The organism is Rhizobium sp. BK538 (genome assembly GCF_014197575.1).
Classification (GTDB): domain Bacteria; phylum Pseudomonadota; class Alphaproteobacteria; order Rhizobiales; family Rhizobiaceae; genus Rhizobium.
Window position 1 is genome coordinate 110,383 of the sequence record NZ_JACIFT010000006.1, and the last position, 113,411, is coordinate 223,793.

Below are 113,411 nucleotides of genomic sequence, written 5' to 3' on the forward strand. Positions count from 1 at the left end.
GTCGAGCCCCATCTGCTGTGGATCATGACGGGAGGTAAAGATAGAGTGATCCTATGAGCACCCGCCTTTACGAGCACCCGATTTTCCTGGAACACGTAACGCCCGCCGGCCATCCCGAACGGTCCGACCGTCTGCGGGCAATCAACGTGGCCCTGGAGCATCCGAATTTCGCTGGGCTTGACCGCAAGCGCGCGCCGCAAGCCGCCGAAGAGGCCGTGCTGCTTGCCCATCCCGAAGAGCACCTGCTTTCGGTCCTGCGCCAGGTGCCGGAAGAGGATGGCGAAATCAATCAGCTCGAAGCCGATACCTATGCCAGCAGAAAGAGCTTCGAAGCGGCACTGACGGGAATCGGCGGCGCGATGGCCGCTGTCGATGACGTCTTCACCGGCAAGGCGGACAACGTCTTCGTTGCTGCCCGCCCGCCCGGCCATCATGCCGAAAAATCGAGGGCGATGGGCTTCTGCTTCTTCAACAATGCCGCGATCGCCGCCCGTCATGCGCAGAAGGTGCACGGCGCCGAGCGCGTGGCGATCGTCGACTGGGACGTGCACCACGGCAACGGCACGCAGGATATCTTCTGGGACGATCCTTCCGTGCTCTTCTGCTCAACGCACCAGATGCCGCTTTATCCCGGCACCGGCGCCAAGGACGAGAGCGGTAAGCACGGCACCATTGTCAACGCGCCACTGTCTCCGAACGTTGGCAGTGATCACTTCCGCGAGGCATTCAAATCGCGCGTGCTGCCGGCGCTGTTCGATTTCCGTCCGGACCTGATCATCATCTCGGCCGGCTTCGACGCGCATCACCGCGATCCGCTGGCGCAGATCAATCTCGTCGGCGAAGATTTCGACTGGGCAACCGGGCGCTTGCTCGAGGTGGCCGACAAAAGTGCCGGAAACCGGGTCGTCAGCCTGCTGGAAGGCGGCTATGATCTCGAAGGCCTCGCCGAATCGGCCGGCCTGCATATTCTCAGAATGATGAAGGGTTGAGTATGACTGACAGCGCCAAGCCGGAGGTTTCCGGTCTTTCCTTCGAGAAGGCTGTTGCCGAACTCGAAAGCATCGTGGCCCGGCTGGAACGCGGCGACGTGGCGCTGGACGAATCCATCGAGATCTATGAGCGCGGCGAGGCGCTGAAGAAGCATTGCGAAACGCTGCTGTCGGCTGCCGAAAACCGCATCGAAAAGATCCGCCTCGACCGCGCCGGCAAGCCGCAGGGCGTCGAGTCGCTTGACGGGCAGTGATCGTTCGACCACCGCCATTGCGCGCGGACTATTTCTCCAGACTGATCATCACGTAGGCTTCGCCGCCTTTCCTGTCATGCATGAAGACGAAGCAATGGCCCTGAATGGTGCCGGTAAATGGCACTCCCGCCTTGTTTCCCTGCGGCGGCGCATCTGCGACCTCGGCGATGGTGCGCAGAAACTGCGCATGAAGGGTGGGATTCGAGCGGTTGGGGCTCGTGACGGCGCATTCCCGCTTCAGCTTGACCTGAACGGATATAGAATCGTCGCTGGTCATGCCGATGTTCGAATCGCCAAGCTTGGTGGTTTCCTTCACGCCGTAGCGCTTTGCCTTGGTAAGGGCCGAGGCGAAGGATGGCGCGGAGCGCAAGTAAACATCCTTGAATGCGGCAATGGCGATATCCGTTCCCCTGATTCCGGCGGCGGGTGCAGCCATGCCCACCTGCGGGAGCGCAATGCCTGCAACAAGCGTCATTGCAAGAAGGGCAGATGCCGTTTTGGGCGTTGCCGTTATGAACATAATCGTCATACTATTGTTTCTCCGTTGTTTTTTTATTTTCTGGAAGCAGGAGGCCGTCATCGGCTGAAAATTTCCTGTAGGTAATGCGGGCATAGTTTTCCGGCAGGTTCCGCTTGATGCTCCCTGAACGGTTGGGGCGCCTCCGATCCCACAAGACGGGCCGTCTCGTTCTTGAAGAAGACGCCGCTCGAACCCGTCGAGACGATATCGACGATGCCGGCGTCGACGATTTCGCCCTTTCCGATCACGATAGAATTATCGCCTAGAATTGGAATTTGCGGATTCGAGCCCTTTACACCGGGCAAGCCGACATTTCCAAAGCCCATTGCCGCGCCGCTGTTGCCGTTGCTGCAATTGACCAAGGTGACGATGTAGCGCCCGGGCTCAATTGGCCGGAAAGACGTGCGGATGTCTTCGACGGCCGTTGCCTTGGCGATCGCTGGCAGGTTCAGCGTAAGCATCTGCATCGAAAAGCTTGGCAAACTCCTTCAGGGCCTTGTCGCCATAGAAACCGGTGGGCTGTCCCAACTCGACAAAAGGACCCGGATCGATCCTGCCATCGACGATCTTCTGGAGGCGGACCTGACCTCTCTGGCAATAAGTCTCGTTCAATGAGACACGACCGCTGCGGCACCTTTCTCCTGAACCATGGGTTCGCGCGCTTGCCGGCCTCCTTTGCGCTCTCGTTCATTTCCAGCGAATTCGGATTTGTCCCGCAGGAGGAGAGAGCTACTCCCACTGCCAAGAGACCGGCTGTTGCGCTCGTCTTTCTAACCTTACGCCTTTGATTATATTGCATATACGACAATATTCCCGCTGTTCAAAACACCTCTTTTGCTGGCAGGTATTTCAAAATGAAACAAGGCATCCCGGCCGTTCCGGCAGCAAAGTCTGCTGGTCGGTGAAGAAACGCTTTATACTATCGAACGGATTATATCGGCTGTGCCGCAGTGCCGGCCGCCGCTTGCCTCTGCGCCGCTTGCGGTTAAGGTGTTGCTACTCTGATCGGAGACCCGCTCATGTCCTTCTTCCCCGGTAAAGACCCCCTGCCCGGCGACGCCTTCAGTTGCGACGCGATCGAGAACCTCATCATCCCGCGCACCAGCGATATCGGCGGTTTCGAGGTGCGGCGAGCGCTGCCGACGCGGCAGCGGCGGCTCGTCGGGCCGTTCATCTTCTTCGACCGCATGGGGCCGGCGATCCTGAAGCCGAACGAGGCCCTGGACGTACGGCCGCATCCGCATATCGGGCTGTCGACGGTCACCTACCTCTTCGACGGCGAGATCCGGCATCGGGACAGCCTCGGCACCGAGAAGGTCATTCGCCCCGGCGATATCAACCTGATGACGGCAGGACGCGGCATCGTGCATTCCGAGCGCACGCCCGACAACTTGCGCGGCCATCCGCTGTTGATGTCGGGCCTGCAGACATGGCTTGCCCTGCCCGACGACAAAGAGGAGATCGATCCCTCCTTTGCACACACCGAAAAGAGCGACATGCCCGTGATCGACGAACGTGGCGTGCGCGGACGCGTCGTCATCGGATCGTTCGAGGGAATGTCCTCGCCGGTGAAGGTGTTCTCGGACACGCTCTATGCCGATATCAGTCTCGAGGCCGGCGTAAAGTTTCCCTTCGCTGCGGGACACGAGGAGAGGGCGGCCTACGTGCTGTCAGGCGAAGTCGTGATATCGGGCGATAGATTTGCCGCCGATCAGCTCCTCGTCTTCCGCCCCGGCGATGCGATCACGCTCGAAGCAGGCAGAGAGGGCTGCCATCTGATGCTGTTCGGTGGAGCGGCACTGAACTCGAAGCGCTACATCTGGTGGAACTTCGTTTCGTCCTCGAAAGAGCGCATCGAAAAGGCAAAGGAAGAGTGGCGGACCGGCAAGTTCGACATCGTTCCGGGGGACGAAGAAGAATTCATACCTTTGCCGGAAGGATGATCTCCTCTAGAAAGGAGTTTCAGCCGTTCTTGAAATCGACTTTTTTCACCGCAATTTATGGCTTAAAGGCATCCTGCCCAAGAATGACAAGAAAGAGCGCCCACCCGTGACACAACCGCCGAAGACGCCGCTGCTGGACAAGGTTACCTATCCGGCCGACCTCCGACAGCTGGAGGATCGCGACCTGCCGCAGCTTGCGCGCGAGGTGCGGGATGAAATGATCGACGCGGTGTCACGCACCGGCGGCCATCTCGGCGCGGGCCTCGGCGTGGTGGAGCTGACGATTGCGATCCACAGCGTCTTTAATACGCCGGAAGATCGGCTGATCTTCGATGTCGGGCACCAGTGCTATCCGCACAAGATTCTGACCGGACGACGCGACCGCATCCGCACGCTGCGCCAGGAAGACGGACTTTCCGGTTTCACGCGGCGCGCTGAAAGCGAATACGATCCCTTTGGCGCCGCTCATTCTTCGACATCGATTTCCGCCGGCCTCGGCATGGCGGTTGCCTCGGAGCTCGACAAGACCGACCGCCGCGTGATCGCGGTGATCGGCGACGGCGCGATGTCGGCCGGCATGGCCTATGAGGCCTTGAACAACGCTGGCGCACTCGATGCCCGGCTGATCGTCATCCTCAACGACAACGACATGTCGATTGCGCCGCCGACCGGCGCGATGAGCGCCTATCTCGCGCGCCTAGCCTCCGGCCGCACCTACATGGGCTTTCGTGATTTCGGCAAGAAACTGACGGCCTACCTTGGTAAGAACGTCGATCGCGCCATCACCCGCGCGGTCGAGCATGCCCGCGGCTATGTGACTGGCGGGACCATGTTCGAAGAGATGGGCTTCTATCATATCGGTCCGATCGACGGTCATTCCTTCGAGCACCTGCTGCCGGTGCTGCGCAATGTACGAGACAATGCGGAAGGTCCGGTTCTGATCCATGTCGTGACGCAGAAGGGCAAGGGCTATGCGCCGGCGGAGGCGGCAGCCGACAAGTACCACGGCGTCAACAAGTTCGACGTCATCACCGGGGCGCAGGCGAAGGTGAAGCCGAACGCACCGAGCTACACGAGTGTTTTCGCCGAAGCGCTGGTGCACGAAGCGGAGCTCGACGACAAGATCGTCGGCATCACCGCCGCCATGCCCAACGGCACCGGGCTCGACAAGCTCGCAAGCGTCTTCCCGTCGCGGTGCTTCGATGTCGGCATCGCCGAACAGCATGCGGTGACCTTTGCGGCGGGCCTCGCAGCCGAGGGCTTCAAGCCGTTCGCCGCCCTCTACTCGACCTTCCTGCAGCGTGCATACGACCAGGTCGTCCACGACGTTGCGATCCAGGGGCTGCCGGTTCGCTTCCCCATCGATCGCGCCGGCTTTGTCGGCGCCGATGGCCCGACCCATGCAGGTTCGTTCGATACGACCTTCCTCGCCACCCTGCCCGGCTTCGTGGTCATGGCGGCGGCGGATGAGGCCGAACTGAAACACATGGTGCGAACCGCAGCGGCCTATGATGCCGGTCCGATCTCGTTCCGATATCCGCGCGGCGAAGGCGTCGGCATCGAAATGCCTGCCCGCGGCGAGATCCTGCAGATCGGCAAGGGCCGCGTCGTCAAGGAAGGCTCTAAGGTGGCGCTGCTTTCCTTCGGCACCCGCCTCGCCGACTGTCTACTTGCGGCAGAGGATCTGGATGCAGCCGGCCTTTCGACGACGGTTGCCGATGCGCGCTTTGCCAAGCCGCTGGATCACGAACTGATCCGCCAGCTTGCCCGCCACCACGAAATCCTGATCACCGTCGAGGAAGGTGCAATCGGTGGCTTCGGCAGCCAGGTCATCCAGTTCCTGGCGATGGACGGTCTCCTCGACAACGGCCTGAAGATCCGCTCGCTTGTCATGCCCGACGTGTGGATGGAACAGGCAAAGCCGGAAGTAATGAATGCCCACGCAGGCCTCGACCGTGCGGGGATCGTCTCGACGGTGTTCAAGGCGCTTGGCCGTGGCCTGGCTGTCGGCGTCGCAGGCTAGACTCCTGCATCCTTGCCGGCGCGACATGGCGGCCTGACGCACAGGCCGTCTCTGCCTGCCTGCATTGACGACAGGCAAATTTCTCTCTAGCCGTAACGATCATGAAAATCGCAATGGCTCTCATCGTGGTGATGGAGCGCATGGGCGGGATGGCATAGCCATCCGGCGAAAGCACCCATGCGCGGTAAGCAGGCTCCTGACGGGGCCTTTTTTATGGCTGGAGTTCAGCGCGCCTCGTCAGGCTTTCGCCATCTCCCACGGAAAAGAGACCAACGCCATGACGGGCCACAATCCCATTGACACTTCGAGCACACCAAGGACCCGGACAACCGTAGTCCCTTCCACTGCTAGCCCGCCGCGGCTGACGACCCTCATCCTGCTCTCGGCGATCGCCGTGCTGCCGGTGAACGCGATCCTGCCGTCGCTACCGCATATTGCCGCGACGTTCCGAGCTGATTTCGCACTCGTCAACCTCGCGGTTGCCGGCTACGCGATCGCCACCGCCTTGACGAACCTCGTCGCGGGTGCAATCTCGGATCGATACGGACGCAGGCCGGTAGCATTAATTGCGATTTCGATATTCATCGCCGCGTCTGTTGGCTGCGCGCTCGCGACCAATATTGGCGTCTTCCTTCTGTTTCGGGCGATGCAAGCGTCCATAGCGACCTGCTTTTCCATCGCGCTCGTCGTCATCAAGGAAACGTCGGCCGAACGCAAAGCCGCGAGCAAGTTGGGTTATCTGGCCATGTGATGGGCGATCGCACCGATGCTCGGTCCGCTGCTTGGCGGGTTTCTGGACGAGTTGTTCGGATCGTCGTCTTCGCGATCCTTGGTGCCGCAGCACTCGCCTCGTCTATAGCGAGCTGAAAGAGACTGCTGCGATCTCTTCCGGCGCAAGGGCCAACTACCTCGCCTCCTATGGCCAGCTACTGTATTCGGCACGGTTCTGGACGTACACCCTGTGCATGACCTTCTCCATGGGCACACTTTACATCTTCCTTGGAGGCGCACCGTTGGCGATCGGTAAATCGCTTGACGGGTCAACCGCGGCACTGGGCCTCTACATGGGAATGATCCCCGCAGGCTTTATCCTGGGCAGCTATTTGGCTGGCCGCTACGCCTCCAGACTTCCGCTCGGCACCATGCTGGTTCTCGCGCGTCTGCTGACGTGCAAGGGGCTGTTGGTCGGTTTGAGCCTGTCGATGTCGGGAAATACCCACATCCTGGCATTCTTTGGGCCTTGCGTGTTCATCGGCATCGGCAACGGGCTGACCATGCCTGCCGCCAACACCGGCGGGCTTTCGGTGCATGTGGAACTCGCCGGAACTGCCGCAGGGCTGGCCGCTGCGATGTCGATCGCCGGTGGAGCGCTTGTCGTCGCGATTGCCGGTGTGTTTGTCGCGCAGTTAGCAACAGTCTATGCGCTCTTCGGGGCGATGCTGATATCGGCATCGCTCGCAATGTTGGCAGCTTTTCTGGATCGACCTATTGCCGAGCCAAATTCCTAGCGGGAGCGGTCTCCAAGCGGTCCGATAGCGGGAGTGTCCCCACCCCTTTGAAAGGGCGACCCGATCGGGCCGCCCTTCTTTTTCGTTCGAATGAGCCTGCGTCTCAGAACTCGGTCCAGTCTTCCTTGACGGCTGCGGCGGTTGCCGCCTTGCCGCCGAAGGCGCTGGCGACACGGCTGGTCAGGACACGAGCCGGAGAGGCGACCGGACGCGATGCGGCGTGGGCGGGAGCGGCGCGAGAGGCTGCCGCGACGACATTGTTGCCGAGATTGAACTGCTGCAGCAGATCGTCGAGGGCGCCGGCCTCCTGCGCGAGCGAATGGCTGGCCGCCGTCTGCTCTTCGACCATGGCCGCATTCTGCTGCGTACCCTGATCCATGTTGTTGACGGCCGTGTTGATCTCCTGCAGGCCGATCGACTGTTCGCGCGTTGCGGTGACGATGGCGCCGACATGCTTGTTGATCTCCTGGACGGCGCCGACGATCTCGGCCAGCGCCTTGCCGGTTTCGTCGACGAGCGAGACGCCGACATTGACCTGCGTGCCCGACGTGTTGATCAGCGCCTTGATCTCCTTGGCGGCGTTCGCCGAGCGCTGCGCCAGCTCACGCACTTCCTGCGCGACGACGGCAAAGCCCTTGCCCGCCTCACCGGCACGTGCCGCTTCGACGCCGGCATTCAGCGCCAAAAGGTTGGTTTGGAAGGCGATGTCGTCGATCACGCCGATGATATTGCTGATCGCACCGGAGGACTTTTCGATCTCCTGCATCGCAGAGACGGCCTTGCGGACGACATCGCCGGACTTCTCGGCGCCGAGGCGCGTGCGCTCGACCAGCTGGCCGACATCCTCGGCCCGCTTGGCGGAGTCGCGAACGGTGGTTGTGACCTCTTCGAGCGCTGCTGCGGTTTCCTCGACGGCAGCCGCCTGCTGCTCGGTCCGACGTGCGAGATCGTCGGCAGCCGAGCGGATCTCGCCGGCGCCGGCATTGATCGCGGAAGCATTGCGGCCGACGGACTGGAGGGCGCCCTGCAGCTTCTCGACGGCGTTGTTGAAGTCGCTGCGCAGGCGATCGAATTGCGATGCGAACGGCGTCGTGATGCGAACGGCGACGTTGCCGTTGGCGAGATCGGAAAGACCGCCGGCAAGGCCTTCGATGGCAAAGCGAAGTTCGGTTTCCTCGCGGGCCTTCTGTTCGTCGCTCGCCTGACGCTGACGCTCGGCGTCGCTACGCATGCGGTCTGTCTCGCCGGACAGGCGAAGCTTCTCGATCGCCGCATCCTTGAAGACCAGAACCGACTGGGCCATGCGGCCGACTTCGTCCTGGCGGTCCAGGGCCGGAACGTCGATGTTGTTCTGACCGCCGGCAAGGCGTCCCATCGCCGAGGTCATGCCGACGATCGGGCGAACGATGCTGCGCGACAGCATCCAGGCAAGAAGGACGGCGGCAAAAGCGGCAGCGATGCCGCCGGTCAGCAGCGTGGCACGGAGATCACTGCCGGCATCTGCCTGCAGAGCCGCAAGCGCGTTCGACTCATCGCGCGCGGCAGCCTTGATCTTGGCGGACGCCTGACGGAACCCGTCGAGCTGGCCCTTTGTTTCGTTGACGCCGATCTTGACGATCTGGTCGATCGGCATGTCGGTTTCCTTGCGAGCCTTGGACTGCGGTTCGGCAAGCTCGTGGAAATAGAGATCGGCGGCCTTCTGCATACCGTCGATCTGCTGGATGAAATCTCTGTTGCCGGCTGCGGTTTCGCGTGCAGCGGCGATCGCCTTCAGCATGCGCTCGCGGTTCGCAAAGATGTCACCATAGGTGCTGTCGCTGCGGAACAGCAGGAAGCCGCGCAGGTTCACCGCCTGTTCGAGCATGGCCTGCAGCGCGTCATCGATCTGGTTGACCAGACGCTCGGACTTCTTCTGCTGCTCTGAAGCGGCGGAAACGGCGCCTGCTTTCGAGTATACAAAGGCGGAAACGGACAGAAAGATAAGGATCAGCACTGCGAATGTCGCAGCGAGCTTACCATTCAAGGACATGTTTCTAGCAAACATCAGTCAATCTCTCCTGACGGCCTGCGGCCATGGGGAAACGGCACGCCAAGGCATGCCCGGAAAATTCGGAGGATGGGAACATGATCGGCAAATTGGGAGGTGGGCCATCATGGCGGGAAGCAGCTTCACAAGCCGCTGCAATCCGCCCGACCCTATGACGGCAGACTTTAAATTTGCTTAAGTTTGTGCGACGCGGCGAACGTCGCGAGCGAGACACCGAAGCGTTTCTGGAACAAAAGGCTTGCAAGGCTTGGCTTTGCCCTGCAAGGACAGCGCATGTCAGATCAGAACACACAACGCCTCGACCAGCTTCTTGTCAGCCTTGGTCTCTTCGCCAGCCGGTCCCGCGCGCGAGATGCCGTGCAGCGCGGCACCGTGAAGGTCGGCGGCAAGGTGGTGACGAAGGCCGGCGCACTATTTGGCAAGGATGCCGCCATCGAGATCGACGATCCGGCGCAGGACTATGTCTCGCGCGCTGCATTGAAGCTGGCAGCTGCGCTGGATCACTTCAAGCTCGATCCGTGGGGGCATCGCTGTCTCGATGTCGGTGCTTCGACCGGCGGCTTCACGGAAGTCCTGCTGGCGCGCGGTGCGGCACACGTCACCGCGATCGATGTCGGGCATGGCCAGATGCATCCGCGCATATCGAACGATCCTCGCGTGACCAACATCGAAGGCCTGAACGCCCGCAACCTGACGGCCGAGGATATCGGGCACCCGATCACCTTCATTGTGTCGGACGTTTCCTTCATCTCGCTGAAGCTAGCGCTGGCCCCTGCCCTCGACCTTGCGGAAAAGGGAGCCATCGCTGCTCTCCTCGTCAAGCCGCAATTCGAAGCCGGGCGCGATGCGATCGGCAAAGGCGGGCTTCTCAAGGACCCGTCTTCGGCGCCTGATGTCGCAGCCGAACTCGAGCGTTGGTTCGTCGACGATATGGACTGGAACAGCCTTGGCCTCATCCCCTCCCCGATCGCCGGCGGCGACGGGAACCAGGAATTTCTACTCGCAGGAACGAAACCTTGAGCACGCAAACAGTTACGATCGAAAAGCTCGGCGCCCAAGGCGACGGGATCGTGCATGCAGACGGCGCGCCGATCTACGTGCCCTTCACTCTGCCCGGCGAAACCGTCGCCATAGTGCGCGTTAAAAACCATGGCACGCTGATGTCCATCGCGACCCCATCAGGCGATCGTCAGGACCCGCCCTGCCGCCATTTCGGCCCGGACGGAATGAACGGCACCTGTGGCGGCTGCAGCCTGCAGCACATGAACGATGCGGCCTACCGCCGCTTCAAGCGGCAGCTCGTCATCGATGCGCTGAAATCGAAGGGGCTAACGTCCGACGTTGCCGACCTCGTCGCCGCTCATCCCGGCGAGCGCCGACGCGTCGTCTTCGCCGCGCGGCGAACCGAGAAGGACATGCTGATCGGCTTCAATCAGGCCGAAAGCCACCACATCGTCGCCATCGAGGAATGTCCCATCTCGTCGGCGGGCATCATGGCCAGGCTGCCGGCGATCAAGGCGATTGGTGCAGCACTTGCCAATAGCGCCGAAGCGTTCCGCATCACCGTATTGGAGACCCTGTCGGGCCTCGATCTTGCGGTCGACGGCATCAAGAAGCTCTCCGACCAGCAGCGTCGCAAGGCGATTGAGACTGTGCTTTCCCTTCGCGGCATCGCCCGCGTCTCGCTCAACGACGAGATCCTCGTCGAACCATCCAAGCCGATCGTCGACTTCGGCGGCGTCAATGTCGTTCCGCCACCCGGTAGTTTCACGCAGGCGACCAAGCCGGCGGAAGATGCGATGGCGGAACTCGTTCTGGCGCATGTCGGCAAGGCGAAACGCATCGCCGATCTCTTTGCCGGTGCCGGCACGTTTTCACTTCGCCTTGCCCGGGTCGGTCGCGTGCATGCGGTCGAGAGCGAGGACAAGCCACTGGCGGCGCTAGATCATGCCGCTCGCAACACGCAGGGCCTCAAGCCAGTCAGCGTCGAGAAACGGGACCTCTTCCGCCGGCCATTGATGACCTCGGAGCTGAAAGTCTACGACGCTGTGGTCTTCGATCCGCCGCGCGCCGGGGCAGAGTTTCAGTGCAAGGAATTGGCGCGCTCGAACGTCAAGAAGATTGTGGCGGTCAGCTGCAATCCCGTGACGCTCGCCCGCGATCTCGCTCTTCTTGTCGAGGGAGGCTATCGCATCACCGGTGTGACGCCGATCGATCAGTTCTTGTGGACGCCGCATGTCGAGGTCGTAGCTGCGCTGGAGAAATAAGAGGTTGCCCTGCGAGCACGGCGAATCTCAACGGTCTTGAGCACCCCGAAAGGAATTCGATGCGTTTTATCAATCCCATCCCTTTCGTCCGCGACATAAATCGCTCCAAGGAATTCTACCGCAAAACACTTGGCCTGCAGATTTTGGAGGACTTCGGAAACTTCGTCCTTTTCGAGACTGGCTTTGCGATCCATGACGGAAGGTCGCTTGAACAAACGATCTGGCGGCAATCGCCTGTTACTGAAGAATCCTATGGGCGAAGAAACTTGCTTTTGTATTTTGAACATGAGGATGTCGATGCGGCCTTCGAAAGCATCGCACCACATGTCGAGCTGATCCATCCTGTCGAACGGCAAACATGGGGGCAAAGGGTCTTCCGTTTTTATGACCCTGACAGGCATGCGATCGAAATCGGGGAGCCTCAAAATCTTGGGCCTCACAGCCATTCGTAGAGGTCCTGATCCTCGCAATAAGATCGCCGGTTCTGGCTCACGACTACTTCCGTCGCAAGTCCCTGACTTGGGTATTCCAGAGTCAGTTAAAGGCCCGCGTTTCTGAACTTACCCCATAAAGTTGGACAACAACCTTCGGGGGTCAGTTCAGATCGTGCGGGCCTTTTCGTTCCGAGCTTTGCTTGCCTCAGGCGGCGCGACGACTGTACGCAGCAGCCTGGGATGCTTGGAGGTTGAACTGGCCAAGCAACTGCATCAGCTTTGCCGCCTCCTGCGCCAGCCCGTGACTTGCCGCCGTTTGCTCCTCGACCATGGCGGCATTCTGCTGCGTGCCCTGGTCCATGGTGTTGACCGCAGTGTTGATCTCGGCCAGTCCGGTCGACTGCTCGCGGGTTGCCGTGACTATCGCATCGACGTGGCGGTTGATTTCCTGGACCTGGCCGACGATCGTCTCCAGCGCCTTGCCGGTATCGCCGACGAGCGTCACGCCGGAGCGAACTTGATCGTTCGAGGCGGTGATCAGGCTTTCGATTTCCTTGGCGGCCTTAGCCGAACGCTGTGCCAGTTCGCGTACTTCCTGAGCCACAACAGCAAATCCCTTGCCGGCTTCACCTGCACGGGCTGCTTCGACGCCGGCGTTCAGCGCCAACAGGTTGGTCTGGAAGGCGATATCATCGATGACACCGATGATGTTGGCGATCTTCTGCGACGACTGTTCGATCTCGGTCATCGCCGAAACAGCCTTGCGAACGATATTGCCGGATTCTTCTGCACCGTTGCGGGTACGGGAGACGAGATTGCCGGCTTCCTCGGCGCGTCGAGCCGTGTCCTTGACCGTCGTCGTAATCTCCTCGAGCGCTGCTGCCGTTTCCTCGACCGAAGCCGCCTGCTGCTCGGTGCGGCGGGCAAGGCCGTCCGCCGCGGTGCGGATTTCGCTGGCGCCGGCATCGATGGCATGAGCGTTGTTGCCGACGGCATGCAGGGCACCGTGGAGCTTGGTGACGGCCGTGTTGAAGTCATTGCGAAGGCGGTCGAGGTGTGGTGCAAATGGCGTCTCGATGCGATGCGCAAGGTTGCCGTCCGACAGCGCATCTAGGGCGCTGGCAAGCGCGTCGACTGCATCGCGGATTTCCGCTGCTTCGCGGTTCTTCTGCTGCTCGCGTTCCCGGCCTTCGCGCTCGGTGAGTGTGCGGCCGGTTTCAGCTTCGCCCTCCAGACGCTGGCGATCGATCGCGTTCTTCTTGAAGACGGCAACGGCCTCGGCCATCGAACCGATCTGGTCACGGCGCTGTTCGCCGGGAATGGCGACCAACAGATCACCCGCCGCGAGTTTCTGCATCGCGGCGGTCATATCCGTCACAGGACGGATCACGAGGCCATGCAGCAGCCACGCCATGGCGGCGATCATCAGGCCGACGGCGAGAACCGTGGCAATCGTTGCGGCAATGCGGAATTCGTTCAATGACGCGAAGGCGGCATCGCTGTCGACGACGAAGCCGAGATACCATTCTACCGAGGGCAGACCTGCGACCGGCATGAAGCTGACAAGGACATCCTTGCCGGCAAACTCAGTCGGGGCCAGCCCCGCTTTAATCGCCGGCGTCTCAGCCGGAAATGCGTCGGCGAGCGTCTTTGTCACCAGCTTCGCGTCCGGATGGATCAGAATCTGTCCGCTCTTGTTGACGAGGAAGGCCGTGCCCTTACCGCCGAGATCGATCTCCTTGATCATGTCCACCATGGTCTTCAGCGAGAAGTCGCTGCCGACGACGCCGGCCAGTTTGCCAATGTGGCTGACAGGAACAGCGGAACTGATGATGAGATCGCCGCTCGACGCATCGACATATGGTTCGGTCATGACGGCCGCGTTGGCCTTGACTGCGTCCTGATACCAAGGGCGCTTGCGCGGATCATAGCCGTCCGGCATCGGCAGCTTCGGCCACATGGTGAAGACGCCCTGCTCGTCGCCGAAATAGGTGCTGACGAACTGGCTCGTCAGAACATCATTCTGGAGCACGGCTTCGACGCCTTTCTGATCCGTGGCGCGGCCGATGGCGTTAGCGACCATCGCGGTCAGCGTCACACGCCCGTTCATCCAGTTGGCCAGGCTGTTGGCTGCCTGCTCACCGGAGGAGCTGATGTTGGCTTCGATCGCGGCGGTCGCGGTGCTCCGCTCGACGGAATTGATGTAATAGGAAAAGGCGGCAAAGGCCGCGAGAACAACGGCAGACGCGGCAACGAGGATGCGCGTCATCAAGTTCGTCTTCTTTTTCAAGGGTTTTCCTTTTGTGAGCGGTCCCGCGCCGTACTTGACGAAACGCGGGCTACTCGATGCGCAGACAATGGGCAAAGCTGAACAAAGCACCTCATGCGCCCGGACAGCTGCGACATCTGCGCGCCGTCACGCCCCTAATATTAGAGGGGTATTTAAAACAGGCTTAAAATCTAACAAAATTCAAATAATTCCGACGTCAGCGCCGCATGAAGGCTTCGAAGGCGGCCCTCGCTTCGGCGCTGTGCAGGCGATCGAAGAAGTGGCGCGCCTCGTCATCGATGCGGGCAATGATCTCATCGCGGTCGCCGCGGATCAGGTTGCGCGCGATCTTCAGCGCTTCCGGCGGTTTGGCCGCGAGTTTGGCGGCGGTGGCCAGTGTCGTGGCTTCGACCTCGTCGGGCGCGCAGACCTTCCAGACAAGTCCTGCCTCCCGTGCTTCCTCGCCGGAGAAGCCCTCGCCCGCTGCCAGCAGCGCGAAGGCGCGCTGGTGTCCCATGATGCGCGGCGCAAGCAGGCTGGATCCCGCCTCCGGAACGAGCGCGAGATCGACGAACGGTGCGCGGAACTGGCTGCGCGCTGAAGCGATGGTCAGGTCGCAATGCATGTGCATTGTGGTTCCGATCCCGATCGCCAAGCCGTCCACGCCGGAGACGATCGGCTTTTCGGACCGGACCATGGCATAGAGGAACTCAACGATCTCCCGCGGCATGGCGCCACCCATGGCGGCGGCCAGGAAATCACCCAGGTCGTTGCCTGCGGAAAAGCAGCCTTCGGTGCCAAGAAAGGCCGTTGCCCGGATCTGCGTGTCGCCGTTGGCGGCGATCAGCGCGTCCGCCATCGTCCGATACATCGCCCGGGTGATGGCATTTTTCTTTTCCGGCCTGTTGATGCGGATGATCTGGATGCCGGGGTGGGCTGTATCCTGCTCGACGATGACCTGGTCTGTCATGATGGCTCCTCAGACAAGAACGATTTTGGCGGCTGCAAGACTTGCGGCACCACTGATGACGCTGTCTTTCAGCGCAGCAATTTCGGACAGAAGATTCTCCGCGGCAAAGCGGCAGAGCGCGATGCGCTTCTCAGCGCCACCATCGGGCGACTGCGCGAGCCCGCCCTTGGCAAGGTAGCAACCGGTCAGGACAAGGCCGAAGAGGCGCTGATAGGGTGTTGCACCGGCCAAAGCCTCGGCCGTCTTGCCATCGCGCAACTGCGCCAACAACCAGTCCGTCGCTTCGCTGAGGTCGGTTGTGGCTGCGTCGAGCCGGTTTGCGGTCGCACCAAAGCCTTCGAGGTTGGAGTGGCGGACCTGGTCGGCAATCTGCTTCAGCTCGGCAATGAGCCCGTGTACCTGCTCGCCGTTGGAAAGCGTCAGCTTGCGGGTGACAAGGTCGATCGCCTGGATGCCGTTGGTGCCTTCGTAGATCGGCGCGATACGTGCATCGCGTAGGTAGCGCGCAGCTCCGGTTTCCTCGATGAAGCCCATGCCGCCGTGCACCTGAATGCCGAGCGAAGCCACGTCGACTCCAACATCGGTGGAAAAGGACTTGGCGATAGGTGTCAGCAGCGCAGCGCGCTCCTGCCAGTGCGGCTTGGCGTCGGTCGCGCGATGCGACATGTCGATGGCGTGCGCGCAGGCGTAGGAAATCGCGCGGGCGCCCTGTGTCAGCGCCTTCATCGTCAGGAGCATACGGGTGACATCCGGGTGCTCGATGATCGGGCTCATACCGCCGCCCGTCCAGCCGGGCGCCTTACCCTGAGTACGCTCCTTCGCATAGGCAATCGCCTTCTGCGTCGCCGCCTCGGCGATTGCCACGCCCTGCATGCCGACGGCAAGCCTGGCGTTGTTCATCATCGTGAACATGCAGGCCAGGCCCTTGTTTTCCTCGCCGACCAGCCAGCCGATCGCACCCTTCCCTTCACCGAACTTGCCATCGCCATAGATCATGGTGCAGGTCGGCGAGCCGTGGATGCCGAGCTTGTGCTCCAGCGAATGGGCAAAGAGATCGTTGCGGGCGCCGAGCGATCCATCCGGATTGACAAGGAACTTCGGCACGAGGAACAGCGAGATGCCCCGCGTTCCGGTCGGTGCATCCGGCAGGCGGGCGAGCACCAGGTGAACGATGTTGTCGGCGGCGTCGTGTTCGCCCCAAGTGATGAAGATTTTCTGGCCGAAGACGCGGTAGGTGCCATCGTCCCGACGCTCCGCGCGGGTCTTGAGCACACCGAGGTCGGAGCCGGCATGCGGCTCCGTCAGGTTCATCGTGCCGGTCCATTCACCGGAAACGAGCTTTGCAAGGTATATATTCTTGAGTTCGTCCGAGGCATGGCTGCTGATGGCCTCGATCGCGCCCATGGTGAGTGTCGGGCAGAGCGCGAATGCCATCGATCCGGAATTCCACATCTCGAGCGCCGCGACGTTCAGCATGTGGGGCAGCCCCTGCCCGCCGAACTCCTCAGGTGCGGTCAGGCCGTTCCAGCCGCCGGCAATCCAGTTCTGATAGAGGTCGCGCCAACCATCCGGCGTCACCACCCTGCCATCGACGAGGCGCGAGCCCTGGCGGTCGCCGATTTCGGCGAGCGGTGCCACTTCATCCGTGGCGAACCGCCCTGCTTCGTGAAGGATGGCGTCAACGAGATCTTCGCCGAGATCGCCAAGCAAACCGGCCTCGATTGCACTGCCCAAGCCGGCCACATGCTTCAGTGTAAACGAAATCTGTTCGACGGGCGCCTTGTACATCGGTGATCTCCTCGCATCCATGGCCGCCAAGCGAAACGCCCTTCGACCTCTCCGTGGGCAGAGCTAATTGATTTTTACGTAAACGTCAATTTCAAACTTTCCGGTGGCTATGCGCAGGGAGTAAGGGCTGTCTGCACTATTGTGCACTTGCACAAACAACCGTCATAGAGAATCTCTAAGGACACAGACCGCCATCGCAAGAGGACCGGCGCACCATGGATACCTTGCCTGCCAACATACCGGGACTCGTGTGGGCCTACCGCTTTCCGCCGGATGGCGGCAGGGCGACACGCCTTGCAAACAGCGCGCCGCAGGCGGAACTCACGAACGGCGGCGGCTTCTACTGGCTGCACCTCAATCTCGCCGATGCCCGCGTTCCCGGCCTGCTCGATACGATCGAGGGCCTGAACGACGATGCCAAGGCGGCGTTGATTACGCGCGACACGCATGCCGCGATCACCGTCGACGAACAGATGCTCTACGGCACGCTCGTGGATTGTCAGCGCGAGTTCGATCACGAGACGGCTGACCTCGGCTGGCTGCATTTTGCGATATCCGATCGCTTCATCATCACCACGCGTCTGCAGCCGCTGCGCAGCATCGAGCGCGCTCGGGCGCTGGTCGAGAAGAACCCGACAAAGTTCGAACGTCCCGTCGACCTGTTCGAGACCCTGGTGATCGAATTCCAGCGCACGCTGCTCTCGATCGTCATGGAGATGACGGATGAACTCAACGTTATCGAGGATTTCGTCTACGACAACACGCCGCGTGACGAACGCCGGCGGCTGGCGCCGGTTAGGCGCACAGTCGTCAGACTGCACAGGCACCTGAGAACGGTTCTCGCCCTGATGCGCCGGGCCGCGGCCTCGCACGACGACGAAATGCCGTTCGGCTTCGAAGACGTCGCGGGACGACTCACAAGCCGTCTCGAAACGGTCGATCACGATATTTATGCCCTGCAGGACCGCGCGCGTCTGCTGCATGAAGAAATCGATTCGAAGCTATCCTCCGAGACCAACCGGCACCTCTACATTCTGTCGATCATGACGGCCTTCCTGCTGCCGCCGACGCTGGTGACGGGTTTCTTCGGCATGAACACGACGAACCTGCCCTTTGCCGAAGGCAGCGGAGGGACGGAATACGCGTTCGCCCTCATCATCGCTTCGATCCTGTTGGCCTGGTGGCTGCTGAAGCGCGTTCGCATTCTTTGAATGAAGAAAGCCCGGCATCGATGCCGGGCCTTGAGACGCAAGCCTGTTTCATTCAGTGGTACGGTGAAATGCACTGCTGGCGCGGGCCGTTGTACGGCTGGAAGGTGTTGTCGTAGACGCGATAGGAGCGGTAGCGCGCTTCGCACCAGGCCACGTGGCTCGACGCAAGCGGAGCCGCGGGAGGAGCGACATAGGTCGGCTGCGAGGCGATCGCGCCGCCGATCACTGCGCCGGCACCGAAGGCAGCCAGCGGGAACCAGTATCCATTGTAGTAGCGGTAGCCGTTTCGGTAATAGGGATAGCCGCGGTAGTCGCCATACCAGCCGGGCCGGTAGGCTGGGCGATACATTGGGTAATAACCTAGGCGAGAACCGGGATAGTAGCCCGGCCGGTATCCGGGGCGAAAACCGGGGCGGCAATAGGGGCCGCGGCAATACTGCACATTCTGGACGTCACCAGACTTTTCGACCTCCGGCAAAGCCGGCATCTGCATTGCCTGCGAAGGCACAAGGCCACTGGCGAGCGTCACGAACGATATGGCGGCAATCGCTATCTTCTTAAAAAATCCACTCTTGGAATCTCCGTTCCCAGTTGGAATACGCGCGCATGATAACGCGAAGGCTATGAAACCGTTCCAATGATCCGTTTTCATGCCGTTGATGCGACTTTCCGTTTTTAAGCGATCGCGGATTAACTGGACATTAACCGCCTTTCACCAGGCTCATTCCATGAAGCGATCCTGGAGAAATCTTCTGCTTCGCCTGGTGGTTCCGGCGCTTGTCGTGGGGGCTCCGTCTCAGGCTGCGGCCACGAACATCCCTCCCTGGAAGAACCCCAACAACGCGCTCGTCATCGATGCCTACGAGCTGAACACGATCGATTGGGATTCGCTGCTTTCCGACAAGCGTATCGCCGCCTTTATCTCGAAGGCCTCCGACGGACTTCCGGAAAGCTTCTCCTGCACCGGCGATCATGCCGGGGACACGGTTGCGCATTGCAAGACCATGTGGCGCAAGTATGCGGTGAGCCGCGAGCTCTTTCAGACGCGACGGCTCGTTGCCCGGGCGGCCGGCCTGCTGTGGGGCTCCTATCACCTTGCACGGCCGGGTAATCCGGTCGACCAAGCCAACCATTTCCTCGATTATGCCGACCCCAAGGACGACGAGATGATGGTCCTCGATCTGGAAGGCATCGATCCGCAGCAGTTCATGTCGCTGGAGGACGCGCAGATTTTCGCAGGCCATATCAGGGCGCGAACCGGACGCTATCCGGTTCTTTACACCAATCACAACACTGCCCGTTACATCGCCGCCTACCGCAACGACTATCCGGTGCTGGCACGCCTGCCGATCTGGTATGCGCGATACAAGCCCGACGTGAAGGGCGTGTTCCCGATGGGAAACTGGGACAACTACCTGATGTGGCAGTTCTCGTCCGGAACGAACTGCAGCAAGCGCCGCTGCCCCTACCGCGTGCCGGGCACCCTAACCGATATCGATGTCAACGTCGCGCCGATGAGCCGGGCGGAGCTCGCAAAGATGTGGGCGCGCGGCAACCTCCTGCCTGCGCGCGAGCCCGACCCGCCGCTCATCCTTGCCAAGATCGAGATGGAGCCGCGCGGAAAGCCTGCCATGGACACCGCCGCCATTGCACCGGACCCTATCGTCACCTCCTCGATACCGCAGAGCGAAGTGGCCCGTACCCGTCGCGACTTCTGAGGAGCCCTCCTCAAAAAAGACCCCGCCTCTAGAAAGCGGGGCCACTTGGGAGGGAGTCCTTTGGATCAGGCGACGACTGAGAGCTTCGCCTGATCGCCCTGCAGGCGATTGACCATGAAGTGTGAATACCATTCGAGGAACTGCATGACGCCGCCCTCGTGCAGCATCGAATAAGGGCCAGGCTCGTAGGCCGGCGAATGGATGCCGAAAGCGTTCTCTTCGACGATACGGCGATCCTGATCGTTGGTTTCGGTCCAGACGTGGGTGAGCTCGGCCAGATCGTAGTCGACGCCCTCGACGGCATCCTTGTGCACAAGCCACTTGGTCGTAACGGCCGTTTCGTTAGCGCTGAGCGGCAGCACGCGGAAGGAGATCGCGTGGTCGCCGAGAATGTGGTTCCAGGTCGTCGGGTAGTGGAACAGCAGCATCGTACCGATGCGATCGATCGTCACGTCCTCCGAAAGAGGCCGCTTGACGGCGCGCTTGCCGGACATGGTGTAGCTCTCGGCATCCTCGATCAAAGGCATGCGGGCCGTGCGGAACTGGCCATCCGGAGAAATCTGGAACTTGCTCGGCAGTCCGGCCGCCTCGCAGCGCGACCAGTGACCGGCGATCTCGGGATCGTCGGCACCACCGTCCGTGCCCGTGACACTCGGCGCTTCAGGGTAAGTACGGCAAAGCTCGGGATGATTGGCCGCGCAGTGATAGCATTCGCGGTTGTTTTCCCAGACGAGCTTCCAGTTGCCCTTTTCGATGATCGTGCTCTGGAAGGCGACCTTTGCCTCGCTCAAATGATGTGGCAGCATGTAAGGAGCCACCATGTCGCGCACCGGCTGGAAATCCGGCGCGTTCTGGGCGAGACAGATGAAGATGTAGCCACCGAAGCTCTCGCAATGAACCGGCTTCAGGCCGTAGCCGCTCTTGTCGAAATCATCGCCCATGTGGCGAGCGAAGGCGAGCTTGCCATCGAGATCGTAGGCCCACTGGTGATAGGGGCAGACGAGGCGAACCGAGGAACCGTGCTCCTTGGTGCAGACGCGCGAACCGCGATGGCGACAGCTGTTGTGGAAGGCGCGGATGACGTTGTCGCGGCCGCGAACGATGACGACAGGATAGTCGCCGATCTGAACGGTGAAATAGGCTCCTGGCTTCGGCAACTCGCAGTCATGGCCCATGAACAGCCAATCGCGGTAGTAGATCATTTCCATATCGAGCTTGAAGTAGTCCTCGTCGATATAGAAGGGCTGCTCGAGACTGAAGCCTTCCCGTCGGGTCTTGAGTTGCCGCAATACGTTGCTGCGAATATCCATCTGCATATCCTCGTATGGTGGGGCCGCCGCTTGATCGAAGGCGAAAGCCGCCGGAAGCTTCGCTCCCTCTCCGTCAGGAGACTTTCTTGAAAGACATTTAAACACCGCTGGCGCGCGGCGTTTGGTTGTAAAGCGACATTGGCTTCGAAAATGACGACAGGCGACCAAGGAGTGCGGAATCGAACACGGCTCCAACCTACAAATGCTTCATTCTCGGCAAGTAAGGCCAATTACGACATCGACGCAACCCAATTCATGCTTGGGCTCTCAGCCCGGCATCGCCACGGTTATCGCATTTGCGACATGACGGCCAATGAACTAGGTCCTCCAATCTGCGGACGGCAATCATGCTTAATCTACCATTAAGCATGATTGCCTATCCTTGCCGCATCAGACATGCATGCGGATATCCACCATGGCGAAGCTTCGCTATTTCGACGCCAGCAACAGCAATGCACGCAGCGCGGCACCGGTCGCCTCGCATTCCGAATTTCTGCGCACGGGAAAGATCACGCGCACCCGGGCGCACTGGCTCGCCGAGGAACGGCGCTACCTCACGCATGACGAAGTCGCGGAGAGGACGGGCCGCAAGCTGGAGACCGCCGGCGCCAGAACGCATCAACATATCAATGGCTTTCACCACTCGATCCAGTTTCCAAAGATGCTGTTTCATCGGACGCTGGAGGACAGCCCGCATCTCGGCTACTGCCATGTGACGGCGGCGCGGACGAAATTCGCCCGCTACGAGGAAGTCAGCTGGGCGTTCTACATCGCGAATTTCTACGCCGACATCGGCGACAACGACAATTTCTTCCAGAAGATCGATGTCAAGTATTCGCGCATGTACTTCGCCGTCGCCATTAAGCCGGGCGAACATACACCCGAAAAGATGACGATCGACCGCTCGGTGCGGGGCAACGGCCTGCTCTTCCGGACCGACGATCCGCAAATCGCCATCAAGAATGTGCTGCTGCTTGGCGCACGCAACGAGCAGCTGCGCGAGATCATTCGCCAGCTCTGATCGGCATCATCGGCCCGCTCTGATATTGATCCAATCGCCGGGAAGGCATAAGGACTGCCGGACAGCAATCCGGACAGCGCATGGCACGATCGATCGACATCACAAAGGACAGGCAGCAGGCTATCGAAGCCGGTTGTGCGGTACTTGGCGACGGATTCCCGATCGCAATCCCGACGGAGACCGTCTACGGGCTCGCCGCCGATGCCACCAATCCGGTTGCGATCGCCCATATTTACGAGACCAAGGGCCGCCCGCGCTTCAACCCGCTCATCTGCCACATGGCCGATCTTGCCATGGCCGAAAGACACGCGGAGTTTGACCCCGTTTCGCGCGCGCTGGCCGAAGCCTTCTGGCCCGGCCCGCTCACGCTCGTGCTCCCGCTGAAACCCGAGAGCGCCATTCATTCGCTGGCAACTGCGGGTCTCGATACCGTCGGCATCCGCGTGCCGAAGGGGTTTGCAGGCGAATTGATCCGCGCCTTCGGGCGGCCGCTCGCCGCGCCCAGCGCCAATACGTCGGGCAAGATCAGTGCAACGAGCGCTGCCCATGTCGACGCCGATCTCGGCGAGCGCATCAAGCTGATCCTTGATGCCGGCGCCAGCACCGTCGGTGTCGAGTCCACGATCGTCAAGGTCCAGGGCGGCAAAGTCCGGCTCCTTAGACCAGGCGGGTTGCCGGCCTCCGAGATCGAACGCGTGGCCGGTCAGAAGCTTCTGAGATCTCGGAAGGCGTCTGCTGCCATCGAGGCGCCAGGGATGTTGGCGTCCCACTATGCGCCTGGCGCAAGTGTCCGCTTGGACGCGACGCATGTCGATTCCACCGAGGCATTAATTGCCTTCGGCAAGACCTCCGTTGCCGGCGCCGATGATGCAAAGATCGTGCTCAATCTCAGCCGCGACGGGGATCTTGCCGAGGCAGCGGCCAATCTGTTCGACTATATGAAGAAGGCCGATGCCAGCGGCGCCTCGACGATCGCCTTTTCAGCCATCCCCGACGAAGGACTTGGCGAGGCAATTAACGACCGGCTGCGCCGCGCTGCCGCGCCACGCGAATAGCGAAAAGGACCACGTTTCGATGAGCAGCGTTTCTCCCGAACTTCTCGACCGCTTCGCCGCCATCGTCGGCGAGAAACACGCGCTTCGCAGCGAGGCGGATCTCGCGCCGCATCTCATCGAAAACCGCGGCCTTTACCATGGCTCCTCGCCTCTCCTTCTGAAGCCCGGCTCCGTCGAAGAAGTGTCGGCGATCCTGAAGCTCGCAACCGAGACCGGAACTGCCGTCGTGCCGCAAACGGGCAACACGGGTCTCGTCGGCGGCCAGACGCCGCGCGAGGGCAAGTCCGACATCATAATTTCGCTCGAGCGCATGAACAAGGTTCGGGATGTCGATCCGGTAGCCAACATTCTGGTCGCCGATGGCGGCGCGATCCTCGCAGACGTGCAGATGGCCGCAGAGGCGCACGGCAGGCTATTTCCGTTGTCGCTTGGCTCCGAGGGCTCGTGCCGGATCGGCGGCAATCTCTCGACGAATGCCGGCGGTACCGCCGTGCTTGCCTATGGCAATATGCGCCAGCTCTGCCTCGGCCTCGAGGTCGTGCTGCCCACCGGCGAAATCTGGAACGGACTACGTCGCCTCAAGAAGGACAACACCGGCTACGATCTGCGCGACCTCTTCATCGGCGCTGAAGGCACGCTCGGCATCATAACCGGCGCAGTGCTGAAGCTCTTTCCGCAACCGCTTGGCAAGCAGGTCGCGTTCGCGGGCCTTAACTCGGTCGAGGATGCCCTTGCGTTCTTCAACCTGGCGTCCAGCCTTTGCGGCTCCTCGCTGACGGGCTTTGAGCTGATGCCACGCTTCGGCGTCGAGATTACCGCCCGCAACATCGAGGGCGTGCGCGATCCGCTGGAATCGACGCATCCCTGGTATGTCCTAGTCGATATTTCCACGTCCGATTCGGCCGAGACCGCCGAGCGAATGATGACGGCACTGCTTGAGCAGGGCTTCGAAGCCGGGTTGGTTCAGGACGCGGCGGTCGCCTCTTCGGTCGCGCAACAGAAGGCGCTCTGGCATATGCGCGAAAGCATGTCGGACGCACAGAAGCCGGAAGGCGGATCGATCAAGCATGACGTTTCCGTGCCGGTTTCGGCAATCCCGGCCTTCATGCGCGAGGCCGGCGAAGCGGTGATGGCCGCGATGCCCGGCGCCCGCATCTGCGCCTTCGGCCATATGGGCGACGGCAATATTCACTACAACATTTCCCAGCCGATCGGTGCAGACAAGCAGGCCTTTCTGGCGCGCTGGCGCGAGATGAACCACGTCGTCCATGGCTTCGTGCTGGCGCATGGCGGATCGATTTCGGCCGAGCATGGGATCGGTCAGCTGAAGCGCGATGAACTGGCTTCGATCCGCCCGGCGATCGAAATGGACCTGATGCGCAGGATCAAGCGCGCCTTCGACCCGGCCGGCATCATGAACCCTGGCAAGGTCGTCAGCGTCGATTAGAGGTATTCGAGATCGTCAGCTCGACGTGCCGCCGGTCAGAATCGTCAGTGCGGGCGAATTGCTGGAGCTGTTTTGCAGATCGTACATAGCGGTGAAGCGCTTCATCAGCTTGTCGACTTTCTTCGAATCCTGAAGATCGTCGAGATTCACGAACTTCTTCAGAAGATCGACCTGCTTTTCGACATCCATGCTCGAAATGCCGCTCGGCAGGCTATAGGTGGTCGTGATCACCTGGAACAGCGCCTTGTCCCCGAGGATGGTGTAGAGCGAGGTTATGTCGGGCGCCTTGCGGGCAAAATAGAGAGCAAGGCGAACGCCGTCATTGCTTTCACCCTGCTGCGTTTCGAGGGTCTGCTGGAGATAGCTCTGCTGCGTGCGATCCTCGGCGCCGACGTTCTGGACCGCGCCGATCTTGGCGCGGGTCAGGTCACCCTCGGTATCGAAATTGAAGTCGGCGACGATTTCCTTGAGCTTCGAATCTGCCTTTGTGTTCAGATAGCTCTTCGGATCGGACGGGTCAGACGTGAAGATCTTCCGCAAGGTCTCCTCGTCGTATTTCGTGGGGTCGAGACCGTTCGCCTTCAGCACGAAGCTTGTTAGCTTGTCATTCGTCAGGAAATCGTCGAGCGACTTTACCTCTGCCATGCCCTTGGCGAAATTGTCGACGGCCGTCGTCGCATCCTTCGAGGCCTTGTCCTTGATCGAGCCGTCGCTCATTCCCATGGTGGCACGCGACTTGTAGTTTGTCGCATACTTGGCCATGACGGCAGGAGAGAGAGCCTGCACTTCCGACGTAATCTTGCCGTCGCTGCCGAAATTGAAGGCGCGGACGAGATTCGTGATGCGCTCGTCCTTGAACGAGGCGACATAACTGTTCGGATCATAGGGGTCGCTCTTCAAAAGCTTGCGCAATGTCGAACGCGGCACATCCTGCTCCGTCAGCCCATAGGCGCGCAGCGCCATTTGATAGGGGTCAGGCAGGTCGTCGTTCTTCTTATTCAGATCCGCCGTCGCATTGGAGCGGAGGAAATCATCCACCTTCTTGATGTTGTCGTCGCTCATCCGCTCTTTGTAGTTGGCGACGGCAGCGTCGATGGCCTCTTGCTGTGCATCATCATAACGGACCGCATAGCTGTCGGTCGTGTTCATCTGCTGTTCGGCGCTCTGCGGACCGGAGGCCGCCGCGGCTGATCCGTCCGAGGCGAAGCTGAATGCCTGGTTGACGCTGGTAAAGCCCTGAGCGGAGGCAAAGCTTGGATCAGTCAGAATGCTCTTCAGGTCCGCGTCGCTGGTATCGGCAGGCATCCGATACACCGACTTGATGAGGCTTGTAAGCTTCTGATCCGCGATCAGCTGGTCCACGTTGGAGATGGCGCCTATCTTGCTTTGGAAATAGTCAAGGTTGGCATTGGCGCCGGAATTTGTGGAACGCGCCTGCGCAGTGGTCTGCGCAACGCCTATGTCCGACACCGTGCCATCGGCGAGAAAGTTAAAGGCCGCGGGGACGTTGTCGTAGCCGAGCGTCGAGGCATAGGTCGTGTCCGTGAGCACGCTCTTCAGATCGGCATCGCTCAGCGTCTGCGGCATGCCGTAGGCATCCTTGATGAAGCGCGTCAACCTTGGATCGGCTATCAGATCGTCGACATTCGTAATTGTGACAATCTTGGACTGGTAGTAGCTCGACGCTGCGGACGCCATGTCAGCCATGGCATCGATCTGATCGGAGGTTTGCGCGGTATAGGAGGCAGCGGTGGAATCGATCGTGCCGTCCGCGTTAAAGTTGAACGCGCTGTAGGCTTCACCATAGCCCAACGTATTCGCATAGTTGGAATCGGTCAGCACCAGCTTCAGGGCAGCATTGCTGAGGTCCCCCATGCTGAACGCTGTCTTGATATAGGACGCCAGCCGGCTATCCGCTACTAGGTCGGAGACATTTGTGATCGTTCCGATCTTGGACAGGTAGTAGGCCTTGTTATAGTCGGCGGCCGCCGGCGTCGCGATTGACGGAACAGTCAGATTGTACTGCTCCATTACAGCATTCTTCTGCGCAGTCGTCTGAGCAGCACCACTGACCGTGCCATCGGCGTTGAAATTGAATTGCGCAGCAAGCGCCTTGTATTTGTCGTTGCCGCTGACGTTCACGAAGCTGTTTGGATCGTTGACGTCGCTTGTCAGAACCTGCGTCAGGAAGTCCTTCGAGACGTAGGTCGGGTCAATACCGTAGGCTTTCAGGACATAGGTGCGCACACGACTGTTGCTGACGATGTCGGAAACATCCTGCACTGCGTCGATTGCGTTGCTGTAGTAGTCGGTCTCGGTCGTGGCATTCTTGCTCTCGTCCGCGAAGGACTGTGTGTAGAGACCAATCAGATCGTCTTCCTGGGCGTCGCTCTGCGCATCCGCTGCCGGCGAATTGAAATTGAACGCGGCAGCGAACTCCTTGTATCGCGTATCTGTCAGCTTGTTGGCGAAGCTATCGGCATCGGTGAGATCGCTTTCCAGCACCTTCTTCATGAAGGCCTTGGCGTAAGTCATGTCATCTAGGCCATAGGCCTTCATCGCGTAGCTGTAGAGGCGGTAGTTGCCAAGGAAATCGTCGACGTCTTTGACCTTGTTGATGTTGTCCTTGTAATACTCGGCGTCGCGCTTGACCGTTGCCTGGGCGGCAACCCGATCCAGGCTCTGCTTCATGTTCCCCGACAGTATGTTGTAGGCCATCGAAGCAGAGATCATAACGCGCCCTTTTCCGGCAAAGTCTTCAAAGTATGACAGATTGGTTCTGCGCTATTTTGCGATAAAAAGCTTACCCGAGACTTACCCATCCTGCGTTGCAATATGGCACAGCCGGCGTTCACCCTCCGGAAACCTTGCCGGCTTCGGTTTTGATAACCATCCAGGGAGGCAAAGTTTTCTTAACCGCGATTTTTAAGCTGTCCGGAACAGGCGCCGCCTATTGTCGAGCCATAGAGGGCGAAAAGCCCCGAGGAGAAGACCGGAAACCGGCTCTCAGGTAAGACAAGGGTAGAATGAACATGAACAACACCGTTATGAAGCCCGTATGGGCTGGAACGACACTGCGTCTCGATCCGTCTCGCTTTCCCCAGCAGGTCAGCTACGCCATCCACGACTCCTCAAGTGACGTCAGCATAACGATCGACGAACGTGGCGCTATCCTGCGCAAGGTTCTTCCCTCAAGCGGCCTACCGCTTTCGATCGCACTTCCCAAGCGCGCCTTCAAGGGCGTTGCCGCCCGCGCCATTGACCACGGCAACGGCGAAGTGACCGTAACACTGGAGCTTCACCACGAAGATCCGGAGCTCTGCGTACCGCTGCTGGTCGCTCACGACCTCGCGGATATCGCCGCCGATTGGCGCAGCTGGTCGGAAGCCTTCCGCATTCCGATGCTGATGGTCGAGGCCGACGGCGTCGCACGTCCGCTCGAAGAACATCTCGGCGACCTACGCACCAGCGCCTTGAAGCCGCGGCGCCGCCACTCCTACTTCGCCAATCGCCGCCCGCGCTTCCTCGTGCGCCGCACGACCGGAAAGCTCGGCGTCGCCATGAAGATCGAAGGCAAGGAAATTATCGCCCGCAGCTAAGCGGCGCGCCGTTTCAGATTATCAATGCCCGGCCGCTGTGCCGGGCATTGTCGTTTCCGCCTCAGGGCAGGACGAAAAGAAGAGAAAGAAAGAGGCCGAGGAAAATGATCAGACCAACGCGATTGTTGGACTTGAACAATGCCAGGCACTGATCGCCGTCGCTGATATCCAGCGTTACGATTTGCCAGGCAAACAAGCCGGCAGCAATGAGCAGGCCGAGATAGGCAAACAGGCCGACGCCCGCAACCAGGAAGGCGCAGAAGGCGAGCACGAGCGTCAGGCCATAGAGACCGACGAGCCACTGTTTCGTCTTGTCGCCGAATAGCCGCGCGGTGGAACGAACGCCGATCAGCTCATCGTCTTCCTTGTCCTGATGGGCATAAATCGTGTCGTAACCGATCGTCCAGACCACCGAGGCGACGTAGAGGAGGATCGGCGCCAGCGAAAGGCTGCCAAAGATCGCCGCCCAACCCATCAAAGCGCCCCAGGAAAAGGCAAGGCCGAGGAAGAATTGCGGCCAGTCCGTGAAGCGCTTGGCAAAGGGATAAAGCGCTACGATGGCGAGCGAAACGACGCCGAGGATGACCGAAAACCAGTTAAGCTGCAGAACGACCAGCAGCCCAACCAGCGCCTGCAGGACGATGAACATCTTGGCCTGCGTGCGCGTCACGCGGCCGGATGGCAGCGGCCGCGAGCGGGTGCGGGCCACTTCCATATCGATTTGGTGATCGACGAGATCGTTATAGGTGCACCCTGCCCCCCGCATCGCAACCGCGCCGATGAAATAAAGTACAAGATGGAAAATCAGCTGGCCGCCGGAAAACTGCCCAATATGGGCGGTCGCATTTGCGGCCATCGCTGCCGACCAGAAACAGGGCCACATCAGGAGCTGCCAGCCAATCGGCCGATCCCACCGCGCAAGCTGCGCATAGGGCCAGAGCCATGGAGGCAGGACCCGATAAACCCAATTGTTCGAAGGCGCATCCGCAACGCGCCCGTTTATTCCGCCGATCTGTTGCATGAAGCCATCTAGCGATCGGTCAAGGTGCGGGTCAAGCCATCATGCGGCCGCAGTGCCAAACTCCGCAGAACCGTGCTCCCCTGAAAGGTAAACGCGGGCAACGACAACTGCGGCATAGCTCACACCGAGCGCCTGAAGAAATGCCGCTGCAGCCGAGATCGCGAGCATGACGACATTCGGTTTCCCATCGACCAACAGCAACGGCGAGGTCCCAAACTGAGACGCAACCACGACAAGCAGTATCGACAGGACCGCCGGCAAAATCATCCCGGCAACGAGCCGACCGGACGTTCGGAAAAATCGTGCTGTGCCGCGCCGGAGAGCATCCACAAGCGTTGTCTCGTGACCGGTGATGCTCGAAGTTGGCCAGGTTCCCAAAAGCGACAATACCAGTGGATAGGCGACATACAGAGCGAAAGCGAACCGCAGCACGCTTACAGATACACCTAACTCCGAGGGCAAAAACATGAATATCGGCAGCGAGATGACGAGCGCTCCGATGAGAAGCGCTACCGTCTTGAGAAAGTAAGGAAACGTTCCTCCGAAGCCCGCGCGCTTTCCGACCTCAGCAAACGGCGCGGAGTAAATGACCGCCCCCTGAACACACATCGCGACATAACTCCACATGAAGCTCGTCGCTCCACTGGACGTTTTGCCCGAGAGTTCATCGAATATCGAAAGGGCCATGATACCAATGACGACAACCACGTACATGGACCAGTTTCTGCCGATAATGCTGAATGTCTCGCGTAGTATCCCGCCCTCCCTCGCGCGTCTATACACGCACTCAATCTGAGTCGGGACTGCTCGTCAAAGTCGTATTTCTAGACACCATTCCATCGTCGGATGACCGGCTCCGTCACATCGTGCTCGTAGCCGAGAACGCTGATGCTTGTCGTGTCCAGGATCAAGCGCGCGCCATTAGCCGGCGGTAGTCCGAGCCAGCGCGCGCCGAGCACGCGCAGGAAATGCGAGCTCGAGAAGATCAGGATGGGGGCATTGGCCTGCCGCAGTCCCGAGATGATCCGATCTGCCCGTGCACCGACATCGCCTGCCGCCTCGCCGCTCGGACACCCATCGCGAAACAGCTGCCAGCCGGGTCGGCTTGCATGGATTTCCTTGGTCGTGATGCCCTCGTAGGCGCCGTAGTCCCACTCGGCCAGATCGTCCTTGACGATCGCGCCGGCGCCAAAGCCGGAGAGTTCGCAGGTGTTGCGGGCACGCTGCGACGGGCTGGACCACACGGCGGCAAAGCTCTTGCCCGCAAGGCGCGGACCGAGCTGGCGCGCCGCTTCCTCGCCGTTTGCCGTCAGAGGAATATCGCTGCGGCCGGTATGTCTTCCGGAAAGGCTCCATTCCGTTTCGCCGTGCCGGACGAGATAGATCTCGGGAAACGCACTGCTCATATGTCGGTCTCTTTCCAAGAAAGAAAAGGCGCGGTTGGTGCCGCGCCTTCCCGGTTGATCACAGTATAACCTTTTCGAGCGGCGGGCGCGTCGCCTCGAACTCCTTCAGCTTCGCCTCATTCTCCGCAATGTAGTTGCGGTTGTCAGGCGTGGAAAACTGGTTCTTGGAAATCTGGATCTGCATGACGAAGAGTTCGTCCCAGCGGAAGCCGATTTCCGAACCGGCCAGATAGAACTCCCACATGCGGAAGAAGCGCTCATCGTACAGGGCGACGGCTTCCGCCTTGTGGGCGACGAAACGCTCGCGCCAATGGCGGAGCGTTTGGGCGTAGTGAAGCGGCAGCACTTCAACATCGCGCACCAGAAGACCGGCCTTCTCGATCACGGGGATCGTCTCTCCGATCGAGGGAATGTAGCCTTGCGGAAAGATATACTTCTCGATGAAGGCGTTGGTCGCGAAGCTTGGCTTCGGTCGGGCAATGGAATGCAGCAGCATGACGCCGTCATCGGCCAGCAACTCGTGCACTTTCTTGAAGTACTTGTCGAAGTTGCCGATGCCGACATGCTCGAACATGCCGACCGAGACGATGCGATCGAACTTCTGACCGGTCATCGTCCGGTAGTCCTGCAGATCGAAGCGGACACGGTCGGCAAGACCGCGCTGTTTCGAACGCTCGCGCGAGATCTTCAATTGCTCTTCACTAAGCGTGATGCCGGTGACATGAAGGCCGGGCGCGGCTTCGGCCAGATACATACCCATGCCGCCCCAGCCGGAGCCGATCTCAAGCACGCGCTGGTTCGGTTCTAGCAGGAGCTTGGCGGCGATGTGGCGCTTCTTGGCAACCTGTGCCTCCTCCAGGCTGATGCCCGGTGGGTTGTAGTAGGCGCAGGAATACTGCCAATCCTCGTCGAGGAAGAGTTCGAACAGCCTTTCGGACAGATCGTAGTGGTGCGCCACGTTGCGTTTGTTGCGATTGACCGGCAGACGGCTTTTCAACTGTTGAAGAGCGATGCGGCTGATCAGGAGGGCCGCCATCGGGATATCGAAGATTTCGTTGGTGGTGTTCTGTTTCACCATCTCCAGGAAATCGTAGATGCTGCCGCGTTCAAGAATGAACCGGCCCTCCATGTACATTTCGCCGAGCTTTAGGGTGGGGTCGCGGCGGATCAACTTCTCCGCCTCCTCGTCGGCAACGCGAACAACAACCAGATCACCAGTGCCGTCGCCAACTATATGCGTCTCGCCATTGGCGAGAGTGAGCTTCAGATTACCCTTGCGGATGAGTTTTTTGACGATCGATAAGAAAGCCGACGCCATGAACAAGGCCTCGCAATGTGACAGGATAGTCAGATCAACTTAGTATCTCTCATCCGCCTTACAAGCGCCATAATTCGCACCCCGGCGACATGACCTCCGAAGTGTGACATTTTTGCAAATATTACTGCTAAGCGCTTATTTTCGCTTCATGGCCTCGGCCAGTGCAGCTCCAAAGGCACCTTGGCTCTCCGGTTTTGCCGGGGCTGAGCGTCGGTCGTTCTGACCGCGAACCGGCTGATTTCCACGCGACTCGCCACGCGGCGCCGAAGGTTGAGAACCGTCGTCCTTTCTCATCGACAGACCGATGCGCTTGCGCTTCGCATCGACCTCCACGACGCGAACCTTCACGACATCGCCAGCTTTCGCAACTTCGTGAGGATCTTTGACGAAGCGATCGGCGAGCTGGGAAACGTGAACCAATCCGTCCTGATGGACGCCTATGTCGACAAAAGCGCCAAAGGCCGCAACGTTGGTAACCGTGCCTTCCAGCATCATGCCGGGCTTGAGATCCGAGATCTCGTGGACGCCTTCGGCGAAGGTCGCGGTCTTGAAGCTCGGGCGCGGGTCGCGGCCGGGCTTTTCCAACTCGGCGAGAATGTCCTTCACCGTCGGCAGACCGAATTTCTCGTCGATGAACTGCCGCGGATCGACGGCTTTCAGCACCGCGCTGTCGCCCATCAGCGAGCGAAGGTCGCGGCCGCAAGCAGCGACGATCTTCTTGGCGACGCCATAGGCTTCCGGGTGGACCGAGGAGGCGTCGAGCGGCTCCTTGCCATCACGAATGCGCAAGAAGCCGGCGCATTGCTCGAAGGTGCGCTGGCCGAGGCGCGCGACCTTCAGGAGATCGCGGCGCGTCTCGAAGCGGCCTTCGCTGTCGCGGTGCTTGACGATCGCGTCGGCAATCGAGGTACCCAGGCCCGAGACGCGCGACAGCAGCGGCGCGGAGGCAGTGTTGAGATCGACGCCGACGGCATTCACCGCATCTTCGACAACGGCGTCGAGCGAGCGCGACAGCTTTTGTTGGTCGACGTCGTGCTGATACTGGCCGACACCGATCGATTTCGGCTCGATCTTGACGAGCTCCGCCAGTGGATCCTGCAGGCGCCGGGCGATGGAGACGGCACCGCGCAACGAGACGTCGAGGTTGGGGAACTCCAACGCTGCCGTTTCCGAGGCGGAATAGACCGAGGCACCGGCTTCCGAGACGATCACCTTGGTCGGTTTGGCACCCGGCAGCTCGGCGAGCATGTCGGCCACCAGCTTCTCGGTCTCGCGGCTCCCGGTCCCGTTGCCAATCGAGATCAGCTCGACATTGTGCTTGCGGATCAGGGAAGCGAGTTCCAACTGCGCGCCGCGCACGTCGTTTCTCGGCTGAAACGGATAGACGGTGGACGTCGCAACCACCTTGCCGGTCGCATCGGTGACAGCGACCTTGACGCCAGTGCGGATGCCTGGATCGAGGCCCATCGTCGGGCGCGAACCGGCGGGTGCTGCCAGCAGCAGATCCTTGAGGTTGCGGGCGAAGACGTGGATCGCCTCTTCTTCGGCGCGCTCGCGAAGCTCGCGCATCAAGTCGAGCGACAGCGACATGGAGAGCTTGACGCGCCAGGTCCAGCTCGCCACCTCCATCAGCCAGCGGTCGCCGGGGCGGCTCGCTGCGATCTCGTAGGCGGTCGCGATCATGCGCTCGACCGGCTTATTGGGCGAGGCGGCTTCGACATCGGCCTCGATCGTCAGTGTCAGCACTTCCTCGTTCCAGCCGCGCAGCATGGCGAGCGCGCGATGGCCGGGGACAGTGGCCCAGCGTTCGGAATGGTCGAAATAGTCCGAGAACTTCTCGCCTGTCGCCTGCTTGCCGTCCACCACCTTGGCCTTCAGCAAAGCCGCACTGCGCATATGGGCACGCAGCTTGCCGAGGAGGTCCGCATTTTCGGCGATGCCTTCAGCGACGATATCACGCGCGCCTTCGAGTGCCGTCTTCACATCGGGCACATCGGCTGTGATGTAGCCTTCCGCCAGCGTGGCAGGCTCCTTTGAGCGGTCTGCAAGGATTGCTTCCGCCAGCGGCCCGAGGCCACGCTCGCGGGCGATCTCTGCACGGGTGCGGCGCTTTGGCTTATAAGGGAGATAGAGATCTTCCAGCTCGGCCTTGGTGGCGGCACCGGTGATCTTGCGGAGCAGTTCCTCGGTCATCTTGCCCTGGCCGGTGATGGATTCGACGATGGTGTCGCGGCGCGCTTCCAGTTCGCGCAGATAGACCAGCCGCTCCGCCAGATTGCGCAGCTGCGTATCGTCCAACCCGCCCGTCACTTCCTTGCGGTAGCGCGCAATGAAGGGCACGGTCGCGCCCTCGTCGAGCAGCTCGATCGCTGCCTTTGCCTGGTCCGGCCGGGCATTGATTTCGGACGAGATGACAGCGGCGAGCGAGCGGAGATCAGCGGCCATGAGAATTCCTACGTTTTACAAAAGTTGCGGGACCATAGCGGCGAAAAACGACAAGGCAATGCCCGACGTCCCTATCCACAGCAACATAGCACGGCTGGCAGCCGTTTTTGCGGTTGTGCAGATGCGGCATTCTTTGCTAGCAGAGGCGACCGTTTTTAGCCCCGCCTTTGTGGCGCCTTCCCCAGAGAAGGCAAGGAAAGTGACATGCCAGATCTGCTCCTAGAACTCCGCTCCGAAGAGATCCCGGCCCGCCTGCAGCGCAAGGCTGCCGGCGACCTGAAGAAGCTCGTGACCGATGCGCTTGTCGAGGCAGGACTTTCCTACGAGGGTGTGCGCGAATACTGGACACCGCGCCGGCTAACGCTCGACATCCGCGGCCTGACGGCGCGCTCCGCCGATGTGCGCGAAGAGAAGAAGGGGCCCCGCACAGACGCCAACGAGAAGGCGATCGAAGGCTTCCTGCGCGGCGCCGGCCTTTCCTCCATTTCCGAGGCGCAGGTTCAGAGCGATCCGAAGAAGGGCGACTTCTACATCGCCGTTATCTCCAAGCCAGGCCGCGCCGCCGAAGAGATTATCAGCGATGTCATGCCTGGGATCATCCGCGATTTCCCCTGGCCGAAGCCGATGCGCTGGGGCGCGGCCTCTGCTCAGCCCGGCTCGCTGCGCTGGGTCCGTCCGTTGCAGTCGATTATCTGCACCTTCGGCACAGAGCACGAGGAAACGGCCGTCGTTCCGTTTTCAATCGACGGCATCGTTGCCTCAAACGTGACCTATGGTCATCGCTTCCATGCGCCTGAGGCCATCACCGTCAAGCGCTTCGACGACTACGTCGCCAATCTCGAAAAGGCGAAAGTCATTCTCGACGCCGATCGCCGCAAGGACATCATCCTGCACGATGCCCGCGACATCGCCTTTGCGAGCGGCCTGGAACTGGTCGAGGACGAGGGGCTGCTGGAAGAGGTCTCCGGCCTCGTCGAGTGGCCGCTGGTGCTGATGGGAAGCTTCGAGGAAGATTACCTCTCGATCCCGGCCGATATCATCCGGCTCACCATCAAGACGAACCAGAAGTGCTTCGTGACGCGCCCAGTCGGCGGCGACACGCTTTCCAGCAAGTTCATCCTCGTTTCGAACATCCAGGCGAGCGACGGCGGCAAGGAGATCATCCACGGCAACGGCAAGGTCGTACGCGCTCGCCTTTCCGACGCGCTGCACTTCTGGAAGCGCGACCAGGGCGATCTGCCGGATCTGGAAACGCTGGAGGCTTCGGCCGCAAAGTTCAACCTCGACCTTTCCAAGCCGCTCGACCAGCGCATGGCCAAGCTCGACGCGCTCAACGTGACGTTCCATGCCAAGCTTGGAACGCAGGGCGCGCGCGTGGAGCGCATTCGCGCACTGGCGGCCAAGCTCGTGATGCAGATCGGCGCCGACTACAAGCTGGTCGACCGGGCAGCAGTGCTTGCCAAGGCGGATCTTCGCACTGAGGCGGTTGGCGAGTTTCCGGAACTGCAGGGCCTGATGGGCCGCCGCTATGCGGCACTCCAGGGCGAGGATGCATCGGTGGCAACAGCGATTGAGGACCACTGGAAGCCGATGGGTCCAACCGACCGCGTTCCGGAGGACAAGGTTGCGATCACTGTCGCGCTCGCCGACAAGCTCGACACGCTGACCGGCTTCTGGGCCATCGACGAGAAGCCGACGGGCTCGAAGGATCCCTTCGCGCTTCGTCGCGCAGCGCTCGGCGTTATCCGCATCCTGCTCGAGCGCAAGGTCCGCATTCCGCTGCTGACGCCGATTGCGTCGCATATCGCGCGGATTGATAGCGATCTCGGCGTGACGAAAGCTGCAAGTACGACGCTCCAAGACGGGGACGACCTTGTCTCACTTGGTGTTGCTGAAAGCGAATCGTCACGCGAACTCGACCTCCTCTCCTTCTTCCATGACCGCCTGAAGGTCTACCTTCGCGATCAGGGCGCGCGCTATGACCTCATCGATGCCGTGGTTACGCTCGAGGCCGACGATCTCTTGATGATTGCCCGTCGCGTCGAGGCGCTGACCGCCTTCATCACGTCGGAGGACGGCAAGAACCTTCTGGTCGGCACCAAGCGCGCCACGCAGATTCTGGCCGCCGAGGAGAAGAAGGGCACGGTGATCGCCGACGGCGTTTCGGAAAACCTGTTCCGGCTCGCCGCTGAGAAGGAGCTCTTCGCCGCGATCAACAAGGCCTCGGCCGAGGCTTCGGCAGCCGTGGACAAGGAAGACTTCCGCTCGGCCATGGAAGCGCTCTCCAGGCTGCGCGCGCCGGTCGACCGCTTCTTCGACGACGTGCTTGTTAACGACGAGGACGCCGCCATTCGCGCCAACCGATTGGCGCTCCTGCGTCTGATCCGCGAGGCAACCGGTACGGTCGCCGACTTCTCGAAAATCTCGGGCTAAGGCGCGCCCGCGCATCTGATGTGACGTGCGGATGGCACCTTAAGATCCGGCGTCATTTGCAGAATTTCCTCCTTGTTCAGATTCTGAACCAAGGATGGAATTCTGCCCGCGTCAGCTCATCACCCCGAGAGTGGCGGCAGCGAGAACGTCGTAACGAACGGTCTTCGCGATAGTCACGAGCAGCAGGAACATCGGGAACGGTTCGCGCAAAACACCGGCAACGATGGTGATGGGATCGCCGATGATCGGCATCCAGCTCAGAAGCAGAGACCACTTGCCATAGCGGTGATACCAGCGCTGCGCTTTGTCGAGCGCAGGCTGGCTGACCGGAAACCAGCGCTTGTCGCGAAATCGTTCGATGCCGACGCCGAGCAGCCAGTTGACGGTCGAGCCGAGAACGTTGCCTGTTGTCGCCACCACGATCAGCGCGAGGACCGGATACTGCCCGGTGAGGACGAGGCCGACGAGGCCGGCTTCCGACTGCATCGGGAAGATCGTTGCTGCCGCAAAAGCCACCAGGAAAAGGCCGGAATAGACCGCAAGATCGGTCATGCCCTGTCCGCGCGAATCCTTCGCTGCACCCTTTTCCCCTTCCTCACGTTCGATGGCGGACTGGAACTATCACGTCCTTGGGGTTATTCCAAAGCCATGGAGAAGATTCTCGTCAGTGCCTGCCTCATGGGCCATCCCGTCCGCTATGACGGCAAATCGAAGCCGCTCGCTCACCCTGCGATAGCGCAGTGGATCGAGGAAGGCAGGCTGGTAACCATCTGTCCCGAGATGTCTGCCGGAATGCCGGTGCCGCGCCCGCCGGCCGAAATCGACGGTGGGGCTGCGGGCGAGGATGTGCTTGCCGGCAACGCCCGCGTCGTCGAGATCACCGGTGGCAATGTGACGGACGAGTTCAGGCAGGCCGCCGAGAACGCCCTGGCGATCGCGACCCAGACCGGCTGCCGCTATGCGCTGCTGATCGACGGCAGCCCTTCTTGTGGCTCGGGCTTCGTCTATGACGGCACGTTCTCCGGGCACAGGCTCGCAGGGAATGGCGTGACAGCGGCGCTCCTGAAGCAGGCCGGCATTGGCGTCTACTCTGATCGCGATATCGAGGCGCTTATCGCGCGGCTCGCTGCGGACGAGGCAACGACGGGCGACTGAAAGACCCGATAGCTCCCCTTACGCAAAACGGCCGCCGAATCGCTCCGACGGCCGTTTTCTCGTTTGGTCCTTGACTTCAGGCGGCGCGGCGAACCTGCGCGGCATAATCGTTGCCGCCGCCGACACGGAAGCCGCGGATCAGGTTGAGGAGCTCGTCTGTATCGTTGGCGAGCGACTCAGCCGATGCAGTAGTCTCCTCCGCCATCGCGGCGTTCTGCTGGGTCGCGGCATCGAGCTGGTTCATCGAGGACGAGATCGAACGCAATGTCGTATCCTGCTCGGAGGCGCTATGGGCGATCTTGGCGACGATCTCGTTGGCGGCCTTGATCTGGTCGGAGATGCGCTTCAGTGCCTCACCGGCTTCGCCGACCAGGCGGACGCCGTGATCGACCTGACCGGACGAACGGGCGATCTGATCCTTGATCTCCTTGGCCGCGGCGGCCGAGCGCTGTGCCAGTTCGCGAACTTCCTGAGCGACGACCGCAAAGCCCTTGCCGGATTCGCCGGCGCGTGCAGCTTCGACGCCAGCGTTCAGCGCCAGCAGGTTCGTCTGGAAGGCGATTTCGTCGATGACGCCGATAATCTTGCCGATTTCGGCAGACGACTTTTCGATGCCGCTCATCGCTTCGATCGCTTCGGAGACCACCGCATCGCTGCGGCTCGCTTCCGTGCTGACGGCATGAACGCGCTTGCTGGCTTCATGGGCGCCGTCAGCGGTCTGGCGGACTGCGACGGTCAACTCGTCGAGCGCTGCCGAAGTCTCCTCCAGGCTCGCGGCCTGGCGTTCGGTGCGCTGCGACAGATCGTTGGAGGCACGGCGGATCTCTTCCTTGCTGACGGCGATGTCGCCGCCCTTGGCGCTCACTTTGGCCATCGCGACTTCGAGATGCCCGAGCGCATCGTTGAAGTTCTCGCGGAGGGCAGCGTACTTCTGGCCGAGATCGGCGCAACGGACCGTCAGGTCGCCATGGGCAATCTGCTCCAGCGCCTGACCGATGGTCGAGACGACGTGGTTCTGGGCGACCGCTTCCTCGCGCTGCAAGCGCTGACTGCTTTCGCGCTCGCCGTCGAGGGCCATCTGCTGGGCGGCCTCGCGCTCGGACATGGCGTGGCGCTCCCTGACCTTCTGCTGCAGAGACTGCGTCGCCTTGGCCATCATGCCGACTTCGTTGTTCATGTCGGTGTGCGGGATTTTGATCGAGACGTCCTCATCAGCCACCGATTGCAGGGCATTGTGAACGTCCTTCAAGGGGTTTGAAATGCCGCGGATGACCAGGTAGGCAGCCACAATGGCGACGAAGAGTAGGACGATGCTGCTAGCCAATGCGGCCAGGATCGTGTCATCGACTTGGGCATCGAGATCATCCATGTAGACGCCGGTGACGACGACGACCTTCCAGGGGTCGAAGGCCAATGCATATGCCGTCTTGCGAAAATCTCCGGCCGGCTGGCCGGGCTTCGCTGTGGAGTAGTATTCGACGAGACCGCCGCCCTGCTGCCCAAGCTTGACCAGTTCTTCGCGATAGAGCTTGCCTTTGCTGTCCGGCTGCCCCTTGTTGAACTGCCCAACCTTCGAGGCATCGTAGTGGAACATCATCTGGATGTCGTAGCTATAGCCGAAGAAGTAACCATCGGGGTCGTATTTCATGCCGTTGAGCGTAGCGTAGGCCTGCTTCTGGGCCTCTTCCTGGGTCATTGCGCCGGCGGTCACCTTCGCCTGGTACTGCTTGAGAACGGAGACCGCGGACTGAACCTCAGAACGCAGCATATCATAGCGTTCCTTATAGATCGCATTGACCGAGGAGCGAACCTGGATGGTGATTCCGATTGCAAACGCTACCATCAGGCCAACGACCAGCAAAATAAGCTGTCTGGAAATCTTCAAATTCTTCATCATGCCTCGCAACAGAGCTCGGTTGGGATATCCGGCGCGGTTTCCTACCGCGTATACGAGGGCTGATTGGCCACCCCCTCTTACTGCTGCGAAATTGACATGCGGCTACCGGTCGGCGCTAAAAATGGTCAGTTTATTCTAAGGAATGCTTAACCAGTCTCTACATGTTTCCATGATGATGAAATCGGGAAGTTTGTGAACAAATACAAACAGAAAAATGCGCCCCTATACGTTGGAGTTAGAGTGAAGGAATTGCCAATTTCCAAGTGATGATGGCCCGAAGGATAGCGGAAATTTCGCGTCAGTTGCGCGTCCGCAGGTTGAAACGCACACGCCAGAGCATGTTCTCCAGTTTTCCGCTGGCGGTCGTTAAGCTATATTTCCGGCATGGTTGAGGCTTTGCATGCCTTCGGTGAATTTGTTCTCGATCCCGGCTGCCGCCTGCTGCGGAACGGGCGCGCCGTCGCGCTCGGCCAACGTGGCATCGCCCTTCTTGAAGCGTTGCTTGAAGCCCGTGGGAGCATTGTTTCCAAGGATGTGTTGATGGAGCGTGTCTGGCCCGGAATTGCCGTCGAGGAGAGCAACCTGACCGTGCAGGTCGCGGCGTTGCGCAAGGCGCTTGGCCCTGCACCCGACGGACAGGAATGGATCGCTACGGTGCCGCGCGTCGGCTACCGTTTCATCCGGACGAATGCGGAGGCGAAAGCCGCTGCGACCGCCCCAGAATTGCGGCCGACACTCGCTGTCCTCCCCTTCAGCAATCTCAGCGGCGATCCAAGGCAGGACTATTTTGCCGATGGGATCGTCGATGACATCATTGCGGCACTAAGCCGGTTCCGAAGCTTTGCCGTGGTCGCCCGGGACTGCTCTTTTGCCTACAAGGGCAGTGCAATGGATGTGCGCAAGATCGCCGCCGAACTCGGCGTCGGCTACGTGCTCGAAGGCAGCATCCGACAATCCGGCAATCGGCTGCGTATCGTGGCTGAGCTTGTCGAGCGCCAGAGCAGCACGCACATATGGGCGCAGACTTTCGATGGTACTCTGGACGAGATATTCGACTTTCAGGATCGCATCACCGACAGCGTCGCAATGCTGATCGAACCACTGATCCAAACGGCCGAGATCGAGCGATCACGGCGCGAACGGCCCGGAAGCGTGGCCACCTACGACATCTACCTGCAGGCCCTGGCCAAGATCTCGACCGAAATCGAAGGCGACAATGCGGCCGCCTATGCCCTTCTCATGCAGGGGCTCGCCGCCGAGCCCAACAATGCGCAGCTGCTTGCCCATGCGACATGGGCGCTCGAGCATCGCTACACGATGGGCTGGCCAGCGCTCACCGAGGACGATGTGCAGGCATGTGGCGCACTGGCGCGGCGGGCTCTGGAGCACGGCGCCGGCGATGCCATGGTCATGGCCCATTGCGGCGTCGCCTTGATGCAGACGGTGAAGGATTACGATTGGGGTCTCGCGGTTCTGCAAGCGGCGGCCGAATCCAATCCCAACAATCCGATGGCCGTCGTAAGGGCGGGCGTCGGACATCTTCATTGCGGCAATGTCAGCGATGCGCTCAGCCACTTCCACAGGGCCAACCGCCTGACGCCTGGCGACCGAGGCGCGCACTTCTCACTCTGCGGCATCGCTCACGCCCATATCGTCCTCGGTGAGTACGACCAGGCCCTGGCCTGGGCTTCAAGAGCGCTAGCCAGCAATGCGAATTTCGAGCCAACTCTATGGGTGCTCATTGCTGCGAGCGCGCATCTCGGGCGCATGGAGGAAGCCCAGCGGCACGTCGCGGCCTTGAAACGACGGACGCCTGATATCACGATTGAACGCATCCGCGCCGGTCAAGCGGGCAAATATCCGGATCGCATCGCTGCCGTCCTTGACGGGCTGAGAATAGCGGGTGTCCCGGAACGCTAGGGGCCTGATCCTAGTTTCGGATCGTTTCGGAACTTTTCCTTGAGCGTTTCAGGACCGGAATGGCTCATCCGGCAGAGACTGCTTCCCACAGCAAAACTGCAAGTGGGTGACGGCCATGATAACGACGCTGACCATCCTTTCCCTCGATCAGGGACGTATCTACTCCCCTCCGCCTGAGCCAGTTCCAGAACAGACGGCTATCGAAGGCGAGGTTGGAGCATCCGCCGTTGCGGAGGCGCAGGGCACTCAGCACTATCTGCGGCGGGTGAACGTTTCGACAGGATTGCAGGCCCTTGCGCATCTGCTTGCGCCGACCTTTGGAGGCACACCAGCCGGCAAGGCCCATTAGAGACGAAAAATGCGTCCCCGCTTCTCTCAGGGACGCATTTTATCCCCCGCGAGGGGTGGACCCGGTCGACCGAAACTTTGGTCAGGCTGGGGCAGGGAACTGGAGATCAGAACCGAAGTTCAAACTTGGAAACGTCGAGCGGGGCCGTTTGTTCCTTCGGCGCATCTGCCACGCCTGCCGCGATCGGCTTGACGTCGCCACCGATGACCGCAGCCGTCGTCGAGGCGCGGTCGATGTTGTCTGACGGCTGTGTAGCGGCCGTCATGGACACGGCCGGAGCCTTGGTTACGAAAACGACGGGTGACCCGCCCATCCAGCCTTCGGTGCGATAGAGCTTCTTCTCGCCGTTCACGTCGCGAATCTCAGAGGATTGCAGCGAGCCGGGTGTGAGGGTCGGGACGGTGTAGTCCTTCTTGCGCTCGACAGATTCGAGCGGCGGGCAACTTTGGCAGCTTTCCTGGCTGATGCTCCCGCCATTGGTGCGCGTGTCCTTGCCGACCACCTCGATCGAAGAGGCGCAGGCGGAACCCGCGGCAAACACAGCTATCGCAGCAAAGAAGACCTGACGCATGGAACACTCCGTCTCACGTTGAGAAGAGACTAGCGCGCCTTTGTTTCCATCCCGTCAGGGGAAAGGGTAAAAATTTAGGGAACTGACCCGATTTCGCGTTTTGCTCACGCCTTTTCGCGCTGTTCGGTAGCAAATGCCGCCTGTGACCGCTTCTGCGCACAAAAGCCCGAGCGCTCTACCGGCTCACATGAAGCGTCGCGAAACCATCTCGACACATTGCAGGCTTCCAGCTTTTCGATCGCAGGATGTTTCTGGATCGGATCAGGATGTGCTAGAGGTTGTGCGAGCGTCGAGGGACGCAACATGTCCAACTTATTGCTGAGGGAGCTTTCCTTATTGGGGCACCGCTGCCCGATCATCACGGCGGACCATGAGGATTATGATCGCTATCGCAAAGTATGGAATGGTGTCGCCGATCGGCGGCCTGCGGCGATCGTCCGCCCGCAGAGTGTGGATGACGTCCAGAAGGCCGTGCACGCAGCTGCTGCATCTCGCGCCCTGCTTGCGGTGCGCGGCGGCGGCCACAGTCTTCCGGGATTCTCAACCTGCGATGCGGGACTTGTTCTCGATCTGTCGGAGCTAACCGCGATCGCCATCGATCGAGATACGCGCACGATCGAGGTAGGCGGCGGGGCACTCCTTGGCGATCTCGATCGCGCGACAGTTCCTGAAGGTTGCCTGGCGTGATCTCGCATACAGGTGTGGTAGGTCTGACCCCGGGGTGGAGGCATGGGATGGGCCAGCAGGAGATACGGCCTTACCATCGACAGCTTGCTGGGCGCGGAAATCGCGACCGCGGCTGGAGGCATCATTTGGACAAGCGCAACGTCCGACCCTGAACTCTTCTGGAGCATCCGCGGCGGCGGTGGAAACTTTGGCGTCGTTACACGATTTAAGTTCAGCATGCATCCGCTTGGTTCCATCGTCGTCGGCCAATGGAACTATCCTGCGGGCGACATGAGGCAAGCCCTACAGGCGCTGCTCGACCGAGCGTCGTTTCCGACCGACCGCCAAGGAGGCCTCGCTAAACAAAAGCAAGTTGGTGGCAGATCTACTGAACGTTTTTTTCGCGTTCGATCGCACGCCAGCCGATATCGCGGCGGCAGAAGCCGTTGTCCCAATCGACCTTATCGAGCAGCGCGTAGGCGCGCGTCTGCGCCTCGCCGACCGTCTTGCCCGTGGCAGTGACGTTGAGCACCCGCCCGCCGGTTGCAACCAGCGCACCGTCCTTCAGCGCCGTACCGGCATGAAACACCTTGACGCTCTCGCCCGCGTCCGGGATATGGCGGATCGGCGTGTTCTTATCGTAGGAGCCCGGATAGCCCTTCGATGCCATCACGACAGTCAGGGCCGGATCGTCCGTCCATTCGGCGGACACCTGATCGAGCGTGCCATTGGCGGTGGCAAACAGGAGCGGCAGAAGATCGCTCTTCAGTCGCATCATCAGCACCTGGCATTCGGGATCGCCGAAGCGGACATTGTATTCGATGAGCTCGGGACCCTTGGCGGTTATCATCAGGCCGGCGAAGAAGACGCCGGAGAAGGGATAGCCGCTTTCGGCCATGCCGCGCATGGTTGGTTCGATGATTTCCTTCATCGTGCGTTCGACCATGTCGGCCGTCATCACGGGTGCCGGCGAATAGGCGCCCATGCCGCCGGTGTTCGGGCCGGTGTCACCCTCGCCTACCCGCTTGTGATCCTGGGCGGTTGCGAGCGGCAGGACGTGCTTGCCGTCACAGAGGCAGAAGAAGCTCGCTTCCTCACCATCAAGATAGGCTTCGATGACGACCTCGGCACCCGCCGCACCGAAGGCACCCTCGAAGCAGTCGTCGACGGCGGCGAGCGCTTCATCGACGGTCATGGCGACGGTCACGCCCTTGCCGGCAGCAAGGCCATCGGCCTTGACGACGATTGGGGCGCCCTGCTCGCGGATATAGGCCTTGGCCTTCGGCGCATTGTTGAAGCGCCGATAGGCACCGGTAGGGATGTCGTAGCGGGCGCAGATATCCTTGGTGAAGCCCTTCGAGCCCTCGAGCTGAGCCGCGGCCGCCGACGGGCCGAAGACGGGAAAGCCTTCGGCGCGCAGCTTGTCGGCTATGCCCGCCACGAGCGGTGCTTCCGGGCCGACGACGACGAAATCGATCGCCTTGCCCTTGCAGAAGGCAATGACGGCATCATGGTCGTCGACATCGACGGCAACCATTGTCGCGTGCTCGGCAATGCCCGGATTGCCCGGAGCGGCGTAGAAGTCCGTCATGGCAGGCGATTGCGCCAGCTTCCAGGCCAATGCGTGCTCGCGTCCGCCCGATCCGATCAACAGAACCTTCATGCCCGTCCCTTTCACGTTTCCGTCTGGCGGTTAAGGGGAGAGCGCCGAAAGGTCAAGCAGGAATGCTTGAGCAAGAAGCCTTACCAGCCGCCGCCACCACCACCGCCACCGCCGCCACCGGAGAAGCCGCCCGAGGAACCGCCGCCGGAAAAACCGGAGGACGAACTGGAGGGCGGTGCCGGGATCGTGGAAGCAATCGTCGAGGCCATCGATGAGGAGAAGCCGCCGATGCGATCGGAGAAATTGCCACTGCCGAAATTGCCGGAATACCAGGATGGGGCGTAGGCGGCCGCGGCTACTCCCGCTGCTGCCGCGGCAAGCCAGGTCTCGAAGGCGCGCGACCAGGGCTTTTCGACGCCGAGCGCGACAGCATAGGGCAAGAGCTTCTCGAAATGCTGCGGCGACATCTCGGGCGCCCCCGCCATGTTCATGCGGTCCTTCTCAGCCAGCGTCATGTACTGACGCAGGCCGTCGATACCATCCATCAGCTTGGCCCCGAGCGGGGTCGGCGCACCCATGATGAAGACGTAGAGGAGGTTCAGCAGGATGACGCCGCCGATGGCAAACAGCATCGGCGTCTCGTGGAGTTCGACCAGCGACGAGAACAGCGCCAAGGCCAGAGACGACACGATGCTGAAGCCGACAAAGGTGGCGATACCGATGGCGATCACGGACATGATCTTCGCGCCGAGCGACCTGCCGGGGCGGAACGACTTGGCAAAGCCGGCAACGAAGACGGAAATAAAGACGACAACGACGATCGGAATGATCATCAAAGCGATGGTCTCCGGCTCCAGCGTGCCAAAGACGAAGAGGGCCACCAACGAGGCGGCGCTGAGTGCGATACCGCCCGTCGTGTAGCCGGTATTCGCGTTGTAGTATTTGCCGCGGTGCTCGCGCTCAATGGCGGCCCGGAAACTGTCCCCCGCCGACTTCACCTTCGTTCCGTTGGCCTCGTCAATCGTCAGGGAGCCCTTGGCGCCGACGGCATTCAGCAGGCTCGTTTCGCCGGCCTCAAGCTTCTCCTTACCGACCGGCTTGTCGGTGCGGCGGATGATGATCGCGTTCTTGAGGTCTTCCAGTACCACATAGCCGCGCACCGCCAGATTGAGGGCCGTGGCCGACAGCGCCGTCCAGCCCTGCCCGGAGAAACCGCGATTGTCGATATAGTTCACCAGTGCCGGCGAGATGCCGTCGGGCGGGTCCCAGCGCGGCACCAGCACGCCGCGGGCCGGATCGCGGCCGACCTTCAGCCAAGAACGCGTATAGTAGAGGAAGACGAGGAGAAGGCCACCGAAGCCGAGGAAGTAGTCGCGGTTGTCGCTCAGCCACCAGCGCCGTGTGTCGTCGGCGCTCGGCGGATCGATCGAGCCCTTCGGCATCTTGACGGCAATCGTCAGCCCTTCGCCTGCATTGAGCGGCCGGGTCGTCGAAAACAGCAGTCGGCCGCCGCCCCCGGAAACGCTTGCATTCCTGTCCGTCGCCCCCCGCGGGCCAGTGAAAAAAGCAGTGTCGGTCGCGCTGACGCCGTCAGGAAGGTTGACCGTCGCCGTCGCCGTCAGGATCGGGAAGATCCAGCCGTTGCCGGTAACATTCCAGTAGAGCTCATCGTGATTGTCGAAGTAGCGGATCTGGCGATTGGTGCGGTAGGTGAAGACGTATTCGTGGCGGCCATAGCTGACTGTGACGTCTTCCGAGCCGGCATAGATGCGGATACCGCCACTGATGGACTCGGTATGCCAAGGCTCGTCGCGACCATCGCGCTTGACCGAGATAACGTCGAAGTCGACGCGGCGGAGGCGGCCTTCTTCATCCTGATAGGTCAGCGGAAAATCGCGAAAGATGCCGCGCCGGATACGATTGCCTTCGGCATTGACGGTGATCGTCTCCGTCACCGTCATCGCCCCGCTCTTCTCAAGCGCGATGTTTGACGCGAAAGCGTTAATCACCTCCGCAGCGATGGCGCCACGCGCCGCAAGCATCAGAAACAGAACGAAGCAGAGGCCGGAAAGCCGTCGGATCATCATACCCCTCGCCTGCGGCGTCCCGGCCGCGTCAGATAGTGTCAGCCCTCGTCGGCATAGGTCACACCAAGCCGTGCCAGCGTCCGCCAGTAGGCAGGGAAGGTTTTGCCAACGCAGTCCGGATCAAGGATCGTGATGCCGGCGATCTTTAGGCCGGCGAGCGCAAAGCTCATGGCGATGCGGTGATCGGCGAAGGTGTCGATGTTGGCCGGCAGGCGCTGTCCGGCGAGATCCGGATCGGACTGGACGATCAGGTCATCGCCTTCCTCGCGCGCCAGATCCTGACGGATCTGCGTGAGGCCCGTCGAGACCGCTCGAATGCGATCGCATTCCTTGACGCGCAGATTGGCGATGCCGACGAAACGAACCGGCGTCTCGTTGAAAGCCGCAAGAACGGCAAGGGTCGGAACCGCATCCTGCATCTGCGAACCGTCGATGACGGCCGGAAGATGCGGGAACTTGGCGATCAGGTCATAGGCCTTCGCATCCGGCTGCGTGAACGCGCCGTTCGCAACGCCGAGGTCGATCTTGCCTGACGTCAGCACTTCCGCCGCCCAGAGGTAGGTCGCGGCCGAGGCGTCCGGCTCGACCACAAAGTCGGCCGCGGTGTAGCCGGTCGGCTCGACGCGCCAGGTCACCGGGCTGGTCTTCTCGACCTTGGCGCCAAAGGTGCGCATCGCCGCCGTCGTCAGATCGATGTAGCCGAGCGCGCCGATATCCTCGCCAAGTAACTCGATCGTCACCGGCTTGTCGCCGCCGGCGGCCATCATCAGGAGCGCCGAGACATACTGGCTCGACAGGCCTCCATCGATCTGGATGCGGCTCGCTTCGAAACGGCCGGTGCCCTTGACGGTAACGGGCGGGCAGCCGGTTTCGGTCGATGCTTCGATGCCAAGCGAACGCAGCGCATCGACGAGCGGGCCGATCGGGCGCTTGCGCATGTGTTGGTCACCATCGACGACAACCGTGCCATCCACCAGGGCGGCAGCGGCCGTCAGGAAGCGCGTCGCCGTTCCGGCGTTGCCGAGGAAGAGCGGCACCTGTGGCGGCAGCAGCTTGCCGCTGCCCGTGACGACGAAGCTCGTGTCATCCGGCTCCTCGATGATCACGCCCATGCCGCGGAGAGCGTCGGCCATATAGCGGGTGTCATCGCTCTTCAAAGCGCCGGTCAGGCGGCTGGTACCCTTGGCGAGACCTGCCAGAAGCAGCGCGCGGTTGGTGATCGACTTCGAGCCGGGGGGGACGGCGCGGCCTGTCAGCGGCTTGTCCGGTGGGATGATGGTGAGCTTCTCTTTACTCATAACCTTGTCTTTTCCGTCTTTGCGCGAAGGCCGTTTCCAGCCACGATCATGCCCTGCTCATAGCAGCTTTTACGCAAAGGCAAATGGCGGATGTCAGAACTTTACCGTCGGAATGGCGCGATCCGCTTCGTTGGTGATCTCGAAATACTCGCGCTTCTGGAAACCGAACTGGCCGGCGACCAGATTGGACGGGAAGCTCTCGACCTTGACGTTCAGATCACGAGCCGCGCCATTGTAGTAGCGGCGGGCCATCTGGATTTCGCTTTCCATCGTCTCGAGCGAGGTCTGCAGCTCGCGGAAATTCTCGTTCGCCTTCAGGTCGGGATAGGCTTCGGCGAGAGCCAACACACGGCCGAGCGCCTGGCCAAGCAGGCCTTCCGCCTGGGCGCGACCGGCGACATCGCCTGCTGGAACTGATTGGGCCTTGTTGCGGAGGGCAACGACCTCTTCGAGCGTCGTCTTCTCGTGCGCGGCATAGCCCTTGACCGTCTCGATGAGATTGGGGATCAGGTCGGCGCGGCGCTTCAGCTGCACATCAATGCCGGACCAGGCTTCCTCAGACATCTGCCGTGCGCGAACGAGGCCGTTGTAAATGAAGACGGCATAAAGCGCGGCCAGAACGACAAGGCCAAGAATAATATACATCACGAATCCCCCGCAACGACCGAAAGTATGCCGGGAGACTATGCGCGTTACCGCAGATTGTCATCCCGCATTTCCGGTCTCTTCGGGACAATCAAAGACAAGGGTAGCGAAAAATCACGATACCGTCGCGCCGGCCGACGTCCCAATTTTCATCTTGCACGGTTGAAACAAACGTGCCCGAGAAACTTGCGACGAGGATCATTCAGACCATGGCGCAGTACTTTTCCTCCTCAACATGCTGGCCATCGCTTCGTACTTCTTTGTCCAGAAAATGGCGCGCCCGGTGGAGCGCCGTGTCGAGGCCAGAAGCGACGATCGCCACTGACTGCCGCCCTTCAAGCGGCAGTTTTCGCCAGATTCACCCCACCTGCATCCGTCATTAGGAAGGCCTCGCCGCAGGCCTTGGCGAGCGTCCGTACGCGCAGAATGTAGCTCTGACGCTCGGTAACCGAGATCACACCGCGGGCATCCAACAGATTGAAGACATGGCTTGCCTTGATGCACTGGTCGTAGGCCGGGAAGACGCACTTGTGCAGCTTCTGGTTATCGCTGTCGCCCGGCGCGCCGGCCGCGAGGAGCGCCTGGCATTCCTTCTCGGCGTCGATGAAGTGCCGGTGCAGCATTTCCGTGTTGGCGTACTCAAAATTGTGGCGGGAATATTCCTGCTCCGCCTGTAGGAAGACGTCGCCGTAACTGATCTTCTCGTCGCCCTCGCGACCGTTGAAGTTCAGGTCGTAGACATTGTCGACGCCCTGGACGTACATCGCAAGGCGCTCAAGGCCGTAGGTCAACTCGCCCGAGACAGGCGAGCATTCGATGCCGCAGACCTGCTGGAAATAAGTGAACTGCGACACTTCCATGCCGTCGCACCAGCACTCCCAGCCAAGACCCCAGGCGCCGAGCGTCGGGCTTTCCCAGTCATCCTCGACGAAACGGATGTCATGCAGCAGCGGATCGAGGCCGATCGCCGCGAGCGAGCCGAGATAGAGCTCCTGCAGGTTCGGCGGGTTCGGCTTCAGGAGGACCTGATACTGGTAATAGTGCTGCAGGCGGTTCGGGTTCTCGCCATAGCGGCCGTCCGACGGGCGGCGCGACGGTTGCACGTAGGCAGCTTTCCATGGCTTGGGGCCGAGCGCACGTAGCGTCGTTGCCGGGTGGAACGTACCGGCGCCAACTTCCATGTCGTAGGGCTGCAGCACCGCACAACCCTTGTCCGCCCAATAATTGTGAAGCGTGAGGATCAGCGCCTGGAACGAGCGCTTCGGGTTCATGTGGTCGGGGATTGCTGCAGACATGGAACGGCTTCCGAATTCGTACAAAAGTGCGCGGACAGGTGCCACGACGCGCCAGATGGGTCAAGGCTTTTGCGGCTCTACTCGTCCTCGTCCTTTTTCAGATGGTATTCGCCCGTAACCGGATCCTTGACAAGTGTGCCGATGGCACCCGTCTGGCGCTCCTTCTCGGCACGGCGGGATCGCTCGGCGAGCCGCTTTGCATCAGCAATGAAGCGACGGTAGAGAAGCCAGGCGCCAACCACCAGCACGACAATGATTATCAGTTGCGGCATGATGCCAGCCTTTTAATCCCTCACAGCCCGTATCGACTCCACAATGCCTTCTCCTCGGCGGCCTCGACAAGTCCGATCGCGAGACCGGATCCGGCACCTTCCAAGTTGGCTGACGATATACCGGGAATGCGCCTTCCGAAAAGACCGCGCGCAGGCATCACCAGCTCGAGTTTGGTTTTGGCCCCATAGCGGCGCTTCAATTCCTGGCGCATGTCGCCGAGGCCGTCGATCAGGCCGAGTTCGAGGCCGCGCGTGCCCGTCCAGAAGAGCCCGGAGAACACCACATCGTCGTTCTTCAGTTTGCCGGCACGTCGTTCGCGAACCATGGAGATGAAGACCTGATGGATCTCCAGCTGCAGGGTCTTCAGGTATTCGATATCCTTTTCCTTCTCGGGCTGGAATGGATCAAGGATCACCTTGTTTTCCCCCGCAGTATAGACGCGGCGTTCCACCCCGATCTTCTTCAGCAGCTCCGGGAAACCGAAGCCACCGGAGACGACGCCGATCGAGCCGACGATGGAAGTGGGGTCGGCAATGATTTCGTCGCCAGCAAGCGCGATCATGTAGCCACCGGATGCCGCAACATCTTCTATGAAGACAAGAACCTTCTTCTGCTTTTCACGTGCGAGTTCGCGGATGCGGGTAAAGACGAGCCGCGATTGCACCGGGGAGCCACCCGGCGAATTGAGCGAGATCGCAACCGCCGGCGCATCCTTGAAGGTAAAGGCCTTCTCCAGGACCTGCGCCGCAGCGGCGAGATTGAGAGTGGGCCGGAACTGGCTTCCGCCGCTCATGATCGGGCCGTGAAGTCGAACCACGGGGATCACCACACCTTCCTTGCGGAAACGCTTCGGCAGCAACCTCTTCAAAAATCCGGCCATTTTCCATCCTTTGCGGCGACATCAGCAAACGTCTTCCATGTATGCAACGGAGCGACAAACGCAATGGTCGCTGCAGAAAACATCTCCCATTCACAAATCTTATTGCGAATGACTTGCATTATCATTCCAATCAGACATACTGCTCTTACTGGTAAAAAGGGCGAAATTGCATGGACATCGTAAATACGAACACAAAGGCCGGCTGGCGACACGAGCGCGAAGAGGCATCGCTTTCCGATGTCTACCGCTCAATCCAGACGCAGAAACATGGGACGCGCTGGCGGCGCATTGCCGCGTTCCTCGGGCCCGGCTACATGGTGGCCGTCGGCTATATGGATCCCGGCAACTGGGCGACTTCGCTCGCCGGCGGTTCGAAGTTCGGCTATGCGCTGCTGACCGTCGCCCTCCTGTCCAACCTGATGGCGATCGTCTTGCAGTCGCTCTGCGCGCGCCTCGCCATCGCGTCCGGCCGCGACCTTGCACAGGCCTGCCGTGACGCCTACCCGAAGTACGTCTCCATTCCGCTGTGGGCGTTTGCCGAAATCGCCATCATCGCGACCGACATCGCCGAAGTGATCGGCACGGCGATCGGCCTCAATCTGCTCTTCGGCATCCCGCTTGAGCTCGGCGTGCTTATCACGTCGCTCGACGTGTTCCTCATCCTCTATCTGCAGAAGATCGGCTTCCGCTGGGTGGAAGCTTTCGTGATCGCCCTGCTCGCCATCATCGCCGTGTGCTTTGGCGTGCAGATCTTCCTTGCCGACCCGGAATGGGGTGCGGTGATCCGGGGCTTCTTCCCGACGACCGAGATCGTTTCCAACCCTGAGATGCTCTATCTCGCGCTCGGCATTCTCGGCGCCACCGTGATGCCGCACAATCTCTACCTGCACTCGGGCATCGTCCAGACCCGCGCTTACGGCCACACGGTGCCGGAAAAGCGCCAAGCGCTGACCTACGCGACGATCGACTCGACCATAGCGCTCTGCTTTGCGCTCCTGATCAATGCATCGATCCTGATCCTTGCGGCGGCTGCCTTCCATGCGAACGGCAAGACGGACGTCGTGGAATTGGGCGAGGCATCTTCGTTGCTCGCACCGTTGCTTGGCCTGGCAATCGCTCCAACACTCTTCGGCATCGCACTCCTGTGCTGCGGCCTGAACTCGACGGTTACGGCAACGCTTGCCGGCCAGATCGTCATGGAAGGCTTCCTGAAGATCCGGCTTCAACCGTGGGTTCGTCGCCTGATCACACGTGCGATCGCCATTGTTCCGGCCGCCTTCGTCACGATCTGGTATGGCGACAAGGGTACGGCGGAACTGCTGATCCTGACCCAGGTCGTGCTCAGCCTGCAGCTTTCCTTCGCCGTCTTCCCGCTCGTGATGTTTACGGCGAGCAAGGCGAAGATGGGCGCGCTGGTCGCCCCGCGCTGGCTAAGCGCAATCGCCTATGTGATTGCAGTCCTGATTGCCGGTCTCAATGTCAAGCTGCTGTTCGACTTTGTCACCGGCTAGCGCCTGGCATAGGCCGCCCGGCCATTGTTGAGATCGTCAACGAAGGGGGAGAATTTATGCGTCCCCTCCTCGTGCATGATGAGTGGCGCGCGCAGCGAAAGCCGCGCGCGCGACCCTTTTATGGCCGTGACGAGGATACGCACGGCGTTCTCGCCCTCGCGCGGATGGATCGCGGTGACTTCGATGCCGCCGAAACGGCGTCCGCAGGCATCGATGATTTCCGCAATCGATTCCGGCCGCGCGATCAGGGACAATTGCCCGCCGGGGATCATGATCGCCCCGGCCGTCCGCACCCAGCTTTCGAACGTTCCTTCCGTCATCGCGTGTGCCTCCGCCTTCAAGGCATCGGGTGTGCGGCGATCGCCCGCATCGTTGAACGGCGGGTTCATGATGACGTGATGAAAGCTCTCGTCGGGGAGACCGGCTTCGTTGCGCGCCTTCGCCCTTAGCGTCACATCCGCCTCGACGACGGAAACGCGGCCCGCCAGATAGGCATTTTCAGGCAGGAGGACGCTGCGGCGCGCATAGTCGGCCATCTCGGCGGAGCGCTCGAAGAGCACGACTTCGGCGGCCGGCAGCCGCGACGCGACGGCCAAGCCGGCGGCACCTGCGCCGGCACCGAGATCCGCGACCTTGATCGGACGGTCGTCGGCCACAAGCGCAGCTAGCAGCATTGCATCCATGCCGGAGCGATGCCCCCTGCCCTTCGGCTGTACCACATGGAACAGCCCCCGATGAAAAGCGTCGATCGTCTCGGCAACATCTCCCGTCATCTCAGGCTCACTTGGGAGCGCGCAGTTCGTCGCCGAGCCCGGCATCCGCGAGGATCCGCCGTGCCCGATCTGCCTCCTCGTCATCGACAAGCAGCCGGCGCTGCAACATGTCCAGCGACCCTTCCAGAACGCTCATGCCTTGATCGGCGATGAAGCAGTGGATCCCCGCATCCTTCAGCAGGCTCTCCGCGTAGGAGAGCAACACGGGATCATTGGCGCGAATAAGTTCATGCATTTGCCGGAAAATCCCTTTCAAATTTGCGCGACGCGACAATTCACCCCTTGCCGCGCCAATCGCCCCTTTCTATTGTCCAACTCAATAATTTAACAGGAGTCCGGGTCGTTGGGCGTGGTCATACCGCTTGAAGAAAGCAAAAACAAACTGGCATCCGTCAAGCCGCTGGTCGATTTGACTAAGGCGGACATGCAACGGGTGAACCAGCTTATCCTCTCCAAGGCCGGTTCCGATGTCCAGATGATCCCGGAGGTGGCCAACCATCTCATCTCGTCCGGCGGCAAGCGTCTCCGTCCGATGCTGACTTTGGCGTCGGCCGCGCTGTTCGGCTACAAGGGCGAGAACCACATCAAGCTTGCGACATCAGTCGAGTTCATGCACACCGCGACGCTGCTGCATGACGATGTGGTTGACGAGAGCGACCTTCGCCGCGGAAAGTCCACCGCCCGGATGATCTGGGGCAACCAGGCGAGCGTGCTCGTCGGCGACTTCCTGCTCGGCCAGGCGTTCCGCATGATGGTCGATGTCGGCTCGCTCGATGCGCTCGATGTGCTCTCCTCGGCGGCTTGCGTGATCGCCGAAGGAGAAGTGCTGCAGCTCTCCGTCGCTAAGAACATGGAAACGACCGAGGACGACTACCTCGCAGTCATCCGCGCGAAGACCGCGGCGTTATTTGCCGCCGCCGCGGAAGTCGGCCCGATCGTCGCCGATGCCGGCAAATCCGGCCGCAACGCGCTGAAGTCCTACGGCATGAATCTCGGCCTAGCCTTCCAGCTCGTCGACGACGCGCTGGACTACGGTGGCAAGGCAGCCGATCTCGGCAAGAATGTCGGCGACGACTTCCGCGAGGGCAAGATCACGCTCCCGGTGATCCTCGCCTATCGCCGCGGCACCGAGGAAGAGCGCGCTTTCTGGCGACAGGCCATTGAAGGCGGCGAGAGCAGCGACCAGAACCTCGAAAGGGCGCTTGGCCTGATTGCCAAGTACGGCACGCTGAACGACACCATTGCCCGGGCGGTTCACTACGGCACGATTGCACGCGATGCGCTCGCGCCGCTTCCCGAGACGGCATGGAAGTCGGCCCTGATGGAAGTCATCGACTTCTGCATTGAGCGCGTCAATTAATCGACGGTCACTGATCGCGGGCTGAATTTATTGCAGGGCCGCTTCAAAAAAGCCATCCTGTTGTGAGTCAGTCATTTCAACTGATTTTGCAGTCGGACGAGGCCGGCTGCCCGACAAGAGAGGTTTTCTAATGCGGCAAAAACTTGCCTTCCGTCTTCTTTCGAGCGCAGCCATGGCAGCGGTCCTATCGCTGGCAGCGCTCGGCGGCGTGAATGCCGAAGAGACGGCCAAGAAGGACGATGCCGCCACGGTGATCTTCGATCCGGATAGCGTCACGAGCTTCTCCGGCGCATTTTTGGCTGCCCGGACGGCCGATGTCGATCACGATTACGAGACGGCGATTGAGCTCTACAAGAAGGCGTTGCAGATCGAGCCGGGAAATCCGGAGATTCGCCAGCGACTGATGATCTCGCTACTTCTGAACGGCGACATCAAGGATGGCGTGAAATATGCCAACGACCTGAAAGGCGACCCGACGGTCGAGCGCATCACGACCATCGTGCGCAGCATGGATGCCATTCGCCGCGGCGAGTACAAGACAGCTGAATCACTTCTGAAATATACCGGCCCGAACGATCTCGACCGGATGATGAACGATCTGCTCGCTGCCTGGGCTCGTGTCGGCGCCGGCCGTGGCAAGGATGCGCTCGCCATGGTTCAGAAGATGAAGGGGCCGGATTGGGTCGGCATCTTCAAATCCTACAATGCCGGCGCGATCGCGATTGTGAACGGCGACGTAAGGGCGGCTCGCCAGAACCTCAACGACGCCGTGCTCGACAGGGACGGCGGCGCGACGGCTCCCGATACCTTCATGCGCGCCGTCATGGCTCTCGCTCGACTGGAAGCCTCGCAGGGCAACAAGCAAAAGGCACTCGACGCGATCTCCGTCGGCGACAACCTGCTGCCGAACTACGCGCCGCTGAACGCATTGCGCCAGAGCATCGAAAAGGGCGAGAAGCAGGAGCAGCAGATTCAGACCGCCAAACAGGGCGCTGCGGGCGTGCTGTTCTCCATCGGGGGCGCGCTGAACCGCGATGGCGCCGAGGATATTGTCTCGCTCTACCTGCAGACAGCCAAGACGCTGGATCCGGATAGCGCCGATACACTCGTCATGCTCGGCGGCATTGCCGAGAAGCAGGAGCAGATGGACCGCGCGATTGCGCTCTACAAGCAGGTGCCGGAGACCTCGCCGATGCGCCGCATCTCCGAGCTGCAGCTCGGTCTTGCCCTTGCGCAGGGCGGCAAGGTGGAAGAAGCGCGCAAGCACCTTCAAAGCCTGATCGCCTCTGATCCAAAAGACGTTCGCAGCTACCTCGCCTACGGCAGTGTGCTGTCGGATGCGAAGGATTACGCCGCCATGGCCGACAACTACGACAAGGCCGTCGAAGTCCTCGGCCCGCTGCCGGGCAAGGGCGCATGGACGGTCTTCTTCCAGCGTGGCATTGCCTATGAGCGCCTGAAGAAATGGGACCAGGCCGAGCCGAATTTCCGCAAGGCGCTGGAACTCAACCCCGACCAGCCACAGGTTCTGAACTACCTTGGCTACTCCTGGATCGACATGAACCGGAACCTCGATGAGGGGCTGGGGATGATCAAGAAGGCGGTCGATCTGCGTCCGGATGACGGCTATATCATCGACTCTCTGGGTTGGGCCTATTTCCGGCTGAACCGCTTCGACGATGCGGTGGAGGAGCTGGAGAAGGCAGCGCAGATCAAGGCCGGCGATGCGACGATCAACGACCATCTGGGCGATGCCTACTGGCGTGTCGGCCGCAAGCTCGAAGCTGTCTACCAGTGGAACCGCGCTCTCGGCTCTGAGCCTGAGGCTTCCGAGATCCCGAAGATCAAGGAAAAGATCGCCAACGGCTTGCCGCAGGATACGGACAACTCCAAGGCCGCCGACAAGAAGCAGCCGGATCCGGCCCCGGTCGAACCGAAGCCCACGGACAAGAAGTCCTGATAGGCGATGCCTGCGACGAGGTTGCGCGATGACGTAGCTGTCATCGAGGACGCTCCGGCAAAAATCAATCTGGCCCTGCATGTGACGGGCCAGAGGTCCGACGGCTACCATCTGCTCGATATGCTGGTGACCTTCACCCGGCTTGGCGACCGCTTGGAATTTAGGCCGGCGGAGGACGACGAGTTCGCGATCTCAGGGCACTTCGCCGAGGCGCTCGTCGACGACCGCGACGACAATCTTGTCCTGAAGGCGCGGGACATTCTGCGCGACACGATCACTTGCGAGGGTGGCTTTGCTCCCGCGGTTCGCATCCATCTCCAGAAGAACCTGCCGATTGCATCCGGAATCGGCGGCGGATCGGCCGATGCGGCAGCGACGCTTCGCGGTCTGATGCGGCTCTGGAACGTCTCGTTTTCGAATGCGACCATCGAGGCGATCGCCGTCCGGCTCGGTGCCGACGTGCCCATGTGCCTGGCGAGCAGACCACTGATCGCGCGCGGCATTGGCGAAGAGATCACGCCTGTCGACAACATGCCGGCCTTTGCCATGATACTGGCAAACCCGTTGAAAGGCGTATCGACGCCCGAGGTTTTCCGGAAGCTGGCGATCAAGACCAATCCGGCACTCGACATGACACCCCGTTCCACCTGGGTCGAGACGATAGGCTCGATGCGCAATGACCTTGAGCCGGTCGCTCGGGACCTGCTGCCCGAAATTACCGAGATCTCGGCGATGCTCAAGAAGCAAGGCGCTTCCCTTGTTCGCATGTCTGGTTCGGGCGCGACCTGCTACGGCATCTTCGATACGCTTGCAGCGGCTGAGGACGCGGTCGCAGCGCTTCACAGCGAGCGACCGGACTGGTATTTCGAAGCAACGGAAACGATCGCTGGAGGGCATGATGCCAAGACTGGATGAAACGCGTTCCTTCATCCCTGTCGGCATTGCCGTGCTGACGGTCTCGGACACACGGACGCTCGCCGATGACCGTTCCGGCGATACGTTGGTTTCCAGGATCACGGAGGCGGGTCACCGGTTGGTCGACCGCGCGATCGTCCCCGACGACCGACAGGCAATCGCTTCGCGTGTGAAGGCCTGGACCGAGCGCGACGATATCGACGTCGTGATCACCACCGGCGGAACAGGCTTTACCGGCCGCGACGTTACGCCGGATGCGCTGGAACCGCTTTTCGAGAAGAAGATGGATGGCTTTTCGGAGGTGTTCCACCGTATCTCCTACGACAAGATCGGCACGTCGACGATTCAATCACGCGCCACGGCGGGAGTTGCCAACGCGACCTTTATCTTCGCGCTGCCCGGCTCGCCCGGCGCCTGCAAGGATGCCTGGGACGGCATCCTGAAAGCCCAGCTCGACTACCGCCACTTGCCCTGTAATTTCGTGGAGATCATGCCGCGCCTCGATGAGCATCTGAAGCGCGGCGGGGGCAAGTAACGGACTGCTTCGGCAGAAAAATGCAAACCTGCAGCGCTATGTCCCAATGCCCGGAAGAGTAGGCATCGTCTCCCAGCTATCACCCGACAGCAGGATGCAGCTTACGCCGCGAACATCCGTGATGAGCAGCGTCCACGTGCCGCTCTGCGCGGCATAGACCTCAAGCATGGCGTTCTGGTTGACCAATCCGACTGCCGTCAGTTTTTCGGCAAAGTTCTTGTCGAGGAAATTAACGACCTCGGATCGGCCTGCGCAACTGCGCATCATCTGCGATGCTGCCGAATGCGGATGCGCGATCATCGATGTCGCCAATATGACGGCCGACAACAGGCCGCGGATCATATTGCGTTTCATGACGCACCTCCTTTTGCCGGAAACCGGCAGAAGAGGAGACTTCCGCTGACCTGTTCTGCCGTCTAACGGCATTCCATGGTCGACCGTCACGAAGCGAGGCGCTCGGGCGGCGCCATGCAGGAATTATAGCGCAAAATTGTATCGGGCGCCATCTTTTGCGGAGAGGTCGAAGGACCAGCACGCGTTTGCTATCGGGCGGCGCGCGCGACCCATGATGGAATCAGTTCGCTGGAAAGCTTGCGCAGCTTCTGCCCTTTCGCGAATTCGGAAAGGCGCATACCGCTTCTTGCCGTGGCCATCGCCTGCTTCTTGGGAAGGAGAAGTCCAAGCTCGAGCGGCGACGAGGCACGGCCGATGCGCTGCAGGAAGGGCCGTCGATATCCCCGCGAGGCAGTGAAGCGCGCCGGCAACTTGTTTAGCGCCATGTACTCGGCAATCTCGTCGATCCAGCCCGTCTGTGGCCGCGCTCCCGGCTCGACGAAAAGCAGCCACTCGCCCCGCGCCGAGCGCACTATATCCTTGATATCCCATTGCGAATGAAACCGGCAGCCGGCGGCATCGGCCACCCTTGAGGTCCCATCCCTTGAGTCGTGGTCAAGCACTACGACATCGCTGACGAGCCCCTCCACCGCGCCTGCAACCAACACCGATAACGTCTGCGCCAGTTCAGGTTCCTGATCCCGGCATTCGAGTACAACAGTCAACATTGCCTATTCATAGAGCGCCGCACAAAAATTTGCCAGCGGCACTTTCCTCATTTTGTTCTTGCATTGTTCTCATTTTGCCGATAGGAATTTAATCATCAAAACGGATGGAAGCAACGCTTCCGCCAGCGGAGAATCCGATGAACGAGCAGCCCCTTGCAGGGCAGGCCGCATTCGCGCCTGCCAATACGGCAGATATTGCCGATGCGATGATCGTATCTGCCGGCCTGCGGATCGATGTCGACCGCCGCCGGGGACGCGCAGCCGGACTCAATCCGAGCGGGCGCTTCGAGCCGTTGCGCCGTGAGACTTTCGACGACGGCTGGCAGAACCTTGAGGACCTACCTCCCTTCAAGACCGAGGTTCAGATCGAAAAGCCCCGTACGGCCATCACCCGCAATGAATCGCCGGACATTCCCTTCGACCGCTCGATCAATCCCTATCGTGGCTGTGAGCATGGCTGCATCTACTGCTTCGCGCGGCCGACGCATGCCTATATGGGGCTTTCGGCCGGCCTCGACTTCGAAGCAAAGCTCTTTGCCAAACCGGATGCGGCGAAGCTTCTGGAGCGCGAATTGGCGAAGCCCGGCTATAAGCCGCGCGTGATCGCGATCGGCACCAACACCGATCCCTACCAGCCAATCGAGAAGGAATGGCGCATCATGCGGCAGATCCTCGAGGTGCTTGAGAAGGCGAACCATCCGGTTTCGATCGTAACCAAGTCGGCAATGATCATGCGCGACATCGACATTCTCTCGGCGATGGCGGAGAGGAACCTTGTCCGTGTTTCGCTGTCGGTGACGACGCTCGACCGAAAGCTGGCGCGAACCATGGAGCCGCGCGCCTCGACGCCGACGCGTCGGCTGGAGGCCATCCGCGCGCTCTCCGAGGCAGGTATCCAGACATCGGTGATGGCTGCCCCGATGATTCCGGCGCTCAACGATCATGAACTGGAGCGCATTCTGGACTCGGCTCACGCCGCTGGCGCTGCGGAAGCGGGTTATGTGATCCTGCGCCTGCCGCTCGAAGTGTCACCGCTGTTTCGCGACTGGCTGCTGCAAAATTATCCTGACCGCTACCGCCACGTCATGTCGCTGGTTCGCTCGATGCGCGGCGGCAAGGATTACGACGCCGAGTTCGGCAAGCGAATGAAAGGTGCTGGACCCTATGCCTGGCAGATTGCGCGCCGCTTTGAAATGGCGACGAAACGGCTCGGTATGACCCGACGCAGCATGCCACTGCGGGACGACCTGTTCGTTCCGCCCGATGGCAGCGGCGTTCAACTCTCGCTGCTTTGATGTTTGAGTTTCGCGGATGGTCGCCCTGCCCTTCCGCGCTCAAGTCCCCGGCCCGCCGCCCTGATCCGGGGACTTGCAGGAAATCGGGTTGGCGTGCGAGGTTCAGCCGCATGAAACGTCGCACGTCACCCGATTCTCCCATGCTTTTCGAAGATGTCCCTCTCGTGCCGGATTTCCGGCTGGAACTGAAGGCGCGCAAGGCCGGCCACTGGCCGGTCGCCGGCGCCGATGAGGCGGGGCGCGGACCTCTCGCCGGCCCCGTCGTGGCGGCCGCTGTCATTCTCGATCCCAAACGCATTCCTGATGGGCTGAACGATTCGAAGCAGCTTTCAGCACAGAAGCGCGAGGAGCTCTTCGTGCAGATCCTCGCAACGGCGACGGTGTCTATTGCCTCCTCAAGCTCGACGCGCATCGACGAGACGGATATCCGCAAGGCGAGCCTCGATGCCATGCGCCGCGCCATCTGTGGCCTGTCGATTCCTGCAAGCTATGTCCTGACCGACGGGCTCGACGTTCCACCCGGTCTTGCCTGCCCCGGGCAGGCGGTCGTCAAGGGTGACGCACGCTCCGTGTCCATCGCTGCCGCCTCGATCGTTGCCAAGGTGACGCGGGACCGAATGATGGCACGCGCCGACAGCACGTTCCCGGCTTACGGCTTTGCCGCGCATGCAGGCTATGGCACCGCGCAGCACCGGGCCGGCATCGAAAAACACGGCCCCTGCTCGCTGCATAGGATGACGTTCAGTCCGCTGAAAAAAGGCGCGTTTGTCGACGGCGAATGACGTCAGGTCAGACTCGAGACGCCCGCTACGATCTGCTCCCTGTGGCGTTGGATATAGGCGATGTCCTGCCGGTAGAGCCGGTCATGCCCTTCCTCGATGTTGCGCTGATACTTCGCCGATCCCTTTGAAGCTTCGGTCTCCATGAAGGAAACGAGGGCTTCGAGCCGCGTGATGATGCCGTCGACTGCCGTAGCGCGAAGCTCGCTGTTCAGCCCATATTCTTCCAGGAAGACACGCGCCCTTTCGATCTGCCTCTCTATACGGGAGAGTTCATGTGCGACGATTGCCGAAGAGAGCGGCGCCCAGCGATAGATCGCATAGGCCAAATCCCATATCCGGGAACCCGGATGCGCAGTCTCGAAGTCGATCACTCCCGCGAGTTTGCCGTCTCTCAGGACGATGTTGTAAGGCGCGAAATCGCCATGGCAGATCACATCCAGTGGCTCGCGTGGCGGCAGTTGCCATGTTCGCTTCGCCCAGTTGGCGGCGATCGGCGCGGTACAGTCGTGGTAGCGGCGCAGCCAGCCTGCCGCCGATAGAAGTGCTGGAGCGGATTGCATCTCGGCATCCCGCTCAATGTCCGCAATCTTTCCCGGGAGAAAGGTGACACGCTCCCAATCCGCGTCGAGACCGGCCGGCCTCGGTGCAGTATCGAAACCGTGCGCCTGCAGATGCGCCAGAAGCGCCTGCACGCTCCCGCTCCACGGGCGGGCGCAACGCCACACCAGGTCGCCACGGCGGAACGGCCGGTCACCACTGCCTTCTCCCAACATTCAATCCCCGATGTGCTCCGGAGACGCACATGTGCGCACAAACAGAAAAGCCCCGCAATGCGGGGCCTTCTTTTCAGAAGCTGTTGCTCACCTCAGTTGAGGCGGCTCTTGACGTGGCTGACAGCGTCGCTGAAGAGCTCGGACTGAACCTTCGTGTCCGCCTTCTTCGCCAGGACGTTTTCGGCCGCAGCGATCGCCAGATCGACGGCAGCGGAACGAACCGCCTTCATCGCATCGGCCTCTGCCTGCTTGATCTTCTGTTCGGAAACCGCGGTGCGGTTCGCGACGAATTCTTCCGTCTTCTTCTTGGCTTCGGCGGTCAGCATTTCGGCTTCGCGCTCGGCTGCAGCAACGATGTGTGCAGCTTCGGCTTCGGCTTCCTTACGCTTGCGCTGATACTCAGCCAGCAGATGCTGGGCCTCTTCGCGCAGACGCTTAGCTTCCGAGAGCTCGTTGCGGATCTGATCTGCACGGTCGTCAAGCGACTTTGCCATCATGCCGGGAACCTTGAGGTAAACAACCAGCGCCAGGAATAGAACAAGGCCAACGAATGCGAAGAATGTTGCGTCGAGTGCAAATTCCATCGATCAAGCCCCCTTTTTTATGTCAGCGACCGCAGCGGCAACATCTGCCTTTGCCGAGGTGCCGATCAGCTGTTCCACCACAGCCGTTGCGGTTTCTTCCGCGATGGTACCGACGTCAGCGAATGCCTTCGCCTTGATGTCTGCGATGCGGCCTTCCGCAGCCTTGAGCTTTTCGGCCAGGCCTGCTTCAACGGCCTTGCGGTCGGCTTCCGCCTTCAGCTTGGCAGCGTCGCGAGCGGCAGTGCCGATCGAGTTCGACTTGGCGCGAGCAGCAGCCAATTCGGCTTCATAAGCGGCAACGTCGGCGTCGGCTTCCGCCTTCAGGCGGCTTGCCTCATCGAGGTCCTGCGAGATGCGATTGTGGCGCTGCTCGAGGATACCGCCGATGCGCGGCGTGATGACCTTTTGCATGAGCACGTAAAAGACGACGAACGTAATCGCCAGCCAAAGCAGCTGCGAGGCGTAAGTCGTCGAATCGAAAGGCGGGAATACGCCGCCACCATGATGCTCGGCTGGTACGCCGGTCTCGGTGTGGACATCGCCTGCTGCCGGGGCGGCATGCGTGTCTGCACCAGTTTCTGCGGTTCCCGCCGGGGCCTCTTCGGCGTAAGCCGGGGTCACAAAAAACATGCTCACCTCCAGGTGTACTGCAAATGCAAAGGATCACGGCATGCGGACTGCAGGCCGTGATCCTTCAATGCGCCTGTATTAAACGGCGAAGAGCAGGAGGAGAGCGACGAGCAGCGAGAAGATGCCCAGAGCTTCCGTAACGGCGAAGCCGAAAACCAGACGGCCGAACTGGCTGTCAGCAGCAGACGGGTTGCGCAGAGCGCCGGACAGGTAGCTGCCGAAGATGTTGCCGAGGCCGAGAGCCGTACCGGCCATACCAAAGCAAGCCAGACCTGCACCGATGAACTTTGCTGCTTCCGCTTCCATGTTGAACTCCTTTGAAATGGTTGTGTTGCGGCGAATTGACTGACGCCCGAGGGACGTCAATGTCGGTATCCCTTAGTGGCCACCCGGATGGATCGCGTCGTTGAGGTACATGCAAGTCAGCACCGCAAAGACGTAAGCCTGGAGGAAGGCGACGAGGAACTCGAGACCGGTCAGGGCGACCGTCATGATCAGAGGAAGAACGGCGCCACCGATGCCGACCGCACCCAGTGCTCCGAGCGAGGCGACGAAGCCTGCGAACACTTTCAGGGTGATGTGACCAGCCAGCATGTTGGCGAAAAGACGAACGGAGAGCGAAATCGGGCGGGACAGGAAGGAAATGATTTCGATCGACACAACGAGCGGCAGAAGAATGCCAGGAACCCCCGACGGGACAAAGACATTCAGGAAATGGAAGCCATGCTTGTAGAAGCCGTAGACGAGAACCGTACCGATAACGAGCAATGCCAGCGCGAAGGTGACGATGATCTGGCTGGTAACCGTAAAGAAGTACGGGAACATTCCGAGCAGGTTTGCCGTCAACACGAACATGAAGAGCGAGAAGACCAACGGGAAGAACTTCATCCCCTTGGATCCGGCGCCTTCCTTCAGCATGTTGGCAATAAACTCGTAGGACATCTCCGCAACCGACTGGGAGCGGCCCGGCACGATCGCCCGATTCGACGTCGAGAAATAGAGGAACCCAGCGGCAACGGCGGCGGAAGCCGCCATGAAGAGCGATGCATTCGTAAACGAGAAATCAATTCCGCCGACTTCGATCGGCACAATCTTCTGGATCAGGAACTGATGGGTCGGATCGTTAGACACCGCTTGTTCTCTCTATCTTTTAGCCCGCGCGAGACGGGATTATTGCACTGGATCGAACGCTGGAGCGCTCTGCCCTATTTTCCACCATTCTGGCGCTCGGCGGGATCAGGCTTTGCAACCTTCCCCGCAGCGCGCAGAACGTTCAACACGCCGGCACAAAATCCAAGAAGAAGAAGAACAATCAATCCCCAAGGCGCCGTGCCGACAAAACGGTCAAGGAGATAGCCAAGAACGGCGCCGACGACGATTGCGGAGATGAACTCGCTCGAAAGCTTCATCGCCTCGGCATAGCCTTTGCGGCTCGCTTCGGCGCTGGCTTCGATAGCCTCTTCCTTCCCCGCCTCTACGCGCTTGGTTGCGAGCTTCGCTTCCAGTTGCGCACGACGCTTCTCAAGACTTTCCTCGCGGTCATCCGCCATCGCGTTCTCCTCCTCCAGCCGCTGTCCGCGATCCCGCTACCCCGGTTTTCCGGACAACGACCCCAAGGTTTGAGAACCTTTCGGCCCGTTCTGAAGTCGCGCGCAACATAGTTTTAGCAAAAAGCATAGTCAAGGCGTGAGCGGCCGATGTCCAGCCATAAAATAGGCAATAGAAAACATACGCTTAGACCGATCTTGGCGCACAAGGCCAAAATCGACCGAACGAATCCGCTTTTGTGTGTGGCGATGAGACGCGAAATCGCGCCAGGATCCGCTTTTCCGTTAGCTCCAGCCGCCGCCGTAGGTGCGATAGAAGACGTGCAGGCCGATGCGGCCGACCTTCTCCATGGTCTTCGCCCATTTCGGACGAACGTAGACAGCATGATAATGCGTGGCGGAGCCAACCTGCGGGAGCCAGATCTTGCCGGCGGTAACCGCCATCGCAACTTCGCGGGCGATTCTCCAGTGATACTGCGAGTTCACCCGATCCTTGACGTTATCGCAGGCAAAGGAGAACTGGCATCGGTTGCGCCAGTCCTCGTTCTGGTAGACGACGCCGCAGATCGTCTTCGGGTAAGCCGGATTGCGGACGCGATTGAGAATGACTTGGGCAACGGCGGCCTGCCCCTTCACCGTTTCGCCACGCGCTTCGAAATAGATGCCGGATGCCAGGCACTGCTGCTCGGCGGCCGAGAATACCGACGGCGCCAAGATGCTTGCAGCCCAGGCGTGGTCACGCGGACCAATTTGCGGCACGAAGCGGCCGTCGTCGGCCTTGTCGGTCAGAATCGAATCGAACGGTGATTGACGGGAATAATCAGGCGCGGCCGGTGCATAGGCCGTCGCCAGCACGTCGGCCTTTGCGTTGGTCACGACGCCAGCCAGCATGGGCGAGACGCCGCGATCCGGCTGGGGCGGTTCCTTTTTATAGAAGTTGGTCGCGATCTGGATTTCCTTGCCCTTGATCTTCGGCTTCACGAAAGCCGACTTATCCTTCAGGTCAAAGGTGGGCTGAAAGAGCAAGCGCGTTCTGTGGAGGACAGACCCGGCGGAGAAATCCTTTGGCGGCTGCACCTTTTCGACGGCAACGACGCGGCCCTTCTTAGATGGACGATTGACGCGGTCTTCGTCCGGCGTCGCCTCATGTCCCTTGTCCTTCGCCATGAAGGCGACCTTGCGGCCGTCGGGCAGAACCATGCCTGCGCCGGCGGCGATCGTGCCTGTCGCGACAGGATCAGCAAAGGTCAGTTCCACCTGATGGATCGACCCTGCCGGCGAATTGGTCAAAACCATGCGCCAGTTCTCCCGCCCCTGGTCGAGGCCGGCAAGCAGAGCAGCAAGGTCAGCATGGGACGCCATCGTCGGTGACATCAGCCACCCGCAAACGCCGAAGAGCGCGGGTGAACTCCAGTTTTGAAGCAAGAAGCGCAGCTTGCCACGGGAACGGCTATTTCGACGCAACGCGAGACTCCGGCATGAGACGCATGAACATGCCGTTGAAAATGTCTCATTAACCTTGATGCTTGGTTAATGCGGACACCTTCCGGAGACGAAAGCATTAGCGGCAGGAAAAATAAAAGCCCGGCAGATTGCCGGGCTTTTAAATGGCGCTTGTTCGGCTAGATAATGACGTGCGAGCCGAGTTCCACCACGCGGTTTGCCGGCAGGCGGAAGTAGTCCGACGGATTTGCTGCGGCATTGGCGAGCGCGATGTAAAGGCGATCCTGCCAATAGGGCATGCCGGACTTCGCATCGGGAACCAGCTTGCGGCGGCCGAGGTAGAAGGAGGTCGACATGATGTCGAACTTCAGGCCCGACTTGCGCAGCGTCGCCAAGGCTTGAGAGACGTTCTGCGATTCCATGAAGCCGAACAGCAGTTCGACGCGCGAGAAGCGCTCAGAAATCTGCTCGACCTTATAGCGATCGGCGCTCGAAACACGCGGCTTGTTGATCGTACGGATCGTCAGAATCACGTTCTTGTCATGCAAAACGTGGTTGTGCTTCAGATTGTGCAGCAGCGCGGCGGGCGCCGATTCCGGATCGCTGGTCAGGAAGATCGCGGTGCCGGGCACCTGGGCGGGGGAATGGTCGCTCTTGCGTTCGATCGAGCTGACGAAAGATGCCATCGGGATATCGGTATGGCGCGTCTTCTCCATTAGTAGAGCCGAGCCGCGTCGCCAGGTCCACATGATGACGGTGAACACCGTGGCAATCATGATCGGAATGTAGCCACCGTCGTGGATCTTCAGCAGGTTCGCGCCAAGGAAGATGAGTTCAAGACCGACGAGCGGCGCCAACGCGAGCGTTGCCACCAGGATAGACCAGTTCCAGCGAACGCGCACGAACTCGAAGGCCATGATCGAAGTGACGACCATCGCGCCGGTGACCGAGATGCCGTAGGCCGTTGCCAGCGCATCCGACGTCTTGAAGCTGATGACGAGGAAAATGACGCCGAAGAAGAGCACAGCGTTGACGGACGGTACGAAGATCTGTCCCGTATTCGTCTCCGACGTGAAGAGGATTTCCATGCGCGGCAGGAAGCCGAGGTTGATGCCCTGGCGGACGAGCGAGAAGGCACCGGTGATGACTGCCTGGCTGGCAATGATCGTCGCAGCGGTCGCGAGGATGACGACCGGCAGCAGTGCCCATTGCGGATACATCAGGTAGAAAGGATCAGACATCGCCATCGGATTGCCGAGCACGAGAGCGCCCTGCCCCAAATAGTTCAGCGTCAATGCCGGGAAAACCAGCGCGAACCACGCCCACTGAATCGGACGACGACCGAAGTGCCCAAGATCGGCATAAAGCGCTTCCGCGCCTGTCACTGTCAGGAAGACTGCACCAAGCACCACGACGCCGTAAAATCCCTCATGCAGCAGGAAGCTGATCGCATAGTAGGGATTGAAGGCAGCAAGAATGCCGAAGTCATCGGAAATGTGCGAAATGCCGGCGGCGGCCATCACGATGAACCAGAGCGCCGTGATCGGCCCGAAAAACCGCGCGACGGCGCCGGTCCCACGAGACTGGACGGCAAACAGCAGCGCCAGAATGAAGACCGAGATCGGCACGATGTAGCTCGTCATGCTTGGCGCCACGAGCTTCAGACCTTCGACGGCCGACAAAACCGACAGCGCCGGCGTGATCATTGCATCGCCGAGGAACAATGCTGCACCGACAAGGCCAAGCAGCATCAGCAGCGCTGTATGCCCGTTGGCGGTCTTCATCAGCAACGCCAGCAGGGAGAGCGTACCGCCTTCGCCTTCGTTGTCAGCGCGCAGCAGGAAGAGCACGTACTTGATGGTGACGATAATGGTCAGAGCCCAGATCATCAGCGAAATAAGGCTGATCACCTCGAAACGCGTGAGGCCGTCGATCGCGACGGGCTTCAATGCTTCGCGGAACGCGTACAGCGGGCTGGTACCGATATCGCCATAGACGACGCCGACGGAGCCCAGCGCAAGATAGAACAGCTTGCGCGGCTTCATTTTTCGTTCGTGTGAATGGCTGCCTTCGTGCATGAAATGAAAACAGGCTCTTCAGAGCCAGCCTTTCCATCGGAAAAAGAAGAAGGGAATGATGGCGGACAACACCATGAGCCCAATCGAATACGGATATCCGTGGGCAAAGTGCAGTTCCGGCATGAATTCGAAATTCATACCGTAAATGGAGGCGACCAGCGTCGGCGGCAAGAACACCACGGATGCGATCGAAAATATCTTGATGATCGAGTTCTGCTCGATGTTGATCAGGCCGAGCGAGGCGTCGAGCAGGAAGGTGATATTGCCGGCGATGAAGGACGCGTGTTCATTGAGCGACTGGATGTCGCGCGAGACCGTCTTGCAGAGTTCCTTGGTGTCGCGATCCTGCTGAACGGCCGGGACATTGTAGAAAAACGTCATCAGTCGCGAAAGCGACGCGAGGCTGTCACGGATCTTGCTAACGAGGCGATGATGGCCGGCAATGTCCCTAAGCTTTTCTTCCAGATAATTCGACGGCTTGCGAACTTTTCTGGCGCGGTCGCCAAACACATGCGTCGACAGGATGTCGATACGCGCGACCGACAACTCCAGGATCTCGGCAGTCCGATCGATCACGGTTTCAAAGAGTTTTGCCAGCAGCGCGGCACCACTCCGCCACTGCTGCGGCACGCGGTGAAGAGCGGCAATGAATAGCGAAAAGGACTTTGGTTGCGCGTAGCGAATCGTGATCAACCGCTTGCCAGACAGGATGAACGCAACGTCGGTCAGCGTCGGCGCGTCCGTTTCAACCTTCCAGACGAGAGACGCGGTCATGAACACTGCATCGTTTTCCGTGTAGAGGCGGGCCGACGGCTCGATGTCCTTGAGATCGTCTCGCGTCGGGACCTCAATACCAAGGGTTCTTTCGACGAAAAGTTCCTCCTCGCGCGAAGGCTCGATCATGTCGATCCACATGACATCGTCACGCAACGAACCTTGCGACAGATCGCCGATTTCAATCGACTTGCAATTGGAACAGTATGCAGTGATCACCGGTTGGACCTCCGGCAATCCGGGCATGTCGCGCGCATCGCCCTGTTCATCGAAGGCCCTTCCACGGCGCGCCGATTGCGAGAGCGCGCGGGATGCAAGTTCCCGACCTTAACGAAAGCGATTGACGAAAGTTCATACGACTCCTGGCACATCCGGCACTCCGGATATGCAATATGCTCAACCGCATCGCAGTCACCAATCCTTCGGCCAAGATAACTCCGAACATGTAGGTGACCGGTCCCCATCGGGGCGGCCATCATCGAGCATTCGCAAAAACCGCCTCATGGCGACGGCGCGCCATATGACGGAAAGCTGCGAAAGAATCAAGACATCTTACGTTCACGGCGCCGTTTGACCACATTTCCTCCGCAATTGGGAGTCTAGCGGCGGTGACGCATTCACTCGAAAACAATGGCCGGCGCGGCCCTCTGCGGCTGCCCACCGAGCTGCTGCCAGACCTTAGCGGCGATCTCGCGATAGATGCCGGCAACAATGCCCTTCGGCTCCGTGGCGACGAGTGGCGTTCCGGCGTCCGATGTCTCGCGGATGTTCATCGTCAGCGGCACTTCGCCGAGGAAAGGAACGCCGATGCGTTCCGCTTCCCTGCGAGCGCCGCCATGCCCGAAGATATCATAGCGCGTGCCTGTATCGGGCGCGATAAAATAGCTCATGTTCTCAACGATGCCGAGCACAGGAACCTCGACCTTCTTGAACATGTTCAGCCCCTTGCGGGCATCGACGAGAGCGAGATCCTGCGGGGTCGAAACGATAACGGCGCCGGCGAGCGGCACCTGCTGTGCCATCGTCAGCTGCGCATCGCCGGTTCCAGGCGGCATGTCGACAACAAGCACATCGAGCTCGCCCCAGGCAACCTCACGCAGCATCTGCATCAGCGCTGATTGCACCATCGGACCACGCCAGATCATCGCAGTCTCCTCGTCAACGAGGAAGCCCATCGACATGACCTTGAGCCCATAATTTTCCATCGGATTGATGATGCGACCATCGATCTGGGTGGGACGGCCCGAGATCTTCAGCAGCCGCGGCATCGAGGGGCCATAGATATCAGCATCGAGGATGCCGACACGCAGGCCATTTGCCTGGAGACCGAGCGCAAGATTGACGGCAGTCGTGGATTTACCCACGCCCCCCTTACCCGAGGCGACGGCGATGATCGCGTTGATACCGGGAACGCCAAGCTTGCCTGCGCGCGGCTGCTGTTGCGGCGCGTGAGCATGGCCATGATGGTCATGTCCCGCCTGCGGTTGAGGGCGTGAAACCGGCGCCGAGCCTGAACCGGCCTTTTTGTCTGCCGTCAGCGCAACCAGCGCTCCCTTGACGCCCGGCATCTCCTTGATGACCCGTTCGGCCGCGAGGCGAAGCGGCTCCAGCTCCTTGGCACTTTCTGCCGGAACGGTGATGGAGAAATAGACCTTGCCGTCCGAAATGAAGACATCAGACACCATGCCGAGCTCGACGATATCGTGTTCGAGATCGGGCCCGCGGACCGTCTTCAGCGTTTCGAGAACCTGTTCCTTGGTGACGCCGGTCATTCCATCCTCACTGCCTATGTTGGCATTGTAGATAGAGGAGCGCCACCTCTTCGCCAAACAAAATCGGTGATCGAGATGGCAATTGAGAGAAACGAGGTCAACCGGAAGGCCGTTGCGTCCATCAAGTCCGCCGGGCTTTCGCCCTGATGGATGCAAAGGCCTTCCAGGATACCAAATAAGCCTTGCGAACTAGAGCAAGCGCGGCAAAAGGCCAGCACAAACAGCCCATCGGAAGAGTAAGCGTGGGGAATGCCGTCGGCGGCGTGTCCCAAACGCAACAACCGCCGCCGACGCCCAAGCCCGAGATCGGATACCGTGGCGTCGGCTGGCGGTGTGCGGTCGCGCCATTTATCCGGCGTCGTTACCAGGTCCCCTCTGGACCGCTGGAAACACGGAAGCAGAAAACGTGCCAATTGGCAAACATTCGCAAAAGCCAATGTCATCCAGTGACACGCTGATCGGCGGTGGTGAAGATTTAGGCGCGAATGTTTGCGAAGCCCACAATTTGCGCAACCGTCACTTTATGAGACCAATCCGCAAGGCTCTGGCAACTGCCTGGGTCCGGTTGACGGTATCGAGTTTCTTCGTCGCGCGATTGAGGTAGTGGTTCACCGTGTGTTCGGACAGATTGAGGATCTCGGCGATCTCAACACTGGTCTTACCGGCGGCAGTCCAGTTCAGACAATCGATCTCGCGATCAGTCAAGGAATCCGTGACCCGCGTGTCATAACCGCGGATCTCCGCCAGCCGATCGAAGACGTGGGTAGAGATATAGTGGAGTTCGCGCATTTCCTCGCCGGTAAATGCCTCACGATCGCCTGAGAATGATACGGCGCCGCGACCGCCGGAGGCCTCGTGAGTGGGGAAGTAGGCACAACGCATCATGCGAAAGCGTTCAAAGAGGGCCGCAACAAAGCCGGCCTTTCCATCGACTCGCTCCAACTTGACCTGCGACACGTCATTGAAGAACGGCGTGGTCGACGCCCTCAACCGTTTCATGACGGGGCTGTTGGTCACAAGCCCCTCCTGGTCGTAAGCTGCCAGCAGCTCCACCGGCCAGCTTGAGATCACAGTGCTGCTCTGCAGATCGATCGCCGTCGTCGAAGGAAGGTTAAACACCATGAAGGCGCGCGCGCGATAGGCTTCCGTCACTTTCTTCATGAAGCGGAAAATATCAAACTGCGTTTTCAGTCCGGCGATCTCACTAACGTTGACGTCCACGGAAGATTTTGGATGCGATGGGGTCATGTGCTTACTCAACTCGAAAGAATGGAATCCTGTGGGCGTCTCGTCCACGTCGTCGCTAATTTGTAGTGCGGGTGACGAATTGCCTGCACATACACCCCAGGACGGGGGATTGACGAGCGTCAATTGTGATGATTCGTCAGAAAATCTCAATACTATGCTTTAGTTGAGTCCTGGCCGATCGCAGCCAGTGTTCAACGACGCGGCCCAAGTCCTACGCGCATGGCTTCCATGATCCGTCCAGCCGTCTCCCGGATCGGGGCCGCCCATTCCGATAGGCTTTCCATATCGAGCCTATAGGCCGGACCAGTGACGGAAACGCCGCCGACAAGCGACAGGTTTTCCGACCAGATCGGGGCCGCGATACAGCGGATTCCGACTTCGTGCTCCTCACGGTCGAAGGCATGGCCCACCTTTCGTATCTCCTCAATCTCGCCAAGAAGCGACTTGGCGGTATGCGTGTTGGCGGTGAAGCGATGGAAGGCGATTTCCGCCACCAAAGCCCTAACCCGCTCTTGGGGCAGGATAGACAAGGCAGCCTTGCCTACACCAGTGCAATAGACCGGCGACGCGTTGCCGATCTGCGAGTACATTCTGACGGGCTGCTGCCCTTCGAACTTGTCGAGGTAGATGATCGAGGTGCCGCGAAGCACGCCGAGATGGACCGTTTCACCGGTCATATCCTGGAGAGCCTTAAGGTGGGGCTCGGCAATGAGGCGGAATTCGTTGCGTCCCCAACTGCGAGAGGCAAAGTCCAATAGCCTCAAGCCAGGCAAATAGAGGCCGTCCTCATCGATTTCGAGCAGCCCCTCATCCACGAGATGACTGAGCTGGCGGTGAACCGTACCGCGTGGCTGATCGGTGACCGCCAATATGTCGGTGAAGCGCATGGGGCCGTCGGCGTGGCTCACAACATCGAGAAGGACCATCAGCTTGCCCAGGGTGCCCGTGTCGCGCTTCCCGTGCGCACTCTCTTTTGCCGCAGTCATCGTTGCCCCAAATGCCTTGACAGGGACATCAGCGTAATCGGATAATTCCACATAGTCAAATTGAGTTCCAAATAATAGAACAACTACGGCCGGGAGGAAATGGTGACGAGTATTGTTGCGCAGTTTCCGGAATTTAGGGATCGAACCGTGCTGATCACCGGAGGCGGGTCCGGCATCGGGGCAGCGATCGTCGAGGGTTTTGCCCGGCAGGGCGCCAAGGTTTCGTTCATCGATATCGCGGAAACGGAAAGTCATGAACTTGTCGAGGGGCTGTCGCGCGACACGCTGCATCCCGTTCGCTTCCACAAGGCGGATTTGCGGGATGTTGCGGAAATCCGCAGGACGGTCGACGCGGTTGTCGCTCATTCGGGCCCGATCAGCGTGCTCGTCAATAATGCCGCGCGTGACGACCGGCACGATTTCGAAACTGTGACTGAGGAATATTGGAACGACAACCAGGCGACCAACCTGCGCCACGTCTTCTTCACCACACAGGCCGTTGCGCCCTCGATGCGTGCTGCTGGCGGCGGCGCGGTGATCAACATGTCGTCGATCGCCTTTCTCCTCAACATGCCGGAATTCCCTGCCTATTCTGCAGCAAAAGCCGGTGTGATCGGGCTGACAAAAAGCCTGGCCGGCCAGCTCGGACCTGATAACATCCGCGTCAATTGTATTCTGCCGGGTATGATCGTGACGGATCGTCAAATGAAACTCTGGCTCACCGAGGAAGGCATCGCTCGGACCGTGCAACGCCAGTGCGTCAAGAAGGTCCTGCACGCCGATGCAATCGTTGGTCCTTGCCTGTTTCTGGCGTCGAGTTGCGCGGCAGCGATCAGCGCACAATCTCTTATTGTCGATGGAGGCATTTTCTGATGGCGGATCCCGCTTATGTCGCGGTGGATTGGGGAACGAGCAGTTTCCGGCTTTGGCTGATCGGCAAGGATGACAGCATCCTTGCCGAAAGTCGCAGCAATGAAGGCATGACGACGGCTGCGAAGACCGGCTTTGCCGAGGTTTTGACCTCGCACCTGGCCAAGGTGAATGCGCCAGGAAATCTTCCGGTCATCATCTGCGGCATGGCAGGTGCAAAGCAGGGATGGGTCGAGGCCGGCTATGTCGACGTGCCGACATCGCTATCTTCTATCCTCACCGGCGCGGTATCCGTTCCCGGCCAGAGCCGCGACGTCCGCATTCTTCCGGGACTTGCCCAGAGGGATCAGGCAAGGCCCGACGTCATGCGTGGCGAGGAAACGCAGCTTCTCGGCGCGCTTGGTCCCGCAAGCACCGGATCACAGGCAGTCTGCATGCCCGGCACGCATTCGAAGTGGGTGCACGTCACGGATGGACGGGTCACCGGCTTCTCCAGCTTCATGACCGGCGAACTCTTCGATGCGATATCCAAGCATACGATCCTGTCGCATGCCGTCGCCGGAGCGGAGCAGACGCCGACAGATAAGCCAGCCTTCGAAAGCGCGATCAAGGTAGCTTACGAACAGCCTGCAATGGCGACCAACCTCTTCTTTACGGCGCGCTCGGGACAATTGCTGCACGGTCTGACGGCCGCAGCCGCACAGGCCAGGATATCGGGCACCCTGATCGGTCTGGAAGTTGCGGGCGCCATGGCGGACGCTGGAACCGGCGTCAGCATTACACTTGTCGCCGCCGGGCGGCTGCAGAACCTTTATGAAACAGCCTTCAACGCACTATCTTTACCCTTTGACACGATCGACGCCGATACAGCTGTCCGTGGTGGGCTTGCTGCCGCCGCCAAAGCTATTTGGCCGAATTAAGAAAGCACCAAAGCGATGAACCGCATCCCCTTCCCCACGATGAAGCGCCCGCTGATTGCCATTCTTCGGGGCATCAAGCCCGAGGAAACCGAAAGCGTGGTCGGTGCGCTAATCGAAAACGGTCTGACAGCCATTGAAATCCCGCTGAACTCGCCCGAGCCGTTTAAGTCGATCGAGATCGCCGCGAAGATGGCACCTGCCGATTGCCTGATCGGTGCCGGAACCGTGCTGACCACAGAGGCCGTCGACAGCCTGCATTCGGCGGGTGGCAAGCTGCTGGTTACGCCGAACGTCGAGCCCGAGGTTATCGTGCTTGCCCGCAATTATGGCATGGTCACGATGCCCGGCGTCTTCACGCCGACGGAAGCGCTGGCCGCCGCCCGCGCTGGCGCAACGGGGTTGAAATTTTTCCCGGCCAGCGTTCTGGGGCCGTCCGGCATCACGGCAATCCGCGCAATTCTGCCCGCGGAGCTCGTGATCGCAGCCGTCGGCGGTGTCTCGGACAAGAACTTCGCTGACTACACCAAGGCCGGCATTCATGCCTTCGGCCTCGGCACCAGTCTCTACAAGCCGGGAATGACCGCGGCGGAGGTTGCCGAGCGCGCCAAGGCGACCATTTACGCCTATGATGCAGCGGTAGGAGCTTAAGGCGTATGACGGAAATTCATGAGTTCGCGGGCAGGACACTTTGCAACACCAACTCCGTACTGGGTGAAGGCCCCACCTATGATCCGGACACGAACACGGTCTGGTGGTTCAATATTCTCGGCAAAGAGCTGCACGAGCTGAACCTTTCGACGGAAGAGAAGAAGGTGCATGCGCTGCCGATGATGGCGAGCGTGCTTGCCCGCATCGATGCCGGGCGCCAGCTGCTTGCGACTGAACAGGGCCTCTTTGTCCGCGACACGAAAAGCGGCAATCTGACCTTCTATGCAGCGCTTGAAAGCGACAAGCCGGAAAACCGCTCGAACGACGGCCGCACACATCCATCCGGCGCACTGTGGATCGGCACGATGAGCAAGCGGGCGGAAACCCGCGCAGGCGCTATCTATCATGTCGCCGGCGGTCGAGTGACCAAGATCTTCGAGGGCATCAGCATTCCGAATTCGATCTGCTTCTCGCCGGATGGGACCATCGGATATTTCACTGACACTCGCCTCAGCCGCCTCATGCGGGTGATGGTCGATGCGCAGACCGGCCTTCCGACCGGCGAACCGATTGTCCTCGTGGACACCATGGATGAGCCGGGTGGCATCGATGGCTCGGTTGTCGACGCCGACGGATATATCTGGAATGCGCGTTGGGGTGCCGGCACGGTCGATCGCTACAGCCCGGACGGGCTGCGCATCTCGCGTTACAAGGTGCCTGCGGCCCAGCCCTCCTGCCCCGCCTTCATCGGAAGGAACGGCGACCGCCTCGCAGTCACCACGGCATGGGAAGGACTGGATGACGATGCGCGGTCCATGCAACCACAGGCTGGGTCCCTGCTCGAGCTTGACGTCACGGTGAAGGGAATTTTTGACCCCGTTTATGTGATCTGACGCGAAACCGGGCACAATGCAAAGGGCACCCCCTGGGCGCCCTTTTTGTTTCCATCGGTGGGTTGATTGGTGAGGCCCCTGCAGCATTTGCGATAGAAGTTCCGCGAAATTAGCAATCTTTGCGCGATTTTTTTCGGGAACCAATAGAAATCCCATTCATTTCAATAGGGAACCGGCCAAATGGACGCCCGACCGCGAAGGGACGGCAAAATGGCTAGAGATCACTATTGAACTGAAAAGGTAGGTTCGAAATGACACGCAAACTTCTCACAACCGTTGCCGCTGGTGCCTTGTTTGCCACGGCTTTCGCACCCGCGGCATTCTCACAGAGCACAACCCAGCCGGCTGATCCGAACGCTCCGGCCACACAGGCGGCGCCAGGGGATCCGGCAGCTCCGCCAAAGGTTCCGGATGCAACGGCTCCGGTCCCGGCAGGTGACGCGGCTCAGGCTCCGGCGCCGGCTGAGACGACCGATACCGCGCAGGCGGGCGGCGGCGCGTATCTGACCGAGCAGGCTGCCGACCAGGTGAGTGCGAACACCTATATCGGCCAGTCGGTCTATAATAGTCAGAACGAAAGCATCGGTAGCGTCAACGACCTGATCATGAAGAAGGACGGCGGCTTGGTCGCAGCGATCGTCGGTGTCGGCGGCTTCCTCGGAATCGGCGAGAAGAATGTTGCCGTTCCGATGGATAAGATCACCGTCGCCCAGAACACCCAGGACGGCAGCGTCAAGCTGACCACCTCTGAAACCGCGGAATCGCTGAATGCGGCACCGCAGTTCAAGACGCTTCAGATGCTCGCAGCCGAGAAGGCCCCCGCGCTAGGTGGTACAACAGACACCACGGCCACAGGTTCGACAACGAACAATTAAGATATGCGCAGTGAGGACCGCGGAACCGGTGGCGTCCGAAAGGGCGCCATCGGCGTTTCAGGCGCTGACGCGATCCGACGTATCGTAGTAATTCTCGTGCAGGAACCGCAGCGTCGCGATGCCATCGGCGGGCTTGCCGAAGTGATAGCCCTGCCCCATGCCGCAGCCGAGCGAGCGCAGCTTGACTGCTTCCGAATAATCCTCGATCCCTTCCGCGACCACTTCCAGATCAAGCCCCTCGCACATCGTGAGGATCGCCTTGATGATGTGCTCGGAAGCGCGGTCGGAGTTGATCCGCGACACAAAGGCGCGATCGATCTTGATCTTGTCGAACATGAAATCACGCAGGCGACCGAGGCTCGACTGGCCGGTCCCGAAATCATCCAGCGAGATGCGCACACCTGCCTGGCGCAGATCGGCGATGATCCGATTTGCCGTATCGGCCGAGCCCATCACCGCAGTTTCGGTGATCTCCAGTTCGAGCCGGTGCGGGTCGAAACCGACCCGGCCGAGGATCGACAGGATACTGCTGCTCGTGCCCGGATCCATCAACTGCGCCGAGGAGAGATTGAAGGAGAGGAAGAGTTCGCGCGGCCAGGAAAGTGCCGCTTCCGCCGCCTTGCGCAGCAACGCCTCAGACAACGCGTCAATAAAACCGCGTTCTTCAGCAAGCGGCACGAAAACGCCCGGTGAAACGAAGCCCAGATCCGGATCGTTCCATCGCGCCAAAGCTTCGAAGCCCACGACCTGGCTGTTGGCGAGTGCGACGATCGGCTGAAAATGCACGTCGATCGCGTCGGAGATGATGGCGTTGCGCAGCGCCTGTTCCAATTGCGTCGCGCGCTTCATTTCCTGGGCGATCTCGCGGGAATAGACGGTGATCTGGCCACGGCCGCGCCGCTTTGACCGGTAGAGTGCGGTCTCAGCGCTTTTCAGCAGTTCCTCGAACTCCTCGCCAGCAAATGGATAGATCGAAAAGCCGAAGGATGCCGACAGCCTCACATTGCGATCGCCGAGATCGTAGGGCGCCGACAGCACCTCGCGGATCATCTGGCCGAATTTCTCGGCGCTGGCCCGCTCGAATACCAGCGGCAGGACAAAGGCAAATTCGTCGCCGTCATGACGCGTGACCAAGGCGCCATCCGGAATGCAGGCCTTCAGCCGATGGGCGACCTGGCAGAGAATCTCGTCGCCCGCCGATGAGCCGAAGAGATCGTTGATCGGTTTGAAGGAATCGAGATTGGCGATGCCGACCGTAAATGGTGCAGGATCACTCGCGCGTTCCGCGGCGATCTGGGCAATCCGGTCGCGCATGCGGTAGCGGTTGCCGAGGCCGGTCAGCAGATCAGTATAGGCCATCGTCTGAAGTTCATTCTGACTTACAGGCACCAAAGGCATTTCAGCCGACATCATCATTCAGACCCAGACTGCACCAATGCGGGAAAGGATGGCGGGCAAGTCTTAAGAATTCGATAGTGGATCGGCCGCGTTGAAACCGTGTTCTGTCCCAAGATTTAGGGAGTTGACGAGCTTTGTTCGTCACATGCTGGCCCGTTGGAGATCCCCCGCAAGGTACTTCTGAAAGATCCCCTGAAGAATATCGGGGCTCACCGGCTTCATGATCACATCGTCCATTCCGGCCTTTGCGCACTCAGCTCGATCACGCTCGAAGGCCTGATTAAGAACGCCGATAATCGGCGTTCTTGAGCTGCCGCCTTCCTCTGTCTGGCGGATCAACCGCGCCGCTTCGAAACCATTGAAGCCTGGCAGCGATATGTCCATCAGGATGATTTTCGGCTGATGCTCGGTCCACAAACGAACCGCTTCATCGCCGCTTGGAGCGATCAGGTAGCGATAGCCGAGACCTTCGAGAATCTGCGAGAAGACGATCTGGTTGATGTCGTTGTCTTCGGCAACGAGCACGTCGAGCGTGCTCATCTCCTCGACGGTGGTGATTTCCCAATCGGTGTCGATGCCTTCGGCGATTTGGCCCCGATTGCTGCGGTTGAAATGCCGAGCGATCTGGAAGGTGAGCTCATTGGCGAGCTGGAAGCCGTCCATCACCAGCGCCGGGATGCCATACTGCTCGGCAAGCTCAAGGCAGCGCATGCCAAGCTGGTTGTCGATCACAAGCAGGTCAAGCGAGATGCCGGAAGAGCTCGCGATCTCCAGGAAGTGCTCTTCCTCATCCTCACCGCGGACCGAGCAAGCCTCGAAGCCATATTTGGCGAGGGTCCGCAAGGCCGCTGCTTCGGCCACCACGTCCGACGTCACCACCAGGACTTTCCGACCCGAGAAGTTCTCCGGGACGATCGCCTCCATCGCGGCCGGTTCGCGGCGCTCGCCGCTGCCGCCCATGGGAACGTAGGCGCGCCGATAGGAATTCTTGCTCGATGTTGTGACCGTCGACGCAAACCGGAATTCATCGAGGTCGGCGCCGTCCCGCGGCAGGTCCTGCATCGTCGAGACGAGAAAATAGCGCCCGGGCTTGCCGATGCGGTGCTTGCGCGCGACGATGTCGCGTTCCGCGCCGTCGCGGGAGACCTGCCGCTGGCGGGAGATCGACATTTCGCCGGTCTCCAGTACATGACGGTCACTTTCCTCGAAGCGCTGGGCAACCTCCTTGGAGAACAGGTCTCCGCTCTTGCGGCCGAGCACTTCATCGACCGTCGTCTGGTATTTTTCGCAAAAGGCGATGTTCACGGCGACGTAGTTCAGGTTGCGGTCCTTGACGAAGAGCGGGAACGGCAGGTTGTCGAGGATATCCTCGGTGAGCTGCACGCGTTCCAGATCGGAGCGCCACTGTTCCTCACGCTTCTTGTCCTCGGAGATGTCCTGGATGACGCAGACGCCATAGCCGCTCGCGAGGCGACGCTTGCCGAACCGAATCCAGCGGTCCGTACCGTGCCGCTCGACCGCTTCGAAGCGTTCGCGCCAATGCGAGGCGATTTTCTGGGACAACCAATCCTCACGGCTCATCGCGCCCTGGTAGCTTGCCGACTGCGTGCCGATGCCGGTGTCGTAAATCGCGCCCAGGAAGTCTCGCAACCGAGTGCCGGGCTTGAGCATGGTCTCCGATATCGGAAAGAAATCGAGAACCTGGTGGCTCGCAAAGATCATGTGATCGGTCTTGTTGTAGACGATGAACGCGGCGCCTAGACTCTCGCATACCGCGTCAAACAGCGCCGTCTGCAGGCTGGTGTCAGCCGACATTTCGCTACTCACAGATGATGTGTCCGCTTTTTCGGAGCCGGCACTCATTCCTACGCGTCCCACATCTGTCCGATTAAAACCCAGTCCTCGGAAGTAAGTCGCAAAATGGCACCTTTGTCTTAAGGCGCGCTTAACGTTAAGCAATCGGAATTGGAGCGTGCAGAACGGTGATCGGCCCGCGCTTTGGCACTTCCCTCCGCTCCACGAATCCAAGAGAATAGGCGCATGGCCATCAGACAGCTTTCAGAAACCCTCATCAACCAGATTGCGGCCGGCGAAGTCATCGAACGGCCGGCCAGTGCCGCCAAGGAGTTGATCGAGAACGCCCTTGACGCAGGGGCGACTCGCATCGAGGTGGCGACATCGGGCGGCGGAAAGAGCCTGCTGCGAGTTTCCGACAATGGCTCGGGCATGGATGTTGCCGATCTGGAGCTCGCCGTACGCCGCCATTGCACCTCCAAGATCACCAATACGCTGGACGACATTCGCACGCTCGGCTTTCGCGGCGAGGCGCTGCCATCGATCGGATCGGTAGCGCGGCTCAGCATTTCCAGCCGCCGTCGGGACGGCGCCGGTGGCAACGAAATCACCGTCGAGGGTGGCAGAATTACGCATCTTCGCCCGTCACCCGGCAATCCGGGCACGATCGTCGAGGTTCGCGATCTCTTCTTCGCGACCCCCGCCCGCCTGAAATTCCTCAAGACGGAGAAGGCCGAGGCTGCGGCGATCACTGAGGTCGTCAAGCGCATGGCGATTGCGTTTCCCGGGGTGCGCTTCGTGCTCTCCGGGACTGACCGCACGACACTGGAATTGCCGGCGACGGGCGACGACCATCTGGCGCGCATGGCGCAGATCCTCGGCAAGGACTTCCGCGACAACGCCATCGAAATCGATGCCGAGCGGGAAGGCGTATCGCTGACAGGCTTTACGGGCGTGCCGACGTTCAATCGTGGCAACTCGGCCCATCAGTACGCCTTCGTCAACGGCCGCCCGGTGCAGGACAAGCTCATCCTCTCGGCAATCCGCGGCGCCTATGCCGAGACGATCCCTGCCGGGCGCTATCCGGTTGCGGTGCTGTCGATCAGACTCGATCCAGTCCTTGTCGATGTCAACGTGCACCCGGCCAAATCAGACGTGCGGTTCCGGGACCCGCAACTGGTGCGCGGCCTGATCGTCGGGGCCGTACGCGAGGCGCTGGCGCGCGATGGCAGCCGCGCAGCGACAACCGGCGCAGACGGGATGCTGCGCTCCTTCCGGCCCGGCTTCCAGCCTAGCGCCCAGCGGCCGCAACAGCCCTGGTCGGCGGCGACATCGCCGTCGCGCCCGTTTTACCAGGCCGCAAACAGCGGCTTCGGGGAGCGGCGGCAGGCTTCCTTCGACGGGCTTGTGACGCCGACAGCGCGCAACGACGCCGCGTCGTCCCCGAGAATGCCGGTGGTGCCAGAAGAGCCGCCGCAGCTCTATCCGCTTGGTGCGGCCCGGGCGCAGATCCACGAAAACTACATCGTCGCACAGACGGATGACGGCTTGGTCATCGTCGACCAGCACGCCGCACACGAACGCCTCGTGTTCGAGGCGATGCGCAAGGCGCTGCATTCCAAGCGGCTGGCCTCGCAGGTGCTTCTTATTCCCGAGATCGTCGACCTGCCTGAAGAGGACTGCGACCGGCTGATGCAGTTTGCGGCGGATCTCGGCGAGCTGGGACTGGCCATTGAACGCTTCGGGCCGGGCGCCATCGCGGTGCGCGAGACACCTGCCATGCTTGGAGAGGTGGATGCCACGGGGCTCATTCGGCAGCTGGCGGACGAGATCGCCGAATGGGATACGGCCTCCGGCCTGTCGGCCAAGCTCGAATATGTGGCGGCGACCATGGCCTGCCACGGATCCGTGCGCTCAGGACGGCGGCTGCGCCCGGAAGAAATGAACGCGCTTCTGCGCCAGATGGAAGTGACCCCCGGTTCCGGACAGTGTAACCACGGACGCCCGACCTATATTGAGCTCAAGCTTTCGGACATCGAACGGTTGTTCGGCCGCAGTTGAAAAAGCTGGAAAAGGCCGCGGCGGCACGTTATGGCAGGGATATGACAAGCCTGTAAGGAAACGGAGCGCATGAATTTGTTCGAAGGAAATGGAAACCGCGAAGCGCAGATACGCTATCTCGATGCGGATTTTCAGATCCTGTCGCCGGGCTCCTACGTCGTCTGCGCGATTACCGGCAGGCAGATCCCGCTCGATGAACTGCGCTACTGGAGCGTCGCGCGCCAAGAGCCCTATGCCGACGCCGTGGCTTCGCTGGAGGCAGACAAGCGCGCCGGCGTGTTGCCCAACCGGAAGCGCTAGCGCGGCTGCAGATTCGCTCACCGCGCTTTCGAGAGACATACCGTTTAGGTCTTCCGCCCTTCCCTCAGGCGCCGGTCGCGACAGGCATTGATCGCGCGGTCGATGATAAGCCTTGGCGCCAGCGTGTCAGCGAAAGCCATCTCCACCTCGATCACCCGGCACTTTGCCGCGAGCTCTTCGGCTCTGCCATGGTGGCCGGCAAGACGGACGAAATCCTTGGAAGTCGTAACGATCTGAAGGCCGTCGCGCTCTGCCGTCGTTAGAATGTCGTCTATCTCGTCATCGGTCAGATGCTCGTGATCGCCGAACGAGCGGCGAGCGGCGATGTTCGCCCCGACGGATTCGACCGTCCGGAAGAATTTCGACGGATCGGCAATGCCCGCGAAGGCCAGCACATTACTGCCCGCAAGATCGACGCTATCGCACACCTTGAGCGAGGCTGTGAAATAGGGCTTGGCGGCACGCGCGGCGATGCGAACAATGCTGTCAGCGGCCTCTCCCGCGCCAACCTTCAGAAGCGCCGTGGCATAGCGCAATTGCTGGCGGATCGGCGCGCGCACGGGACCGCCCGGAACGATGTGGCCGTTGCCCAATCCGCGCGTGGCATCGATAACCAACAATGCATAGTCGATCGCCAGCCGCGCGCTCTGGAAGCCATCATCCATGATGATCAGGTCCGCGCCCTCCTTGACGAGGCGCTGGGCGCCTTCGACGCGGCGGCGGGAGATCACGGTCAGGGCCTCGCGGGCGAGAAGAAGAGGTTCGTCACCAACCGCAAGGGCACGGTGATGAGCCGGATCGACGACCGTCGTGACATCGAGCAAGCCACCATAGCCGCGGCTCAGGAAACCCGGCTTCAGGCCCTTCGCCTTCGCCGCGCGGGCGATGGTCAGCGCCGTCGGCGTCTTGCCCGCGCCACCGACCGTAAAATTGCCGACGCAGATGACGGGCACCGGAACCGAGGCGCGCTTGGCATTGGCCATACGATACCCGGCGATGCGCCCGTATAGGAAGGAAATCGGATAGAGCGTCCAGGCACGCCAATCGGCTTTCGACCACCAGAAGGGTGGCGCTTCGGATATCATTTTCCCCGCCCTGCCTTTCGGACCCCGAGCGTCATGCTGACGGGTTATGTCCTCGACCGGGCGAAAAGAAAGGGTAATTTTCAAGAAAAAGCAAGCCCTTGGTCAATCAGGCAAGCTGAAGGTCGGGCAGCAGCCGCTCGAGCTCGGTGATGTCGTTCAGGCAGTAGTCCGATGCGGCGGAGAGCGATTCGCGCGATCCCGTGCCTGTGAGTACAGCCACGGTGACGCCGACCTTGGCGTTGCGGCCCATATGCAGATCATGGTTGTTGTCGCCAACGACGGCGACCTCGGAGGGATCGAGGCCGGTCGCGGCGCAGAAGCCAAGCACCATTCCCGGTTCCGGCTTGGTGCCGAAGCCGCTGTCATAGCCGGCCACGTAGTCGATGAACGGCGCAAAGCCGAAACGCTGGGCCGTCTGTCTGATCGAACGCTCATTGTCGCTTGATGCGACGCCGAGGCGAAAGCCGCGCCCATGCAGGCGACCGAAAAAAGCTGCAAGATCGGTGACTGCGACGGAAAAGTCGGCCGCATGCGAAAAGAGTTCGTCCAGCTTGATCGTCAGCTCGATTACGTCGAGCTTCGAGCCCGCGGCGATCAGCCCTTCCGAAATCTGGCGCGTGTTTCCGGCGGCAAGCAGGCTATCGGGAACGATGTGGCCGGTGAGCGGATCCATGCCGCAAGCTAGAAGCAGCCGGTCCGCAAGTTCCAGATCGCCCTCTGAAGCGATGCGGGCCAGTTCGCGGTTCACCGGCAGCCAGCTCTCGTCATAATCGAGAAGCGTACCGTCCTTATCGAAGAGTATTCCCTTGACCGCCTTCATATCCTGCCCTCAGCGCTGCACAGCCGCCTTCGGCAGCAGTCTCGCCTTCACCGTCAGCGGATTGATATAGGGCTCCAAGCCCTTGACCGTCGCCGTCAGCGCGCCACGCATTTCTTGCACGGCGCCGATCCCGGCCTCGATCATGTTGCGGCGTGCGCCGTCGTTGGTGAGCAAATAATGGACGCCCTTGGCGAGCATCTCCGTGTCGCGGACCATGCGCGCGCTGCCTCGCCGCGCCAGCTTCTGATAGGCTTCTCGGAAATTCTGCACATTGCTGCCCGACAGCACCGCGCAACCCAGCATCGCCGGCTCCAGCGGATTTTGCCCGCCCTCGGCAAACAGCGAGCGTCCAACGAAGGCGACCTCGGTCAAGCGCAGGTAGAGGCCCATTTCGCCGATCGTGTCTCCGAGAAAAACATCTACATCGGGGGTGAGCACGTCATCGCGCGTGCGGCGGGCCACCTTGAGACCCAGCTTGACGAGCTCAGCCTCCACCTCATCGGCGCGTTCCGGATGGCGAGGGACGATGATCGTCAACTGCCCGTTTCGCTCCTTCAGCGCGCGATGGACGATGCCCGCTGCCTTTTCCTCGCCGTCGAAGGTGGAGATTGCCGCCCAGGTCTTGCGGTCGCCGAGCTGCTTCTTATAACCGGCAAACACTGCGGCATCATAAGGCGGAGCGTCGGTATCGACCTTGAGATTGCCGGACATCATGACGTGGCGCGCGCCGAGATCGCGGAAGCGCTCCGCGTCGACATCCGACTGCGCAATCACCAGCGCCAGGTTTTCGAACAGGGCCTCGGCAAGTGCCGGGCGTCGGCTCCATCGCTCGAAGGAGCGATCAGACATACGGGCGTTGACGAGTATCTGCGGGATGCGACGCCGGCCGAGCTCCATCAAGGTCGCCGGCCAGATTTCGGATTCGGCGATCAACGCACAGTCCGGCTGCCAGTATTCGAGGAAGCGGCTAACGGCCGGCTTCAGGTCGAGCGGCACATACTGGTGGATCGCTTCATTGCCGATACGCTCAGCGGCCAGCTTGGCGGAGGTGATCGTTCCGGTCGTCAGGATGACGTGGACGTCGCGACGGCGAATTTCGCGGATCAGCGGAATGACCGCGTTCGTTTCACCGACACTCGCGGCATGAAACCAGACCAGCGGTCCGGCCGGGCGGTCGGCGCTCGCATAGCCCGAGCGCTCCAAACGGCGGGCACGGTCTTCCTTGCCCTTGGCCGCTCGATAGGCGAGATATCCACCGACGAACGGAGTCAGCAACGTCCCTGTTGCCTGATAGGCGCCCAGCGCGAGCCGCGCCATGCGACCGCTCATCTGCCAATTCTCCGATCGCAAATGATCGACATCAACCCATTCCCAATTATTGTTGCGGCCGCAATGGCCGATCAGTTTGTCCAGAATGCGTCAGGCAGTCAGTGTCAGTTCGCGGTCACACCAGCCGCCACCGCGGGAGGGTTACTGCGCAGACTTGTTTTCCGGGTCCAGCAAACGGTGCATGTGGACGATGAAATAGCGCATGTGGGCGTTGTCGACGGTCGACTGAGCCTTGGCCTTCCAGGCTGTCAGTGCGCTGGCGTAGTCCGGAAAAATGCCGACGATATCCAGGTCCTTCAAGTCCCGGAACTGAACGTCTTCCAGGCTTTCCAGTTCGCCGCCGAATACGAGATGCAGGAGCTGCTTCTTGCCGCTGGATTCAGTCATTTTCTTCTCTTTCTGCTCTGTTCTCCCCCACAGTGTCATCTGAGGGATTTTGACGGAAACGTCAACTGCCTCGTCGCTGGCCGATCCCGGTTATCAAGTCAGCAAGCCGTGCTGGCGCGGCAGCGCAAAGCTCGCCGTGGCTGACCTGCTCGCGGTTATAAAGCGGCGCGTTGCCCTGCAGATCCACCAGCTGGCCACCGGCGCATTCCAGTATCAGATCGGCAGCAGCGAGATCCCAATCGTGGGAGTTGTGCTTGACGAAGGTACCGTCAATCCGGCCGTCCGCAACCATGGCAATGCGATAGGCAAGAGACGGTACGTGCCGGACACGCTCGATGCGATTTTTGAGCGCGTCTGGAAACGCCTTCAGCACGTCCTCGGCGATGGCAAAGCGCCCAGGTGTCTCGAGAGCTGTCGTCGAAACAACGATCGGCCGGCCGTTTTTTAAAGCCACGCCGCCCTCTACCGCCTCGTAGAGTTCTTCGAGAACGGGAGCGTAGAGAACGCCGGCGACGGGCCGGCCATGGCGCACGACCGCGACGCTGACACACCATAAATCCTGGCCGGCCAGGAATGCCCGCGTGCCGTCGATCGGATCGATGATGAACAGCGTTTGGCGCGACAGGCGCGCGGCGTCGTCGTCGGTTTCTTCGGAAAGCCAGCCATAGTCGGGCCGGGCAGCACGCAGGATGGATTCAAGTTTCCGGTTGGCCGCGAAATCGGCGGCGCTGACAGGCGATCTGCCCTCGTTCTTCCACCAGACCTCCGGCGATTGATTGAAGTAGCCGAGCGCGACTTTGCCGGCCTGCCTGGCGGCATCTGCGATCAATTCCAGATCGCTCCGCCAGAGGGCTGTGTCCACGTCAGTCATTTCGGCAATCCAATCTATCAGCGCCCGGCGAGCGTCATTCCTTCGATCGCAAGCGTCGGAGCGGCGACGCCGAACTTGCGGTCTATGTCGTTTGCAGGTGTTACCCGCATGAACATGTCCTTGAGGTTCGAAGCGATCGTCACCTCGGATACGGCAAAGGTCAGTTCGCCGTTCTCGATCCAGAAGCCGGTAGCACCACGGCTATATTCGCCGGTGATCATGTTGACGCCCTGACCGATCAGCTCTGTCACATAGAAGCCGTTGCCGACACCGCGGATCAGGTCCTCCGGCGCGATGTCGCCTGGCTCGAGAGCAAGGTTCGTCGCCGATGGCGTTACCGAATTGCCGCCGCGCACGCCTCGACCGTTGGTTTCCATTCCGATCTCGCGGGCAGTCGACGTGGAGAGGAACCAGTGTTTGAGAATGCCGTCCTCGATCATCAGCAGCCGTTCGCCTGAGATCCCTTCGCCATCGAAGGGTCGCGACGATGGGCCCCGAACGATAAGCGGATCGTCCGAAATCGTAAGCCCCGATTTCAAAACCTGCTGGCCCATCTTGTCGCGCAGGAAGCTCGTCTTTCGCGCAATGGAGGCGCCGTTGATAGCCCCGGCAATATGGCCGACGAAGCCGCGGGCAACACGGGGATCGAAGACAACCGTTACATCCTTGCCGGTATCCACCTGGCGCGGGTTGATGCGCTTGACCGTGCGTTCGCCTGCTCTGCGGCCGATCTCCGCGGCATCATCCAGCTCGCTGAAATAGATACGACTGTCGAAATCGTAATCGCGCTCCATGGCCGTGCCTTCGCCGGCGATGACGCTGACGGATCGGCCGAAGCGCGAGCCCATGTAGCTGCCCTCAAAACCGTGGGAGGTAACGAGCACCAGGCCCCCCCTGCCGGCCGAAGCCCCGGCGCCGGACGAATTGGTGACGCCTTTGACGGCAAGTGCGGCAGCTTCCGCCTCGAGGGCGGCTTCGCGAAGTTGGTCAGAAGAGACTTCGGTCGTATCGAGTAGCTCGAGGTCCGGATAGGATTTCGCGAGCTTGTCCTCGTCCGCCAGGCAGGCAAACGGATCTTCCGGGGACACCTTGGCCATCGCCACGGCCCGTTCGGCCAGTGCGGAAAGATCGAAGCCCGGATTTGCTGAGACGCTCGCAACGCGCTTGCCGACGAAGACGCGCAGTGAGAAATCATCGCTTTCCGACGATTCCGTACCCTCGACCTTGCCGAGGCGCACGCTGACCGATTGCGAGCGCGAGCGCACGACCACCGCATCTGCGGCGTCGGCTCCGGCCTTCTTCGCCAGGTCGATCAATTGGCTTGCGCGGGAAAGAAGCGTCGAGGAGTCGATTTCTGAGGACATGATTTGGCCTTTCCTTCGCGTTCCATTTATTGTGCACTACGAAAAGCATCAAGGCCGCGCGCGCCGATTCTTTTGCCCGCCGCTTGCATGCCTCCCTGCATTGAAAGAAACTCGCTGCATGTCCGAGCCCAACACTCTTTTCACCGAGACGATCCTGCTGCTCGGTGGCGCCGTTGTTTCGGCACCGATCTTCAAGCGCCTCGGGCTCGGCACGGTGCTCGGCTATCTGGCCGCCGGCGTCGTCATCGGCCCGATCTTTCACGGCTTGACGGATGGCGAGCAGATCCTGGATGTAGCCGAACTCGGCGTCGTTTTCCTCCTCTTCATCATCGGGCTCGAGCTGAAGCCTTCGCGCCTTTGGCAGATGCGGCGCGACATCTTCGGGCTCGGAACCGCGCAGGTGGTGGCGACCGGTCTGGTGCTCACGCTACTGACCTATCTTTCCGGCGTTCTGGACTGGCGCGGCAGCATCGTCGCAGGTTTTGGGCTTGCCCTCTCCTCCACCGCGTTTGCGATGCAGATCCTCGAGGACGAAGGCGATGTGAATACCCGCTACGGGCAGCGCTCGTTCTCGATGCTGCTGTTTCAGGATCTTGCAATCGTGCCGCTGCTTGCGCTGGTCAGTATTCTTGATGGCGGCAAGGGTAGCGGCACGCCGCTGTTGGACTTCGCGATTGCCATCGCAGCGGTCGCCGCGATGATCGTCATGGGACGCTATCTGCTCACGCCGCTGTTTCAGGTCATCGCCCGCACAGGCGCCCGCGAGGCGATGATCGCCGCTGCCCTCTTCGTGGTGATGGGGTCGGCGAGCCTGATGCAGCTTGCCGGATTGTCTATGGCCATGGGCGCCTTCCTTTCCGGCGTGATGCTTGCCGAGTCCTCCTACCGCCATGAACTGGAAGCCGATATCGAGCCCTTCCGCGGTGTGTTGCTCGCTATCTTCTTCATCGCAGTCGGTCTTTCGATCCAGTTGGAGGTACTTAGAGACAACGCGCTCTTCATCATCGTCGCCGTGCCAGTCGTCATGGCCGCGAAGGCGCTGGTGATCTACGTTCTCTGCCGCGCGACCGGATCGCCGCATGACGACGCTATCAGGATCGCTTTCCTGCTGCCGCAAGGCGGCGAATTCGGCTTCGTCCTGTTTACCGCCGCCGGCATTGCGGGCCTGATGCCGACGAGTACCGCCTCGCTGCTGATTGCGATCGTCACCCTTTCAATGGCACTGACCCCGATCGGGACCATGTTTGCCAAGCGGCTGTTGTCGGGCAAAGAGCAAGAACAGCTGGATGAGGATTTCGAAGGAGCCGGCGCGGATGTGCTGATGGTCGGCTTCTCGCGTTTCGGACAGATCGCCGCCCAGATCCTGCTCGCCGGCGGGCGTGCCGTGACCGTCATCGACTTTTCAGCCGATCGCATCCGGCAGGCTTCCTCTTTCGGTTTCCGGATCTACTTCGGCGACGGCACGCGCAAGGACGTGCTGAGGGCCGCCGGCATCGACCGGGCCAAGATCGTCGTCGTCTGCACCCAGAAGCGCGAGATTACCGACAAGATCGTCGAGCTGGTGCAGGCAGATTATCCGGATGCCAAGCTCTTCGTGCGCTCCTACGACCGCATCCACTCGATTGCGCTCCGCAATCTCAATGTCGATTATGAACTGCGCGAAACGCTGGAGTCCGGTCTGCTGTTCGGCCGACGTACGCTCGAGGCATTGGGTGTCGGCGAGGCGGAGGCCTATGAAATCGGCGAGGATATCCGCAAACGCGACGAGGCGCGCCTGGTGCTCCAGGTCACGGAAGGACTGCAGGCCGGCCGCGACATGCTTTTCTCCCAGCCGGTGAAACCCGAGCCGCTCGTCAAGCCAAAGCGCGCCGCGAACTTCGACGAGGACCCGTTGGCGGGCACGGCAGAGGTAACCGCCGACGCTTAGAGCCGTTTCAGGTTGAATTGAAACGTTCTGTCGGTTCAACCGATGAAGGAAGCTCCTTCGGCTCCTGCGCACGATCCGCCTGAGTTCTCCTGCTCTCCTTCTCCGCTCTGCACCGGTCCCTTGGCCTTAGCATCCGACGTGAACTTTCCCTGCAGTTGGCAATCGCACCATCAGCGAGTGCGTCGCAGCCTTGGGGCAAGTATCAGTATATTTCGATCGTCTGCGCTTCGGCCTGTGGGGACAGGCCAACACAGATCCCTCAAAGCACCCATCCTGCGTTGACAGCTTTGCGGCCTAGTAACGCAATAAAGGAGTGTTCGGCTCTGGCTGCCACTCCTTGCATATGGCTTGCCAATGCCAACCATATGAGGGATTGTCCCAACTCTGGCCCCTGAGGCCCGCGCAGTCTCCAATGATAGGACAATGCCATGCCTCTACGCTATCTTTTCGCCGCTGTGGCCATCGCGCTCGTTGCCCTCTCCGGGTGCACGACCACCGGCTCAGGCGCGGAGAATACCACCTACGCAACTCCCGCAGGTATTGGGCCAGTTCGTGGCAGCGGCATTAACGGCTACTGATCTTAGGTAGGTGCCGGGCTCCCCTCCCCGCTGGCAGCTGGCGATGGTCGCATACCCAGCGCGTCCAAGGTCGGGGCGTAACGGATTCCCCTGGTACTCATGCCGCAGTCTGCTTAGCCAGTCTCCGGCGCGCCGTCGCCTATTTTTCGTTTCGGCCCAGGCGAAATCTCTGGCTTCATTGTCGCAGTCGGATGGTCGACCAAGCGGCCCGTGAGCCAACAGTACGTTTCAATTTAACCCTGAAAGGCTCTAAGAGGTGATGCGTGCCTCGATCTCACGATCAAGCGCGTATTTGAGTTCGTCCTTGATGCCGACCGACATGGACAGGACTGCGCGCGCCTTGAGGAAGTCCATTACACCGATGCGCCCGACTGCGGGGCGCAGGAAGATGTGCGGCGCCTGCAGGCGCAGCTTCAGGGAAATTGCCGTCTGCATCATCAGCTGCCCGGAGCCAAAGATGCTCTCCATCCGGTTCGGAATATGGGTGCCATCGCCTTCCGGTGCGCCAACGACATCGATGCCGATGACGATGTCGGCACGATCCATCAGGCATTCGTAAGGAACGGGATTGCTGATGCCGCCGTCGATCATCACCCGCCCGTGCAGCCGCACCGGCATGAAGACCGCGGGGATTGCCGAGGAAGCGGCCAGCGCCGGGAACAGCGCGCCGTGGCTCGTCAACACCTCGCACTGACCGTAGTAATCGGTGGCTGTGACCGTCATCGGGATCGGCAGATCCTCGAAACGATCCGGCAAGTCGGCGGGCAGGAAGGCTTTCAGGATACGCTCGAGATTGAACTGACCGATACGCACGCCGTTGGCGACGGCATCGCGCACGGTTTGCGGGCGCAGGCCCCACAGGCGGCTGACGACCGCGGCCTTGTTGGCGACCGTCATCATGACATGCTCGCGGATGGCTTCGCCGGTCATGCCAGCCGCCATTCCCGCGCCCATGATCGAGCCGATCGAGGAGCCGGCAATCGCAACAGGGCGAATGCCGAGCTCGTCCAGCGTTTCTATGATGTGGATGTGAGACAGGCCGCGCGCGCCGCCACCGCCGAAAGCAACCGCAACCGTTGGTGTCGAACGGCCCGAGGCGTCGCGGGGGGCAGGCAACGCGGTTTCGATCTTCTCTGCCTGCTGCACCGCTGCCCCCGATTTCCGCAGCCCTATTGAGGATGATAGCGGAAGAAATGAACCTTGGTATCGCCGAATGTCCGGCTTTCCAGGAAGAGATAGGAAGGGTCGACCGAAACGGCAACATCCGCGCGTTCTTCAAGAACCGCAATCGCGCCCGGCTGCAGCCAACCGCCCTTGGCCGCGGCGGCCATGGCCTTTTCGCCAAGTCCCTTGCCGTAAGGCGGATCGGCAAACAGCATCTGGAACGGCTCGAGATTGCCGACGCTGCCAAGATCGGTCGCATCGCGCCTCAGGATGCGCGTCCTGCCATGCAGGCCGAGCGCATCGATGTTTTCCCACAGGAGCCCCCTACCCTCGACGCTGTTTTCGACGAACAGCGCGTGCCGACAACCGCGGGAGACGGCCTCGAGGCCAACGGCGCCGGTACCGGCAAAAAGATCCAGGATCCGGGTGCCATCGACGCATTCCGGATAGGCATGGCTCAGAATGTTGAACAGGCTTTCGCGCGTCCGGTCGGCAGTCGGCCGGATGTCGTTTGACTTTGGTACGGCGAGCGGCCGTCCGCGAAACTCACCGCCGACGATCCGCACCGCGCGTCATTCCCTTTCCTTTAGGTCCACCCCGCGATGGCCCGCCTGAAGGCTTGCCGCCGCCACCCGGCCTGTCACCCTTCGGCTTGCCGGAGAAAGTCTTGCCGCCGCCGGGCTTGCCGCCGAATCCCTTGCCGCGCGGCTTGTCACCAAACGGTCGGTCACCGGCCGGGCGCTCGGACCGCGCCTCGCTGGAAAAGCCCTTGGCGCGCGGACGTTCATCCCCCTCTGCACGTGGACGGCGATCGCCGCGCGGCTTATCGCCGAACGGACGGTCTCCGCGTGCGGGACGATCCCCGAAAGAGCGGGGGCGCTCGTCGCCCTCTTCGCGCGGCTTGCGGTCGCCGCGCGGCTTTGCACCGAACGGGCGGTCACCACGTGCAGGGCGGTCGCCGGATGGCCTGTCGCTGCGCGCTGGGCGGTCACCGTAAGGTCTGTCACTGCGCGCCGGACGGTCGCCGAAGGAGCGCGGGCGTTCATCCCCATCTTCGCGCGGCTTGCGATCACCACGGGGCCTATCGCCGAACGGGCGATCGCCTCGCGAGGAGCGATCACCGGCTGACCTGTCGCCACGGGGTGGACGGTCGCCATAAGGTCTGTCACCACGCGCCGTGCGATCGGGACGGTCGCCACGAGGAGGACGCTCACCAAAAGGCTTGTCGCCAGAGCGCTTGCGGCCGCCTTCGTCCTTGCTCGTCACTTCGCTGGAACGGATCCATTCGCCTTCTTCATCGCGGGCGCGGTTGATCTGGACGCGCGGACCGGTGTCGTCGTGGCGGGCCGGCTGCGGCTTGGAGCGGCCAGGCTTCTCGCCGCGTCTAAGTGCAGTCTGAGCGTTCTTTTCGGCCTTGGCGGCTGCCTTTTCGCCAAGCGGGCGGGCGCCAGGCGCCATCCAGACATTGGCGTTGCGGCGGCTGCCGAGCGCCGGGCGCTTCGGACGGTCGTCGTCCTTGCGGCCGCCGTCGCGACGGTCATCGCGGCGATCGTCACGCTTGTCATCACGCTTGGTGTCGAGGCGGCTCAGCGCACGCTCGCGCTTGTCTTCAGGCTTCCACGAGCGTTCGCGACGCTCCGGCTTCGCTTCGACCTCTTCGTCGACTGCAACGGCCGGCGTGTTGTAGATCGGCGCGTCGAAATTGGCCTTCGCATCCTCGATCAGGCGCGGGCCGAGCTGGTCGCGCAACGTGCGGCCGCGCACTTCGACCACATCCCGCTCCGGCAGGTCGCCGAGCTGGAAGGGGCCGTAGGAGATGCGGATCAGACGATTGACGTCAAGACCGAGCGCACCCAGCACATTCTTGATTTCGCGGTTCTTGCCTTCGCGCAGGCCCATGGTGAGCCAAACGTTCGAGCCCTGCGTGCGGTCGAGGGTCGCTTCGATCGAGCCGTAGAGGACACCATCGACGGCAATGCCGTCCTTCAGCTTGTCCAAAGCCTCCTGATCGATCTCGCCGTGGGCGCGCACGCGGTAGCGGCGCAGCCAGCCTGTCGTCGGCAATTCCAGCGCGCGGGCCAGGCCGCCATCGTTGGTCAGCAGCAGCAGGCCTTCGGTGTTGATGTCGAGGCGGCCGATCGACATGACGCGCGGCAGGTCGTCCGGCAGATTGTCGAAAACCGTGGGGCGTCCTTCCGGGTCCACGTTCGTGGTCACGAGCCCGGCGGGCTTGTGGTACAGCCACAGCCTGGTGCGCTCGATACCGCGGATCGGAACGCCGTCCACTTCGATCTTGTCTGCCAGCGTCACGTTGACGACGGGGCTGTCGAGGAGCTTGCCGTTCAGCTTCACGCGGCCGTCCATGATCATGCGCTCGATATCGCGGCGCGATGCGACCCCGGCGCGCGCCATCACTTTGGAGATGCGCTCAGCCTTGGCGTCGCCCTCGGCAACATCGCTCGCCTCGGCCTTGACGGGCACCTTTGCCGGCTTTTCGCCGGATTTCGGGCCGGCATTGCGCGCAGATGGCTTGCCGCCTGGCCGTTTTGGCTTGTCTTTGAATGTCATTTGTTGTTTGCCTGCCTTTTCGGGCCTTCCTATCAGGTCGCGCCCCTGCGGTTAAGTGGAAATTGTCGGATCGTGAAGACAAATCAATTTATGGAGCTGGCGCTTGACCAGGCCCGCGCCGCTGGCGAACGGGGCGAAGTGCCGATCGGAGCGGTTCTGGTGCTTGACGGCCGCGTTGTCGCAGCGTCCGGCAACCGTACGCGTGAGCTCAACGACGTGACCGCGCATGCCGAAGTCGCCGTCATTCGCATGGCGTGCGAAGAGCTTGGTCAGGAACGACTCACCGGTGCCGACCTCTATGTGACGCTGGAACCGTGCACCATGTGCGCAGCCGCCATTTCCTTCGCGCGCATTCGTAGGCTCTACTATGGCGCGGAGGACCCCAAGGGGGGCGCCGTCGACAATGGCGTGCGCTTCTACACGCAACCAACCTGCCATCACGCCCCAGACGTGTATTCCGGTTTGCAGGAGACGACATCGGCCGATATCCTGCGGACGTTCTTCGCGCAGAAACGGGATGTGCCATGACATTGCTCGCCAGCGAATTCGTCCTCATGGTCGCGGGCGTCGTCTATGCCTATTGCAGGATCGCGCCGGACAACGGGTCGATCCCGATGCAATGGTCTCTTTCGGGAAATGTGAACTGGTCGGCGCCTCGGCTGCTCGCCTTTGCCTTCGTGCCGATACTGGCATTTGCGGTGGTGCTACTGCTCGCATCGAGCGCGATCTTCGCGCCGTCAGCACTTAGCCTTGCCGGCGGGATCTTCCTTGCCTGCCAGCTTCTGCACGTCTTGCTGGTTGACCGCTCGTCAAAAACAAAGCGGGGCTGATTGCCCCGCTCGAAACTCTACTGAAGGAGGTTCCACCACTGCTTGCCGGTCCCGGCGATCGCAGCTTCCTTCTTCTTCTTCTTCGCCTTCTTCAGTTCCGGTTCGCCTAGATCGTCGAGCTTTGCCGGATCGTCGACCTGACGATACTCGGTCGGCGGGTCCGAGATGTAGCGGCGCTGATCGATATAGGCGCCCTTCTGGATGGCGCGGGCTTCGCGATAGGCCTTGCTCTGCGCTTCAGTCGTCTGCCGGCCACCTTCGATCTGATTGTTTGCGAGCGGCGAGCGGTAGCTCGAGTTGTCGCTGTTTTCGTCAGCTTCTTTAACCAGACGCGCGCGCGTTTCCTCCGGGGATTCGATCCACTGCGGATTTTCCTTGCTGGCGATGCTCTGCTGCGGCTCGACAAGGGTTTCCTTGGCTGCCGCGGACGGCAGAACGAGGCCGGGGCGCGCACTGTACTTGACGCCCTTGTTCTTCGGTCCGTCGCCAGTCAGGGAAACGGACTGACCAAGGTCGTCAGTCAACTGCTCCATTGCGGTCTTGTCCGTTCCGTAGCGCGGGCTCCCCATGCAGCCGGTGATCATCGAGCCGCCTGCCACAGCAACAGTCAGGCAGACGCCCACACGGAACCAACGTGTTGATAACATGAAAACCCTTCCAGCCATGCCGGTGCAATCATCGCCCTACCGGAACCGTCCCCCTGACGCAAAAATCCGGCCATTTTCAGGCAGCTTTTACCGAATGAACCGCGATTAGGCAATTCACCCGGCAATATTCTTCAGTTTTGCACCGCTAGTTCGCGCAATGCAGCCGCATCGCGGGCCGAGACATCGGGATACTCAGGGTCGGAGCCGACATCCGTCGTGATCCGCCAGGAGCGCGCGCATTTGGTGCCTTCGGCCGGTTTGGGCTCGACGCTGACACCTGACACCTCGGGCAGACGGAAGGCATCGGCCGGGCCCTCGGCACCGTCAATGACGATGCCAGAGGTGATGCAGATCTCTTCGAAGTCCTGGCCCTCCAGCGCCTTCAGAAGCTCCGCATCGGCGACATGGACGACGGGGGCTGCCTCCAGTGAGGAACCAATACGCTTGTCCTTGCGCTCAATTTCCAGGGCGCCCGTGACAACGGTGCGAACGGCGCGGATCTTCTTCCACTTCTCGGCAAGAGCGTCGTTCTTCCATTCCGCCGGAATGGCCGGGAACTGCTCGAGGTGAACCGAGACAGCCGATGGATTGCGCGACAGCCAGGCCTCTTCCGCCGTGAAGGGCAACATCGGCGCCAGCCATGTCACCACGCATTCAAAGATATTGCGGATGACATGAAGGGCCGAACGACGGCGCGGGCTCGACGGCGCATCGCAGTAGAGCGCGTCCTTGCGAACGTCGAAGTAAAAGGCCGAGAGCTCGACGTTGGCAAAGTCGATCAGTGCACGAGCGATCTTCTTGAAGTCGAAGGCGTCGTAGCTTTCGCGGACGAGCTGATCGAGCTCGGCCAGGCGATGCAGCATCAGTTGCTCGAGTTCCGGCAGGTCGGCAAGCGCGATGACTTCGCCCTTGTCATGCGCCAGCGTGCCGAGCATCCAACGGATGGTGTTGCGCAGCTTGCGGTAGGCATCGATGTTCGTCTGGATGATCGTCTTGCCGACACGCAGATCCTCGGCGTAGTCGGACGTCATCACCCAAAGGCGCAGGATATCGGCACCCGCGTCCTTCATGATTTCCTGCGGCGATGTCACGTTGCCTTTCGACTTCGACATCTTCTCGCCTTTCTCGTCCATGGTGAAACCATGGGTGAGAACAGCATCATAGGGCGCCCGGCCACGTGTTGCGGCGGATTCCAGCAGCGACGAATGGAACCAGCCGCGGTGCTGGTCGGACCCTTCGAGGTAAAGGTCGGCCGGCCATTTCAGATCCGGGCGGTCTTCGAGCGTGAAGGTGTGTGTCGAGCCCGAGTCGAACCAGACATCGAGGATGTCCATGACCTGCGTCCAGGGCTCGTTTGCCTTCTCGCCCAGGAAGCGCTCACGCGCGCCATCCGCGAACCAGGCATCGGCGCCTTCCTTCTCGAAGGCTTCCAAGATGCGGGTGTCTACCGCATCGTCCTGCAGGATTTCGCCCTGCTCATCGACGAAGACGCAGATCGGCACACCCCAAGCGCGCTGACGCGAAAGCACCCAGTCCGGACGCTGCTCGATCATGGCGCGCAGACGGTTCTGGCCAGCAGCAGGCACGAAGCGGGTCTCGTCGATCGCGCTTAGCGCACGGGAACGCAACGTCGTTCCGTCGCCGAGCTCCTTGTCCATGTAGACAAACCACTGCGGCGTGTTGCGGAAGATGACCGGCTTTTTCGACCGCCACGAATGCGGATAAGAGTGCTTCAGGCGACCGCGTGCGAACAGCGCGTGACGTCCGATCAATGCCTTGATGACACGCTCGTTGGCATCGCCCTTCTTGCCGCTGTCGTCGATGACGCGCGCCGCACCTCCTTCCGCGTCCGGGCCGAAGCCGGGTGCGTCGACCGTAAAGAAGCCGGCGTCGTCGACCGGGAACGGGATCGTAGAGGAGACGCCACGCGCTTCGAGCTCGCGAACGTGATCCATCCAGACGTCGAAGTCCTCGCGGCCGTGGCTCGGAGATGTGTGGACGAAGCCGGTGCCGGTCTCGTCGGTGACGTGATCGCCATCAAGGAGCGGCACCTGGAAATGGTAGCCGCCGCCCAAGCCGTGCAGCGGGTGGGCGCAGGTGATGGCAGCAAATTCCGCGGCTTCCACGTCGCGAACGTGCCTGAAGGTCACCTTTGCCTTGGCGGCCGATTCCTCGGCGAGACGCTTGGCGAAGATCAGTCGTTCGCCGGGTTGCGGTCCGAAGTCATTCTCCGCCGTCTCGACCTCGTAGAGGCCATAGCCGTAGCGCGAGGAATAGGCGATGGCGCGGTTGCCCGGGATCGTCCACGGCGTCGTCGTCCAGATCACCACGAAGGCGCCCTTGAGTTCGCTGGGGCCTTCGGCAACCGGGAACTTCACCCAGATCATGTCGCTTTCGACATCCGCGTACTCGACCTCAGCCTCCGCGAGCGCCGTGCGCTCGACGACTGACCACATGATCGGCTTGGATCCGCGATAGAGCTGGCCGGATTTGGCGATCTTCAGCAGTTCGCCGGCGATACGCGATTCCGCGTGGAAGTTCATTGTCGTGTAGGGATTGTCAAAGTCGCCCTCGATGCCGAGGCGCTTGAACTCTTCCGACTGCACCTTGATCCAGCCGGCCGCGAAGTCACGGCATTCCTGGCGGAATTCGTTGACCGGAACCTCGTCCTTGTTCTTGCCCTTCTCGCGGTACTTCTCCTCGATCTTCCACTCGATCGGAAGGCCGTGGCAATCCCAGCCGGGAACGTAGTTGGCGTCGTAGCCGCGCATCTGGAACGAGCGGTTGATGACGTCCTTGAGGATCTTGTTCAGCGCGTGGCCGATATGGATGTTGCCGTTGGCATAGGGAGGGCCGTCGTGGAGCACGAACTTCTTGCGGCCGGCGGCGGACGCCCGAAGCTTCCTGTAGAGACCCATCTGCTGCCAGCGGGCAACGGTTTCCGGCTCCTTCTGCGGCAGGCCGGCGCGCATCGGGAAGTCCGTTTCCGGCAGATAGAGGGTCTTCGAGTAGTCGACTTTTTCGGCTGTATCGGTCATGTCTAGCAATCGTCTCTAGGCGCCAAGGGAGCGGGCGCAACGGGCTTGAATTTGGTGACGGAGGCGCTCGTCGTCCAAGCGCCGAAAACCCGGACCTTCCGGCCGCTTAGCGCGCGCGGAAGGCCGGGCCGATAATTCGTATCGTGATCGCCAGCCGGAACTTGTTCATCGCGCCGGTTCATAGGCGCTTTTGCCGGGAAAAGGAAGAGGGATTCCATGACGTCGAGGGCGCCCAAGCGCGCGGAAGTGCCGATACCCCGAATCAGGTGAAGCAGATCTTGAGGTCGAGTTCGCCGAGCGGCCGCACACCAGCAAGCAGCGCGCTTGCCTCTTCCTTGTCGCGGTTCATCTGTTCCACAAGCGGCTCAAGGCCATCGAACTTCAATTCCGGGCGCAGATAGCCGAAGAACGACACCGAACAAATCTGCCCGTAGAGGTCGCCGCTGAAATCGAAGACGTAGGTCTCGAGCAGAGGCGCGCCGTTCTCGGTGACCGTCGGTCGGCGACCGTAGCTGGCGACACCATCGTGCAGCGTGCCATCGGCAAGACGAAAGCGAACGGCATAGATACCCGCCTTGAGATCGGCTTCAGTGGGCAGTTGCATATTCGCGGTCGGAAAGCCGAGCTGACGGCCAAGCTTCTCGCCGCCGATCACTTCCGCTTCCACAGTATAGTGATAGCCGAGCATGGCGGCGGCCTCGCTGACATTGCCGTCCTTCAGCAGTTCGCGAACGTGGCTCGAAGACACCACATCGGTATTCTCGTCGCGAAACGCGTCGATCAACGTCACGCCGAACCCATATTTCTGACCGGCACCCATCAGGAAGGCCGGACCGCCTTCCCGGCCACGCCCGAAATGAAAGTTGAAGCCCGTTACGACCTCGGAGGCGCCGAGCCAATCCTTAAGGATCGAATGGATGAAATCATCCGCCGAGCGCTGCGAAAACTCCCTGTCGAACGGATACTCGATGACGGCGTTGAAGCCGATCGCTTCGAGGATACGCGCCTTGAGCGGCGCCGGCGTCAGGCGAAAGACCGGTTGATCCGGGCGAAAGACCGTGCGGGGGTGAGGCTCAAAGGTCAGGACCAGCGCCGGAATACCGCGCTGACTCGATATCTCCAGGGCCCGGTTCAGCACGGACTGATGGCCCCGATGCACGCCGTCGAAGTTGCCGATGGCAATCACGCCGCCACGCAGGTGGGCCGGCAAGGGTTCGCGGGTCTCATTGCGGTGAAAAACGGTCATCGGCTGGCTTTTCTCATGCGAGGCTCTTTATGCGAGACGGGGCATCCACCACTTCGGTGTCGCTTTTTCGCGTTCCAGATAGGCCGTGAGGATTGCCTCGTCGGTCTCTCCGTTCAGCGTGTATTCCTTCGCGTGGATGCCGCCGCTGATATAGAGGAGATCAAGGCCGTAATCGAGAGCGCCGCGAACATCAGTTGGCATGCCGTCCCCGATGGCAAGCACACGGCTCGGCGGAAAGTCGCCGTGGGCCTCGCGGGCGACCGACAAGACGGCGTCGTAGATCGGCTTGTGCGGCTTGCCTGCAATACGTGTCTGACCGCCGAGCTGATTGTAGTAAGCCGCCATCGCGCCGGCGCAGGGGATGATCTTGTGGCCGCGCTCGACAACCAGATCGGGGTTGGCGCAAATCATCGGCACGCCGCGCACCTGAAACGCCTTCAGCATCTCGGTGTAGTCTTCCGGGGTCTCGGTTTCATCGTCGAAGAAGCCCGTGCAGACAACGGAGTTCGCATCCCTTGCCTCGACGCGCTCCACGCCAAGACCCTCGAGGATCGCCTGGTCGCGATCCGGTCCGAGCAGAAACACCTTCTTGGGGCCCTCGGCGATGAGCCCGCGCGTGACGTCGCCCGATGTGACGATGCGGTCGTAGGCGCCATCCTGGATGCCGATCTGGCGAAGCTGCGTCACAACCTGGGGAGCGATACGCGGCGAATTGGTGATGAGAACAACGGTCAGCCCCTCGCCGCGCGCCGCTTCCAGCGCAGCTGCCGCTTTGGGGAACGGATCGACGCCGTTGTGCAAGACGCCCCAGACATCGCAGAACACCGCGTCATAGTGGCTGGTGATTTCCGCAAAGTTCTCGATCCGCTTGGCCATTCCGATTTCCCGATCTCGTTAAGTCACGGCTGACATCGCAAAGGCCTGCCGGGATGGCAAGGCATTTTGCAGTGAGCAACTGCAAAAACCGGAAGCTGTCGACTAGAAGACGGCGATGGCAGCCCTGACCAACAGGCCCGTGGCGGTGGATACTCCGATCACCGTCAGGATGCCGACCTTGAAGCGAAAGAGCAGAACGGACGCCAGGGCGAAGATCCCGAGTGCCGCGACATCGAGCGTCCACCACTGCGGCCAGGCAACGCTAACGATCGGCAGGCCGGTCTTCCCGGAAAGAAGCGCGACGCGGCCAACGTCGACGAAGAGCACATGCAGGCCGAACCACAGTGCAAGATTGAGAATGACGCCGACAACCGCCGCGGTGATCGCCGAAAGGGCGGCCGAGAGGTTTTCGTTGTTGCGCAGTTTCTCGATGTAGGGAGCCCCGGCGAAGATCCAGATGAAGCTCGGTACGAACGTCGCCCATGCGGCGAGGAAGGCGCCGAGAACGCCACCGGCAAGCGGCGCCATCGCAATAGGGTTGCGATAGCCAGCGAGAAACCCAACGAAACAGAGGACTAGGACCAGCGGCCCAGGCGTCGTCTCTGCAAGTGCCAGTCCACCGAGCATCTCACCGGGCTGCAGCCAGGCGTAATGGCCGACGGCAACCTGCGCGACATAGGAAAGGACGGCGTAGGCGCCTCCGAAGGTTATCACGGCCATCTTGGAGAAAAAGATGAAGGCCGCGCCGAACACATTGGTTTCGCCGCTCAGAGTTTCGGCGATCAGATCCGTGGGTGCATCAAGGCCACGAATGAAAAAGAGCGGCGACTGCCAGACGAGGATCCAGAACACGAGCACTACGAGCGGCCTTGCGATGGCATGCGTCGTGACCACAGGAAAATGCCGGTGCGAGGAGGTTTGCGGCAAGACTGGCGCGGCCAGCCGACGCTGGCGATGCTTCATCCATAGTAGGCCTGCTGCTCCGCCCAGGATGATAACCAGAGGAAACGGCAGGTTCAGAAGGAAGAGCGCCAGGAACGACGCTGCTGCCACATAATAATGAAATCGCTCTTTCAGCGCTCGGCGCCACGCCCGGAGCAATGCCTCGATGACGATTGCCAGAACCGCAGCCTTCGCGCCGAAGAAAAGCACGGGAAGCCAGGCGGCCTCCTGAAAAACGGCGTAGAGGCTCGATAGCGCCAGGATGACAAGGAAGCCCGGCAGAATGAACAGCAGGCCGGCAATGAGGCCGCCGCGCACGCCGTGGATCAACCAACCGATATAGGTTGCCAGTTGCTGGGCCTCGGGGCCTGGCAGCAGCATGCAGAAATTCAATCCATGCAGGAAACGTTCCTCGGAGATCCAGCGCTTCTCGTCGACAATCGTCTTATGCATGAGGGCGATCTGGCCGGCCGGCCCGCCGAAGCTCAGACAGCCAATCCGCGCCCAGACGCGAACCGCCTCCCGCAGCGTCGGCGCCGCCTCGATATCCCCTGCCGCGATCGCCTCATGCACGGTTGCCGCCCCTCTCGCCTCAAGGCGCTCGATATCATCGGCACGCCTTTACGACAATCCTGGCGCAGACAGGGCTGCAACTAACTTTTCGAAGACAAAAGCCTAGGGGGAGCTCGATCGTCGCATAGGCTGTCGCACTTCCGACAAGGATGTGCTGTTAAGGCTGTTGCGAGGACGGCGAAGAAAAATTGCGGCCGTTCTTGACTCCCCGCTAGGCCACTCCTAAATGCTGCCTCGCTAGCACTCACCAAGGACGAGTGCTAACACCATCCGTGCAGGCCGCTCTCGGCCTGTGAGTGTCATTTGATCGAGGGATTAGACAATGGCAAGCACCAACTTCCGCCCCCTTCACGATCGCGTCGTTGTTCGCCGCGTTGAGTCCGAAGAAAAGACCAAGGGCGGCATCATCATTCCCGACACCGCCAAGGAAAAGCCGCAGGAAGGCGAAATCGTCGCCGTCGGCTCCGGCGCTCGTGACGAGTCCGGCAAGGTCGTCGCTCTCGACGTCAAGGCTGGTGATCGCGTTCTGTTCGGCAAGTGGTCCGGCACCGAAGTCAAGATCAACGGCGAAGACCTTCTGATCATGAAGGAAGCCGACATCATGGGCATCATCGGCTAATCAGCCGCTTTTCCCTTTCCGATTTTAGCTACGGGCCCAAAGCCCGGACAACTCGAATTCAGGAGTTTCAATCATGGCAGCTAAAGAAATCAAGTTCGGCCGCACCGCGCGCGAAAAGATGCTGCGTGGCGTCGACATTCTCGCTGACGCAGTGAAGGTAACGCTCGGCCCGAAGGGTCGTAACGTCATCATCGACAAGTCCTTCGGCGCTCCGCGCATCACCAAGGACGGCGTTTCGGTCGCCAAGGAAATCGAACTGGAAGACAAGTTCGAAAACATGGGCGCCCAGATGGTCCGCGAAGTTGCTTCGAAGACCAACGACATCGCCGGCGACGGCACGACCACCGCAACGGTTCTCGCTCAGGCGATCGTTCGCGAAGGCGCCAAGGCAGTTGCTGCCGGCATGAACCCGATGGACCTGAAGCGCGGTATCGACCTCGCTGTTGCTGAAGTCGTCAAGGATCTTCAGGCCAAGGCCAAGAAGATCAACACGTCGGAAGAAGTTGCCCAGGTCGGCACGATCTCCGCAAACGGCGAAAAGCAGATCGGTCTCGACATTGCTGAAGCAATGCAGAAGGTCGGCAACGAAGGCGTTATCACCGTCGAAGAAGCCAAGACCGCTGAAACCGAACTCGAAGTCGTCGAAGGCATGCAGTTCGACCGCGGCTACCTCAGCCCGTACTTCGTCACCAACCCGGAAAAGATGGTTGCTGACCTCGAAGACGCCTTCATCCTCCTGCACGAGAAGAAGCTTTCGAACCTCCAGGCTATGCTCCCGGTTCTCGAAGCTGTCGTTCAGACCGGCAAGCCGCTCCTCATCATCGCTGAAGACGTCGAAGGCGAAGCCCTTGCTACGCTCGTCGTCAACAAGCTGCGCGGCGGCCTGAAGATTGCTGCTGTCAAGGCTCCGGGCTTCGGCGATCGCCGCAAGGCAATGCTCGAAGACATCGCGATCCTTACCGGCGGCACGGTCATTTCCGAAGACCTCGGCATCAAGCTCGAGTCGGTTACCCTCGACATGCTCGGCCGCGCCAAGAAGGTTTCGATCTCCAAGGAAAACACGACGATCGTCGACGGTTCGGGCGCCAAGTCCGACATCGAAGGCCGCGTTGCCCAGATCAAGGCCCAGATCGAAGAAACTACCTCCGACTACGACCGCGAAAAGCTGCAGGAGCGTCTTGCTAAGCTCGCTGGCGGCGTTGCCGTCATCCGCGTCGGCGGCTCGACGGAAGTCGAAGTGAAGGAAAAGAAGGACCGCATCGACGACGCGCTCAACGCGACGCGCGCTGCTGTTCAGGAAGGTATCGTACCGGGCGGCGGCGTTGCCCTGCTGCGTTCCTCCGCCAAGATTTCGGCCAAGGGCGAGAACGACGACCAGGACGCCGGTATCAACATCGTTCGCCGCGCTCTGCAGGCTCCGGCCCGTCAGATCGCCGAGAACGCTGGTGATGAAGCTTCGATCGTTGTCGGCAAGATCCTCGAGAAGGGCGAAGACAACTTCGGTTACAACGCCCAGACCGGCGAATACGGCGACATGATCGCCATGGGTATCGTCGACCCGGTCAAGGTTGTTCGCACGGCTCTGCAGGACGCAGCTTCGGTTGCTTCGCTGCTGATCACCACCGAAGCCATGATCGCCGAGCTGCCAAAGAAGGACGCTCCGGCTGGCATGCCGGGCGGCATGGGCGGCATGGGCGGCATGGACATGATGTGATAGGCCGAAAGCCTATCGCAGGAATTGTCTGTAAAGCTTCACTGATCCACTTCAGGTATCCCGGAATAGGAAGGGCGGTCTTCGGACCGCCCTTTTTTGTTTCGCACCTGATTCGTCGCCCCCACCCTCCAGCTTTTTCAATCGATAGCTGAAACGTTTAATCAGAGTCGTGAGCAACCCTCGCATTGGGCGAAGCTTTTGCAAAACTTGTGGCGCTGTATTTTTTCTTTCACAGGCTGATTTCTCTCGCGGTGCAATTTTCTACACATTTCAGCGCGAGGAACCGCAGTGAAACCGTTTGCACGTCAAGAACTTGCGAAATTTTTGCTATTTCCTGGCGTCCAGGAGCGTCTTCGGGTGTATTTTCCACTCGCAGTAGAGATCTGCAGTGCGCAAAAAGCCGATTGCCGTTTGCATAAAAGACCGATAAATCCGCGTTGCATTCGGCGCGCGTTCATCGGCCGACGGTCGCTATCCCATATCGATCCTGACCATGGGGCGCGAGACCGAGTTCGGGAAAACCCCTCCCGAAAATATATCATAAGTTGTGTAACGTGCCGAGAAATTGGACGCGGTTCCGCCAGAGGGACCGGCAATCCAAACCCCATTTCCCGGTCGCCCGCGCATGATGCGCGGCGCAGCATGAACCTGCTCATTTTTGCCGGACGTGTAGCGGGGGAAGCTGCACCTAAGCTGGGGAAAAATTTGTTCAAAATCGCAAGAACCAACGCCGCAGCGCCGCTCATGCCGGGCTCACTGGATATCAGCAATCATGATCCCGAAATGCTGGCGCAGTTTTCCATTTCGGAAACCTGGGTCGGAGACTTCTCCACCGGCGTGATCCACCTCAAGGAATGGAGTGCCATGCTGCACGGGCTTCCCGCGCGGGAATGCGGGCTTCTCAGCCTCATGCGCTGTTACGACCCGAAGGATCACGACCGCATCCTGGAGCTCTTCGAACAGGCTGCGACGCTTTCTTCTTCCTTCTGCTTTTCGACCACGATCATGCTGCCGAACGGCTTCCGTCAACCATTGTTCTGCATGGGGGAGTCGAACGGTCACGACGACGCCTACAGCGGCAGCATGCTTGGTGTTTTCGTCTTTCCTCGATTCAAGACGAATGCCGGCAGCGAGTTCGCGCGGCGCCAATAGAAGCGTCCGCCACACACAAGAAGCCGGGCCCTTTGGAACCGGCTTTTTCTTTGCCTTGGCTCGGCTTTAGGCAGGGCGCGCAGGTATATTCAAGCCCTTTTCGGATGCTGGCCAAGCGATGCAGCGCTCAAGCCAGGCCATCACCGCCGGAAAGCTCTTATAATCAAGCACTTCGCGGCCGCCATAGAACACGTCGGCACCACGGAGCCACGGGAAGGTGGCGATATCGGCGATCGTATAAAGGTCACCCATGATCCACTGGCGTCCCTGCAGCCGCGCTTCCAGCACGCTCAGCAGCCGCTTGGATTCGTCACGGTAGCGCTCCATCGGGTAGGAGTTGCTGGCGACCTTGTCGGCCGCGAACTTGTAGAAGTGCCCGAACTGACCGAACATCGGCCCGATACCGGCCATCTGGAAGAAGACCCACTGGATCGTCTCATAGCGTCCTGCCGCATCGGCAGGAATGAGTTTGCCTGTCTTCTCAGCGAGATAGAGCAGGATGGCACCGGATTCAAAAATGCCGATCGGCTTTCCATCCGGGCCATTGGGATCGATGATCGCCGGGATGCGGCCGTTCGGGTTAAGCGACACGAACTCCGGAGACTTCTGGTCATTCGTGCTGAACGAAATCAGATGCGGCTCGTAGGGTAAGCCAAGCTCTTCAAGCGCGATCGATATCTTGACGCCGTTCGGCGTCGGCAACGAGTAAAGCTGGATAACGTTGGAATCCGCTGATGGCCAGCGCGTCGTGATCGGAAAAGCGGAAAGATCTGCCATTGGGATCTCCATCTTGGGCGGCCGACCATAGAAGAGGGGTATCGCCGATGGCAAGCCGACTTCGTCGTCGATCTATCGTTCAATAATAGAGAACGAACTGTCCCCTTCCGTCTATCTTTCCACGACAGCAAAAAAAGGCGACAAAACGGCATGGGAGGTCGAAACCGTGCCGGGGAGCACAACGACCTCAAACGCCATTCAAACGGAGACATTGTCCCATGTCGAATACCAACAACGCCATCATTCTCGTCGCTCGCATTCTCCTCTCCTTCATGTTCATCCTTGCTGGCTTCGGCAAGCTCACGGACGCCGCTGGCACTGCCGGCATGATCGCCGGCGCTGGCCTTCCTGCTGCTACCGCCCTTGCCTATCTCGCCGGCGCCTTCGAGCTGGTGACGGGCCTTGCCGTTCTCGTCGGCTTCCAGACGAAGATCGTCGGTTGGCTGCTCGCCGTCTTCTGTGTCTTCACGGCCGTCCTCTTCCACCTGCCCTACGCCAGCGGCGCGGAACTGGTTAACATCCTGAACCAGATCATGGTCATGAAGAACGTCACGCTGGCCGGCGCCTACATCCTGCTCGCCACCTACGGCCCGGGCGTCTACTCGCTCGATGCACGCCGCGGCGCCTACGCTGCCGCCTAAGCGATCAGCCACCACCCAAGCATGAAGAACCCGCCGTCACCAGACGGCGGTTTTTTTCGTGCCTGACGATTTTGAGACGGTCAGAGCGCCGAACGAACGGCGTCTACCAGTCCCTGGACTGTGGCGTCGTTCACATGGCTTTCTTTGCGCGCCCTGACGAAGCAAGCCTCGGAGCGAAGAATGACGCCATCGGACAGGATCTTCAGGTTGTTCGCACGAAGGGTCGAGCCGGTCGAGGTGATATCGACGATGATGTCGGCGGAACCTGAGGCCGGCGCCCCTTCCGTTGCCCCAAGGCTCTCGACGATGCGGTAGAGCTGGATGCCGTGCTGACTGGAGAAGAACTGTTGCGTCAGCCGCCAGTATTTCGTGGCGATCGCCAGGCGCCGGCCGTGGCGGGCGCGGAAATCGGAGGCAACATCGCCGAGGTCGGCCATGGTGTCGACATCGAGCCAGATTTCCGGGACAGCAACCACGACATCAGCGTGGCCGAAACCGAGACGGGCACAGACCTCCACACGCTTATCCGCCTCTGCCAGCCCCTCGCGGATAAGATCTTCACCGGTGACGCCGAAATCGACCGTGCCGCTACCGAGCTCGCGGGAAATCTCGGAGGCGGAGAGGAAGGCCACTTCGACGTCGTCCCATCCCTCAACCCGTCCGCGATAGGAGCGATCGTTGCCGACAGCGGTGATTCTGATGCCGGCGCGTTCGAAGATCGCCGAAGCATCGTCTTTCATGCGGCCCTTAGAGGGCAGTGCGATGGTAATCGTCATCAGGCAGCCCTCTCCGCTTCGATGCGATCCAGCCAGAGCGAGAAGCCGACGGCCGGAATGCGGTCCTTGGCGCCAAGGAAGGTCATCAACTTATCGAAACGGCCGCCACCGGCGAGAACGGCCGACGTGCCCTGAACGCCAATCTCGAAAACCAGACCGGTGTAGTAATCCAGCGGGCGCCCGAAGGCTGCGCGGTAATCGATCAGCGCGAGATCGACGCCGGCATTCGCCAACGCGGCGACGCGACCGTCGAAGCGCGCAAGCGCGTTACCGAGCTTGAGGCCCGCGGCATCGGCAAAGCCAGCCAGCGCCGCCGAGGCATTGATCAGCGGCACATTCAGCGACAAGAATTCCTCGAGCACGCGGAAGGCCGCGTCATCGAGGCGCGTTTCGGAGAGGATGAGTTTCTCCTTCAAGCGACGCGCGATTTCCAGCGGCGAGCGGCTTGCATTCGTCGAATAGCCCGTCGCCTGCATCGTCGCATCGATATGCGCGACCAGTGCGGCTTCGTCGTCGGCGGCGATCAGATGCGCGATCTCGTTGCTCAGCCCGGTGACGAACTGAGGGCTGACAAGGCTCGCCAGCAGAGCTTCGAGCTGGCTCATGTTGCCGAAGGCGTGGATCAGCCGCTTCTGCCAACCGAGCGGCAGGCCGAGCGCCTGCACGACCGCTTCGAAGACGGCCTGATCGCCGAGGGTGACCGCAAGGCGCTTACCCGGAACGACACGCTCCAAGACGCCGATCGCATCGCCGATTGCCCGCGCGTCGGCAGCGGCGATATTGATGTCGCCGAGATCCTCGATCCCGGCCTGATAGAACTCGCTTCCGCCTTCGCGCCGCTGGCGGAAGACTTCGCCGAGATAGGAATAGCGCTTCGGCGTGCCGGTCGCGCTCTCGATGTGGCGTAGACAGACGGGAATCGTGAATTCGGGACGCAGGCAGAGGCTGGCACCTGTCTCGCTCTCGGTCATGAAGATGCGGCGGCGAAGATCCTCACCGGCGATATCGAGGAAGGGTTCGGCGGGCTGGATGACGGGTGTGTCCACCCTCTCCGTCTTTCGCGCCGCAAACTCTGAGAGGAGATCGCCGGAGAAGTCCGGCAGGTTGATCAGGGCCATCTCAGCCCGCCCTATTCCGGTCTTCGGCCTGCGCCGCCAAAATTTCCTTGACCTTGGCGACCAGATCGCTTTCGGCAACAGTCTCCTGGGCGACGCGCGCCTCGCGCCAGCTGGCGTTGTCCTCGATCTCGCCCGACAGGCGCTTGCCCTCGATTAGGTCCTTGATCTGCACGACGCCCTCAGCGCGCTCGTCGCCGCCCTGAATGATGGCAACGGGGCAGCCGCGGCGGTCGGCATATTTTAGCTGGTTGCCGAATTTCTTCCAGTTGCCCTGATACATCTCGGCGCGGACGCCGGCCTTGCGCAGTTCCTGCGTCATACGCTGGTAGCGGCCCATTGCCTCGACATCGCCGTCCATGACAGTCACCAGAACAGGCTCGATGACGTCGGCCTGGCCGAGCTTTCCGAGGTTCTTCAGCGCCGTCATCAGGCGCGAGACGCCGATGGAAAAGCCGGTGGCCGGTACCGCCTGGCCCATGAAGCGGGACACAAGGCCGTCGTAGCGACCGCCGCCGCCGACGGAACCGAAAACGACCTTTTCGCCCTTCTCGTTGGTCACGTCGAAACTCAACTCGGCCTCGTAGACCGGGCCGGTGTAGTATTCGAGACCGCGGATGACAGATGGATCTATCCTGATACGATCCTCATCATAGCCGGCCGCTCTTACGAGCGCCTCTATCTTTTGCAGTTCGGCGTGGCCCGCAGCATAAAGATCGCTCGCCGGGCGGAAATCATCCCCTTTGAGATAGCCCAGGATAAACTCAATCTGATCTGCGGTCAGGCCAGCGCCCTTGGTAAAGTCACCTGACTCATCCTTACGGCCACCACCCAGTAGCAGTCGCACGCCGTCGAAGCCGAACTTATCGAGCTTATCGATTGCGCGCAGCACGCCCAAACGCCGACCAGCATTCTGTTCGCCACCAAGGCCCGCTTCCTCCATGACGCCATCGATAACTTTGCGGTTGTTGACACGGACCACGTACTGCCCGGCTAGACCAAGCGCATCCATCGTGTCCGCCATCATCATGCACATCTCGGCATCCGCCGAGACATCTGGTGCGCCGACGGTATCGGCGTCGAACTGCATGAACTGGCGGAAACGGCCCGGACCCGGCTTCTCGTTGCGGAAGACATAGCCGGCGCGATAGGTGCGGTACGGCAGCTGGATCTCGTTGAAATTCTCGGCGACAAGACGGGCGAGCGGCGCCGTCAGGTCGTAGCGCAAGGACATCCACTGCTCGTCGTCGTCCTGCAGCGAGAAGACGCCTTCGTTCGGTCGGTCGGCATCGGGCAAGAACTTGCCGAGCGCATCGGTATATTCGAAGAGCGGCGTTTCGACAGGATCGAAACCATAATGCTCATAGACTTCCCGGATCTTCGCGGTCATTTCGTTGACGGCACGAATGTCGGCTGCCGAACGATCGACGAAGCCGCGTGGAAGTCTGGCCTTGAGCTTTTGTGGTTTCTTCTGCTTGTCGTTCATTTCCAAGGTATTCCGCTCGCTGTGACAGTGGCGATTTCCTAGCGGAAAGGGCCGGATGCGGCAAGGGCGAAGGCCCTTGATCCGGAACACAGAATCAATTGAACGAGGGAGAATGGATCGAATGGCGGGAGCTACATCGTGATCGCGGAGGCACTTCTCTACGCCGCGACCGTTCCGATGACGCTGAAGGCGCATCGCCGGTTCATCCGATGCTCCGTCAATCTATGGTCCCGCGCCGGCCGCTGCAGCCGGCAATGGGAGGAGCACGAGGAGCGTAGCCGGAGCGCTGTAAGGAGCGCCGTGGCGGGTTTGCGGCAGAGGCGGACGGTGGTCGTTTTGGGATCCGGCCTGCTGCGTGATGTGCCGATAAAGGAGCTGGCCGAGACCTTTGACACCGTCGTGATCGTTGATCTCGTGCATCTTGCCTCGGTGCGCCTGTGGCTTCGGTTCAAGCGATACCGCAATGTTCGCCTGATCGAGCGTGACCTTTCGGGTTATGACGAGCTTGCCGGGGGTAAACAGCCGGAGCCGCTCGCCTTTCTGAGGACCGTCCCGTATCTCGATTTCGTCATCTCGGCCAATCTCCTCTCCCAGATCGGTCGTGGCGCAAAACGCTGCTACGAGGCGGAAGAGAAAGGCGCCATGCCCTCCGATACCGTCACGCGACTGATCGAGGCACACCGCTCTGGGCTGGAGGCAGCGCCCTGCAAGACCTGCCTGATTACCGATGTCTGCTATGCGGTCATCGACCGCAGCGGGAAGCTTCATGAGGAGGCTGACCTGCTGCACGGCGTGTCGCTGTCATCGGTTCAAGCCAACTGGACATGGCCCGTGGCGCCACTCGGCGAGGAGAGCGCCGACTATCAGATCGTGCATAAGGTCGTTGCCGCCTATTGAGGCTCGTCTCTTCCGAGCCCGAATCTCGTTCAGGATGAGGTAGTCAGTTCGAGCCGCGCCGAGGTGTCCTCAGTTGACAAATGGCGGACAGCCCATAGTCTGCGTGTACGCCTTTGAAATCGCAACCGTTCGAAGATGAGGATCATGCCTATGGCAAAGTGCATGAGACGGCTTCTAGTGGCGAATCTTGCCCTTTGCCTTTCGGCTTTCGCGGCAGCCGCTGCGACGCTCGACACGATCACTGAGCGCAACAGCGTGCGCATCGGCTACATCGCCGACGAGGCGCCCTTCTCCTCCAGCAAGCCGGGCATTAATCCGACGGGATATGCTATCGACCTCTGTGGCAAGATCGCCGATGAACTAGAACGTCAAGTTCCGCAACTGAAGCGCGAATACATAGAGATGACCCTCGCCAACGGCTTCGATGCGGTGAAGAATGGAGAGGTCGATCTGCTTTGCGGTGCGATCACCGTCACTTTGAAGAGGCGGGAAATCGTCGACTTCTCACAGCCCATCTTCCTGACCGGGGCGACTGCGCTGCTCCGCAAAGATTCGCCCAACTACCTGC

At 60.9% G+C, this 113,411-nt stretch carries 102 protein-coding genes and 1 pseudogene (1 of these 103 running past the window's edge); 43 read left to right on the plus strand and 60 right to left on the minus strand.

The window, feature by feature from the left end; translation table 11 throughout:
* Positions 1 to 53 precede the first annotated feature (53 nt).
* Positions 54 to 989: a histone deacetylase family protein gene (locus FHX09_RS09210; protein ID WP_007793196.1), complete on the plus strand. Its 936-nt coding sequence runs from the start codon at positions 54 to 56 to the stop codon at positions 987 to 989.
* Between the two features lie 2 nt (positions 990 to 991).
* Complete coding sequence (locus FHX09_RS09215; RefSeq protein WP_132588460.1) at positions 992 to 1,243, plus strand: exodeoxyribonuclease VII small subunit; 252 nt, start codon at positions 992 to 994, stop codon at positions 1,241 to 1,243.
* Positions 1,244 to 1,271: 28 nt separating this feature from the next.
* Here the strand turns inward: FHX09_RS09215 and FHX09_RS09220 are convergent, their stop codons facing one another.
* Both FHX09_RS09220 and FHX09_RS09225 read right to left on the minus strand, forming a co-directional pair.
* On the minus strand, positions 1,272 to 1,772 hold the full coding sequence (locus tag FHX09_RS09220) for a hypothetical protein (protein ID WP_132588459.1): 501 nt from the start codon (positions 1,770 to 1,772) through the stop codon (positions 1,272 to 1,274).
* Positions 1,773 to 1,819: 47 nt separating this feature from the next.
* Positions 1,820 to 2,230 carry a hypothetical protein gene (locus tag FHX09_RS09225; protein ID WP_183720948.1) on the minus strand — a complete coding sequence of 137 codons (411 nt, stop codon included), beginning with the start codon at positions 2,228 to 2,230 and terminating at the stop codon, positions 1,820 to 1,822.
* Between the two features lie 552 nt (positions 2,231 to 2,782).
* Here FHX09_RS09225 and FHX09_RS09230 point away from each other — a divergent pair.
* From FHX09_RS09230 to FHX09_RS09240, 3 genes and pseudogenes are all read left to right on the plus strand, one after another.
* On the plus strand, positions 2,783 to 3,706 hold the full coding sequence (locus tag FHX09_RS09230; RefSeq protein ID WP_183720945.1) for a pirin family protein: 924 nt from the start codon (positions 2,783 to 2,785) through the stop codon (positions 3,704 to 3,706).
* A 106-nt stretch (positions 3,707 to 3,812) separates the two neighbouring features.
* Positions 3,813 to 5,729 (plus strand): 1-deoxy-D-xylulose-5-phosphate synthase, encoded by a 1,917-nt coding sequence (dxs, locus tag FHX09_RS09235; protein WP_132588455.1) that lies wholly within the window; start codon positions 3,813 to 3,815, stop codon positions 5,727 to 5,729.
* 277 nt (positions 5,730 to 6,006) lie between these two features.
* Positions 6,007 to 7,237: pseudogene (locus FHX09_RS09240) on the plus strand (MFS transporter).
* Positions 7,238 to 7,340: 103 nt separating this feature from the next.
* Here FHX09_RS09240 and FHX09_RS09245 read toward each other — a convergent pair.
* Complete coding sequence (locus FHX09_RS09245) at positions 7,341 to 9,281, minus strand: methyl-accepting chemotaxis protein (protein ID WP_132588454.1); 1,941 nt, start codon at positions 9,279 to 9,281, stop codon at positions 7,341 to 7,343.
* A 276-nt stretch (positions 9,282 to 9,557) separates the two neighbouring features.
* Between FHX09_RS09245 and FHX09_RS09250 the strand changes: the two genes are divergently transcribed.
* The 3 genes from FHX09_RS09250 to FHX09_RS09260 are packed head-to-tail and all read left to right on the plus strand — an operon-like array spanning position 9,558 to position 12,003.
* The gene (locus FHX09_RS09250; protein WP_183720940.1) at positions 9,558 to 10,304 is read left to right on the plus strand and encodes a TlyA family RNA methyltransferase; all 747 of its coding nucleotides are present in this window, start codon (positions 9,558 to 9,560) and stop codon (positions 10,302 to 10,304) included.
* Positions 10,301 to 11,551 carry a class I SAM-dependent RNA methyltransferase gene (locus tag FHX09_RS09255; protein WP_184449811.1) on the plus strand — a complete coding sequence of 417 codons (1,251 nt, stop codon included), beginning with the start codon at positions 10,301 to 10,303 and terminating at the stop codon, positions 11,549 to 11,551. Before FHX09_RS09250 ends, FHX09_RS09255 begins: the two co-directional genes overlap by 4 nt.
* 59 nt (positions 11,552 to 11,610) lie before the next feature.
* The gene (locus tag FHX09_RS09260) at positions 11,611 to 12,003 is read left to right on the plus strand and encodes a VOC family protein (RefSeq protein ID WP_183720937.1); all 393 of its coding nucleotides are present in this window, start codon (positions 11,611 to 11,613) and stop codon (positions 12,001 to 12,003) included.
* Between the two features lie 187 nt (positions 12,004 to 12,190).
* Here the strand turns inward: FHX09_RS09260 and FHX09_RS09265 are convergent, their stop codons facing one another.
* The 3 genes from FHX09_RS09265 to FHX09_RS09275 form a co-directional block, all read right to left on the minus strand.
* Positions 12,191 to 14,275 carry a methyl-accepting chemotaxis protein gene (locus FHX09_RS09265; RefSeq protein WP_183720934.1) on the minus strand — a complete coding sequence of 695 codons (2,085 nt, stop codon included), beginning with the start codon at positions 14,273 to 14,275 and terminating at the stop codon, positions 12,191 to 12,193.
* Positions 14,276 to 14,471: 196 nt separating this feature from the next.
* Complete coding sequence (locus tag FHX09_RS09270; protein ID WP_132588450.1) at positions 14,472 to 15,224, minus strand: crotonase/enoyl-CoA hydratase family protein; 753 nt, start codon at positions 15,222 to 15,224, stop codon at positions 14,472 to 14,474.
* A 9-nt stretch (positions 15,225 to 15,233) separates the two neighbouring features.
* The gene (locus tag FHX09_RS09275; RefSeq protein ID WP_132588449.1) at positions 15,234 to 17,012 is read right to left on the minus strand and encodes an acyl-CoA dehydrogenase; all 1,779 of its coding nucleotides are present in this window, start codon (positions 17,010 to 17,012) and stop codon (positions 15,234 to 15,236) included.
* 215 nt (positions 17,013 to 17,227) lie between these two features.
* On the opposite strand from FHX09_RS09275, the gene FHX09_RS09280 reads away from it, so the two are divergent.
* The gene (locus FHX09_RS09280; protein WP_007793241.1) at positions 17,228 to 18,223 is read left to right on the plus strand and encodes a transporter; all 996 of its coding nucleotides are present in this window, start codon (positions 17,228 to 17,230) and stop codon (positions 18,221 to 18,223) included.
* Between the two features lie 52 nt (positions 18,224 to 18,275).
* On the opposite strand, the gene FHX09_RS09285 is transcribed toward FHX09_RS09280, so the two are convergent.
* Complete coding sequence (locus FHX09_RS09285) at positions 18,276 to 18,710, minus strand: BA14K family protein (RefSeq protein ID WP_246699414.1); 435 nt, start codon at positions 18,708 to 18,710, stop codon at positions 18,276 to 18,278.
* A gap of 241 nt (positions 18,711 to 18,951) precedes the next feature.
* Here FHX09_RS09285 and FHX09_RS09290 point away from each other — a divergent pair, with 241 nt between their 5' ends.
* Positions 18,952 to 19,941 (plus strand): GH25 family lysozyme, encoded by a 990-nt coding sequence (locus tag FHX09_RS09290; protein WP_132588448.1) that lies wholly within the window; start codon positions 18,952 to 18,954, stop codon positions 19,939 to 19,941.
* Between the two features lie 65 nt (positions 19,942 to 20,006).
* On the opposite strand, the gene FHX09_RS09295 is transcribed toward FHX09_RS09290, so the two are convergent.
* Positions 20,007 to 21,251, minus strand: coding sequence for an aromatic ring-hydroxylating dioxygenase subunit alpha (locus tag FHX09_RS09295; protein WP_007793249.1), 1,245 nt, complete (start codon positions 21,249 to 21,251; stop codon positions 20,007 to 20,009).
* A gap of 415 nt (positions 21,252 to 21,666) precedes the next feature.
* Here FHX09_RS09295 and FHX09_RS09300 point away from each other — a divergent pair, with 415 nt between their 5' ends.
* The 3 genes from FHX09_RS09300 (at position 21,667) to FHX09_RS09310 (ending at position 24,774) form a co-directional block, all read left to right on the plus strand.
* The gene (locus FHX09_RS09300) at positions 21,667 to 22,272 is read left to right on the plus strand and encodes a DUF6656 family protein (RefSeq protein ID WP_132588447.1); all 606 of its coding nucleotides are present in this window, start codon (positions 21,667 to 21,669) and stop codon (positions 22,270 to 22,272) included.
* An 80-nt stretch (positions 22,273 to 22,352) separates the two neighbouring features.
* Positions 22,353 to 23,327: an L-threonylcarbamoyladenylate synthase gene (locus FHX09_RS09305; protein ID WP_132588446.1), complete on the plus strand. Its 975-nt coding sequence runs from the start codon at positions 22,353 to 22,355 to the stop codon at positions 23,325 to 23,327.
* A gap of 19 nt (positions 23,328 to 23,346) precedes the next feature.
* On the plus strand, positions 23,347 to 24,774 hold the full coding sequence (locus FHX09_RS09310; RefSeq protein ID WP_183718932.1) for an FAD-binding oxidoreductase: 1,428 nt from the start codon (positions 23,347 to 23,349) through the stop codon (positions 24,772 to 24,774).
* A gap of 15 nt (positions 24,775 to 24,789) precedes the next feature.
* Here the strand turns inward: FHX09_RS09310 and FHX09_RS09315 are convergent, their stop codons facing one another.
* Positions 24,790 to 27,507, minus strand: coding sequence for a DUF1217 domain-containing protein (locus FHX09_RS09315; RefSeq protein WP_132588444.1), 2,718 nt, complete (start codon positions 27,505 to 27,507; stop codon positions 24,790 to 24,792).
* Positions 27,508 to 27,806: 299 nt separating this feature from the next.
* Between FHX09_RS09315 and FHX09_RS09320 the strand changes: the two genes are divergently transcribed.
* Entirely contained in the window at positions 27,807 to 28,373 is a 567-nt protein-coding gene (locus tag FHX09_RS09320) for a DUF6101 family protein (protein WP_037082805.1), read from the plus strand.
* Positions 28,374 to 28,434: 61 nt separating this feature from the next.
* On the opposite strand, the gene ubiA is transcribed toward FHX09_RS09320, so the two are convergent.
* The 5 genes from ubiA to FHX09_RS09345 form a co-directional block, all read right to left on the minus strand.
* Positions 28,435 to 29,394: a 4-hydroxybenzoate octaprenyltransferase gene (ubiA, locus tag FHX09_RS09325; RefSeq protein ID WP_132588443.1), complete on the minus strand. Its 960-nt coding sequence runs from the start codon at positions 29,392 to 29,394 to the stop codon at positions 28,435 to 28,437.
* 39 nt (positions 29,395 to 29,433) lie between these two features.
* On the minus strand, positions 29,434 to 30,108 hold the full coding sequence (locus tag FHX09_RS09330) for a hypothetical protein (protein WP_210301529.1): 675 nt from the start codon (positions 30,106 to 30,108) through the stop codon (positions 29,434 to 29,436).
* A 110-nt stretch (positions 30,109 to 30,218) separates the two neighbouring features.
* Complete coding sequence (locus FHX09_RS09335; protein ID WP_007793271.1) at positions 30,219 to 30,800, minus strand: histidine phosphatase family protein; 582 nt, start codon at positions 30,798 to 30,800, stop codon at positions 30,219 to 30,221.
* Between the two features lie 58 nt (positions 30,801 to 30,858).
* Complete coding sequence (locus FHX09_RS09340) at positions 30,859 to 32,118, minus strand: cyclopropane-fatty-acyl-phospholipid synthase family protein (RefSeq protein WP_132588442.1); 1,260 nt, start codon at positions 32,116 to 32,118, stop codon at positions 30,859 to 30,861.
* Positions 32,119 to 32,253: 135 nt separating this feature from the next.
* The gene (locus FHX09_RS09345; protein WP_132588441.1) at positions 32,254 to 34,563 is read right to left on the minus strand and encodes a Tex family protein; all 2,310 of its coding nucleotides are present in this window, start codon (positions 34,561 to 34,563) and stop codon (positions 32,254 to 32,256) included.
* Between the two features lie 204 nt (positions 34,564 to 34,767).
* Here FHX09_RS09345 and glyS point away from each other — a divergent pair, with 204 nt between their 5' ends.
* Entirely contained in the window at positions 34,768 to 36,996 is a 2,229-nt protein-coding gene (gene glyS / locus FHX09_RS09350; protein ID WP_184449813.1) for a glycine--tRNA ligase subunit beta, read from the plus strand.
* 111 nt (positions 36,997 to 37,107) lie between these two features.
* On the opposite strand, the gene FHX09_RS09355 is transcribed toward glyS, so the two are convergent.
* On the minus strand, positions 37,108 to 37,548 hold the full coding sequence (locus tag FHX09_RS09355) for a YqaA family protein (protein ID WP_184449815.1): 441 nt from the start codon (positions 37,546 to 37,548) through the stop codon (positions 37,108 to 37,110).
* Positions 37,549 to 37,644: 96 nt separating this feature from the next.
* Between FHX09_RS09355 and FHX09_RS09360 the strand changes: the two genes are divergently transcribed.
* Entirely contained in the window at positions 37,645 to 38,151 is a 507-nt protein-coding gene (locus tag FHX09_RS09360) for a DUF523 domain-containing protein (protein WP_132588438.1), read from the plus strand.
* A 76-nt stretch (positions 38,152 to 38,227) separates the two neighbouring features.
* On the opposite strand, the gene FHX09_RS09365 is transcribed toward FHX09_RS09360, so the two are convergent.
* Entirely contained in the window at positions 38,228 to 40,045 is a 1,818-nt protein-coding gene (locus FHX09_RS09365; protein WP_184449817.1) for a methyl-accepting chemotaxis protein, read from the minus strand.
* A gap of 387 nt (positions 40,046 to 40,432) precedes the next feature.
* Between FHX09_RS09365 and FHX09_RS09370 the strand changes: the two genes are divergently transcribed.
* Together FHX09_RS09370 and FHX09_RS09375 are read left to right on the plus strand one after the other, a co-directional pair.
* Complete coding sequence (locus tag FHX09_RS09370; protein WP_132588437.1) at positions 40,433 to 41,968, plus strand: winged helix-turn-helix domain-containing protein; 1,536 nt, start codon at positions 40,433 to 40,435, stop codon at positions 41,966 to 41,968.
* 115 nt (positions 41,969 to 42,083) lie between these two features.
* Positions 42,084 to 42,317 carry a hypothetical protein gene (locus tag FHX09_RS09375; RefSeq protein ID WP_132588436.1) on the plus strand — a complete coding sequence of 78 codons (234 nt, stop codon included), beginning with the start codon at positions 42,084 to 42,086 and terminating at the stop codon, positions 42,315 to 42,317.
* A gap of 106 nt (positions 42,318 to 42,423) precedes the next feature.
* Here the strand turns inward: FHX09_RS09375 and FHX09_RS09380 are convergent, their stop codons facing one another.
* Positions 42,424 to 42,888: a plant virulence effector HPE1-like domain-containing protein gene (locus FHX09_RS09380; protein WP_184449819.1), complete on the minus strand. Its 465-nt coding sequence runs from the start codon at positions 42,886 to 42,888 to the stop codon at positions 42,424 to 42,426.
* A 303-nt stretch (positions 42,889 to 43,191) separates the two neighbouring features.
* Here FHX09_RS09380 and FHX09_RS29450 point away from each other — a divergent pair, with 303 nt between their 5' ends.
* Positions 43,192 to 43,575, plus strand: a complete 384-nt coding sequence (locus tag FHX09_RS29450) for an FAD-dependent oxidoreductase (protein ID WP_183718922.1) — start codon at positions 43,192 to 43,194, stop codon at positions 43,573 to 43,575.
* A gap of 364 nt (positions 43,576 to 43,939) precedes the next feature.
* On the opposite strand, the gene purD is transcribed toward FHX09_RS29450, so the two are convergent.
* From purD to FHX09_RS09420, 7 genes are all read right to left on the minus strand, one after another.
* On the minus strand, positions 43,940 to 45,217 hold the full coding sequence (gene purD / locus FHX09_RS09390; RefSeq protein ID WP_132588434.1) for a phosphoribosylamine--glycine ligase: 1,278 nt from the start codon (positions 45,215 to 45,217) through the stop codon (positions 43,940 to 43,942).
* A gap of 80 nt (positions 45,218 to 45,297) precedes the next feature.
* Positions 45,298 to 47,241, minus strand: a complete 1,944-nt coding sequence (locus tag FHX09_RS09395; RefSeq protein ID WP_183718946.1) for a DUF2207 domain-containing protein — start codon at positions 47,239 to 47,241, stop codon at positions 45,298 to 45,300.
* A gap of 41 nt (positions 47,242 to 47,282) precedes the next feature.
* Positions 47,283 to 48,542, minus strand: coding sequence for a 3-phosphoshikimate 1-carboxyvinyltransferase (aroA, locus tag FHX09_RS09400; protein WP_184449820.1), 1,260 nt, complete (start codon positions 48,540 to 48,542; stop codon positions 47,283 to 47,285).
* Between the two features lie 93 nt (positions 48,543 to 48,635).
* A complete protein-coding gene (locus tag FHX09_RS09405; protein WP_184449822.1) occupies positions 48,636 to 49,187 on the minus strand; it encodes a LemA family protein in 552 nt (183 codons plus the stop codon).
* A gap of 335 nt (positions 49,188 to 49,522) precedes the next feature.
* On the minus strand, positions 49,523 to 50,482 hold the full coding sequence (locus FHX09_RS09410) for a glycine--tRNA ligase subunit alpha (protein ID WP_007789131.1): 960 nt from the start codon (positions 50,480 to 50,482) through the stop codon (positions 49,523 to 49,525).
* Between the two features lie 77 nt (positions 50,483 to 50,559).
* Complete coding sequence (locus FHX09_RS09415) at positions 50,560 to 50,754, minus strand: membrane protein (RefSeq protein WP_007789132.1); 195 nt, start codon at positions 50,752 to 50,754, stop codon at positions 50,560 to 50,562.
* A 20-nt stretch (positions 50,755 to 50,774) separates the two neighbouring features.
* Entirely contained in the window at positions 50,775 to 51,635 is an 861-nt protein-coding gene (locus tag FHX09_RS09420; protein ID WP_132588432.1) for a S49 family peptidase, read from the minus strand.
* A 170-nt stretch (positions 51,636 to 51,805) separates the two neighbouring features.
* Here FHX09_RS09420 and FHX09_RS09425 point away from each other — a divergent pair, with 170 nt between their 5' ends.
* Positions 51,806 to 53,146: an Nramp family divalent metal transporter gene (locus tag FHX09_RS09425; RefSeq protein WP_007789134.1), complete on the plus strand. Its 1,341-nt coding sequence runs from the start codon at positions 51,806 to 51,808 to the stop codon at positions 53,144 to 53,146.
* Here the strand turns inward: FHX09_RS09425 and FHX09_RS09430 are convergent.
* Together FHX09_RS09430 and FHX09_RS09435 are read right to left on the minus strand one after the other, a co-directional pair.
* Entirely contained in the window at positions 53,143 to 53,919 is a 777-nt protein-coding gene (locus tag FHX09_RS09430) for a methyltransferase (RefSeq protein ID WP_037081866.1), read from the minus strand. The genes FHX09_RS09425 and FHX09_RS09430 overlap by 4 nt on opposite strands.
* A 7-nt stretch (positions 53,920 to 53,926) precedes the next feature.
* Positions 53,927 to 54,154 carry a DUF2007 domain-containing protein gene (locus FHX09_RS09435; RefSeq protein ID WP_007789138.1) on the minus strand — a complete coding sequence of 76 codons (228 nt, stop codon included), beginning with the start codon at positions 54,152 to 54,154 and terminating at the stop codon, positions 53,927 to 53,929.
* Between the two features lie 108 nt (positions 54,155 to 54,262).
* Between FHX09_RS09435 and FHX09_RS09440 the strand changes: the two genes are divergently transcribed.
* The 4 genes from FHX09_RS09440 to moaB all read left to right on the plus strand — a co-directional run bounded on the left by FHX09_RS09440 (position 54,263) and on the right by moaB (position 58,689).
* On the plus strand, positions 54,263 to 55,279 hold the full coding sequence (locus FHX09_RS09440) for a polyprenyl synthetase family protein (protein ID WP_007789141.1): 1,017 nt from the start codon (positions 54,263 to 54,265) through the stop codon (positions 55,277 to 55,279).
* A gap of 130 nt (positions 55,280 to 55,409) precedes the next feature.
* The gene (locus tag FHX09_RS09445) at positions 55,410 to 57,239 is read left to right on the plus strand and encodes a tetratricopeptide repeat protein (RefSeq protein WP_007789144.1); all 1,830 of its coding nucleotides are present in this window, start codon (positions 55,410 to 55,412) and stop codon (positions 57,237 to 57,239) included.
* A gap of 6 nt (positions 57,240 to 57,245) precedes the next feature.
* The gene (locus tag FHX09_RS09450) at positions 57,246 to 58,154 is read left to right on the plus strand and encodes a 4-(cytidine 5'-diphospho)-2-C-methyl-D-erythritol kinase (protein ID WP_132588431.1); all 909 of its coding nucleotides are present in this window, start codon (positions 57,246 to 57,248) and stop codon (positions 58,152 to 58,154) included.
* Complete coding sequence (gene moaB, locus FHX09_RS09455; protein WP_007789150.1) at positions 58,138 to 58,689, plus strand: molybdenum cofactor biosynthesis protein B; 552 nt, start codon at positions 58,138 to 58,140, stop codon at positions 58,687 to 58,689. Before FHX09_RS09450 ends, moaB begins: the two co-directional genes overlap by 17 nt.
* Positions 58,690 to 58,725: 36 nt before the next feature.
* Here moaB and FHX09_RS09460 read toward each other — a convergent pair whose 3' ends face one another.
* Together FHX09_RS09460 and FHX09_RS09465 are read right to left on the minus strand one after the other, a co-directional pair.
* Positions 58,726 to 59,043 (minus strand): hypothetical protein, encoded by a 318-nt coding sequence (locus FHX09_RS09460; RefSeq protein WP_007789152.1) that lies wholly within the window; start codon positions 59,041 to 59,043, stop codon positions 58,726 to 58,728.
* A gap of 188 nt (positions 59,044 to 59,231) precedes the next feature.
* Entirely contained in the window at positions 59,232 to 59,750 is a 519-nt protein-coding gene (locus FHX09_RS09465; RefSeq protein WP_007789153.1) for a glycosyl transferase, read from the minus strand.
* A gap of 137 nt (positions 59,751 to 59,887) precedes the next feature.
* On the opposite strand from FHX09_RS09465, the gene FHX09_RS09470 reads away from it, so the two are divergent.
* Positions 59,888 to 61,045, plus strand: a complete 1,158-nt coding sequence (locus FHX09_RS09470; RefSeq protein WP_007789154.1) for a PA0069 family radical SAM protein — start codon at positions 59,888 to 59,890, stop codon at positions 61,043 to 61,045.
* A gap of 110 nt (positions 61,046 to 61,155) precedes the next feature.
* Entirely contained in the window at positions 61,156 to 61,827 is a 672-nt protein-coding gene (locus FHX09_RS09475) for a ribonuclease HII (RefSeq protein ID WP_132588430.1), read from the plus strand.
* A gap of 2 nt (positions 61,828 to 61,829) precedes the next feature.
* On the opposite strand, the gene FHX09_RS09480 is transcribed toward FHX09_RS09475, so the two are convergent.
* The 12 genes from FHX09_RS09480 to FHX09_RS09535 all read right to left on the minus strand — a co-directional run bounded on the left by FHX09_RS09480 (position 61,830) and on the right by FHX09_RS09535 (position 73,662).
* A complete protein-coding gene (locus FHX09_RS09480) occupies positions 61,830 to 62,519 on the minus strand; it encodes an aminoglycoside phosphotransferase family protein (RefSeq protein ID WP_245505406.1) in 690 nt (229 codons plus the stop codon).
* 173 nt (positions 62,520 to 62,692) lie between these two features.
* The gene (locus tag FHX09_RS09485; RefSeq protein ID WP_007789157.1) at positions 62,693 to 63,184 is read right to left on the minus strand and encodes a F0F1 ATP synthase subunit B; all 492 of its coding nucleotides are present in this window, start codon (positions 63,182 to 63,184) and stop codon (positions 62,693 to 62,695) included.
* 3 nt (positions 63,185 to 63,187) lie between these two features.
* A complete protein-coding gene (locus FHX09_RS09490; RefSeq protein WP_007789158.1) occupies positions 63,188 to 63,814 on the minus strand; it encodes a F0F1 ATP synthase subunit B in 627 nt (208 codons plus the stop codon).
* A gap of 78 nt (positions 63,815 to 63,892) precedes the next feature.
* Entirely contained in the window at positions 63,893 to 64,120 is a 228-nt protein-coding gene (locus tag FHX09_RS09495; protein WP_003588243.1) for a F0F1 ATP synthase subunit C, read from the minus strand.
* 72 nt (positions 64,121 to 64,192) lie between these two features.
* The gene (locus FHX09_RS09500; protein WP_132588428.1) at positions 64,193 to 64,945 is read right to left on the minus strand and encodes a F0F1 ATP synthase subunit A; all 753 of its coding nucleotides are present in this window, start codon (positions 64,943 to 64,945) and stop codon (positions 64,193 to 64,195) included.
* 74 nt (positions 64,946 to 65,019) lie between these two features.
* Complete coding sequence (locus FHX09_RS09505) at positions 65,020 to 65,364, minus strand: F0F1 ATP synthase assembly protein (protein ID WP_007799129.1); 345 nt, start codon at positions 65,362 to 65,364, stop codon at positions 65,020 to 65,022.
* Positions 65,365 to 65,646: 282 nt separating this feature from the next.
* A complete protein-coding gene (locus FHX09_RS09510; protein ID WP_132588427.1) occupies positions 65,647 to 66,825 on the minus strand; it encodes a cell wall hydrolase in 1,179 nt (392 codons plus the stop codon).
* A gap of 158 nt (positions 66,826 to 66,983) precedes the next feature.
* Positions 66,984 to 68,882: a potassium transporter Kup gene (locus tag FHX09_RS09515; protein WP_037083674.1), complete on the minus strand. Its 1,899-nt coding sequence runs from the start codon at positions 68,880 to 68,882 to the stop codon at positions 66,984 to 66,986.
* 18 nt (positions 68,883 to 68,900) lie between these two features.
* Positions 68,901 to 69,875 (minus strand): magnesium transporter CorA family protein, encoded by a 975-nt coding sequence (locus FHX09_RS09520; protein WP_132588426.1) that lies wholly within the window; start codon positions 69,873 to 69,875, stop codon positions 68,901 to 68,903.
* A gap of 398 nt (positions 69,876 to 70,273) precedes the next feature.
* Positions 70,274 to 71,428, minus strand: a complete 1,155-nt coding sequence (gene apbC / locus FHX09_RS09525) for an iron-sulfur cluster carrier protein ApbC (RefSeq protein WP_132588425.1) — start codon at positions 71,426 to 71,428, stop codon at positions 70,274 to 70,276.
* Positions 71,429 to 71,944: 516 nt separating this feature from the next.
* The gene (locus FHX09_RS09530; RefSeq protein ID WP_132588539.1) at positions 71,945 to 72,676 is read right to left on the minus strand and encodes a LuxR family transcriptional regulator; all 732 of its coding nucleotides are present in this window, start codon (positions 72,674 to 72,676) and stop codon (positions 71,945 to 71,947) included.
* A 191-nt stretch (positions 72,677 to 72,867) separates the two neighbouring features.
* The gene (locus FHX09_RS09535) at positions 72,868 to 73,662 is read right to left on the minus strand and encodes an IclR family transcriptional regulator (RefSeq protein ID WP_132588424.1); all 795 of its coding nucleotides are present in this window, start codon (positions 73,660 to 73,662) and stop codon (positions 72,868 to 72,870) included.
* Positions 73,663 to 73,764: 102 nt separating this feature from the next.
* Between FHX09_RS09535 and FHX09_RS09540 the strand changes: the two genes are divergently transcribed.
* The 5 genes from FHX09_RS09540 to FHX09_RS09560 all read left to right on the plus strand — a co-directional run bounded on the left by FHX09_RS09540 (position 73,765) and on the right by FHX09_RS09560 (position 77,868).
* The gene (locus FHX09_RS09540) at positions 73,765 to 74,535 is read left to right on the plus strand and encodes an SDR family oxidoreductase (protein ID WP_007799152.1); all 771 of its coding nucleotides are present in this window, start codon (positions 73,765 to 73,767) and stop codon (positions 74,533 to 74,535) included.
* Positions 74,535 to 75,452: a 2-dehydro-3-deoxygalactonokinase gene (locus tag FHX09_RS09545; protein WP_007799154.1), complete on the plus strand. Its 918-nt coding sequence runs from the start codon at positions 74,535 to 74,537 to the stop codon at positions 75,450 to 75,452. Before FHX09_RS09540 ends, FHX09_RS09545 begins: the two co-directional genes overlap by 1 nt.
* 15 nt (positions 75,453 to 75,467) lie before the next feature.
* Positions 75,468 to 76,100, plus strand: a complete 633-nt coding sequence (locus tag FHX09_RS09550) for a 2-dehydro-3-deoxy-6-phosphogalactonate aldolase (protein WP_132588422.1) — start codon at positions 75,468 to 75,470, stop codon at positions 76,098 to 76,100.
* Between the two features lie 5 nt (positions 76,101 to 76,105).
* Positions 76,106 to 76,993: an SMP-30/gluconolactonase/LRE family protein gene (locus tag FHX09_RS09555; RefSeq protein WP_007799158.1), complete on the plus strand. Its 888-nt coding sequence runs from the start codon at positions 76,106 to 76,108 to the stop codon at positions 76,991 to 76,993.
* A 251-nt stretch (positions 76,994 to 77,244) separates the two neighbouring features.
* On the plus strand, positions 77,245 to 77,868 hold the full coding sequence (locus FHX09_RS09560) for a PRC-barrel domain-containing protein (RefSeq protein WP_132588421.1): 624 nt from the start codon (positions 77,245 to 77,247) through the stop codon (positions 77,866 to 77,868).
* 57 nt (positions 77,869 to 77,925) lie between these two features.
* On the opposite strand, the gene FHX09_RS09565 is transcribed toward FHX09_RS09560, so the two are convergent.
* The gene (locus FHX09_RS09565) at positions 77,926 to 79,284 is read right to left on the minus strand and encodes an EAL domain-containing protein (protein ID WP_132588420.1); all 1,359 of its coding nucleotides are present in this window, start codon (positions 79,282 to 79,284) and stop codon (positions 77,926 to 77,928) included.
* 123 nt (positions 79,285 to 79,407) lie between these two features.
* On the minus strand, positions 79,408 to 81,129 hold the full coding sequence (locus FHX09_RS09570; RefSeq protein ID WP_183718914.1) for a response regulator: 1,722 nt from the start codon (positions 81,127 to 81,129) through the stop codon (positions 79,408 to 79,410).
* A gap of 177 nt (positions 81,130 to 81,306) precedes the next feature.
* On the opposite strand from FHX09_RS09570, the gene mutL reads away from it, so the two are divergent.
* The gene (gene mutL, locus FHX09_RS09575; protein ID WP_132588418.1) at positions 81,307 to 83,121 is read left to right on the plus strand and encodes a DNA mismatch repair endonuclease MutL; all 1,815 of its coding nucleotides are present in this window, start codon (positions 81,307 to 81,309) and stop codon (positions 83,119 to 83,121) included.
* Positions 83,122 to 83,190: 69 nt separating this feature from the next.
* The gene (locus FHX09_RS09580; protein WP_132588417.1) at positions 83,191 to 83,421 is read left to right on the plus strand and encodes a DUF2093 domain-containing protein; all 231 of its coding nucleotides are present in this window, start codon (positions 83,191 to 83,193) and stop codon (positions 83,419 to 83,421) included.
* 44 nt (positions 83,422 to 83,465) lie between these two features.
* Here the strand turns inward: FHX09_RS09580 and lpxK are convergent, their stop codons facing one another.
* The 6 genes from lpxK to FHX09_RS09610 form a co-directional block, all read right to left on the minus strand.
* On the minus strand, positions 83,466 to 84,506 hold the full coding sequence (gene lpxK / locus FHX09_RS09585) for a tetraacyldisaccharide 4'-kinase (RefSeq protein ID WP_184449824.1): 1,041 nt from the start codon (positions 84,504 to 84,506) through the stop codon (positions 83,466 to 83,468).
* A gap of 106 nt (positions 84,507 to 84,612) precedes the next feature.
* Positions 84,613 to 85,326, minus strand: a complete 714-nt coding sequence (locus tag FHX09_RS09590) for an HAD family hydrolase (protein WP_132588415.1) — start codon at positions 85,324 to 85,326, stop codon at positions 84,613 to 84,615.
* A gap of 9 nt (positions 85,327 to 85,335) precedes the next feature.
* Positions 85,336 to 86,655 (minus strand): lipid IV(A) 3-deoxy-D-manno-octulosonic acid transferase, encoded by a 1,320-nt coding sequence (waaA, locus tag FHX09_RS09595; RefSeq protein ID WP_132588414.1) that lies wholly within the window; start codon positions 86,653 to 86,655, stop codon positions 85,336 to 85,338.
* Between the two features lie 141 nt (positions 86,656 to 86,796).
* The gene (locus FHX09_RS09600) at positions 86,797 to 87,042 is read right to left on the minus strand and encodes a DUF4170 domain-containing protein (protein ID WP_007799177.1); all 246 of its coding nucleotides are present in this window, start codon (positions 87,040 to 87,042) and stop codon (positions 86,797 to 86,799) included.
* Positions 87,043 to 87,103: 61 nt separating this feature from the next.
* On the minus strand, positions 87,104 to 87,913 hold the full coding sequence (locus tag FHX09_RS09605) for a 3'(2'),5'-bisphosphate nucleotidase CysQ (protein WP_007799179.1): 810 nt from the start codon (positions 87,911 to 87,913) through the stop codon (positions 87,104 to 87,106).
* Positions 87,914 to 87,930: 17 nt separating this feature from the next.
* On the minus strand, positions 87,931 to 89,277 hold the full coding sequence (locus tag FHX09_RS09610; RefSeq protein ID WP_132588413.1) for a TldD/PmbA family protein: 1,347 nt from the start codon (positions 89,275 to 89,277) through the stop codon (positions 87,931 to 87,933).
* Between the two features lie 118 nt (positions 89,278 to 89,395).
* Between FHX09_RS09610 and FHX09_RS09615 the strand changes: the two genes are divergently transcribed.
* Both FHX09_RS09615 and FHX09_RS09620 read left to right on the plus strand, forming a co-directional pair.
* Positions 89,396 to 91,204: a monovalent cation:proton antiporter-2 (CPA2) family protein gene (locus FHX09_RS09615; RefSeq protein WP_007799190.1), complete on the plus strand. Its 1,809-nt coding sequence runs from the start codon at positions 89,396 to 89,398 to the stop codon at positions 91,202 to 91,204.
* 428 nt (positions 91,205 to 91,632) lie between these two features.
* Positions 91,633 to 91,782, plus strand: coding sequence for a hypothetical protein (locus FHX09_RS09620; RefSeq protein ID WP_007799191.1), 150 nt, complete (start codon positions 91,633 to 91,635; stop codon positions 91,780 to 91,782).
* 249 nt (positions 91,783 to 92,031) lie between these two features.
* Here the strand turns inward: FHX09_RS09620 and FHX09_RS09625 are convergent, their stop codons facing one another.
* From FHX09_RS09625 to FHX09_RS09635, 3 genes are read right to left on the minus strand one after another with little or no spacing between them, the layout of a single operon-like run.
* Positions 92,032 to 92,910 carry a patatin-like phospholipase family protein gene (locus FHX09_RS09625; protein WP_184449868.1) on the minus strand — a complete coding sequence of 293 codons (879 nt, stop codon included), beginning with the start codon at positions 92,908 to 92,910 and terminating at the stop codon, positions 92,032 to 92,034.
* Positions 92,911 to 92,951: 41 nt separating this feature from the next.
* Positions 92,952 to 93,512 (minus strand): 16S rRNA (guanine(966)-N(2))-methyltransferase RsmD, encoded by a 561-nt coding sequence (gene rsmD, locus FHX09_RS09630; protein WP_132588412.1) that lies wholly within the window; start codon positions 93,510 to 93,512, stop codon positions 92,952 to 92,954.
* Complete coding sequence (locus FHX09_RS09635; RefSeq protein WP_132588411.1) at positions 93,493 to 95,514, minus strand: pseudouridine synthase; 2,022 nt, start codon at positions 95,512 to 95,514, stop codon at positions 93,493 to 93,495. The genes rsmD and FHX09_RS09635 overlap by 20 nt, the downstream gene beginning before the upstream one ends.
* A gap of 90 nt (positions 95,515 to 95,604) precedes the next feature.
* Between FHX09_RS09635 and FHX09_RS09640 the strand changes: the two genes are divergently transcribed.
* Both FHX09_RS09640 and FHX09_RS09645 read left to right on the plus strand, forming a co-directional pair.
* Positions 95,605 to 96,042, plus strand: coding sequence for a nucleoside deaminase (locus FHX09_RS09640; RefSeq protein WP_037083678.1), 438 nt, complete (start codon positions 95,605 to 95,607; stop codon positions 96,040 to 96,042).
* The gene (locus FHX09_RS09645) at positions 96,039 to 96,344 is read left to right on the plus strand and encodes a hypothetical protein (RefSeq protein ID WP_184449826.1); all 306 of its coding nucleotides are present in this window, start codon (positions 96,039 to 96,041) and stop codon (positions 96,342 to 96,344) included. Before FHX09_RS09640 ends, FHX09_RS09645 begins: the two co-directional genes overlap by 4 nt.
* 17 nt (positions 96,345 to 96,361) lie before the next feature.
* Here FHX09_RS09645 and FHX09_RS09650 read toward each other — a convergent pair whose 3' ends face one another.
* From FHX09_RS09650 to chrA, 5 genes are all read right to left on the minus strand, one after another.
* Positions 96,362 to 96,991 (minus strand): hypothetical protein, encoded by a 630-nt coding sequence (locus tag FHX09_RS09650; RefSeq protein WP_007799202.1) that lies wholly within the window; start codon positions 96,989 to 96,991, stop codon positions 96,362 to 96,364.
* A gap of 131 nt (positions 96,992 to 97,122) precedes the next feature.
* The gene (gene ileS / locus FHX09_RS09655; protein WP_183718908.1) at positions 97,123 to 100,029 is read right to left on the minus strand and encodes an isoleucine--tRNA ligase; all 2,907 of its coding nucleotides are present in this window, start codon (positions 100,027 to 100,029) and stop codon (positions 97,123 to 97,125) included.
* Positions 100,030 to 100,291: 262 nt separating this feature from the next.
* On the minus strand, positions 100,292 to 101,275 hold the full coding sequence (locus FHX09_RS09660; RefSeq protein WP_007799204.1) for a bifunctional riboflavin kinase/FAD synthetase: 984 nt from the start codon (positions 101,273 to 101,275) through the stop codon (positions 100,292 to 100,294).
* Between the two features lie 27 nt (positions 101,276 to 101,302).
* Positions 101,303 to 102,151, minus strand: a complete 849-nt coding sequence (locus FHX09_RS09665; protein WP_007799205.1) for a TIGR01459 family HAD-type hydrolase — start codon at positions 102,149 to 102,151, stop codon at positions 101,303 to 101,305.
* A 102-nt stretch (positions 102,152 to 102,253) separates the two neighbouring features.
* Positions 102,254 to 103,666: a chromate efflux transporter gene (chrA, locus tag FHX09_RS09670; RefSeq protein WP_184449828.1), complete on the minus strand. Its 1,413-nt coding sequence runs from the start codon at positions 103,664 to 103,666 to the stop codon at positions 102,254 to 102,256.
* Between the two features lie 322 nt (positions 103,667 to 103,988).
* Here chrA and groES point away from each other — a divergent pair, with 322 nt between their 5' ends.
* From groES to FHX09_RS09685, 3 genes are all read left to right on the plus strand, one after another.
* Positions 103,989 to 104,285 carry a co-chaperone GroES gene (gene groES / locus FHX09_RS09675; protein WP_004675403.1) on the plus strand — a complete coding sequence of 99 codons (297 nt, stop codon included), beginning with the start codon at positions 103,989 to 103,991 and terminating at the stop codon, positions 104,283 to 104,285.
* A gap of 73 nt (positions 104,286 to 104,358) precedes the next feature.
* Entirely contained in the window at positions 104,359 to 105,999 is a 1,641-nt protein-coding gene (gene groL, locus FHX09_RS09680; protein ID WP_007799209.1) for a chaperonin GroEL, read from the plus strand.
* A gap of 705 nt (positions 106,000 to 106,704) precedes the next feature.
* The gene (locus FHX09_RS09685) at positions 106,705 to 107,151 is read left to right on the plus strand and encodes a hypothetical protein (RefSeq protein WP_183718944.1); all 447 of its coding nucleotides are present in this window, start codon (positions 106,705 to 106,707) and stop codon (positions 107,149 to 107,151) included.
* Positions 107,152 to 107,217: 66 nt separating this feature from the next.
* Here the strand turns inward: FHX09_RS09685 and FHX09_RS09690 are convergent, their stop codons facing one another.
* Complete coding sequence (locus tag FHX09_RS09690; RefSeq protein WP_184449830.1) at positions 107,218 to 107,928, minus strand: glutathione binding-like protein; 711 nt, start codon at positions 107,926 to 107,928, stop codon at positions 107,218 to 107,220.
* Positions 107,929 to 108,146: 218 nt separating this feature from the next.
* On the opposite strand from FHX09_RS09690, the gene FHX09_RS09695 reads away from it, so the two are divergent.
* Entirely contained in the window at positions 108,147 to 108,569 is a 423-nt protein-coding gene (locus tag FHX09_RS09695) for a DoxX family protein (RefSeq protein ID WP_132588405.1), read from the plus strand.
* A gap of 80 nt (positions 108,570 to 108,649) precedes the next feature.
* On the opposite strand, the gene hisG is transcribed toward FHX09_RS09695, so the two are convergent.
* The 3 genes from hisG to hisS are packed head-to-tail and all read right to left on the minus strand — an operon-like array spanning position 108,650 to position 111,946.
* Positions 108,650 to 109,345: an ATP phosphoribosyltransferase gene (hisG, locus tag FHX09_RS09700; RefSeq protein ID WP_184449832.1), complete on the minus strand. Its 696-nt coding sequence runs from the start codon at positions 109,343 to 109,345 to the stop codon at positions 108,650 to 108,652.
* Entirely contained in the window at positions 109,345 to 110,463 is a 1,119-nt protein-coding gene (locus FHX09_RS09705) for an ATP phosphoribosyltransferase regulatory subunit (RefSeq protein WP_007799226.1), read from the minus strand. Before FHX09_RS09705 ends, hisG begins: the two co-directional genes overlap by 1 nt.
* A gap of 1 nt (position 110,464) precedes the next feature.
* Positions 110,465 to 111,946, minus strand: a complete 1,482-nt coding sequence (gene hisS / locus FHX09_RS09710; protein ID WP_183718899.1) for a histidine--tRNA ligase — start codon at positions 111,944 to 111,946, stop codon at positions 110,465 to 110,467.
* Between the two features lie 138 nt (positions 111,947 to 112,084).
* On the opposite strand from hisS, the gene FHX09_RS09715 reads away from it, so the two are divergent.
* Both FHX09_RS09715 and FHX09_RS09720 read left to right on the plus strand, forming a co-directional pair.
* Positions 112,085 to 112,843 (plus strand): hypothetical protein, encoded by a 759-nt coding sequence (locus FHX09_RS09715; protein ID WP_132588403.1) that lies wholly within the window; start codon positions 112,085 to 112,087, stop codon positions 112,841 to 112,843.
* Between the two features lie 162 nt (positions 112,844 to 113,005).
* Positions 113,006 to 113,411, plus strand: the start of a protein-coding gene (locus FHX09_RS09720) for an amino acid ABC transporter substrate-binding protein (protein ID WP_244423799.1). Its footprint extends 467 nt past the window's final position; 406 of the gene's 873 nt are visible here — the first part of the coding sequence; its start codon is at positions 113,006 to 113,008; its stop codon lies beyond the right edge, outside the window.

What these genes read in the sequence shown, in the direction of transcription:
- FHX09_RS09635 (WP_132588411.1), bottom strand. Translation starts at nt 95,514, where the DNA reads ATGACATTCAAAGACAAGCCAAAACGGCCAGGCGGCAAGCCATCTGCG.
- FHX09_RS09365 (WP_184449817.1), bottom strand. Translation starts at nt 40,045, where the DNA reads ATGAAGAATTTGAAGATTTCCAGACAGCTTATTTTGCTGGTCGTTGGC.
- FHX09_RS09570 (WP_183718914.1), bottom strand. Translation starts at nt 81,129, where the DNA reads ATGAGTGCCGGCTCCGAAAAAGCGGACACATCATCTGTGAGTAGCGAA.
- FHX09_RS09450 (WP_132588431.1), top strand. Translation starts at nt 57,246, where the DNA reads ATGCCTGCGACGAGGTTGCGCGATGACGTAGCTGTCATCGAGGACGCT.
- FHX09_RS09250 (WP_183720940.1), top strand. Translation starts at nt 9,558, where the DNA reads ATGTCAGATCAGAACACACAACGCCTCGACCAGCTTCTTGTCAGCCTT.
- FHX09_RS09395 (WP_183718946.1), bottom strand. Translation starts at nt 47,241, where the DNA reads ATGATCCGACGGCTTTCCGGCCTCTGCTTCGTTCTGTTTCTGATGCTT.
- FHX09_RS09425 (WP_007789134.1), top strand. Translation starts at nt 51,806, where the DNA reads ATGGACATCGTAAATACGAACACAAAGGCCGGCTGGCGACACGAGCGC.
- FHX09_RS09340 (WP_132588442.1), bottom strand. Translation starts at nt 32,118, where the DNA reads ATGGCGTCGGCTTTCTTATCGATCGTCAAAAAACTCATCCGCAAGGGT.
- FHX09_RS09610 (WP_132588413.1), bottom strand. Translation starts at nt 89,277, where the DNA reads ATGTCCTCAGAAATCGACTCCTCGACGCTTCTTTCCCGCGCAAGCCAA.
- FHX09_RS09645 (WP_184449826.1), top strand. Translation starts at nt 96,039, where the DNA reads ATGACATTGCTCGCCAGCGAATTCGTCCTCATGGTCGCGGGCGTCGTC.
- purD (WP_132588434.1), bottom strand. Translation starts at nt 45,217, where the DNA reads ATGAAGGTTCTGTTGATCGGATCGGGCGGACGCGAGCACGCATTGGCC.
- lpxK (WP_184449824.1), bottom strand. Translation starts at nt 84,506, where the DNA reads ATGATATCCGAAGCGCCACCCTTCTGGTGGTCGAAAGCCGATTGGCGT.
- FHX09_RS09270 (WP_132588450.1), bottom strand. Translation starts at nt 15,224, where the DNA reads ATGACAGACCAGGTCATCGTCGAGCAGGATACAGCCCACCCCGGCATC.
- FHX09_RS09430 (WP_037081866.1), bottom strand. Translation starts at nt 53,919, where the DNA reads ATGACGGGAGATGTTGCCGAGACGATCGACGCTTTTCATCGGGGGCTG.
- ubiA (WP_132588443.1), bottom strand. Translation starts at nt 29,394, where the DNA reads ATGCAACAGATCGGCGGAATAAACGGGCGCGTTGCGGATGCGCCTTCG.
- FHX09_RS09370 (WP_132588437.1), top strand. Translation starts at nt 40,433, where the DNA reads ATGGTTGAGGCTTTGCATGCCTTCGGTGAATTTGTTCTCGATCCCGGC.
- FHX09_RS09565 (WP_132588420.1), bottom strand. Translation starts at nt 79,284, where the DNA reads ATGATGATGTCGGCTGAAATGCCTTTGGTGCCTGTAAGTCAGAATGAA.
- FHX09_RS09375 (WP_132588436.1), top strand. Translation starts at nt 42,084, where the DNA reads ATGATAACGACGCTGACCATCCTTTCCCTCGATCAGGGACGTATCTAC.
- FHX09_RS09300 (WP_132588447.1), top strand. Translation starts at nt 21,667, where the DNA reads ATGGCGAAGCTTCGCTATTTCGACGCCAGCAACAGCAATGCACGCAGC.
- FHX09_RS09330 (WP_210301529.1), bottom strand. Translation starts at nt 30,108, where the DNA reads ATGTACGTGGTTGTCGTCATTGGTATCATGGCCCTTTCGATATTCGAT.
- FHX09_RS09215 (WP_132588460.1), top strand. Translation starts at nt 992, where the DNA reads ATGACTGACAGCGCCAAGCCGGAGGTTTCCGGTCTTTCCTTCGAGAAG.
- FHX09_RS29450 (WP_183718922.1), top strand. Translation starts at nt 43,192, where the DNA reads ATGTCCAACTTATTGCTGAGGGAGCTTTCCTTATTGGGGCACCGCTGC.
- FHX09_RS09335 (WP_007793271.1), bottom strand. Translation starts at nt 30,800, where the DNA reads ATGAGCAGTGCGTTTCCCGAGATCTATCTCGTCCGGCACGGCGAAACG.
- ileS (WP_183718908.1), bottom strand. Translation starts at nt 100,029, where the DNA reads ATGACCGATACAGCCGAAAAAGTCGACTACTCGAAGACCCTCTATCTG.
- FHX09_RS09580 (WP_132588417.1), top strand. Translation starts at nt 83,191, where the DNA reads ATGAATTTGTTCGAAGGAAATGGAAACCGCGAAGCGCAGATACGCTAT.
- FHX09_RS09470 (WP_007789154.1), top strand. Translation starts at nt 59,888, where the DNA reads ATGAACGAGCAGCCCCTTGCAGGGCAGGCCGCATTCGCGCCTGCCAAT.
- waaA (WP_132588414.1), bottom strand. Translation starts at nt 86,655, where the DNA reads ATGAGCGGTCGCATGGCGCGGCTCGCGCTGGGCGCCTATCAGGCAACA.
- FHX09_RS09620 (WP_007799191.1), top strand. Translation starts at nt 91,633, where the DNA reads ATGCCTCTACGCTATCTTTTCGCCGCTGTGGCCATCGCGCTCGTTGCC.
- FHX09_RS09285 (WP_246699414.1), bottom strand. Translation starts at nt 18,710, where the DNA reads ATGCCGGCTTTGCCGGAGGTCGAAAAGTCTGGTGACGTCCAGAATGTG.
- FHX09_RS09405 (WP_184449822.1), bottom strand. Translation starts at nt 49,187, where the DNA reads ATGTATATTATTCTTGGCCTTGTCGTTCTGGCCGCGCTTTATGCCGTC.
- FHX09_RS09225 (WP_183720948.1), bottom strand. Translation starts at nt 2,230, where the DNA reads ATGCAGATGCTTACGCTGAACCTGCCAGCGATCGCCAAGGCAACGGCC.
- FHX09_RS09360 (WP_132588438.1), top strand. Translation starts at nt 37,645, where the DNA reads ATGGAGAAGATTCTCGTCAGTGCCTGCCTCATGGGCCATCCCGTCCGC.
- FHX09_RS09420 (WP_132588432.1), bottom strand. Translation starts at nt 51,635, where the DNA reads ATGGCCGGATTTTTGAAGAGGTTGCTGCCGAAGCGTTTCCGCAAGGAA.
- FHX09_RS09445 (WP_007789144.1), top strand. Translation starts at nt 55,410, where the DNA reads ATGCGGCAAAAACTTGCCTTCCGTCTTCTTTCGAGCGCAGCCATGGCA.
- FHX09_RS09290 (WP_132588448.1), top strand. Translation starts at nt 18,952, where the DNA reads ATGAAGCGATCCTGGAGAAATCTTCTGCTTCGCCTGGTGGTTCCGGCG.
- groL (WP_007799209.1), top strand. Translation starts at nt 104,359, where the DNA reads ATGGCAGCTAAAGAAATCAAGTTCGGCCGCACCGCGCGCGAAAAGATG.
- mutL (WP_132588418.1), top strand. Translation starts at nt 81,307, where the DNA reads ATGGCCATCAGACAGCTTTCAGAAACCCTCATCAACCAGATTGCGGCC.
- FHX09_RS09435 (WP_007789138.1), bottom strand. Translation starts at nt 54,154, where the DNA reads ATGCATGAACTTATTCGCGCCAATGATCCCGTGTTGCTCTCCTACGCG.
- FHX09_RS09320 (WP_037082805.1), top strand. Translation starts at nt 27,807, where the DNA reads ATGAACAACACCGTTATGAAGCCCGTATGGGCTGGAACGACACTGCGT.
- FHX09_RS09230 (WP_183720945.1), top strand. Translation starts at nt 2,783, where the DNA reads ATGTCCTTCTTCCCCGGTAAAGACCCCCTGCCCGGCGACGCCTTCAGT.
- FHX09_RS09535 (WP_132588424.1), bottom strand. Translation starts at nt 73,662, where the DNA reads ATGACTGCGGCAAAAGAGAGTGCGCACGGGAAGCGCGACACGGGCACC.
- FHX09_RS09355 (WP_184449815.1), bottom strand. Translation starts at nt 37,548, where the DNA reads ATGACCGATCTTGCGGTCTATTCCGGCCTTTTCCTGGTGGCTTTTGCG.
- FHX09_RS09260 (WP_183720937.1), top strand. Translation starts at nt 11,611, where the DNA reads ATGCGTTTTATCAATCCCATCCCTTTCGTCCGCGACATAAATCGCTCC.
- FHX09_RS09460 (WP_007789152.1), bottom strand. Translation starts at nt 59,043, where the DNA reads ATGAAACGCAATATGATCCGCGGCCTGTTGTCGGCCGTCATATTGGCG.
- groES (WP_004675403.1), top strand. Translation starts at nt 103,989, where the DNA reads ATGGCAAGCACCAACTTCCGCCCCCTTCACGATCGCGTCGTTGTTCGC.
- FHX09_RS09555 (WP_007799158.1), top strand. Translation starts at nt 76,106, where the DNA reads ATGACGGAAATTCATGAGTTCGCGGGCAGGACACTTTGCAACACCAAC.
- moaB (WP_007789150.1), top strand. Translation starts at nt 58,138, where the DNA reads ATGCCAAGACTGGATGAAACGCGTTCCTTCATCCCTGTCGGCATTGCC.
- FHX09_RS09705 (WP_007799226.1), bottom strand. Translation starts at nt 110,463, where the DNA reads ATGGCCCTGATCAACCTGCCGGACTTCTCCGGCGATCTCCTCTCAGAG.
- FHX09_RS09690 (WP_184449830.1), bottom strand. Translation starts at nt 107,928, where the DNA reads ATGGCAGATCTTTCCGCTTTTCCGATCACGACGCGCTGGCCATCAGCG.
- aroA (WP_184449820.1), bottom strand. Translation starts at nt 48,542, where the DNA reads ATGAGTAAAGAGAAGCTCACCATCATCCCACCGGACAAGCCGCTGACA.
- FHX09_RS09380 (WP_184449819.1), bottom strand. Translation starts at nt 42,888, where the DNA reads ATGCGTCAGGTCTTCTTTGCTGCGATAGCTGTGTTTGCCGCGGGTTCC.
- FHX09_RS09305 (WP_132588446.1), top strand. Translation starts at nt 22,353, where the DNA reads ATGGCACGATCGATCGACATCACAAAGGACAGGCAGCAGGCTATCGAA.
- FHX09_RS09345 (WP_132588441.1), bottom strand. Translation starts at nt 34,563, where the DNA reads ATGGCCGCTGATCTCCGCTCGCTCGCCGCTGTCATCTCGTCCGAAATC.
- apbC (WP_132588425.1), bottom strand. Translation starts at nt 71,428, where the DNA reads ATGACCGGCGTCACCAAGGAACAGGTTCTCGAAACGCTGAAGACGGTC.
- FHX09_RS09210 (WP_007793196.1), top strand. Translation starts at nt 54, where the DNA reads ATGAGCACCCGCCTTTACGAGCACCCGATTTTCCTGGAACACGTAACG.
- FHX09_RS09295 (WP_007793249.1), bottom strand. Translation starts at nt 21,251, where the DNA reads ATGGATATTCGCAGCAACGTATTGCGGCAACTCAAGACCCGACGGGAA.
- FHX09_RS09545 (WP_007799154.1), top strand. Translation starts at nt 74,535, where the DNA reads ATGGCGGATCCCGCTTATGTCGCGGTGGATTGGGGAACGAGCAGTTTC.
- FHX09_RS09415 (WP_007789132.1), bottom strand. Translation starts at nt 50,754, where the DNA reads ATGCCGCAACTGATAATCATTGTCGTGCTGGTGGTTGGCGCCTGGCTT.
- FHX09_RS09515 (WP_037083674.1), bottom strand. Translation starts at nt 68,882, where the DNA reads ATGCACGAAGGCAGCCATTCACACGAACGAAAAATGAAGCCGCGCAAG.
- FHX09_RS09245 (WP_132588454.1), bottom strand. Translation starts at nt 9,281, where the DNA reads ATGTTTGCTAGAAACATGTCCTTGAATGGTAAGCTCGCTGCGACATTC.
- FHX09_RS09665 (WP_007799205.1), bottom strand. Translation starts at nt 102,151, where the DNA reads ATGGCCAAGCGGATCGAGAACTTTGCGGAAATCACCAGCCACTATGAC.
- FHX09_RS09695 (WP_132588405.1), top strand. Translation starts at nt 108,147, where the DNA reads ATGTCGAATACCAACAACGCCATCATTCTCGTCGCTCGCATTCTCCTC.
- FHX09_RS09640 (WP_037083678.1), top strand. Translation starts at nt 95,605, where the DNA reads ATGGAGCTGGCGCTTGACCAGGCCCGCGCCGCTGGCGAACGGGGCGAA.
- FHX09_RS09495 (WP_003588243.1), bottom strand. Translation starts at nt 64,120, where the DNA reads ATGGAAGCGGAAGCAGCAAAGTTCATCGGTGCAGGTCTGGCTTGCTTT.
- FHX09_RS09550 (WP_132588422.1), top strand. Translation starts at nt 75,468, where the DNA reads ATGAACCGCATCCCCTTCCCCACGATGAAGCGCCCGCTGATTGCCATT.
- FHX09_RS09465 (WP_007789153.1), bottom strand. Translation starts at nt 59,750, where the DNA reads ATGTTGACTGTTGTACTCGAATGCCGGGATCAGGAACCTGAACTGGCG.
- FHX09_RS09660 (WP_007799204.1), bottom strand. Translation starts at nt 101,275, where the DNA reads ATGACCGTTTTTCACCGCAATGAGACCCGCGAACCCTTGCCGGCCCAC.
- FHX09_RS09605 (WP_007799179.1), bottom strand. Translation starts at nt 87,913, where the DNA reads ATGACTGACGTGGACACAGCCCTCTGGCGGAGCGATCTGGAATTGATC.
- FHX09_RS09505 (WP_007799129.1), bottom strand. Translation starts at nt 65,364, where the DNA reads ATGGCGGATGACCGCGAGGAAAGTCTTGAGAAGCGTCGTGCGCAACTG.
- FHX09_RS09485 (WP_007789157.1), bottom strand. Translation starts at nt 63,184, where the DNA reads ATGGAATTTGCACTCGACGCAACATTCTTCGCATTCGTTGGCCTTGTT.
- hisG (WP_184449832.1), bottom strand. Translation starts at nt 109,345, where the DNA reads ATGACGATTACCATCGCACTGCCCTCTAAGGGCCGCATGAAAGACGAT.
- FHX09_RS09560 (WP_132588421.1), top strand. Translation starts at nt 77,245, where the DNA reads ATGACACGCAAACTTCTCACAACCGTTGCCGCTGGTGCCTTGTTTGCC.
- FHX09_RS09650 (WP_007799202.1), bottom strand. Translation starts at nt 96,991, where the DNA reads ATGTTATCAACACGTTGGTTCCGTGTGGGCGTCTGCCTGACTGTTGCT.
- FHX09_RS09615 (WP_007799190.1), top strand. Translation starts at nt 89,396, where the DNA reads ATGTCCGAGCCCAACACTCTTTTCACCGAGACGATCCTGCTGCTCGGT.
- FHX09_RS09590 (WP_132588415.1), bottom strand. Translation starts at nt 85,326, where the DNA reads ATGAAGGCGGTCAAGGGAATACTCTTCGATAAGGACGGTACGCTTCTC.
- FHX09_RS09410 (WP_007789131.1), bottom strand. Translation starts at nt 50,482, where the DNA reads ATGTCTGCAGCAATCCCCGACCACATGAACCCGAAGCGCTCGTTCCAG.
- FHX09_RS09310 (WP_183718932.1), top strand. Translation starts at nt 23,347, where the DNA reads ATGAGCAGCGTTTCTCCCGAACTTCTCGACCGCTTCGCCGCCATCGTC.
- hisS (WP_183718899.1), bottom strand. Translation starts at nt 111,946, where the DNA reads ATGAACGACAAGCAGAAGAAACCACAAAAGCTCAAGGCCAGACTTCCA.
- FHX09_RS09220 (WP_132588459.1), bottom strand. Translation starts at nt 1,772, where the DNA reads ATGACGATTATGTTCATAACGGCAACGCCCAAAACGGCATCTGCCCTT.
- FHX09_RS09275 (WP_132588449.1), bottom strand. Translation starts at nt 17,012, where the DNA reads ATGTACAAGGCGCCCGTCGAACAGATTTCGTTTACACTGAAGCATGTG.
- FHX09_RS09530 (WP_132588539.1), bottom strand. Translation starts at nt 72,676, where the DNA reads ATGACCCCATCGCATCCAAAATCTTCCGTGGACGTCAACGTTAGTGAG.
- FHX09_RS09315 (WP_132588444.1), bottom strand. Translation starts at nt 27,507, where the DNA reads ATGATCTCTGCTTCGATGGCCTACAACATACTGTCGGGGAACATGAAG.
- FHX09_RS09600 (WP_007799177.1), bottom strand. Translation starts at nt 87,042, where the DNA reads ATGACTGAATCCAGCGGCAAGAAGCAGCTCCTGCATCTCGTATTCGGC.
- FHX09_RS09490 (WP_007789158.1), bottom strand. Translation starts at nt 63,814, where the DNA reads ATGTTTTTTGTGACCCCGGCTTACGCCGAAGAGGCCCCGGCGGGAACC.
- FHX09_RS09475 (WP_132588430.1), top strand. Translation starts at nt 61,156, where the DNA reads ATGAAACGTCGCACGTCACCCGATTCTCCCATGCTTTTCGAAGATGTC.
- FHX09_RS09280 (WP_007793241.1), top strand. Translation starts at nt 17,228, where the DNA reads ATGGATACCTTGCCTGCCAACATACCGGGACTCGTGTGGGCCTACCGC.
- glyS (WP_184449813.1), top strand. Translation starts at nt 34,768, where the DNA reads ATGCCAGATCTGCTCCTAGAACTCCGCTCCGAAGAGATCCCGGCCCGC.